The 82,200-nt window shown below is 42.0% G+C and carries 78 protein-coding genes (1 of these 78 cut by a window edge); 25 read left to right on the forward strand and 53 right to left on the reverse strand.

Translation table 11 applies throughout. From position 1 onward, the window contains the following. The 3 genes from glpX to R7P72_RS13485 form a co-directional block, all read left to right on the forward strand. Positions 1–494, forward strand: partial view of a class II fructose-bisphosphatase gene (gene glpX / locus R7P72_RS13475; RefSeq protein WP_005379534.1) — the end only. It extends 514 nt beyond the left edge of the window; the window shows 494 of its 1,008 coding nt (coding positions 515–1,008); its start codon lies off the left edge, out of view; its stop codon occupies positions 492–494. A gap of 384 nt (positions 495–878) precedes the next feature. Then, complete coding sequence (locus tag R7P72_RS13480) at positions 879–1,499, forward strand: helix-turn-helix transcriptional regulator (protein ID WP_005379532.1); 621 nt, start codon at positions 879–881, stop codon at positions 1,497–1,499. A gap of 160 nt (positions 1,500–1,659) precedes the next feature. Continuing rightward, a complete protein-coding gene (locus tag R7P72_RS13485) occupies positions 1,660–2,010 on the forward strand; it encodes a DUF3135 domain-containing protein (protein ID WP_005379531.1) in 351 nt (116 codons plus the stop codon). Here R7P72_RS13485 and R7P72_RS13490 read toward each other — a convergent pair. The 3 genes from R7P72_RS13490 to R7P72_RS13500 all read right to left on the reverse strand — a co-directional run bounded on the left by R7P72_RS13490 (position 2,004) and on the right by R7P72_RS13500 (position 4,456). After that, positions 2,004–2,297, reverse strand: coding sequence for a GIY-YIG nuclease family protein (locus tag R7P72_RS13490; protein ID WP_049872675.1), 294 nt, complete (start codon positions 2,295–2,297; stop codon positions 2,004–2,006). The two genes, R7P72_RS13485 and R7P72_RS13490, sit on opposite strands and share 7 nt — an antisense overlap. Before the next feature lie 1,226 nt (positions 2,298–3,523). Beyond that, positions 3,524–3,946 (reverse strand): DUF805 domain-containing protein, encoded by a 423-nt coding sequence (locus R7P72_RS13495; protein ID WP_005379526.1) that lies wholly within the window; start codon positions 3,944–3,946, stop codon positions 3,524–3,526. A gap of 162 nt (positions 3,947–4,108) precedes the next feature. Continuing rightward, positions 4,109–4,456 (reverse strand): 5-carboxymethyl-2-hydroxymuconate Delta-isomerase, encoded by a 348-nt coding sequence (locus tag R7P72_RS13500; protein WP_005379524.1) that lies wholly within the window; start codon positions 4,454–4,456, stop codon positions 4,109–4,111. A 269-nt stretch (positions 4,457–4,725) separates the two neighbouring features. Here R7P72_RS13500 and tpiA point away from each other — a divergent pair, with 269 nt between their 5' ends. Continuing rightward, a complete protein-coding gene (gene tpiA / locus R7P72_RS13505) occupies positions 4,726–5,496 on the forward strand; it encodes a triose-phosphate isomerase (RefSeq protein WP_005384863.1) in 771 nt (256 codons plus the stop codon). A gap of 97 nt (positions 5,497–5,593) precedes the next feature. On the opposite strand, the gene galU is transcribed toward tpiA, so the two are convergent. The 13 genes from galU to wecA all read right to left on the reverse strand — a co-directional run bounded on the left by galU (position 5,594) and on the right by wecA (position 19,979). Continuing rightward, positions 5,594–6,472 (reverse strand): UTP--glucose-1-phosphate uridylyltransferase GalU, encoded by an 879-nt coding sequence (gene galU / locus R7P72_RS13510; RefSeq protein WP_005379521.1) that lies wholly within the window; start codon positions 6,470–6,472, stop codon positions 5,594–5,596. A gap of 48 nt (positions 6,473–6,520) precedes the next feature. Continuing rightward, positions 6,521–7,525, reverse strand: coding sequence for an NAD-dependent epimerase (locus tag R7P72_RS13515; RefSeq protein ID WP_005379520.1), 1,005 nt, complete (start codon positions 7,523–7,525; stop codon positions 6,521–6,523). Between the two features lie 66 nt (positions 7,526–7,591). Then, positions 7,592–8,758 (reverse strand): nucleotide sugar dehydrogenase, encoded by a 1,167-nt coding sequence (locus tag R7P72_RS13520; RefSeq protein ID WP_005379519.1) that lies wholly within the window; start codon positions 8,756–8,758, stop codon positions 7,592–7,594. A gap of 100 nt (positions 8,759–8,858) precedes the next feature. Beyond that, positions 8,859–10,964: a YjbH domain-containing protein gene (locus R7P72_RS13525; protein ID WP_318110590.1), complete on the reverse strand. Its 2,106-nt coding sequence runs from the start codon at positions 10,962–10,964 to the stop codon at positions 8,859–8,861. Between the two features lie 24 nt (positions 10,965–10,988). Further along, a complete protein-coding gene (locus R7P72_RS13530) occupies positions 10,989–12,140 on the reverse strand; it encodes a glycosyltransferase family 4 protein (RefSeq protein ID WP_045626194.1) in 1,152 nt (383 codons plus the stop codon). 8 nt (positions 12,141–12,148) lie between these two features. Continuing rightward, positions 12,149–13,156, reverse strand: coding sequence for an NAD-dependent epimerase (locus tag R7P72_RS13535; protein ID WP_318110591.1), 1,008 nt, complete (start codon positions 13,154–13,156; stop codon positions 12,149–12,151). Next, positions 13,153–14,058, reverse strand: a complete 906-nt coding sequence (locus R7P72_RS13540; RefSeq protein ID WP_318110593.1) for an ATP-grasp fold amidoligase family protein — start codon at positions 14,056–14,058, stop codon at positions 13,153–13,155. The genes R7P72_RS13535 and R7P72_RS13540 overlap by 4 nt, the downstream gene beginning before the upstream one ends. After that, on the reverse strand, positions 14,046–15,182 hold the full coding sequence (locus tag R7P72_RS13545; RefSeq protein WP_318110596.1) for a glycosyltransferase: 1,137 nt from the start codon (positions 15,180–15,182) through the stop codon (positions 14,046–14,048). Before R7P72_RS13545 ends, R7P72_RS13540 begins: the two co-directional genes overlap by 13 nt. Then, positions 15,151–16,212 carry a hypothetical protein gene (locus tag R7P72_RS13550; protein ID WP_318110598.1) on the reverse strand — a complete coding sequence of 354 codons (1,062 nt, stop codon included), beginning with the start codon at positions 16,210–16,212 and terminating at the stop codon, positions 15,151–15,153. The genes R7P72_RS13545 and R7P72_RS13550 overlap by 32 nt, the downstream gene beginning before the upstream one ends. A gap of 4 nt (positions 16,213–16,216) precedes the next feature. Further along, entirely contained in the window at positions 16,217–16,702 is a 486-nt protein-coding gene (locus tag R7P72_RS13555) for a serine O-acetyltransferase (RefSeq protein ID WP_222809348.1), read from the reverse strand. Further along, a complete protein-coding gene (locus R7P72_RS13560; RefSeq protein WP_318110602.1) occupies positions 16,680–17,885 on the reverse strand; it encodes a lipopolysaccharide biosynthesis protein in 1,206 nt (401 codons plus the stop codon). The genes R7P72_RS13555 and R7P72_RS13560 overlap by 23 nt, the downstream gene beginning before the upstream one ends. After that, complete coding sequence (locus R7P72_RS13565) at positions 17,879–18,874, reverse strand: hypothetical protein (RefSeq protein ID WP_318110604.1); 996 nt, start codon at positions 18,872–18,874, stop codon at positions 17,879–17,881. Before R7P72_RS13565 ends, R7P72_RS13560 begins: the two co-directional genes overlap by 7 nt. A 22-nt stretch (positions 18,875–18,896) precedes the next feature. Continuing rightward, complete coding sequence (gene wecA, locus R7P72_RS13570; protein WP_258638280.1) at positions 18,897–19,979, reverse strand: UDP-N-acetylglucosamine--undecaprenyl-phosphate N-acetylglucosaminephosphotransferase; 1,083 nt, start codon at positions 19,977–19,979, stop codon at positions 18,897–18,899. A 1,147-nt stretch (positions 19,980–21,126) separates the two neighbouring features. Here wecA and R7P72_RS13575 point away from each other — a divergent pair. Continuing rightward, complete coding sequence (locus R7P72_RS13575; RefSeq protein WP_318110608.1) at positions 21,127–22,443, forward strand: MBL fold metallo-hydrolase; 1,317 nt, start codon at positions 21,127–21,129, stop codon at positions 22,441–22,443. Between the two features lie 239 nt (positions 22,444–22,682). Further along, entirely contained in the window at positions 22,683–23,690 is a 1,008-nt protein-coding gene (locus tag R7P72_RS13580; RefSeq protein WP_213867431.1) for a sugar transferase, read from the forward strand. Positions 23,691–23,805: 115 nt separating this feature from the next. Here the strand turns inward: R7P72_RS13580 and R7P72_RS13585 are convergent, their stop codons facing one another. The 11 genes from R7P72_RS13585 to R7P72_RS13635 form a co-directional block, all read right to left on the reverse strand. Continuing rightward, on the reverse strand, positions 23,806–24,615 hold the full coding sequence (locus R7P72_RS13585) for a glycosyltransferase (protein WP_005379492.1): 810 nt from the start codon (positions 24,613–24,615) through the stop codon (positions 23,806–23,808). Further along, entirely contained in the window at positions 24,612–25,874 is a 1,263-nt protein-coding gene (locus R7P72_RS13590; protein WP_021034099.1) for a hypothetical protein, read from the reverse strand. The genes R7P72_RS13585 and R7P72_RS13590 overlap by 4 nt, the downstream gene beginning before the upstream one ends. Then, entirely contained in the window at positions 25,871–26,959 is a 1,089-nt protein-coding gene (locus tag R7P72_RS13595; protein ID WP_005379488.1) for a glycosyltransferase, read from the reverse strand. Before R7P72_RS13595 ends, R7P72_RS13590 begins: the two co-directional genes overlap by 4 nt. Positions 26,960–26,967: 8 nt before the next feature. Next, on the reverse strand, positions 26,968–28,050 hold the full coding sequence (locus tag R7P72_RS13600; RefSeq protein ID WP_215810575.1) for an EpsG family protein: 1,083 nt from the start codon (positions 28,048–28,050) through the stop codon (positions 26,968–26,970). Positions 28,051–28,083: 33 nt separating this feature from the next. Continuing rightward, positions 28,084–29,196 (reverse strand): glycosyltransferase, encoded by a 1,113-nt coding sequence (locus R7P72_RS13605; RefSeq protein ID WP_005379484.1) that lies wholly within the window; start codon positions 29,194–29,196, stop codon positions 28,084–28,086. Then, positions 29,193–30,638 carry an asparagine synthase-related protein gene (locus tag R7P72_RS13610; RefSeq protein ID WP_005379482.1) on the reverse strand — a complete coding sequence of 482 codons (1,446 nt, stop codon included), beginning with the start codon at positions 30,636–30,638 and terminating at the stop codon, positions 29,193–29,195. The genes R7P72_RS13605 and R7P72_RS13610 overlap by 4 nt, the downstream gene beginning before the upstream one ends. Positions 30,639–30,749: 111 nt before the next feature. Next, a complete protein-coding gene (locus R7P72_RS13615) occupies positions 30,750–31,766 on the reverse strand; it encodes a RimK family alpha-L-glutamate ligase (protein WP_005379479.1) in 1,017 nt (338 codons plus the stop codon). Positions 31,767–31,820: 54 nt separating this feature from the next. Beyond that, positions 31,821–33,098 carry a lipopolysaccharide biosynthesis protein gene (locus R7P72_RS13620; RefSeq protein ID WP_005379478.1) on the reverse strand — a complete coding sequence of 426 codons (1,278 nt, stop codon included), beginning with the start codon at positions 33,096–33,098 and terminating at the stop codon, positions 31,821–31,823. A gap of 81 nt (positions 33,099–33,179) precedes the next feature. After that, on the reverse strand, positions 33,180–34,157 hold the full coding sequence (locus R7P72_RS13625) for a Wzz/FepE/Etk N-terminal domain-containing protein (protein ID WP_005379476.1): 978 nt from the start codon (positions 34,155–34,157) through the stop codon (positions 33,180–33,182). A gap of 182 nt (positions 34,158–34,339) precedes the next feature. Continuing rightward, positions 34,340–37,042 carry an SLBB domain-containing protein gene (locus tag R7P72_RS13630; RefSeq protein WP_005379474.1) on the reverse strand — a complete coding sequence of 901 codons (2,703 nt, stop codon included), beginning with the start codon at positions 37,040–37,042 and terminating at the stop codon, positions 34,340–34,342. Between the two features lie 64 nt (positions 37,043–37,106). Then, positions 37,107–37,625 carry an outer membrane beta-barrel protein gene (locus R7P72_RS13635; RefSeq protein WP_017820722.1) on the reverse strand — a complete coding sequence of 173 codons (519 nt, stop codon included), beginning with the start codon at positions 37,623–37,625 and terminating at the stop codon, positions 37,107–37,109. Positions 37,626–38,030: 405 nt separating this feature from the next. Here R7P72_RS13635 and R7P72_RS13640 point away from each other — a divergent pair, with 405 nt between their 5' ends. The 9 genes from R7P72_RS13640 (at position 38,031) to waaA (ending at position 47,171) form a co-directional block, all read left to right on the forward strand. Then, entirely contained in the window at positions 38,031–38,249 is a 219-nt protein-coding gene (locus tag R7P72_RS13640; protein WP_005379468.1) for a hypothetical protein, read from the forward strand. A 69-nt stretch (positions 38,250–38,318) separates the two neighbouring features. Continuing rightward, positions 38,319–38,999, forward strand: a complete 681-nt coding sequence (locus R7P72_RS13645; protein ID WP_005379466.1) for a YjbF family lipoprotein — start codon at positions 38,319–38,321, stop codon at positions 38,997–38,999. After that, complete coding sequence (locus R7P72_RS13650; protein WP_005379464.1) at positions 38,996–39,754, forward strand: capsule biosynthesis GfcC family protein; 759 nt, start codon at positions 38,996–38,998, stop codon at positions 39,752–39,754. Before R7P72_RS13645 ends, R7P72_RS13650 begins: the two co-directional genes overlap by 4 nt. Continuing rightward, complete coding sequence (locus R7P72_RS13655; RefSeq protein ID WP_213907288.1) at positions 39,751–41,943, forward strand: YjbH domain-containing protein; 2,193 nt, start codon at positions 39,751–39,753, stop codon at positions 41,941–41,943. Before R7P72_RS13650 ends, R7P72_RS13655 begins: the two co-directional genes overlap by 4 nt. A gap of 148 nt (positions 41,944–42,091) precedes the next feature. Beyond that, a complete protein-coding gene (rfaD, locus tag R7P72_RS13660) occupies positions 42,092–43,033 on the forward strand; it encodes an ADP-glyceromanno-heptose 6-epimerase (RefSeq protein WP_017634969.1) in 942 nt (313 codons plus the stop codon). A gap of 127 nt (positions 43,034–43,160) precedes the next feature. Beyond that, complete coding sequence (gene lpxM / locus R7P72_RS13665) at positions 43,161–44,147, forward strand: lauroyl-Kdo(2)-lipid IV(A) myristoyltransferase (RefSeq protein WP_054579402.1); 987 nt, start codon at positions 43,161–43,163, stop codon at positions 44,145–44,147. Then, positions 44,144–44,866 (forward strand): glycosyltransferase family 25 protein, encoded by a 723-nt coding sequence (locus tag R7P72_RS13670; protein ID WP_053307407.1) that lies wholly within the window; start codon positions 44,144–44,146, stop codon positions 44,864–44,866. The genes lpxM and R7P72_RS13670 overlap by 4 nt, the downstream gene beginning before the upstream one ends. Then, on the forward strand, positions 44,863–45,918 hold the full coding sequence (gene waaF, locus R7P72_RS13675) for a lipopolysaccharide heptosyltransferase II (protein ID WP_025768326.1): 1,056 nt from the start codon (positions 44,863–44,865) through the stop codon (positions 45,916–45,918). The genes R7P72_RS13670 and waaF overlap by 4 nt, the downstream gene beginning before the upstream one ends. Further along, on the forward strand, positions 45,912–47,171 hold the full coding sequence (gene waaA / locus R7P72_RS13680; protein WP_213904779.1) for a lipid IV(A) 3-deoxy-D-manno-octulosonic acid transferase: 1,260 nt from the start codon (positions 45,912–45,914) through the stop codon (positions 47,169–47,171). The genes waaF and waaA overlap by 7 nt, the downstream gene beginning before the upstream one ends. 57 nt (positions 47,172–47,228) lie before the next feature. Here waaA and R7P72_RS13685 read toward each other — a convergent pair whose 3' ends face one another. Then, the gene (locus tag R7P72_RS13685) at positions 47,229–47,651 is read right to left on the reverse strand and encodes an adenylyltransferase/cytidyltransferase family protein (RefSeq protein WP_005379435.1); all 423 of its coding nucleotides are present in this window, start codon (positions 47,649–47,651) and stop codon (positions 47,229–47,231) included. Next, positions 47,648–49,165: an asparagine synthetase B family protein gene (locus R7P72_RS13690; protein ID WP_164666588.1), complete on the reverse strand. Its 1,518-nt coding sequence runs from the start codon at positions 49,163–49,165 to the stop codon at positions 47,648–47,650. The genes R7P72_RS13685 and R7P72_RS13690 overlap by 4 nt, the downstream gene beginning before the upstream one ends. Before the next feature lie 171 nt (positions 49,166–49,336). On the opposite strand from R7P72_RS13690, the gene R7P72_RS13695 reads away from it, so the two are divergent. Further along, on the forward strand, positions 49,337–50,587 hold the full coding sequence (locus tag R7P72_RS13695; RefSeq protein WP_005379433.1) for a CDP-glycerol glycerophosphotransferase family protein: 1,251 nt from the start codon (positions 49,337–49,339) through the stop codon (positions 50,585–50,587). Between the two features lie 58 nt (positions 50,588–50,645). Here R7P72_RS13695 and R7P72_RS13700 read toward each other — a convergent pair whose 3' ends face one another. The 8 genes from R7P72_RS13700 to R7P72_RS13735 form a co-directional block, all read right to left on the reverse strand. Then, positions 50,646–51,578, reverse strand: a complete 933-nt coding sequence (locus R7P72_RS13700) for a glycosyltransferase family 2 protein (protein WP_213904778.1) — start codon at positions 51,576–51,578, stop codon at positions 50,646–50,648. Then, complete coding sequence (locus tag R7P72_RS13705; RefSeq protein WP_213904777.1) at positions 51,575–52,684, reverse strand: DegT/DnrJ/EryC1/StrS family aminotransferase; 1,110 nt, start codon at positions 52,682–52,684, stop codon at positions 51,575–51,577. The genes R7P72_RS13700 and R7P72_RS13705 overlap by 4 nt, the downstream gene beginning before the upstream one ends. Continuing rightward, positions 52,677–53,147 carry an acyltransferase gene (locus R7P72_RS13710; RefSeq protein ID WP_047009430.1) on the reverse strand — a complete coding sequence of 157 codons (471 nt, stop codon included), beginning with the start codon at positions 53,145–53,147 and terminating at the stop codon, positions 52,677–52,679. Before R7P72_RS13710 ends, R7P72_RS13705 begins: the two co-directional genes overlap by 8 nt. Then, positions 53,125–53,544: a sugar 3,4-ketoisomerase gene (locus R7P72_RS13715; RefSeq protein ID WP_053306496.1), complete on the reverse strand. Its 420-nt coding sequence runs from the start codon at positions 53,542–53,544 to the stop codon at positions 53,125–53,127. Before R7P72_RS13715 ends, R7P72_RS13710 begins: the two co-directional genes overlap by 23 nt. After that, positions 53,545–54,411, reverse strand: coding sequence for a glucose-1-phosphate thymidylyltransferase RfbA (gene rfbA / locus R7P72_RS13720; protein WP_005379428.1), 867 nt, complete (start codon positions 54,409–54,411; stop codon positions 53,545–53,547). Further along, positions 54,411–55,475 (reverse strand): dTDP-glucose 4,6-dehydratase, encoded by a 1,065-nt coding sequence (gene rfbB / locus R7P72_RS13725; protein ID WP_017634983.1) that lies wholly within the window; start codon positions 55,473–55,475, stop codon positions 54,411–54,413. Before rfbB ends, rfbA begins: the two co-directional genes overlap by 1 nt. A 144-nt stretch (positions 55,476–55,619) precedes the next feature. Further along, the gene (locus R7P72_RS13730) at positions 55,620–56,330 is read right to left on the reverse strand and encodes a 3-deoxy-D-manno-octulosonic acid kinase (protein WP_171345965.1); all 711 of its coding nucleotides are present in this window, start codon (positions 56,328–56,330) and stop codon (positions 55,620–55,622) included. Positions 56,331–56,341: 11 nt separating this feature from the next. After that, entirely contained in the window at positions 56,342–56,749 is a 408-nt protein-coding gene (locus R7P72_RS13735; RefSeq protein WP_005379424.1) for a diacylglycerol kinase, read from the reverse strand. 107 nt (positions 56,750–56,856) lie between these two features. Between R7P72_RS13735 and R7P72_RS13740 the strand changes: the two genes are divergently transcribed. From R7P72_RS13740 to R7P72_RS13750, 3 genes are read left to right on the forward strand one after another with little or no spacing between them, the layout of a single operon-like run. Continuing rightward, entirely contained in the window at positions 56,857–57,912 is a 1,056-nt protein-coding gene (locus R7P72_RS13740) for a glycosyltransferase family 9 protein (RefSeq protein WP_005379423.1), read from the forward strand. Positions 57,913–57,947: 35 nt separating this feature from the next. Further along, entirely contained in the window at positions 57,948–58,715 is a 768-nt protein-coding gene (locus R7P72_RS13745; protein WP_005395793.1) for a glycosyltransferase family 2 protein, read from the forward strand. Then, on the forward strand, positions 58,712–59,500 hold the full coding sequence (locus R7P72_RS13750; RefSeq protein ID WP_005379421.1) for a glycosyltransferase family 2 protein: 789 nt from the start codon (positions 58,712–58,714) through the stop codon (positions 59,498–59,500). Before R7P72_RS13745 ends, R7P72_RS13750 begins: the two co-directional genes overlap by 4 nt. Before the next feature lie 30 nt (positions 59,501–59,530). Here the strand turns inward: R7P72_RS13750 and R7P72_RS13755 are convergent, their stop codons facing one another. The 8 genes from R7P72_RS13755 to R7P72_RS13790 form a co-directional block, all read right to left on the reverse strand. Beyond that, positions 59,531–60,466 (reverse strand): glycosyl transferase family 90, encoded by a 936-nt coding sequence (locus R7P72_RS13755; protein WP_005379412.1) that lies wholly within the window; start codon positions 60,464–60,466, stop codon positions 59,531–59,533. Next, positions 60,453–60,935, reverse strand: coding sequence for a pantetheine-phosphate adenylyltransferase (gene coaD, locus R7P72_RS13760; protein WP_005379411.1), 483 nt, complete (start codon positions 60,933–60,935; stop codon positions 60,453–60,455). The genes R7P72_RS13755 and coaD overlap by 14 nt, the downstream gene beginning before the upstream one ends. Before the next feature lie 86 nt (positions 60,936–61,021). Beyond that, complete coding sequence (gene mutM / locus R7P72_RS13765; RefSeq protein ID WP_042522608.1) at positions 61,022–61,831, reverse strand: bifunctional DNA-formamidopyrimidine glycosylase/DNA-(apurinic or apyrimidinic site) lyase; 810 nt, start codon at positions 61,829–61,831, stop codon at positions 61,022–61,024. A 102-nt stretch (positions 61,832–61,933) separates the two neighbouring features. Continuing rightward, positions 61,934–62,410 carry a hypothetical protein gene (locus R7P72_RS13770; RefSeq protein WP_031777180.1) on the reverse strand — a complete coding sequence of 159 codons (477 nt, stop codon included), beginning with the start codon at positions 62,408–62,410 and terminating at the stop codon, positions 61,934–61,936. A 276-nt stretch (positions 62,411–62,686) separates the two neighbouring features. Further along, positions 62,687–62,857, reverse strand: a complete 171-nt coding sequence (gene rpmG / locus R7P72_RS13775) for a 50S ribosomal protein L33 (protein ID WP_004410866.1) — start codon at positions 62,855–62,857, stop codon at positions 62,687–62,689. A gap of 13 nt (positions 62,858–62,870) precedes the next feature. Continuing rightward, a complete protein-coding gene (gene rpmB / locus R7P72_RS13780; RefSeq protein WP_005384783.1) occupies positions 62,871–63,107 on the reverse strand; it encodes a 50S ribosomal protein L28 in 237 nt (78 codons plus the stop codon). A gap of 302 nt (positions 63,108–63,409) precedes the next feature. Then, positions 63,410–64,084, reverse strand: coding sequence for a RadC family protein (gene radC, locus R7P72_RS13785; protein ID WP_017820707.1), 675 nt, complete (start codon positions 64,082–64,084; stop codon positions 63,410–63,412). A gap of 114 nt (positions 64,085–64,198) precedes the next feature. After that, entirely contained in the window at positions 64,199–65,872 is a 1,674-nt protein-coding gene (locus R7P72_RS13790) for a methyl-accepting chemotaxis protein (protein WP_033905951.1), read from the reverse strand. Between the two features lie 193 nt (positions 65,873–66,065). Between R7P72_RS13790 and coaBC the strand changes: the two genes are divergently transcribed. The 3 genes from coaBC to R7P72_RS13805 all read left to right on the forward strand — a co-directional run bounded on the left by coaBC (position 66,066) and on the right by R7P72_RS13805 (position 68,984). Then, positions 66,066–67,265 carry a bifunctional phosphopantothenoylcysteine decarboxylase/phosphopantothenate--cysteine ligase CoaBC gene (coaBC, locus tag R7P72_RS13795; RefSeq protein WP_017820705.1) on the forward strand — a complete coding sequence of 400 codons (1,200 nt, stop codon included), beginning with the start codon at positions 66,066–66,068 and terminating at the stop codon, positions 67,263–67,265. Between the two features lie 171 nt (positions 67,266–67,436). Next, positions 67,437–68,027, forward strand: coding sequence for a nucleoid occlusion factor SlmA (slmA, locus tag R7P72_RS13800; RefSeq protein ID WP_005379386.1), 591 nt, complete (start codon positions 67,437–67,439; stop codon positions 68,025–68,027). 6 nt (positions 68,028–68,033) lie between these two features. Further along, positions 68,034–68,984 carry a Kdo(2)-lipid IV(A) acyltransferase gene (locus R7P72_RS13805; RefSeq protein ID WP_213907287.1) on the forward strand — a complete coding sequence of 317 codons (951 nt, stop codon included), beginning with the start codon at positions 68,034–68,036 and terminating at the stop codon, positions 68,982–68,984. A gap of 84 nt (positions 68,985–69,068) precedes the next feature. Here the strand turns inward: R7P72_RS13805 and pyrE are convergent, their stop codons facing one another. Both pyrE and rph read right to left on the reverse strand, forming a co-directional pair. Further along, positions 69,069–69,710, reverse strand: a complete 642-nt coding sequence (gene pyrE / locus R7P72_RS13810; protein ID WP_017634993.1) for an orotate phosphoribosyltransferase — start codon at positions 69,708–69,710, stop codon at positions 69,069–69,071. Between the two features lie 104 nt (positions 69,711–69,814). Then, positions 69,815–70,531, reverse strand: coding sequence for a ribonuclease PH (gene rph, locus R7P72_RS13815; RefSeq protein ID WP_017634994.1), 717 nt, complete (start codon positions 70,529–70,531; stop codon positions 69,815–69,817). A gap of 184 nt (positions 70,532–70,715) precedes the next feature. On the opposite strand from rph, the gene R7P72_RS13820 reads away from it, so the two are divergent. Continuing rightward, positions 70,716–71,582 carry a YicC/YloC family endoribonuclease gene (locus tag R7P72_RS13820; RefSeq protein ID WP_005395766.1) on the forward strand — a complete coding sequence of 289 codons (867 nt, stop codon included), beginning with the start codon at positions 70,716–70,718 and terminating at the stop codon, positions 71,580–71,582. 55 nt (positions 71,583–71,637) lie between these two features. Here R7P72_RS13820 and R7P72_RS13825 read toward each other — a convergent pair whose 3' ends face one another. The 6 genes from R7P72_RS13825 to R7P72_RS13850 all read right to left on the reverse strand — a co-directional run bounded on the left by R7P72_RS13825 (position 71,638) and on the right by R7P72_RS13850 (position 77,908). After that, positions 71,638–72,063 (reverse strand): phosphate-starvation-inducible protein PsiE, encoded by a 426-nt coding sequence (locus R7P72_RS13825; protein WP_017820704.1) that lies wholly within the window; start codon positions 72,061–72,063, stop codon positions 71,638–71,640. Positions 72,064–72,231: 168 nt separating this feature from the next. Then, a complete protein-coding gene (locus R7P72_RS13830; RefSeq protein WP_005379372.1) occupies positions 72,232–73,071 on the reverse strand; it encodes an ABC transporter ATP-binding protein in 840 nt (279 codons plus the stop codon). 35 nt (positions 73,072–73,106) lie between these two features. Continuing rightward, complete coding sequence (locus R7P72_RS13835) at positions 73,107–73,964, reverse strand: ABC transporter ATP-binding protein (protein ID WP_005379371.1); 858 nt, start codon at positions 73,962–73,964, stop codon at positions 73,107–73,109. Positions 73,965–73,973: 9 nt separating this feature from the next. Further along, positions 73,974–75,800, reverse strand: coding sequence for an extracellular solute-binding protein (locus R7P72_RS13840; RefSeq protein ID WP_318110623.1), 1,827 nt, complete (start codon positions 75,798–75,800; stop codon positions 73,974–73,976). A gap of 37 nt (positions 75,801–75,837) precedes the next feature. Further along, on the reverse strand, positions 75,838–76,881 hold the full coding sequence (locus R7P72_RS13845) for an ABC transporter permease (RefSeq protein WP_005379369.1): 1,044 nt from the start codon (positions 76,879–76,881) through the stop codon (positions 75,838–75,840). 1 nt (position 76,882) lies between these two features. Then, positions 76,883–77,908 (reverse strand): ABC transporter permease subunit, encoded by a 1,026-nt coding sequence (locus tag R7P72_RS13850; RefSeq protein WP_005379368.1) that lies wholly within the window; start codon positions 77,906–77,908, stop codon positions 76,883–76,885. An 820-nt stretch (positions 77,909–78,728) separates the two neighbouring features. Between R7P72_RS13850 and R7P72_RS13855 the strand changes: the two genes are divergently transcribed. Both R7P72_RS13855 and R7P72_RS13860 read left to right on the forward strand, forming a co-directional pair. Next, positions 78,729–81,329, forward strand: coding sequence for a TonB-dependent receptor plug domain-containing protein (locus R7P72_RS13855; protein WP_005379366.1), 2,601 nt, complete (start codon positions 78,729–78,731; stop codon positions 81,327–81,329). A gap of 65 nt (positions 81,330–81,394) precedes the next feature. Then, positions 81,395–82,159 (forward strand): DUF3450 domain-containing protein, encoded by a 765-nt coding sequence (locus R7P72_RS13860; protein ID WP_005379365.1) that lies wholly within the window; start codon positions 81,395–81,397, stop codon positions 82,157–82,159. Positions 82,160–82,200 lie beyond the last annotated feature (41 nt).

Consider the following 82,200-nt stretch of genomic DNA (forward strand, 5'->3'; position numbering starts at 1 on the left):
AAATGCAAGCAATGGGCGTGCGTGTCTTTGCGGTGCCTGATGGTGACGTGGCTGCCTCTATTCTGACTTGTATGCCAGACAGTGAAGTGGACATGATGTACTGTATTGGTGGCGCGCCAGAAGGGGTAGTATCAGCGGCGGTAATTCGAGCGCTAGACGGTGATATGCACGGTCGCCTGCTTCCTCGTCACGAAGTAAAAGGCGATACTGAAGAAAACCGCATTTACGGCGCAGATGAACTAAAACGCTGCGATGAAATGGGCGTAAAAGCGAATGTTGTCCTCAAAATGGAAGACATGGCTCGTAGCGACAATGTGGTATTTTCAGCTACAGGCATCACTAAAGGTGACTTGCTGGAAGGTATCTCTCGTCAAGGCAATATAGCGACCACAGAAACGCTGCTCGTGCGAGGTCGATGCCGTACTATTCGTCGCATTAAGTCGACTCACTACCTAGATCGTAAAGATCCAGAAGTACGCGATATTATTCTTTAAGCATTTCCCGAGGCTCTAGCTCAATCTGAGTTTGAGCCTTTCTTTCCGCACAGCCGGACAGTAGATTCTGAATCACCTAGTCCCTCGCCGTTCAGAATGACGGAGACTTTAATAAGCTCTAAATCAAAAGAACTCGTCATTCTAGCGAGATCCAGCGAGACTAAGAATCTGGTAACAGCAGACTGCTATTCTTTCCTGGTCACCTTAACCACTGCTCAACCGGACGATAGATTCTGAATCACCTCGTTCCTCGCTGTTCAGAATGACGACATATATTGACTCATATGAACATAGCGCCTACAAATCCACACTCAAATTAAGTCAACACTTTTCTTTACTAACCCTATCGCGCATAATATGTACTGACGTATAAATGGTGGGTATATGAAGACCGTAGATAGGATATTGCAAATCGTTAAGCGTGATGGCTCCGTCACTGCAAAACAACTCTCTTCTGAGCTAGGGATGACAACCATGGGGGCTCGTCAGCACCTGCAAAGTTTAGAAGATGATGGCATTCTTTCTATCCATGACGTAAAAGTAAAAGTCGGTCGCCCTGCTCGTCATTGGTCTCTCACTCAAAAAGGTCATGAGCAATTTGCTGACCGTCACGGTGAGTTGACTATTCAGTTTATAGAAGCTGTCGAACATATCTTTGGCAAAGATGGACTGGAAAAAGTCACATCAGAAAGGGAAAAACTCACGTTACAAAGTTATCGTCAGCATCTTGAGCAATGCGACTCTCTGCAAAGCAAACTAGAAACACTCGTCACATTAAGAGAGCAAGAAGGCTATATGGCAGAGCTCGAGAAAGATGAGAACGGATTCATCTTGATCGAAAATCACTGTCCGATTTGTAAAGCCGCAACTCGCTGCCCAAGCTTGTGCCAATCAGAATTAAGTGTCTTTCAGTCTTTACTTGGACGTGACACCAAAGTAGAGCGTACCGAACACATCATTAGTGGCCAAAGACGCTGCGTTTACCGCATCCAACAACTGCAGTAACCACCACAACCAAGCATCGACATGCCGCACTTATTCAATCTCAAGCTTGAAAGCTTCTCTTATAAGTGAGACGGCTGAAGAATTCATCCTCTCTCCTCTTTCTAGTGGTATAGGCTTTTAGTAACTAAAGGCAATTTCCATAAGGATTTGGAGAGCATCGATGTCTACTCTACGTCATATCCCATCCCAAACGCTTCCTCCATTCGATGAAATGGTTCAAATGGCAGAGCGAGACCCAGAAGCTTTTGAGCAATTTCGTCATGAGATGGCGAAAGAGATGATCGAAAGCGCATCAGAAGATATGAAAGAAAGATTGTGGGCTCAACAAAGCCACATTGATAGAGTCATCAGCACGTGTAAAAACCCTCATCACACCAATGTGGTATTGATGAACGAGTTGCAAAAACAGGTCGTAAAGTTCAAAGCAGCGCTAGAAGGGGAAGCGACACCGACACAAAAAGCGGATGTGGTTAGCTTAAATGCGTTTAAAGATAGGGATGATTTTTACTGATACTCAGTAGATAGATCGAGAAAGTTAGGGTTCGTTTCTCTTACCAAGGCTAACTTCCACTCACGCTTCCACTGCTTGAGCTGCTTTTCTCGGTTTATAGCCGTAGCCATATCGTCGAATAGCTCAAAGCAAACGAGCTTATGAACGTTGTATTTCTTAGTAAATCCTTCCACTACTCCATTTTTATGTTGCCATATTCTTTGGGGCAGCTGACTGGTAACACCTATGTAGAGAACGGCGTTGTTATTTGACGTTAGGATATAAACGCAAGGTGTCTTATCGATGATTCATTCTCCTTCATTATTCGCTGTTACTTTTCCGTTGTAATTCGCAAGCTCAGGCAGTTTATTTCAATCTCAGAGCACTCTGCGCCTAGATTCTGAATCACACTCGTCCCTCGCTGTTCAGAATGATGATGACTTTAACAGCCTCCAAACCAAAAAGGATCGTCATTCTAGCGAGCCTTAGCGAGACTAAAAATCTCGTAACAGCAAGCTCCTATTCTTTCCCGCTCAGCTTAACCACTGCTCAACCGGACGATAGATTCTGGACCACGCTCATTCCTCGCAGTTCAGAATGACGGTGAGTTTAACAGCCTCTAAATCAAAAGAGTCCGTCATTCTAGCGAGCCGCAGCGAGACTAAGAATCTGGTAACAGCAAGCTCCTATTCTCTCCCGCTCACCTAAACCACCGCACAATCGGATAATAGATTCTGAACCACCTCGTTCCTCGTTGTTCAGAATGACGATGACTTTAAGAGCCTCTAAATAAAAAGAGCTCGTCATTCTAGCGAGCCTTAGCGAGACTAAAAATCTCGTAACAGCAAGCTCCTATTCTTTCCCGTTCACCTAAACCACCGTACAATCGGATGATAGATTCTGAACCACACTCGCACCTCTCTGTTCAGAATAACGATGACTTTAACAGCCTCCAAACCAAAAAGGATCGTCATTCTAGCGAACCTTAGCAAGGCTAAGAATCTGGTAACAACAAGCACCTATTCTTTCGCACTCACCTTAGCCACTGCTCAACCGGACGATAGATTCTGATTCACACTCGTGCCTCGTTGTTCAGAATGATGGTGGCTTTAACAGCCTCTAAATCAAAAGAGTTCGTCATTCTAGCGAGCCTTAGCGAGACTAAGGATCTGGTAACAGCAAACTCCTACTCTTTCACACACAGCTTAACCAGGGCTCAAGCGGACGATAGATTCTGAATCACACTCATTCCTCGCTGTTCAGAATGACAGTGGCTTTAAGAGCCTCTAAATCAAAAGAGTCCGTCATTCTAGCGAGCCTCAGCGAGACTAAGAATCTAGTAACAGCAAGCTCCTATTCTTTCCCACTCAGCTTAAACACTGCTCAAGCGGACGATAGATTCTGAATCACACTCGTCCCTCGCTGTTCAGAATGATGATGACTTTAACAGCCTCCAAACCAAAAAGGATCGTCATTCTAGCGAGCCTTAGCGAGACTAAGAATCTACTTTCAGCACGCACGATACTTGAGGCAATTACTCCGGCTCAGGGCCATATTGGTTTGGTCCTGATGTCCCCTTTAAGAGACCACATTCAATTAGAATCCATAAACCACAAATCAGAGAAATGGAAGCGACGAACATCTGTGGGGTCGACGGCTCTTGCGCGGCAGGGCTGGTCATTGGCGTGGCAATTCGTCCGATAATCAGCGGAATATTCAGTGCTAGCCAATAGATCGATTTGTTGCGGTCGTGCCAACGCTTGGTGGTGATCGCCAAATCAGGGATCAACAGAACCACCAAGAAAATAGGAAGAAGCACATAGGAGAGAGTAGGAAGCAGTTGGCTGATACCGGCACCAAAGCCTAGAATGGACACATAGTAAATGACGTTCCAAATCCAGTAGGTTTTACGGTTTATACGTCCTTGAAAAGAAAACAGTAACTCTTTAGTCGACATCAAATTTTACCCCAAAGTAGAAAGGTTATAGATTAGCCGAGTCGATATAGTTTGGAAAGGACACCGATAGCTTGGGTGCCCACAACGACCTTACAATAAGCAGAGCCAGGCTGAGAATTCGTAGCAATAACCCCTCGCTATTCTCGGGCAATTCAGCGCAACCTAGTTCACGACCTTTTGGAAGCTATCTATATCTATGTCTCGGATATTGACTGTTAAACTGTGCACGTGACTGGCTTGCTCTTGAAGTGTCGCCATCAAGGCTCGTGACAGTTCTCGCTTTTGTTCTTGGGAGCGACCAGATAACAAATCAAAGTTGATATGGATAAAGTCGAGGCTATCACCCTCCTCTCCTATTAACCAATTGTGGCACCGGAGCGTTCTAGATTTCACTGACGCGAGTTCAAAGAGGCCACTTTCTAACGCCGTTTTATGTAAATCCTCCAGCAACCCCTGAACATTGACGCGTTCTTCCACCGAGTTTGAATACTCTAAAACGAGATTTGGCATTTTGATTCCTTTCTACAACAATTAATTCCAGCGCGTAGTAATACCAATCTCAGCAGCAATTTCCGAGGAATGAACTATCATTCTGTCTACGCGATCACCAATCGGTTGCTTTTGACAAAAATAACAGGATCGATGCTTGGTCGAATCAGTAAAGAAAGCCGGACAAGACATGACGCCAATCATGATCTGTTCACATTATTCTGTTATATTCCTACGTAGATTTTTTACATTAATTGACTATTTACATTAAAGATAAGGGAGATATTCCTATGCGTCGTCCTGTAGTGATGGGTAACTGGAAACTAAACGGCAGCAAAGCAATGGTAACTGAGCTGCTAACTGGTCTTAACGCTGAACTTGAAGGCGTTGAAGGTGTTGACGTAGCAGTCGCTCCACCAGCACTTTACATCGACCTAGCAGAGCGCGTAATCGCTGAAGGCGGTAACAAGATCATCCTAGGTGCTCAAAACACTGACCTAAACAACAGCGGTGCGTTCACTGGCGATATGTCTCCAGAAATGCTGAAAGATTTCGGTGCTACTCACATCATCATCGGTCACTCAGAGCGTCGTGAATACCACAACGAATCTGACGAGTTCATCGCTAAGAAATTCAACTTCCTAAAAGAAAACGGTCTAACACCTGTTTTCTGTATCGGTGAATCTGAAGCGCAAAACGAAGCTGGCGAAACTGAAGCAGTATGTGCACGTCAAATCAACGCAGTTATCGACACTTACGGTGTTGAAGCTCTAAACGGCGCAATCATCGCTTACGAACCAATCTGGGCTATCGGTACTGGTAAAGCAGCAACAGCTGAAGATGCACAACGCATCCACGCTTCTATCCGCGCACTAATCGCAGCAAAAGACGAAGCAGTTGCAGCACAAGTAATCATCCAATACGGTGGTTCTGTTAAGCCAGAAAACGCTGAAGCTTACTTCTCACAACCAGACATCGACGGCGCTCTCGTTGGCGGTGCTTCTCTAGACGCTAAAAGCTTCGCAGCAATCGCTAAAGCAGCGGCTAAAGCAAAAGCTTAATCTCGTTTTTACTGAGAGTAGAAATAACAAAGGGATGCATCATGCATCCCTTTTTGTTTGTGTTGTACCGTCGGAGTACCTAATAGAAAGTTCCGACTTACGCTGGCTCAGCAATTTTCACGGTTGGCTTTTTCGCGAGCTCCGCACTGGAATCTTTCTTATAAAGGTTCTCGTAGCAGTAATTTGTGGCTTCAATGTAGCCTTCTACGCTACCGCAATCAAAGCGCTGACCTTTAAATTTGTATGCCAAAACACAACCAGATTGAGCTTGTTGCATCAGCGCATCGGTGATTTGAATCTCACCACCTTTACCTGGCTCTGTATTTTCAATCAGTTCAAAGATATCAGGTGTCAGAATGTAGCGACCAATAATCGCTAGATTGCTAGGTGCAGTGCCTGGCTCTGGCTTTTCAACCATGTTATCAATGCGGAAGATATCATCTTTGATCATCTCGCCAGCAATCACACCGTATTTATGCGTTTCTGATTCCGGCACTTCTTGTACCGCAACGATTGAACAGCGGAACTGTTTGTACAGCTCAACCATTTGCGCTAGAACGCCTTTGTCCCCATTCACACATAGGTCATCCGCAAGCACAACAGCAAACGGTTCATCACCGACCAATTCACGTCCCGTAAGAATAGCGTGACCTAAGCCTTTCATTTCACGCTGACGGATGTAAGTGTAACTCGCAGAATCAATCAAAGAACGAATATCATCAAGCAGCGCTTCTTTACTTGTACCGCTAATTTGATGCTCTAGCTCGTAGTTTTTATCAAAGTGATCCATTAACGAGTGCTTACCACGACCAGTGACGATGCACATACCATCCATACCGGCTTCAATCGCCTCTTCAACACCGTATTCAATCAATGGCTTGTTTACCACTGGCATCATTTCTTTCGGCATCGACTTAGTCGCAGGAAGGAAACGTGTACCGTAACCCGCCGCAGGGAATAAACACTTTTTAATCATTTTATTAAACCTAACTCAACCAATAGCGAGCACTCAGCTCGCTATTTATTATTTGTTGTAAAACTCTTTATACCAAGAGACAAACTCAGCAACTCCTTCTTTTACAGTTACTTTTGGTTTGTAGCCAGTCGCAGAAAATAAGTCTTCTGTATCCGCATAGGTTTGATAGACATCACCGGGTTGCATTTCTCGGAAGTTTTTCTTAGCTTCAATACCCAGTTCATCTTCAATCGCTTTAACAAAATCCATTAGGTTAATCGGTGAACCATGGCCTATGTTATAAACGGCGTAAGGCGCAGAGCTACTTGCTGGAGTACCATCTTCAACGGTCCAGCTATCATTACGTGCAGGCAACACATCCGAAATACGAACCACACCTTCGACAATATCATCCACATGAGTAAAGTCGCGCCACATATCACCATTGTTATTAATATCAATGGTTTCACCATCAAGAATCTTTTTAGTGAAAATAAAAGGAGCCATATCAGGGCGTCCCCATGAACCGTAAACGGTAAAGAAACGCAGGCCTGTGGTCGGAATATCGTATAGATGCGAATAACTATGAGCCATTAGCTCATTAGACTTTTTGGTTGCCGCATACAGTGACACCGGGTGATCAACACTATCAGATGTAGCAAATGGTACCTTGGCATTTAAGCCATATACAGAACTAGATGATGCATACACTAAGTGCTTAACATCATTTTGACGACAACCTTCAAGGATATTCAAATGTCCTACTAGGTTAGAGTCTGCGTAAGCATGAGGGTTTTCCAAAGAGTAACGTACGCCAGCTTGCGCGGCCAAATGAATAACACGATCAAATTTCTCTGTCGAGAAGAGTGTTTCCATCACAGAGCGATCAGCAATATCAACGTTCAAAAACTTGAACATAGGATGTTCAATACGGGACAATCGAGCAAGCTTCAAGTTTACATCGTAATAATCGTTTAGATTGTCGATACCAACAACTTCATTCCCTGCAGCATTTAGCTTCTCTACGGTTGCACTACCAATAAAACCGGCCGCACCTGTCACTAAGTATTTCATCAGATTGATTACCTTAATAAAACGAAAGCCAGTCACTACGACTGGCTTATTATAATGTCATTTTGATTAGTCGCTACCAAACAGGTCTCTGGTATAAACTTTATCAGCCACATCAGCAAGTTCTTCAACCATGCGGTTAGAAACAATAACATCTGACACTTGTTTGAACTCTTCAAGATCGCGGATAACGACAGAGTGGAAAAACTCATCTTCCTGAAGTACTGGCTCGTACACCACTACTTCAATACCTTTCGCTTTAATACGCTTCATAATGCCTTGAATTGACGAAGCGCGGAAGTTATCTGAACCAGACTTCATAATTAAGCGGTAGATACCCACCACTTTTGGCTGGCGTTTGATAATTGAGTCTGCAATAAAATCTTTACGCGTGCGGTTTGCATCAACGATTGCACCAATGATGTTGTTAGGAACTTCTTGGTAGTTTGCTAACAATTGCTTTGTATCTTTTGGTAAGCAGTAACCACCATAACCGAATGACGGGTTGTTGTAGTGATTGCCAATACGAGGGTCTAAGCCAACACCTTCAATAATTTGGCGAGCGTCAAGATTATGAGCTTCAGCATACGAATCTAACTCATTGAAATAAGCTACGCGCATCGCAAGATACGTGTTTGAGAACAACTTAACCGCTTCTGCTTCTGTAGAGTCAGTAAACAGAACCGAGATGTCTTCTTTTACCGCACCTTCGACCAAAAGGTTAGCGAACTTCTCTGCACGTTCGCTGCGCTCTCCAACGATGATGCGAGACGGGTGTAGGTTATCGTAAAGAGCTTTGCCTTCGCGAAGAAACTCCGGAGAGAACATAACATTCTGACAACCGAGTTCCTCTTTAATGCGCGCAGTATAACCCACAGGTACAGTCGACTTAATCACCATAACTGCATCTGGATTAATTGCCATCACATCTTTAATCACTGCTTCAACTGAAGAAGTATTAAAGTAGTTCGTTTGAGGGTCATAATCCGTTGGTGTGGCAATAACAACAAACTCCGCGTCTTTGTAAGCCAGCTCTTTATCTAGCGTCGCGATAAAGTTGAGTTCTTTGTTTGCAAGGAAATGTTCGATTTCCACATCAACAATTGGAGATTTCTTGTCATTCAACAAGTCCACTTTTTCTTGGATAATATCAACCGCCACAACCTCATGGTTTTGTGACAATAACATGGCATTGGACAAACCGACGTAGCCCGTGCCTGCTACAGCAATTTTCATTTTTATTTCCTATTATTTGACTGACGCTAGCATATCAAAACACCGACACTCTCGGTAGAGTGTGGTGAATAATTAGAAAGCTCAAACTCGCGACAAAAACTTAATTTAACTGAGAACCCAAATAACGCAAATACGCGTTGCGAATGCGCAGCTTGTTCTGCTCAAAGTACTCTTGGCCATAACGGCCTCGGTTAAAGTAGCGGCGAAGCATACTATTATCCATTACGAGTTCATCACCCTGGCCTGCTGCCAAATAGTTTGTATCGTTGCCAACTCGCGTCGTAACGTTGAAATCATAAGCCTCGTTACCACGAACTTGTATCACTCCCGGAGACATATCACGCCATGGCGTTAATGGCAGCTTTACCGACACAGTGACAAACTGCTCTTCGTCTGTATCGTTAAACTTTGTCACCTGATAACTTGCAGATACTTCTATGTCTTCAAACCAATGTGATGTCGTGAATTTTGTGCCAACATCCCCTTTCCAAAACTCTCCAGCAGTCGCATTAAACTGCCAATCCCACTCCGGCATAGAGAATGTATAACGAGTTAAAAAGGTTTGTCGGTCTGGGTTCGCATAACCATTTTTGTCTTTTTCGTCTTGATGTTGGAAGTAGCTCATCTCTAGTCCCAACTCATGGTTGCCCGACTGAGAGAACCAAGCTGATTCGCTGCGCGCACCGATATAATCCGACTTAACCAAGCCTAGAGAGACCTGGTTAGCAATATCGACATATGGTAAACGGAAGAACTGATGCACCATTGCACGATCAATCTCGTTCTCGTACGCGCTGTCTTCGAAATACCCACCTTCTTCAAAATCGTCACTTTCTGCTAAAGGTAAAATATGACGAACATCAATTGCCGCGCCAGACCATAGGTAGGTGTATAAGTTGCTAGACATAGCAAAAGAGTAATCATACACACCGTACTCGGTTGCAAAACCATGCCTTACCATAGGAGAAAGCACGATCTGCGAATCTAAAGTGCCTGAATTAACTCGCTCCGTTTTCCAATCAACCATGTCTAATCTTTCCGACAAATCGCGCGTGATAAACTGAATGTCATCACAAGCTGCGCTACCATTGACAAAACTTTGGTAACAGTTAGAGTCAGACAAAACGCTGACCACTGGTTTTTGGTTGGCAAGCATCACAAGTTCAAATTGATCCGATGCAGCGCCTATATCTTGCGCCGCATTTTGACCTAAATGACTCGACACAATACCCAGAGCGACACCTAGTCCGTCAACTTGGTTATGGTTGTAGCGGCGGTTTTCTACAGCCACCACAACTTTGTCATTTGATACGCCCACTTGAACATTAACGAAGCCTTCATTTTTTAACGCACTAACCAAAGAGGAAATTGACGCTTGTTGCGCTTTGTTTTGCTCAACGACTAAACGATCCATTAACGTCATATTATTCTTCGCGTAGTCGCGAGAGCGAGAGTATTCCGTTATCAATGGCATCGAGAGTGCAGCACTCCAAACGCTTGAACCATCCGATTCATGACCAGAATAAATCTGGTAGCTTAATGAGGCGGTTATATCATTAGGCAGTAAATCATCGGGAGTGAACACTTTTATAGAAGAGTTGAATTCTACTGAATCGTACTCTCCTACTAGTTGAACAAAGTCAAAAGGTTGGTATTCAAAGCCACCAAAAGGGCCATCTAGAACACCCATCAAACGCTCTTCTGACTGACCGAAACCAGCAGAAACCCTTAAGGGAAGTGCATTAAACGTATAATCAGCGACGGCAAAATTAGTCATGAGCTTATTTGCAGCCCCACCGACATCTTGCATACCCAAAGCAAAATCTAAGTTCTCATTCCCCCAAAAATTGGGAACCTGATACTTCAGTGATAATGATAAATCTCGAATACCGCCACAGCCTGTTTTAAAACAGTTCGAGTTATAATCATAAGTAACGATACTACCATGAGCCTCTAACCCTTCAATGAGGCCGAAAGATACTTTTATAGAATCTAAACCTTGCACCTCGTCAAGCCAAGGGCGCCCTTGGGCAAAAGATACACCAAAGTCGCCATACTCTTTAACTTGAGCATTAGGGTTAAAAACCAGTCCACTAAAGCTTTGGTTAGAATTTAGCGTCTGCAATTCGTTTGCCGCGACGCCACAACTAAAAGCCAACGATAGGGTAATTATCGTTACTTCATCCACTGAAATCTTTTTGATCATAACTCTTTATTTTATTTAGTTTTGCTAGCTGGCACTGAGGCCTTCTGCTTGAGTTTTTTCTTTTTGAAAGCAATCTTCCACTGCGTCCAAGTATTTTTGTATGACTAACTGCTCATCAAACTCTCGTTCAACTTTTTGACGACTGAATTGTCCCATTGTTAACCTTTCTTGATGAGTGAGGTTGATCACCAAATCTAGTTTTTCAATCAAACTCTCTGTCGAGCGAGGAGCACATAAATAACCATTGACTCCATCGTCAACCGTTTCACGACAACCAACATTGTCGGTTGTTACTATGGGTTTCCCCATTGCCGCCGCTTCAAGTAACGATTTAGGAACTCCCTCTCGATAGAATGAAGGAAGCACCATGCAATCTACCTTCGCAATCTCCTCTTCTACACAATCAGAAGTGCCAAGATAACTTACAATGCCTTCATCAACCCACTTTTGCATATCGCTACTAGAGACTGCTGAAGGGTTATTAACATCAAGAAAACCTAGTAATCGAAATTCAACCTTATCACCATGTTTAGACTTCAATGCGCGAGCCGCTTCAACGTAGTGACCAATGCCTTTGTCGTACAACATTCTGGCAATCAATAAAAAGCGAATTACACCGTCATCATTTGCAGGGCTAACTTGAAAACGGTTGAGATCAGCTCCCGAACCGGGTAGACGATCAACAAGATACGATGGCGCTAACCGGTTCTCCAAAAACAACGTTTTATCGTCTTCATTTTGAAAGAAGATCTTACTTGCTTTAGATTGGCTCATTTTATACAGCAATCTGGCAATCTTAGACGTAAGGCCTTCATTAATAAAGACCATACCTAAGCCGGCAATATTATTGACCGACTTAGAGCCAACAAAATGCCCAGCTAACGTACCGTAGATATTATTCTTTGGAGTAAAGTTCAGTACCACATCGGGTTTGACGCTCTTAAAGATTTTGATAAATGAGAAAAACGTACCAATATCTTTAACAGGGTTTGTACCCCCTTGGTCAATGTTGATATGACAAAAGCTTGCTCCAAGTGATTCAAGCTTCGGTGAATAATCATCTTTAGGGGCTATAGCTACAACCTGATAACCAGCGTCCAACAACGCCGTAATGGTGTTTCTTCTGAAATTATATAAATACCAACTAGTATTTGCTGAAATCGCAACCGTTTTCATCTAACTACCTAAACCTTATAAAACTCGCGATACCAATCAACTAAGGCTTGAACGCCCTGTTTAAGACCAACTTGAGGTTTGTAGCCAGTCGCTTCGAATAAATCAGAGGTATCAGCATAAGTCTTATACACATCACCAGGCTGCATCTCGCGGAAGTTCTTTTTCGCTTCAATACCAAGCGCAGATTCGATTTCCGTGATGAAGTCCATAAGGTTAACTGGACTACCGTGACCGATATTGTAAACAGAGTATGGAGCTGAACTAGAAGCAGGCGTACCGGATTCAACGGTCCAGTCGTCATTTCTTTGAGGGATAAGCTCAGAAATACGCACAATACCTTCAACAATGTCGTCAATGTAAGTGAAGTCTCGCCACATATCGCCATTATTGTTTATATCAATTGTATCGCCCTCTAATATCTTCTTAGTGAAAATAAAAGGTGCCATGTCAGGACGACCCCATGGACCGTAAACGGTGAAGAACCGCAATCCAGTCGTCGGTAAGTCATACAAATGAGAATATGAATGTGCCATTAACTCATTTGATTTCTTCGTCGCTGCATACAAAGAAACTGGATGGTCAACCGTATCACTTGTTTCAAAAGGTGTTTTTTGATTCAAGCCATAAACAGAAGATGACGATGCGTAAACTAGATGCTTAACTTTTGAATGTCGGCAACCCTCTAGGATGTTTAGGTGACCAACTAAGTTAGAATCCGCATAGGCCATCGGGTTTTCTATAGAGTATCTCACACCAGCTTGAGCTGCTAAGTGGATAACACAATCAAACTGGTTGTTAGCGAAGAAATCAGCTACAGCTTGTCTATCCGAGAGATCCATCTTTACAAATTCGAATCGCTCACTATTATTGATCGTCAGTAGTCGAGCTTCTTTAAGATTAACATCATAGTAGTCATTAATATTATCTACACCAACAACACTCGCACCTTTACTCAAAAGTACTTCAATGGTTTTAGCGCCAATAAAACCCGCTGCGCCAGTTACTAAATATTTCATTTATTAAATTCCTTCCAATAACTACCTAATAAGACATCTGCATCTTTACTTGAAAGTGGTTCCCAACCACTACCATGACAAAAAGTTAGTTCTCCAAAATAAACCTTTCCATCGACGTTATACATATCAACTCGAACGTACTTAAAAGGTTTCGCTAATTTTTTTGCTAGTGAAACCACGTCAGGCATATTAATTGGAAACTCGTAGGAATCATCAACTGATTCATACTTGGGCTGTATAGCAAAATCTAACTTTTCTAAATGCTCGGAATACAGTGATCTTTTATGATTACTAAATCGGTCACTATCAACCTGAATTATTACTTTTTCCTGGTTACTATCGTCCCCTTGAAAAATATGCAATTTGTAATCGGATGGCAGAGAACCATCTTTATGCATTAATAACCCTTCCATCAGTACTTGAGGCGTTTCGAGATCATAGAAGTTTTCGTCAATCTTTTGTCCTATTTTTACTTTCAGGTAACGATTGAATTGTGCTGATAATGCATTTAAATCTGTTAATTTTGACTTATCGAGTACTACTTTAACATTCTCACCACCACCTCCATTACTCGTTTTGATAACAAACTTATTAGGTGCTTTGTAAAAGAAATCAGGCGTTACATGAGTTGTTTTTGCAATTAAAGGAATTAAATGTTCTTTACCAATAGTATCTTCGACGTATTTTCTCACAGTATACTTATCAACATAACGAGAGAAGCTTAATGATTGTGAATCTAACTTTCGAGCAAATACTTTTTCTGAAAATGTACTAGGGTTTACAAAGCTTGGATAATAACGATGAACGATAATAAATCTGAATTTATTATATACACTAGGTGTAAGGATTAATCTTAAACTATCTCTTATTATATTCTTTAATTGTTTTTTTAGTGATGACATTCTAGTACTTCCGCATATTTACTAGTTATCTCTTGATGACTAATGCTGTCAATAAATCCTTTACTATTATTTTCAAACTCAGAGCTAAGGATATATTGGTTTTCGATTGCATAACTTATTGCTTTACAAGCCGCTTCGATATCACCCACAGGAAACAATATGCCGCGCTTCTCATGAGAAAACTCACCTTTCGAAGCAGAGTAGTTAAGAAAGTCATCACAAAGGATTTCTTTAGGTCCAGTTTTACAATCACTGTGAATAGGGATAGCTTTAGATATCATCGATTCGATAAGAGCATTCGGGAATCCTTCAGCCTCAGAGCAAGATAGGTAGAATCCAAATTTATTTATATACTTAAATGGGTTTTCAACCATGTCATGGAAAGTAATGTTCTTCAATTCCTTGTGTCTAACATATTCCAGTAATTCATTTTTTAAAGAACCGTTTCCGAAAAAATGAAAATGACAATTATCTTGAAAACTTTCAGCGATTTTAATTACATCGTATGGTCGCTTAGATGGGTTCAAACGACCAACAATTGCTATGTGATATCGGTTATCGTCCACGGTTTCGTCAATTATTTCTTGGGCTAATTCTTTAATCTCGTCGATATTGTATGGATTATATATGACTCTATAATTTTCAGGTGTCCATCCAAAAACATCATTAAAGTCAGATAACATTTCCTTTGATTTAAATATATGCACATTTGCCTGCTTCAAGGCCATACTCATTAATGTTCTATGAACAAACTTCGTTATATTGGACTTGCTATTATAAAAACTGCTATAACTAAAACAATGTACAGATTGAAAAGTAAAGTTAGCACCAAAAATCTTTGCCAAACCGCAAGTTAAATTTGGATTATTTAAATGAGATTGAACCACATAATCATCCGGCAAAAAAACAAGCTTACAAATAGATTTAACAAAAGAAACAATGGGAAACTTAGAATTAAAGCTAACTTTTTTTAAAGATTTATTTTCATAGAACTCGTTATTATTTAACACCCATAAAGATGTGAACTGTCTAATTTTATTATTGAAGAAAAGCCTAGAAACAACCCTTTCTGCGCCCCCATGACTAAGGTTATTAATAAATATTATTTTTCTCTTTCTTTCCACAATTAACCTCAACCAAATAAAAAATAAACACAAGCATAGGAAATATTATACCAGACCTGTACCTAATAGATGAGCCAGGGTTTACGATTCCAACAGGGTAATGAGTAAACATTAAAAACAATGTGAAAGTAATAAATAAACACAAAGATAAAACATTAATACTTCTACTTCTATAGACAGAAAAGAAACTACCAACTAATGTAATTATAAAAATCAAAACTCCTTCTATGAAGAAAGGTAAGAAGCTAAGCCTATTAATTGATTCTCCAAGAGTTGGGCCTATAAATGCTTTGGGAACTCCGATAGGCGCATAAATAAAGAAATCATAAAGATCTATCCAATAATCATTTTTTCTAGTAGAGCCACCGTTCACAAAATAGCTATTTGTAATGACCTGTGTGTACTCATAAATAATGTCTATAAAATGGATAGCCATTGGAACAATTATAGAAAAACTTAGTATAGTAATAGATAATAAAAACTCTCTTCTTACCCCCAGGTTTCTTAATAAAAGAAGAAAGTAAGTAAATATAACTGCTGCGCTATAATGAGGTTTCAAAGAGAACAAGATAAAGAAAAATACACATACGAATATTGATGGTAGGTTTTTTCTATTTGAATGAACATCAATTAGGAACCCAACGCATAGTGACATAAAAAGAAGAACAAAAACTTCCTTTGATAAAATAGCCGTCCAAATACCAAAAGAAGGAAAAAAAATCGTTGTTAAGATTAAAACGTTCAGCTTATTGGATAAATTTGATTTTTTTATTAAGTAAATAATCGATGCTCCAGAAATTATCATTGAAGCTATATAACTACCAAGCTCACCCAAACTACTCCCTAAATACGAGAGTATAAACGCCGGACTAGTAAAGTCTTCACGATATAAATAATGTCCAGAAATATAATCTTCTGTATCCCCTAATTGTGAAAATTTTGAAAACACTAAGGTTGCAAACAGTAAATAAAATATTTTATTAAAGCTAATTATAAAAAACAGCTTATTGTTGGTAATGTTAGAAGTCATAAACTTATTTCTTACTAATTATCTTCGTACACTTGGGGAATATTATTGAGCGTTCTAACACATCAAAATTAACAAAAGAATTAGGCGCTATTTTACTCTCCATACCAACGGTTATATTACCAACTATAACAGCACCAGCCCCAACCAAAACACCATTTTCTAGAATTGGCGAGGTGTTTTTATCGAGTTTCTGAGAACCAATTGTCACTCCGTGCAATATAGTGCAACCATCTCCTATTTTACAACCACTAGATAGAAAGACTCCACTAAAGCCATGTTTGAATAGAACACTCCCACCTATTTCACAAGCATAAGGTACAGAACAGTTATTTAACATGGAAAAAAAACCATGAAATATTGTAATTATTTTTCTAATTACTGAAAGTTTCGTATTTCTTCCTATCCTATATGTTATAAATATGCATTTACATAAAAATCCAGAGTTTTTGTTAGTAGTCAAGTCATTTTTAATTTCTTGAAGTACAGTCATGTGATAAAGCCTTAAAAGAAACAATCATTAAAGTAATATTATATAAAACACCTATTGCAACGAAGGATAAAATCACATCATTTAAATCAATTTCCCAGATATTAATTGAGATTATTACAATTAATTTAAAAAATAAAAATATTTTTTCAACACTCACTAACAACTGTTGTCTAGCCGAATATACAATATAACTATATGAAGGGGAACTGAGTAAACCGACCCCAACCCAAAAACTAATCCAGCCCATATAATATGATGTTTCACTCCATTCACTTCCCCAAAATGAGTTGACAACAAAATCAGAAATTAAGTTAACAATTACAACAATAAGTACAGTTGGAATAACTAGAAAGATTGTATTTTTATAAACGACTTCTATTTTTACACTTGTTGCTGCTAATTGTTTGAGTAATAAGCTTCTTAAAGGCGTCAATATTATAGACATTGGCACAACTGTCAAAGCAAATGCTAGTGAAAAATAAGCCAATGACTCATAACCATACTTTAAAGGAAGTATCAGCATAGGTACTTGTTGAGATAAAGAGTTTAATAAACTTGCAACTGTGCCATATATAAAGTACTCTTTTTTTCTTAAGACAAAACTCTTAACCTTTGTCTTTTCATAAGTATCTGTCTTTTCTTTTCTTCTTCTAAAAATTGATGCAATAATTTCAGATAATATTCTGACTATTACCATTGGATATATTGCTTTAGGGATGTAATTAATAACACATTGCCCTATCAACATGAGAAAAGGCCTGATTACAGCAGTTATGCCATACTTTGACGTCTTGTCTTCTTTTATTAGAGCTGACCCAAACAATATGAACTTAGCATTAAAATAGGCTAAAATGACACCAGCCAAAGTCAAGAATATCAACTCTTTATCATGATAAACGAGACTTGTGAAAGCAATAAAAAACAAGAGTAAAAACAGTAGTAATGTAGAATACCTATTAATATGGTAAAATGTTTTTGATATATCTTCTTTAGCTTCTAATAAAATAACGCTGTCAGCTTTAAGGTAAAATAGAACTGAGATGGCGAGTGACAAACTATTTACATAACTATACTTACCGAACTCTTCCGCTCCAAATAACTTAGATCCATATGAAATCGCAATGAAGTTTACAATCTGAGCTAAGGCCAGAGCACCAGACATCCCAACAAGCTTTTTTAACACTTTTCATTCTCAATAAATAATACTAAGCTTTCAGCTAGTAATTCTTCTAAAACAGTATTGTTCTTATTCTCTAACCATTGATCTTCGACTTTTTCATAATAATATTGAGCATTGATTTGTGTATAAGGACCAAAGTGTGCGCATTGGAACTCAATACACTTGTATCCCTCTTTTGTCTTAATTATATCAATTGAAACATAAGGAGTTGCGAGTTTAGTTCTAAACTCCAAAGCAAAATTCAAAAGTTCTTCTTCTGGTTTTACAAATTCAAATTTTCCACTACCACTTGCTCTAAAGTCGTTCGTCCTTGTATTTCTTTTTAATACAAAGCATTTTTTGTTAAATACAAGAACTTTATAATCACATGTTAATTCATCAACAAAGTTTTGAAGAACATATGGTTCTTTTACTTTATAGTATTCCAGAGCTAATTCATTAATGCTTGTTCTTTTTAATTTTGATTTTAAAAATGCTCGTAAGTAATAGGCAACTCTTTTTATTCCGACTCTTGATAATATAGACTTACGAATAAAACTATTTAGCTCTTCCGTTTTACTAACTAATGTTACCCCTCCACTTCCGGCTCCATTGACAAGCTTAAGCACTTTTCTTTCGCTTATATTTCTAGGTTCAATGTAGTAACTCTGCTCAATAAAAGGAAGATCTTTTTGCTTTGCGTAAAGGCCCTGATAGCCTTTGTTTTCATGGCACTTAATTAAATCTCTATCAGGTATAACTGCGCTATTAAATACGGGTAATGAAAGGACGTCATCTAAATACTTTTTCACATCAAGGTTTTGATGACTTCCACAGACATATAAAGAACTATCACTATTATTTATCTCAAACTGTAAAGACTCAAAATCCAATAGATCCACATCATAGCCAAAGCTCTTAATGTGGTTAACAAACAACTCTAGATCAATCGATTTAAAAGTTGGTATTCTTTGCCCAAAATATTCTTTATGATGTAATACTTTAATTTTCATTTTACAAATTTGACTCATTTGGTTATTTTTGAAGAACTTCTTGTTTGCTCTCTTTATTAAATATACTTTTTATTACTGCTGTAACTTTCCATATATGACTAATAAGCCAAAAGTAAACTAAGAATAAAACAATGAATGCAAAAAACATCACAGACTCTTTCATTCCAACAAAATCAGCCCACAAACCGATAGCGGCACAAATCGATGCCATCGAACAGATGAAAATTAACGTTGCACCTGGTGAAAGCCCAATACGCTGACAAATATGGTGTAGATGTTCTCTGTCTGGTTGGAATGGTGACTGACCTTTACGAATACGACGGATCATAATGGTTGCCATGTCCATCAACGGTAAAGCTATCAACCACAGTGCTGTGACCGGCTTGAAGGCTACCGCTCCTGGTTCTTGCGTGCCGCGAATCAGCATCCAGACCACGGTAAAGCCTATAAACATACTGCCAGCATCACCCATAAAGATTTTAAAGCGACGACCAAGTGGGAAACCTAAGTTCAGGAAGATGTAAGGAAGCATCGCAGTCACGATCATTAAACAGATCGTGGCTAAATATTCGTTTCCGTTGTAGGCAAACACAATACCTAATGCTGTAAAGGTGACCGAGGCTAACCCGCCCAGCAAGCCGTCTATGCCATCAACCATATTAAATGCGTTAATTGCGCCTATTACCGCAATAACGGTGATCACTGCGCCAGCGACTTCATTAAGGGCAATGGTTTCGCTCCCCATTAAGTAGCCTAAATCGTGTAAGCTGTGGCCTCCGATGTAAATCATCGCAAGGGATATTCCAGCTTGGATAATAAGACGAATTTTGAAACTTACATCGTAGTAGTCATCTAATGCGCCGAGCACTATAAGCACAGCCGAACAAGATAAGTAGAGTGATAGGTTGTCATTCATTGGTAGGAACAGAAGGAACCCGACCAGTATAGTAGAGAAAATGGAGATGCCTCCTACAAGGGGTACTACTCCTTGGTGGAGCTTTCTTGCATTGGGTTTATCTACTAGACCTACGCGCTTAGCAACTTTGCGCATAACAAAAAGTAGAACGAACGACAAAATAAATACAAATAAATATGCATTATTCATGGTAGCCAACTGTGTTATTAAATAAGTTTGAGGTAAATCTATAACGCATCCGACTGATTCCCTTTACGGATTCCATTGCATCACAGGTCCGATACTGCTGATTCTTGCTTCGCTCGTATCTAGACACGCCGAACTCTAAGAATGAGCAGGTGATTTTTTGGCGTGACAAAACCACATTAGCCAACGTGGGTTGTAACGCATTGCAAACGCTAATTTCTAATATTGAATATGTAAGTAACTGAGTTCCACCGACACTAGCTCGTGACGGTCATCGGTTCTCAGCCTTTTATAGGCAGGCCAAATACAAAGCTGAATACACTAACTAACGGTTTGGGCCGGTAGTTATGTACTTCTATAAACCTAGTATTTGGTTTTGATAGGTATGAGAAATGGAGATTTAAATTGTAACCTATGCCTAACCAACATTTGCTCGCCACTTTGTTAGCTTTGAGCGTCCCTCTGACAAAAGGGAATTACATAAATTTGTAATAGTTCTCGTTTTTTATAAATCAATCTTGCCAGAAATGCACTTAGGTGCTTATTATTATTAAAAATTATCTTGCTTGGTCTCTCTTCTGTTAGGAAAGAGACTAACAGATGATTTGGGCACGCTACCGCCCCTAGGTCTGGCTCCTAGAAGCAAGTTTTATACGTAGTGTTTAATGGTTACGTTTCCAAACAGGAGACGAATTGTATAGTAAACACGTTGCAACTAAAAGTAGAACGTGTAAAAAGCTTGCAAAAAAATGTCTTTTTTCTGACACTTAACTCGCCATAAACGTGACGCTTTTTTTGTTGGCTTACTAATTATTAAACTCCTTCCGGCATAGCTGATGTTTGTATAGCTAGCGCGTTAATCTCAGAAGTCTAAGTGCAAATAGTTGCAATAATATGAATTGCATCACAACAGGTTGCAATGCTACACAGTCAAATTTATGACGAATATCTAAGTCTCTCTAAACTTTCGGTTTTGCTGTTTTCTTACTCTCATTATCCTTGCCTACAATACGCTCACTTATTCACCACTTTCTGCTTACCTTGTTCATTGCGCGATTGACTGAGCCGTCTTTACGTCGCGAGGTGTCGCTATATATGAAAGCAAATACTCGTAAGCGTGGGTTAACAAAGGAAAAGACGTCGTTTCGTTATGAAAGTACTGCACCACGGTGGGAAAAATACGGTTACTGGCTCTTGTCACGAGCTCGTATTACAAAATGGAAGTGTGCTGATCGACTGTGGTTTGCTACAAGGTCAAGATAATGCTCAGCAGGAGAGTTTGAATATCGACTTTTCTATCTCTGATCTCAAAGCGGTTGTTCTAACCCATTCTCATATCGATCATGTTGGTCGGCTACCTTGGCTATTGGCTGCAGGTTATAAGGGGCCTATCTACTGTACGGAAGCCACCGCTGAGCTCGTACCGCTTATGTTAGAAGATGGATTAAAGCTCCAGTTAGGCATGAGGCGCCATCAAAGGGAAAGCTTGCTCGATTTTATTCGAACGCTTATTCGCCCTTGCTCTTACTCCCAATGGATAGAGATAGAAGAACATACCTCTCTTCGCTTTCAACCAGCAGGACACATTTTAGGGTCTGCATATGTTGAGTTTCATTTATTAAACAATGAAGTTGTTGTGTTCTCAGGGGATTTGGGACCTCGTAACACGCCTCTCCTACCTGATCCGGTATCGCCTGAAAAAGCTGACTATTTGTTTATCGAGTCAACATACGGCAATAAAGTTCACGAAGATGTTGAGTCTCGCAGTAGGCGATTGCTTTCTATTATTGAGCATGCACTTCAGGATGGTGGCGTAATTGTTATACCTGCTTTTAGCGTCGGGAGAACTCAAGAGTTACTGTTTGATATAGAACAGCTTATTCATGAGCACGCCTTGCAAGATTCTCTGCCTATTATTCTCGATTCTCCTTTGGCTAAAAAGGTAACTACTACCTATAGGCAATTTAAAAAGCTTTGGGGAGCTGAAGCGAAAGAGCGGCTCGAGCATCACCGACACCCTCTTGCGTTTGATCAATGTATTACCGTCGAAAGCCACACTGACCATTTAAAGCTCGTCAATCGACTCGCGAGCACGGCAGAAGCTGCTATCGTGGTTGCGGCCTCTGGTATGTGTGAAGGTGGACGTGTCGTCAATTATTTAGAAGCATTGCTGCCAGATAAAAGAAATGATGTGCTATTTGCAGGCTATCAAGCAGAAGGGACGTTAGGTCGGCGAATTCAGGATGGAGAAGAGAACATATTGATTGAAGGAAGGCGCGTTAGAGTGGAGGCTCAAGTACATACCATGTCAGGTTACTCTGCACATGCGGATAGGGACGATTTAATACAGTTTGTTTCTGGTATTCCTACTCCTCCGAAAGAAGTTCACCTTATTCATGGTGAACAAGCGTCGAAAAGATCGCTTTATCAACAACTGATAACCCTCGGATATAACTGCGTTATATAGTGAAATGAACAATCATTTAATTTCGAGGCAATATAATATATCGCAAACATAGTTTTTCGAATTCATTGATATAATTTCGTTAAGATTCAAAAACAAGTCATAGACAAGGACTCAGGTTCAAGAAAATTAACAAAGTTATGAGCATGTTCTGGATTAAGGGATATAATTTCTATACGAAATAAATTATAATCGCCGACTTGTAAGCAATTGGCTAGTCGATAACAACTTATTCCATTCCTATGACAGACAGTATGAGCGACACGCTTCAAGAACGAGAAGCTTCTGAATTAACTAAGCATAATTCTATCAGCATAACATCAGCATTGGACGAGTTATCCGCAAGTGAATCAAATGCTTGCCTTTATATCTACTGTCCAAAAGAAGACGAAGCAAAAATTGCTCAAGTGCTTAAGAGGCATCCTGAGATTAACGCTCAGGTTAATAACTATGCTCTTAGAGACTTCAAGAGCAAAACGCTTTGCCACTTCAAAAGCTCGCATCTAGATCCTGAACAGCAAGCATTTCTTGTCGCGGCGACAGAGCTAGGTGCTTGGGTTGAGCCATTAGTGAGCTATTTTGACCGTTCACTCGGATATACTGAAACGGAGCTTTTGCACAGCGGCTACTTCTTACACCAAAAAGCTTTTTCTATCCTTTCTAATCGCAAGAACAGCTGGCAAAAACGCTTCATCGATCTGTTGTTTGTTTTCATGCTGTCATGGGTTGCTATTCCTGTAGGGCTTATTACGGCACTACTCATTAAGCTTGAATCGCCAGGTCCGGTATTCTTTAAACAGCGTCGTACTGGCCAGTATAATGAAGAGTTTGAAGTGATTAAGTTTCGCTCGATGCGAAACGATGCAGAAAAGAACGGAGCCCAATGGGCAACCAAAAATGACGCGCGCGTAACGAAAGTCGGCTGTTTTATTCGTAAAACTCGCATAGATGAGCTCCCTCAGTTAATCAATGTACTAAAGGGAGAGATGTCGATGGTTGGTCCTCGCCCAGAACGCGAGGTGTTCATCTCTGAATTGGAAAAAGCCATTCCTTACTACCGCTTTCGTCACGCCGTTAAACCTGGGGTAACTGGTCTAGCCCAAGTAAAATACCCTTACGGCGCATCGGTAGAAGATGCTATTTGGAAGCATAAATACGATGTCTATTACATCAAACACCAAAACTGGATAATGGAAGTGAAAATTCTTTTCCTTACAGTCAAAACGGTGTTATTTGGGATGGGTCGCTAAAACACGGCGAAGTTAATCGAACGGATCATAGATATTAAAAAAGAGCAGCGCCTTACGGTCGCTGCTCTTTTTGTATTTACTTTAGTTAGTTATATCTTAAAAAGTATGCTAACAATTATCTTGCAAATCTATAGATAATCTTTTTAGTAAACCTTGGAGAAAGCCTCAGCACCGCTTTTAATGAAGTGTTTACTATCAAGTTTTTCGTTGATAAGAAACCTATTCTTTTTTGATAGCGCATTAATCTACACTCTTGCTTGAAGTAAAAATACCCTCTGCGAGTAAGCATCTCTTTGCCCGAGCGCATTTTCAACAATGTGTCAGGTAAATTAGTTAGCTGATATCCTTTACTCAATAAAAGACTCCACAAAGCATAATCCTGAGCTTTCCGTAAGTCTGGATACCCACCTACGGATTCTATAATCGACTTTCGGAAAATAGAAACTGGATGGCTAAGAGGGCTACGACGAATAGCGAACTTGCGTAACTCTGCTGAACTAACTGGTAACTTGCGTTCAGAAATACGAAAGCTAAAACTCTCATCCCACTCCTCAAGCGTTGCGCTAGAGGCAGCAATACTCGGATTTCGAAGCATAAATTCAACTTGCTTTTCGAAACGTTGCGGCAATGCGATATCATCGGTGTCCATTCTCGCAACTAATTCGTTTCGACAAGCTTTCAAGCCCGCATTTAATGCACCCCCTAACCCAATGTTCTGTGGCAACTCAACAAGTGTTAGAACATCACCAAGCTTGACCTTCCACGATACAATTTCATCTTCTAACTCAGAACATAGAGGCCCATCTTTCACTAAAACTATCTGATCTGGCTTTAAGGTCTGCCGCTCCCAAATACTTTCCATTGCTTCTTTTAAGTATGAGGGACTCTCTTGGGTATAGACAGAGAGCAAAACACTAAATTTCATTTAGGTAGATCCATTCTGTAAAGTTGACGCTTACCGCTAAATACCGAATCAAAGAAAACGGCCGTCCCGCATGATGATAATCGAGGATGGAGGTCGCACCTTGTTTCTCCTGAAAACTCAAATCCATGGAAAAACTCACCAATTGGTTTAACTTCACCAGTGACAAGGTTACAGAGAAGAAGATGCTGCATTCTAGCTTTGTCTGGATATGTGTCAGTCACAAACCAATCTCCGACTACATGAGGATGCCCATCCCCATAACCTGAAAGTTTCTCATGCTGGAATGGAGTAAAGTTGCCAGAAGCCACATCAATAAGCCAATAACCATCAACTCCATTAGGACCCCGCATAAAACCAAGCACCGTTGACTCGTTAACCCAAAAACAGTGGCTTACCATACCAAAGTCACTCAACAAGGTGACATTTCCTGTTGTAATATCAAACTTGAGCAAGCGATCGAAACGACGCTTACCTAGTAAATATCGATGCATAAATATAAAGTGTTCACCTGATGGTGAGATCATCACGTGATTAAATTTATGCACCGCACTCTGAAAGTCTGGAGTGGGATTTATTTTACAAGCATCATCTAGAGAAAATAATAGTTTCGTATTACCAGTTTTAATATCTACAAACCATAATCCATCTTGGGTATTATCACGCAATTCTTTGTCTTTTAGTAGTGAGGTATTTCGGTAACCATAGTCCGGCCTTAAAGTCATCAGACGTTTATAGTTTAGCGAAATAAAATACTCGTCTTTGAAAGAATCCTGCACCGCATGGCTAAACTCTTTAATTTGCTTTCTTTCACTTACTGAATAGATTTTCGCAATGTAAATGTTTCTTTCGCTATCGTAGTCGTTGAAAATGAAAAGATCTTCATTTAGCCAATGCGCTCTGCAACCTTGCTGCCAGTTGTAGGCATTGACAGACAAGCTTAATAACATTTCTTGATTATTATCAAATACAGCAACTTCTACACTTTTTTCTATTGAAGGTAAAAGACTAGTTGAGCGACTAGATAATTGGGTAATTACCATTCCTAGGCTATTTTCCGGGGACTTATCGTAGTAGCCAAAAAAGCTTTCCCTTGATTGGTTGGAATAAGCGATAGGGCTCACTTCAGATTTGAACTTGTAAGACTTTTTAGCTCGAACATACATTAATCTAGAGTAACAGAACTTTGCAAACTCTTTGATCGCAGGAAAGCGCCTCAGTACTCTGGCAATATTACGTTCCAACCCGCTATAACTACTCACTGTGCCTCCAAAATTTTACGATATAGTTCTTGATACTTTTCAGACATTTGCTTCGCAGAAAACACTTCTGTTGCGAGTCGTCTCGCCTCTTTTTTTGAGTTTTCATCAAAGTCGATCGGTGCTTGAGACAACTTTTGTTTAAGATGAAGCGTACCGGAATCTAAAGAAAATAATTGACACGCTTGTTTAGATTCTTGTGCTATCTCTTGGTGGGAGTCAATGTCTGATAATATTACAGGCAAACCTGCGGATAGAGCTTCTAAGACTGTATTTGGTAAGCCTTCAGATAATGAAGTAGATACAAAATAATCCGAAGCAGCAAGATATTCATTTACATTGGATACATTGCCCAAAAGACCCACGTTGGGCCCAGCTTTGACCTGAAGGTCATTTTTAAGAGGGCCATCGCCAAGAATAATCAAACTACCTGCACTTTTATTGGGTAGCCTATTAAACGCATCTATCAATAACTCCATGTTTTTTCTTGGAATTAAACTTCCCACAGAAATGTAAACCGGTTTCTCGTATTCTTGCAAAACCGAAGGAGCCTGTGAGCTTTCTACAAAGTCTTTTACACCATTCTGAATCGCATCACTCTCGATGCCAACACTCTTTAGCTGTGCTTGGATCGTTTTAGAGCATGACACTAAGTTGTGACACTTTTTCATAGCAGAAAAGTGCTGCTTAACCATCAATGCTCCTTTAATTCGACCAAACTTACTAATATAGTCCTCAGGTGGAAAGTTTCTCGATGTCATAACCCATGGAATGCTACCTGCAATTGAAGAGGCAAGACTGTCAGCTCGGATGCCCTGAGTATGGATTAAGTCTGGTTGGATCTCTTTGATTAAACTCTTCAGTGTTGAGCTAGCTAGAAACATGCCTTTAATTCTAGATAGATTCAAAGAATACAGATTGACCCCTGCACTTTCGTAGTCTTTCCAGCGGCTATTATGTTGAGGCTCCGGAGACAATGTGATCAAGTGTGGTTCAAAAATGTTTCTATCAAGGTTGTTTATGATATTAAGCAATTGATTTGTTGGGCCAGAGTGTTTCAATGTACTGACAACAAAGAGGATTCTCATGTTTGTACCTAATTAAATATTATTGTTTGATATGGTTCTGCGTTTTGAACTGTAGTGACAAACATTAGTGCAGAAAATGCTATTAAAGATAAATATATAAGCGGCCTAGACCTTCTATGAAAAATCAACACAATAGAAGGCAATATTATGATGGAAGCTGGTGTACAGAAAAGATCTTTTATACGAGCAAACATAATCCCATAATCGATAAAAAACAGCATCATCGAAAATCCATAAACATACATGGGTATTAGAATAGAATTATATTTGTTTACCTTAACCAATCTCTTGTAAAACAAGAGGATTAATACAGAAATTAATAAATGAACTAAAACGGTACCGCCAAATATAGAATATGACTCAGCAAACTTTGAATCCATGTATCTGACGAGTCTAAATTCATTACCCAGCCCCATAAACTCAGCAATATAGAGAACAATTGTCATCCCGAACCCACCAGCAGCAGCCATAACAAAGGATGCTGCGAGCACTGAAGACAGCATCCACGGACGCGCGAGCTTTTTCATAAAAATCAATAAAAAAGATAACACTGCAGCAATATGTACCAGTAAAGATGATGTCGCGGCGAGAGTAAAAATCAACTTCCTGCTATGGTATAAATAGTAGACGGCCATTAAAGTAATCGCAGAAGACAAACCATTCCTTATTTGCCCTAAGTCTGCCCGCATCCAGATAGCTATGTATAAAAGTACTGATAAGTAAAAGAAGTTCGACATTTTTTTAAATGCATAGAGCTTTATCCCTATAGATATAGAAGCAATAAAAAAAACAAATAGTTCGAAACTACCACCAAATGACTTAATAAATAGTGTTAAGAATGCATAAAGGCTTTCCGTCGGTTTTTCTCCAGAAGATGGGATATAGTTTGGAAATCCCATCTCTGAAACATTGTCGACATAATAGTAAATTTCTTCGTAGTTAAAGTAATCAACTGAGGCATATCTAATGCCAACAAAAAGCACAAGTAATATATAAAGTGCTGGCGATAAATTGATTACACTCTGACTTCTATTAACAGAAACAATAGAAAAAAACATAATCAGAAAGAATGGAAAGAAGTATATTGCCACTATAATTCAACCTTTAGTAAAAAGATAAGAGCATTAAGACTTAGCTTCAATTAAAGACTGATAACTTTGCAAAATTTTCTCTATAGTATATCGTTCAGATGTACTTTGTGTTTTTTTTCTAATAATACTGCCATCACAGACTAGTGATATTTTTTCTGCTAACTCATTTACGTCCTGATAGCCGACTAAATATCCATTTATGCCATCTTCAATGATTTCGCTTGGACCACTTGGGCAATCAAATGAAACAACTGGAGTCCCAAGTGTTATCGATTCAACAAGCACGTTTGGGAAGCCTTCAAATAATGAAGTTAATAACGTTGCCTTTGCATTGGCATAATAAGGAATCATATCACCCTGAAACCCCTCAAAGTCTACTCTTTTAAGTACATTAAACTTAGCGGCGCACTTCTTCAGTTCACTCTCCAAGCCTCCTTGCCCAACAATCTTCAAGCGGAGCTCTGGATACCTTGGTGCCACTTTCGAGAAGGCTTCAATCGCATAATGGAAAGCTTTTTGCTCTTCCAGTCTTCCCACACATAGCAAATAGTCTTCAATACTGGCTTCATTTACGATAGTGCCAAGTGACACTTGCTTCTGATAGTTCGCAACAATTTGGCAAACAGGATTGTTGATCACTTCAACTCTGGATGCTTCGACACCTAAGTAATCAATCAAGTCTACTTTCATTGCAGAAGATTGAGCGATAAAATAATCAGACAGTGCATAAAACTTCTTAATCAAATGTTTAACAATAAAACCGTGCCATAGGCCTTTTTTCTTTGATTCAGCTATAGATAAGAAAATGATATTTCTTGAAATCAATGTAAATTTCAGTCTCATGATACTTCGTATCAGACCCAACATTACTGATATTTGGCGGTTAAAAGATAAAACTATTTTAGGCTTTGCTTGCTTAAGATAGCGAGAAATAGCAACGGCTGAATAACGGGTATGCTTAACGTCTAAATTAATTAAGTTCACTTCGGAAGCTAGCTCTTTTTCTCTGACAGCACCGTTTAGACTCAATACGACTAAGTCTACAGAGTACCCCTGATTAACAAGACCGTTCGCTAAAGTTACACAAACTTTCTCTGCACCACCGCCACGTAAGCCACCAATAATAAATGTTATTGATTTTCTCATCGTTTGCTGACCTTCAGTGCTGTATGATATAGCTTGGTGTAAGCAAAAGCCTTTAGTCGATTGAAGTCATCAAGTGCACTATATTTGTTTACTTGTGACTTAAGGTTATTGTTTCTAACGAAAACTGAAAATGATGCTAACCATGCCATTTTTTCATCAAGACGATCTGCCTTAGCATAAGTTGTTTTAGGCCAGTGCTTTGCCCACATATCTAAAGACTTCTCATTAAATATACCTAACTCTTGCAATACACCACTATTAATCTCATTCAAAACGGTGCTCCTTAGGTCGTGTCTCAACCATTTCCCATAACAATTGTTACGACTAGTGAGCGTATCTTCTACGATACTGTTAGCTTTGTTGTAACGACGCCCTGTCCTAGCCCAAGGAATATCCAATAAGTTTCCAGGCAACAACTCAAGTAAGTGTTCATAGTTATCGTCTGTACGACAACTAGGATCTAACGACCACATAAACCCAAATACATCCGGTGAAGTAAACATCTGGTACAAAGGAATTCTGTCATCAATAACTTCCATGCAAGCGTTCAACTGGCGGCGCATATAATGCTGTTGCATTTCTATCTCTCGATAAGACATCTCACTTCGCCCAGGGAATCGAGACCGCTCACGTTCTAAGTCTGCTCGAACACCATGAATAGCCGCCTTTTCAACAGAAGCTCGAAGAAAAGCAAAATGATTCATATGTCGGTCAAGTATATGAGGCAGCTCAGAAGTTTTTCTGCCAGAATATTCGCCTCTACCAATACTGTCACCATAACTACCAGCCAAAATTCCATCGATACCAATAGTTTTTGAAACATCTGCCATTGCATGCAAATGCACGGGAGAATATTCTGCGCCTCGTTCAGCTGTGAGAAAAATATTGTTGTAAAGCACCTCTTCAGTCAAAGGCTTATAGCTGAATTCCCAGCCAAAGCTTTGTGCAATTCGCTGCGCATATACTACATCACGAGAGTCCTTTAAACCCCATGTTAAAGCGGTAACATCGCCAGTATATTTACCTGTAACCTGTAGCTCCCTCACGATAGCAGCAACAATTCGGCTGTCCATACCACCAGATAGTAGAATACCTATATTCCTTTTTCCGTTAAGGAATTCAAGGGCTTCAATTTCTAGTAACTGTTTTAACTTTTTTGCTACTTCTGGAGAACTTTTTTTATCTTTAAGATGAGGAGGCAAATCTAAATAACTCCAAGACTCACTATCTTTTGACGCACGCTTTGCCATCCAAGGTGTTCGTTCAATTCCTTGAACCATAGTTCGGTTCGAGAATATGTAGTTTTTCATCAAAAACTCCATAACCGAAATAGGATCTACTAAACGCCCTTGAAGATCAAACTTAGAAATATGCTTTTTATAGTTGATACAATTCTCACCCTCTGAGTAGAAAGTTCGAGTTCCCAGACCTAGCTTACTCATGCTACTAAAACCTTAATAAACTGCTATAGGCGAAGTTTTTTAATTTGTTCCGCCCTGAAAATAATTACCACTCTAAATATTTATACTAATTTGAGAGAAGAATATAAACGCTTAAAGCTTCTTGCTTATGAAGTCTTCGATCATGAAGAATTCAGGAGAAAATGCTCCCTCAATCCACTCTAGTTCATTGTTCCAATACCCGGGGCAGTCAAGATATCCTTTTCGCGCAAAAGAGTAACTCAACTCAACAATGAGAGGTTTGTCATCCAACGTAACAAAGTCAAAAGCAAGACACTGGGAGTTCAACTTCTTTGTTACATCAAAAGCAATTTTCAAACATTCTTTGGGTATTTGATGCGGGTCGTAAATAATATTACCACTACCAGAAGCTCGAAAGTCTCCTTCCCTTACCATTCGCTTGATCGCAAACGCTCGTTTACCTATAACAATGATTCTAATATCATGATCGTTGTTAGGAATAAACTCTTGAAAATATGCGTAATTTCTTTCTACTGGAAAGTTTTTTTCAGCCTCTTTCGGAATAACTAACCTAGCAAAGCCCTTACTAATATTTAAAAAGCTGCTTAGAGTTTTATCGCGTTTAAAGTGCCAATAGCGCTCCTTTAAAAAGTTGATCCTATTTTTTACTTTATACCCTTTTCCAAAGGCTTTTCTTATGAATTTTTGAGCTTCACTTTCGGACCTTACAATATGCACATTTTCAGCTCCAGCTCCTCCTCTAAGTTTAAATACCGTAGGGAAGGTTGTTGTTGAAGCCCAATTTAAAGCCACATCTTTATCATAAAAGACGTGGCTAGGAACTAATGGAGCTTTTATAGCTTCTAATAAATACTTCTGACCTACTTTATCGTCAAAGTGCCAAGCTGTTGCAGGATCTGGGAATACTCGCTTACCAGCTGCCGCCAATGAGTAGCTTAATTGACGCGCAAACAATACGGCCCTGTGATCATTGTGTCCCCAATGCCACATAACACCATAGCAACCTTCTAGTTGTTCAATAATATCGTCGGAGTAGCAATCCACTATTTTATAGTTAATATCATTCAGCTGACAATAATCAATCCATTTGTCACTGAAGCTACCCGAACGAGAGTGAATAGCTAACATTTTTTCTCCAATTAATATTTCGTTCTTGTGCTTTTAATAAATACTGAGACTAACTTACTTTCTCATAGAAAAGACAACAAAAAAAGATGTGAACAGGTAAAATAAAGTAAGATAAGCGCTTAACATAATCAAAAAAGTAGATTCTTGAACATGAAAATAAATCGAACCTACAAACATAATTATTAGACCTAACACTCTGACAATGCTTAAAATAAGAAAATGAATTTGAGAACCAACAACATTTATTGCTTCAATCAAAGGTAAGGAAGTAAATTGTAACAACATAAAAGGAGCTAACACTACCGCCATTTGTCCAGCTTTTAACCACTCATTACCAAAAATGACAACAAACGCATACTCAGCCACAAACATCGTCACTATCGTCAAAGGGAATCCAATTAAAAATAATTTCTTTTGTACAGAGAATGTAATTCTGCGGATTTTTTCAATATTATTCTTTCCTATTGACGATATTTCAGCATAATAAGCCTTAGATACAGCCCTAACTATAAGGGTTATAGGTAGATTTAGTGCAACCATAGCTAGACTAAGTTGTCCTGTACTTTCTTTACTAAATAATGCTGCCATCATTAAGGTTGGAGCTTGTAATGACAAAGACATCAGAATTTGAGATGGCAATCGAAATACTGGAAAGCCACGATAATAACTAGATATAAAAGTAGAACGACTCTTAGTAACCTGACTTTTTAGCTTTATAAAATCTGGCAATGATTGTTTAATAAAACTTCCCACACCACCGCTTTGAGCAATAAACTGACCGATCAGTAGACCTGCAGGCTTAAAACTGAACAAACCCATTAAAATTTTTGTAAGATTGCCAAAAAAAGATTGAGTTACTTGTGTTTTGGCTATTATTTTATATTGCTTTTTCCTAGTAGCCCAAAGACTAAATAGTTCATATAAGGCAGTTCCTGCTGCACCAAGTACAATTACAGGCCACCATGGAGCAAGCGCTCTCATATCAAACCAGTTCAGGATAGTTTCACTGAAGAAAAATAGTATTACTGCAATAAAAAGAGAACTCATCAATATCAGAGCTAGACATACCGAAAAAAGATTTATTGCCATCTTATCAGTTTTGGGTAAAGGAATTGCTTGCACATACCGAAAGGTAAAAATAGGCGCTAATATAGCTATCAGTGACGTGTAAAGAGCTAAAACACCGTAATCTTCTGGAGAATAGATTCGGGTTAAAACTGGAATACTAACTAAACCTATAATTCTGGCAAACACAGCACCTTTTGCCAGAGTAAGCATTCCTTTGAATACACTTGCAACTTCGGAGTTCTTATTGCTCTTAAAAATATTCAATTATCTTATCTTAATAAAATATAATTCGTTATTATATAGTTAATAATAAAAGATCTGTTAAGCCTATTTAAATTTATAGCTCTAACTTATCTCATCTTCTTTAAAAGAATAATTTACAAGTATAATTATCATACCTAATATCCCCCCTAAAAGAGTTCCTATTACGCAAATTAATGCACGATTTGGCGAACTCTTAAGCTCAGGAACAACAGCAGGATCTACTGTTTTAAATATAAACTCATCTTGAACTTCAGCTAACATTAAGCTTTTTGTTTGTTCCTCAATTAGACTATAAAAAGTGCTTTGCATCTCAGCAACTGAAGTTTTTTGTAATTGAGTATTTAAGTAGGTAAGGTTTTGAGATACCTCTGAAATAGTTCTCTCTCTCATAACCTTATTAATATCTTCAATCAACCAGTTTACCCACTGCTTTGTTAAATAAGGAGAAAAGTGTTGTACAGATACTGTGTACAAACCAGTTTCATCATCTTTATTTACGCTTAAGACATTTTTACTAAATACCTCATAAGCCTCTTGTGGTGTTGGTTTAGGTCCTCTTAAACCATCTGGTTCTCGCACCCACATGCCAGTCTTAGAGTTATATATTTCGTCATCTAAAACAAGCTGATTCTTGCTTAGGTCCCAGTCTTTTGCCGCCATTAAAGGAACCAATAGATCGTACTTCTCAATGAACGCTTCAGCAAATTGACGAGATTTCATAACTTGGACAGCAAGGTCTGTCTGAGACGCACCTCCTCCACCAAGATTTACTCCTGCAAGAGCAGCCAACCCACCCAATTGGCCTGCCATTTTCGAGAGCCCACCACCGCCAGCACTTTCCGCTGGAGATAACAGCGCATCCGCTTTATAAACATTTGGTAGGCTCAATGCATAGATCACAGAGCCAACAGCAAAAGTAAAAGTTGTTGCAATTACAACCCATTTGCCTCGCCACAAGGACTTGAATAATTCGCGCAAATCAATAGGCGCGTCGTATAACTCATTGGAATGTGGATATCTAACCAATTGTTGAGCCTGCTTTTCTTGTTGTGGTTCCATTTAATCAAATTTCCTTCGCTATAGCGAAATCTTCGCTAATAGAATGACTTTGATGAGGCTGAGCTCCAGCCAATAAATCAATAGCTATAGCCATTAGGTATACTCAGATATCTGAGCCTGAACCTATTGCTATCAATGAATAATTCCCACCCTAATTCAAACTAGAACTAGGGTGGAGTCATTTACTTCAGAGCATTAATCGCAACACCCGTCTGATAAAGAATCTGCGTTGCTGCAGTCCATGTGCTTAATGCATCACGGTAGTCGGTATCAATTGGTACAACAATAGTATCACCAGCTTTTAGTTCTTCTTTGCTATTTCCGAACCAATAACCAGATGAAGGCTTATAAACAGAACCATCTGCACGCACTACAAAAATGCGGTCTTCGTCCGCTTGTTTTTTAGCACCACCCGCTTTGTTAAGATAGTCATCGACATCAAGTTTGTTGTCCAACAAGTAAGTAATTGGAACCTGAACTTCACCCATGATTGATACTGTGTTTCGGAAAGTAGGAACAAAGAGGAAGTCACCGTCCTCGAGCATAAAGTCTGCTGAACGCTCGCCTTTTAAAATACGGTTTAGCTGTACCACCATACGGCCAAGTGCTTTGCTGCGACTTGCTTCCTCAACAAATGCTAGTGTTTTTTCTGGGTCTGAAATTACAGAACCTATATTACTATCGGCTCGGAACGTCTTCTTCGCTGTTTCTTTTCGCATATCTGCGGCGTATTGGTTTAAAAGCTTCTGCTCTTGTAAACGCAATGCTTCACGCGTAAATATCGCTCCTTGGGGGTGAGCGAACTCTGTGAGACCACCCGCTCGATCCAATAGCTCACTTAAGGTTTCACCTTGGCGCACGGTATAGGTTCCAGGGAAACGAACTTCACCCTGTAAAGTGACTGTGCTTTGTAGCTTCACATTTGGCTTTTCTAGGATGTTCAAACGATCTCGGCCTACGATAATTGCATCGTCCGAAGCACTGCCTTGGATTGCTTTACGCAAATCAATACGCTCAACATCAATATACGCACGCTCATCCGCACTATTAATCGCGGTTCGTGCTAATTCTGCATTAATTGTGAATGCGTTGTAAGTCAAACCACCAGCTGCTTCAATAAGCGTTGATACCGTCATTCTTGGAGTAATCGGGTAGCGTCCTGGGTGCTTCACTTCACCAAAGACTTCAGCAATTTGAGGGGCTAACCCCAAACGAGACTGTTGTTGGAGTTGTAACAATACTGGTGCAAGCAAAGTGCGACGAGTGTTTTGCTTCAGCTTTTCAAAGTCTTCCTCTGTAATCTCTTTACCACGGAAAATGATTTTAGCTGGTTTCGCTTGCTCTGTGGTGCTCTGGTTGTTCAACGTACCGTTTACTGAATGCGAAACGGCAACAGAAGAACTCATCACTTCTTGTTCTTTCTGTTGTTCTAGCTCAGCTTGCTCTTGCGCTTGTTCTAGCGTTTTTGCTTTTGAAACAGACTCTTGTGTTGCGAATGTATCCAAGTCTTCGTTATTAAAGCGGTTGAAAACCAATATGCGATCTCGTGATTGTAACTGGAGGTTGTCTTGGCTACCTGGTGATAGAATTGCGTTGGCTAAGCTTAGTTGGAACACTTCAATATCACGTTGCGGATTAATCTCTCTTACCACAACAGCATAGTTAACATCAGCTGTAGAATTAAAAGCTGAGTCAACAGACTTGAAAAGATCAGCAACACGAAGCCCATTGCGCCATTCCACATAGCCAGGATGACGAACATCCCCCTCTATCTGCACGTAACGAGTAAGCTCTTCGCTTTTTTTCAAGATCTTGATGGCGTCGCCATTTTTAACTTTACTCTTTCGATCTTGCGTTTTATTGAAATCAAGCGTCAAAGCCTCACGAGCGTCATGTGAAGCGTAGCGTTTTATCTCCAACTGCTCGACATGAGCATTCGCAGTAAAACCACCTGCCATCTGAATAAGTTGTTGGTAAGTTTCACCGGCCTTGACTTCATAAATTGCCGGACGGTTGATCTCCCCTTCTATAGACACTGTATCCTTAACAGAACCAATTAAAACAACATCATCCGGTAGTAAGCGCACATCATTACTTGCATCACCTTTTAGTAAAAGGTCATACATATCCAACTTACGAATGATTTTACCATCACGCTTTAGCTGGATATCTCTCAGCGCCCCACTTTCACCAAAACCGCCACTGTAATAGATAGCTTGTGAAATTGTCGTTAATGCGCTAACCGTGTAGGCACCAGGTTTATATGCATCCCCCATTACAAACACTTGCATGGTGCGTAATTCACCCAATGAGATATCACTGCGCACACCAATCATTTGCTCTTTTACACGTTGCGTCAGAGAGTCTCGAACATCAGAAAAGTGCATGCCTGCAACATTTACTGGCCCAAGTGAAGGGAAGTTGATTGTGCCCGCACGATTTACGCGTAAACGATGCGTTTCATTATCTTTACCAAATAACTGCACAATGATTTCATCACCTGCACCCACGGTGTAATTTGCTGGCACAGGAACATCACTGATCGGAGCAAAGGTGCTTGGAGAACCAGCAAAAAGATCTAAACCAAAGCGTTTAATCTCTTCCTGCTCACCTTTTTTGAGCCATTGTTCTTCGATATTGGAAGATGCAGCGCCACTAGCTTCAGTTCTAGGTTGGATTACTTGAGGATTTTCGTAAGGAGACTTGTTTGAAGATGAACTAGAAGGAATGGAGAAACCATACTTACTCGCCAAGGCCTTTTGTTGGTCGGCGGGTAGATTTTGAAACATTTTCATTTGTTCTGGAGTGGGTGTTTGTGCCATTGAATAAGACGCAAACGTACTTGCCAATATAAAAGCGGCAATAGAGAAATATCCTTTAAACATGGTATGTCACTATAATAATTGAATAAAAGACCCTAGCCCCAAGTTTGAGCTCTAGGTATTTAAATTAGAATCGGTGCTGAAAACCCAGTGTAATCGAGTTAAGGCGAACTTGGTCTTCAGAGACGTTATCAACGAACTCAAATATCACCGCGCTTTGGTTATTTAAAGCGTAGTGCATACCTAACCCAAAACTAAATCCTTGTTCTTTGTGAGAACCTACATTTTGTAGATCAAGCTGAACGCTTGAATACCCAGCTAAACCGTAAAGTGCAACTCGCTCTGAAACCGGCATATTCAACTTAACAAAGCCGCTCAAAGCGCTATCAACGGCAAGACCACTGTCACGTTGAACTGATGTCCCGTAACGACCTTCTAAACCAATGTAGTCATTAAAGAAGTATCCTGCTTGAGCACTAAGAAGAAAGGGGCTTCCCTCTTTCACGGACTCAGAAGATGAGCTTTTCAGTTCTGCATTTGAGTAGCTCACTAGAGCGCCTGCGTAAAAATCGGCTGACGCTGAAAAAGAACTCAGGCTCAAGCCCAGTGCACCAAGTATTCCCAAACAATGCTGCTTTCTTATCACGTAAAAGTTCCTAGTACTGGTAATAATATTGACTGACAAGGCAAAGTTAAATTTTGCTATACAGATCATTAAATACTGAAGAGCTGGCACGCTACCGCCCTGAGGCATGGAGCGTAAGCCACTGTATCGCTTTCTATATGGTCTAAGTAAAAACGACCTATTGACTTCAAACCTCTAGTGCTGAAGGAAATAGGCAGACAAATTATGCACTCTTGATAGTTTATCAGCAAGCAAGGGAGCAAGATAACCGTGCAATGTCACGCTGGTGTTAGAAATGAGATCGAAAGCCATAGCAAAATAAGAAACTATTTACATGCTAAGGCTTTTTTATCTAGAATATAATTTGGAGCATTTTTTATGCTACCAAACATCGATGTTTTTATACCGGATACACAAGGATTAATAATGAAGAATACAGCTCTAGCTATTCTTATGGCTCTAAGCGCAACAACTGCATTTGCAGCAGAAGAAGCAGGCTCAACAGGCGCAGCTTCTGCGTCAGCAACTGGCACTACAGCTGTAGGTGTAGGTGCAGCAGCAGCAGTAACTGTAGTAGCAGTTGCAGCGTCAGATAGCGACTCAACATCTACTTCGACATCTACTTCTACTTCTACTTCTAACTAATTTCGTTTTGTAGAACAGAAGCCAATCGCCCTGATTAAGTCAGGGCGATTTTATTTGTAAGAGGGATCAATGAATATCTTCCGAATACCTAAATGGATACGCCAACTCCTCATTCTTCCATTACTCCTTGTACTCTTTGGCTGTACACAGAAATTCAACGATGTTTCAGCAACCGTCCAAGAAGCCTACGGTAACTACATCGATGTAGAGATGACACCAGAAGAAATCAATGCTATTCCATATGCCAGTGCCTATTTGAAACTTGGAAATCAGAAGCAGGTGTTTGTCGTTTTAGCTTTCGCGGAACGAAATCCGCAAAATGGAAAAATACAATTGAAATGGGTAAGCGCCGATAAAGCCATGATCGTTACAGAAAATGGGCACATCGTCAAAACGATTGGACTACAGAGTGGCGACTTAGCGGGTGTTTACGGTGACGTTCCAGATTTTTCTTTACACTCAACCTCTGTCAACTACGCACTTTCATACGATTGGGCAACACAATACCGTTATGGCTTTCCTGCAAATATAACGCGTTCTTACTCAGGCCAAGAAACGTTAACAACACCTATTTCTAGCACTATGACCAACGTATATAAAGAAGTTGTTGAGTTTAGCAGTCTTTCTCAATCGGTCGAAAACTACTATTGGGTCAATGAACAAGGTCAAGTTGTTAAAACCATACAACATCTAGGGCCAAATATGATTCCGGTCGAGTTAACCATTTTGAAGGGATACAGCAAATCATGAGCAAGCAACTACTCACAGTATTCGGTTTGGTCATGCCGCTTTTGAGCATGTCTAGCTTCGCTCAAACAGAAACCTCTGCATTGCAACCATTAAATGTTGAATTGCTAGAAGCAGGCAAACGGCTACAATTTCAAGGGACGGCTCGTTTAGAAAGTGTGTTAGCACTTGCTAGGGAGCAAGGCGTCTCTCTGCAATACTCTCTTGGTACCACTTTGTTTGATAAATCGGAACGCGCCGAGAAAACCTCAACCGCTTTAAAGAACTCGGTGCTCAATCAAATGATTCAACACAATTTGGTCGCACATCCATTCTACAAGTTCATTCAGAAGCAAAGCTTTGCACCGCGCTTACTGTCTGCGATCGATGTTGATAAAATTCGACTAAATAAATTCGACAACCCACTGTTGCGCGGCAATTTCCTGCTCGCAAGCCCTCTGCGCGAAGAGAAAGTGTACTTCTTGGGAAACCTAAATAGCGTGTATTCCATTACGGAGCAAGCTGGCATCCCTTTGCAGAGACAGATAGAGAATTTGAAAACTAATATTGGTGCGTTATCAACACCGCCAGTGTTGATCTATCCAGATGGTCACATAGTTAAGCCGCATCACGGAGCTTGGTTAACAACACAATATTACTTACCACCTCTGACATTGGTATATATTCCGTTTGGTGATCTTGAATATTCCGAAATGGACCAAGATATTATCCGCCTACTCACTCAATTGATACCAAATTCCAAAAAGAGACCACAATGATGCCAATTAGAAAAAGCTTAGCCCTTTCTTTAATGGGCCCTGCATTGGTTTGGGCTCAAGACATGCCCTTTGAGGCTCCCTCTTTACAGCCTTCTCAATCTGACTTTGGTGGTGTTGGCTTAATGCAGATGCCAACCGGACGTATGGCTCATGAAGGGGAGTTCAACTTTTCTGTAACAGGTAGTGATGAGTACCTTTTTTACAATGTGACTCTGCAACTCATGCCGTGGTTAGAAACAACTATCCGGTACACTCGAGTTCACGATCTGCCTTATTCGTCATCCTTCCCCGATGTTGACAATGAATATACAGACAAGGGGATAGATTTTAAATTTAGATTATGGGAAGAATCTGAATACATGCCAGAAATCGCCCTAGGGGTACGAGACTTTGCTGGTACTGGTCTTTTTGATGCTGAGTTTCTTGCGGCGACAAAACGATATTCTAATTCGAAATTAGGTACTTTTGATTTTACTTTAGGTATGGGCTGGGGCTACCTAGGAACTAGAGATACGGTCACAAACCCTTTTTGTAAAGCATCAGACAAATTCTGCGATAGACCTTCAGAATTTCTATCTACTGGCGGAACAACTAACTTCGATAGAGCCTTTAAAGGCCCTGCTGCCCTTTTTGGTGGTATTGAATATCAAACTCTTCATAAGCCTCTTCGCTTCAAGCTTGAATATGACGGTAACGATTACAGCACAGACTATCCAGTTGTTCAGGCCGGTATAGATATGTCTCCCCACACACCATGGAACTTTGGTGTTCTCTACCGTCTAGGCATGGCCGATTTTCGTTTAAGTTATGAACGCGGCGATACTTTAGTAGCAGGCTTAACGCTAAACACTAATTTCAATGACATGCCATCATTCTGGCGAGACACACCAACCCCAGAAGTGGAAGATAACCAACCCAAAGAACTGTCTGATGTTGATTGGGAACGTGTAACAGAAGATTTAGACAAAATTGCTGGCTATCGAAACACGCGTGTTTATGTTGATAACAATACCGTAACTGTCGTTGGTGAGCAGAAAAAATATCGTGACCGTACAGAGGCACACGAAAAAGCGGCAGCTGTACTCCATAATGAAATGCCTGACGATATTGATACCTATGCGATCAATGAACGTAGCCGAGGCTTAGTCGGTGAACAAACGATTATTTCCAAAGAGAAATATCGCGACTTTGCCCAAGTTAATTACATCAATCCGAAAATAGAAGATGCAACCTCAAGGGCTACTACTAAGCCTACGGGAGAATCTATCTACGATGGTTTTGAACGTTTTGATTGGGGCTTTGCACCTAAACTAGTTCAAACTCTCGGAAACGCTGAAGATTTCTATCTCTTTAGTGTAGGGCTAAGCGGTAATGCCTCATATTGGCTGACGGACAACCTTGAAATTGGCGGTTCGTTATACTGGGATTGGTATAACAACTACGATAAGTTTATTTATGTCACTCCACCTGATGGCACTACTGTTCCTCGTGTTCGCACCATGTTCCGCGCTTACCAAAATGAACATGCTGTAACCATGTCAAACTTACAATTGACTTGGTTCCAAGAGTATTCCGATACGATGGATCAGCAATTCTACGCGGGCTATCTGGAGAGTATGTTTGCTGGAGTCGGTACCGAGTTTCTTTACCGTCCACAAGGAGCTAACTGGGCGATTGGCGCTGACGTCAACGTAATTTCTCAACGTGATCCACAAAGTTACTTCGGTGTTTACGATGAGAAATGGCAAAACGTGCCAGAATATGGACGTCCGTTCCAAGTTATTGATAAAGGCTTCACTGGTTTTGTATCTGGGTACTACTACCCTCAATGGGATTTCCTACAAGATTTGATGATCCAAGTCGATGTTGGTCAGTTCCTGGCTGGTGATGTTGGTACACAAATCAATGTTTCTAAGCAGTTCAAGAGTGGCGTAATTGCTGGTGCCTTTGCGTCATTTACAGACTTGTCTGCGGATGAATTTGGTGAAGGTAGCTTTACCAAAGGTTTCTACTTGTCGATTCCGTTTGACATCATGACCGTTAAGCCAAGTAACAATCGTGCGAACTTTAGTTGGCAGCCTCTTACTCGTGACGGAGGGCAGAAGCTCGGCCGCAAATACAGCTTAATTGAGTTAACCGACGAACGAAATCCTTGGTACCAAAGACCTAACCGTTCGGATGTGGAATAATAAAGTAATCAAGGGAGCTGCGGCTCCCTTTTTCATATCTAGATACTTAGTCATAGAAGACTAAAACCTATCTTCCTGCTTCCAATAGCGCTACTTTTCGTTTCTTGCTAGAATTCCAGAGAAAATTTTAATCTATGGTGGAAGTTCTATGATCATCGTAACTGGTGGCGCTGGCATGATCGGCAGCAACATTGTTAAAGCACTAAACGAAGCTGGTATTAACGATATCTTGGTTGTCGACAACCTAAAAAATGGAAAAAAATTTAAGAACTTAGTTGATCTGGACATCACAGATTACATGGATCGTGACGACTTTCTGACCCAAATTATGGCGGGCGATGATTTTGGTCCGATTGAGGCAATTTTCCACGAAGGTGCTTGCTCTGCAACGACTGAGTGGGATGGTAAGTACATGATGCTAAACAACTACGAGTACTCTAAAGAGCTGCTTCATTACTGTTTAGATCGCGAGATTCCATTCCTATACGCTTCTTCAGCAGCCACTTACGGCGATACAGATACTTTCGTTGAAGAACGCGAATACGAAGGCGCACTGAATGTATACGGTTACTCGAAACAGCAGTTTGATAACTACGTTCGTCGCCTATGGCAAGACGCTGAAGAACATGGTGAGACCCTTTCTCAAATCACCGGCTTCCGCTACTTCAACGTATATGGCCCACGTGAAGACCACAAAGGTAGCATGGCATCAGTTGCGTTCCACCTAAACAACCAACTTAACGCAGGTGAAAATCCTAAATTGTTCGCGGGCAGCGAATCATTCAAACGCGACTTCGTTTACGTTGGTGATGTCTGTAAAGTAAACCTGTGGTTCTTAGAAAACGGCGTATCAGGCATTTTTAACTGTGGTACTGGCCGTGCTGAATCTTTTGAAGAGGTAGCAAAAGCAGTTATCAAGCATCATGGCAAAGGCCAAATTGAAACCATCCCATTCCCTGAGCACCTAAAAGGCGCTTACCAAGAGTTCACACAAGCGGATCTGACCAAACTGCGCACCGCAGGCTGTGATGTTGAATTCAAGACAGTTGCAGAAGGCGTTGCCGAATACTTGACTATCCAAAACAGTTAAGCACCACAAGGTGGTAGAACCATAACCTGCCACCTTTACTCAAATGCAATAGCCTGTATCATTCCTAACTATCTTTTTTCTCATTTAAACCACTTCGCCCGTACACGAATAGGTAACTAGACACGCCATGACCATAAAACGTGATGACTTCGACCCTAAAGCATATAACCCTGAGTTTAAGCGCCACTTTCTGTCGTCTAAGTACTGGGGCACGTGGTTAGGTGTTATCTTATTTTTACCTTTATCATTAATGCCACTGGGTTTACAAAAGTGGTTGGCGAAAACCATAGCCAAAAAACTGTCGAAATCCCACAAGGGGCCAGCTCACCGAGCGAGGGTTAACTTTGAGCTGTGTTTTCCGGAAAAGTCGTTCCAAGAACGTGAAGCTTTGATAGAAAAAACACTCTACACAGCAGCCATGTTCTTTTTTCGCTTCGGGTTACTAAGTTTACGCTCACCAAAATGGCTTCAGAACCGTTGCCAAACTCGCGGCCTAGACATTTTACGACAGCACATTGATAACAACGAAAATGTGATTTTAATGGTTCCCCACTCTTGGGCAATTGATGTGCCTGCTATCTTGCTCGCGTCAATGGGAATGCCAGTTTCTGCAATGGCGAAGAAACAAAAGAATGATGTTGCTGACTGGCTAATGCACAAGCAAAGAGTCCAATACGGTGGTCGTGTTTATGAACGCTCTGGTGGTGTTAAGCCGTTTTTGAAATCAGTTCGAGATGGCTATGTAGGGTATTACCTACCCGATCAAGATCACGGCCCAGAGCATAGTGTGTTTGTGGATTTTTTTGCAACACGTAAAGCAACGCTACCTGGTTTAGGCAAAATTGCGAAACTATCACGCTCAAAAGTACTACCTCTATTTGCGTCGATGAACACTGAAGATGGTACGTTTGATATTGAGATTTTACCAGCGTTTGAGCTGGATAAAGGCGAAGAGCAAGACGCTCGTACCTGTAATGAAGCCATTGAATATTTTGTCGGTGATAAACCCGAACAATATATGTGGGTACTACAGTTGCTGCACTCTCAAGAAGACGGCAATAACTATTACAATTTGTTTAAACCAAGATATAACAGCGACTGGAAAGTGCAGTGAAAGTATTTGTCGTAAGCTTGGCTCGATCGCTAGATCGCCGAGAACGTATTGAAGAAAAGTTAAAACAACAAGGCATTACGTTTGAATTTTTTGATGCAATAGATGGCTCTGTTGACCGTTTTCTTCATTCAGAAAAAAGTCGTCCTACCATTACTCTACGCCGCAAAGGGTATCAATTAAAAACCAGTGAAGTCGCCTGTTTTGCAAGCCATTACGAGTTGTGGGTTCGCTGTGTTGAGCTTGATGAACCGATCGTCATCTTAGAAGACAACGTCGACCCCGTCGAAGGGCTGAAGCAAGTACTCGAACATACCCTTCCATTGACTTCTAATTATGACTACATCAAGTTGTCTGCTACTCAGAAGCGTGTATTCACCCCAATCGTACCTATTGATGATAATCATATGCTAGGGGGATACTCAGCAGGCACTTGTGGTACCACCGCTTATATCGTCACACCTAAAGCAGCCTCAAAGTTTGTTATGCATGCTCAAGAGTTTATTGAACCAGTCGATGACTACATGGAAAAACCATGGAGACATGGTGTTCAAGTCTACAGCGTGTCTCCAGATCTCTTTACTAGAGCAGAGATTGCTTCGACGATTGGTGGTAAAAGAAAAGATAAATCCAAAATGACTCTTGCGAATAAAATATACGCTGAACTTTTTAGAACTTATGAGTCAATTTTGAAATTCCTATACTGGAAAAACAAAGCATGAAGATTTTAGTCATTGGCCCTGCATGGGTCGGCGATATGGTAATGTCGCAATCGTTATATATCGTATTAAAGCAACGCCATCCAGATAGCCAAATTGACGTTATCGCTCCAGGATGGTGTAAACCGATTCTTGAGCGTATGCCAGAAATCCATCAAGCGATTGAAATGCCTATCGGTCATGGTGAGTTTAACTTATTAGGCCGCAGGGAAATTGGCAAATCATTACGTGAAAAGCAATATGACCACGCCTATATCTTGCCTAAATCAGCGAAATCGGCACTGATCCCATGGTTTGCCAACATTCCTCTTCGTACTGGCTGGAAAGGAGAAATGCGCTATGGTTTATTGAATGATTTACGCCCTAACATGAAGTCTTTTCAGTACATGGTAGAGCGCTATGTAGCGTTAGCTTATCCAAAAGCAGAAATGGTGGACTCTAACTCTCTTGGCGGGCTTGAAACCTTACCTCGCCCTCGCCTTGCAATCAACGCGGCAGAGCAACAAGCCACGATCAAAAAGTTCAACTTAGCCCAAGACCAACCAATTATCGGACTGTGCCCAGGAGCAGAGTTTGGTCCTGCCAAAAAATGGCCCGAAACACACTACGCTGAAGTTGCGACGCAAATGGCTCGTTCTGGACATCAAATCTGGTTGTTTGGTTCTCAAAAAGACTTAGAGACTTGTAACAATATTCGCGCACTTGTTCCGACGCAATTCCATGAGCACATTCATGTTCTGGCAGGCCAAACCAGCTTAATTGAAGCGGTCGACCTACTTGCTGCATGTAAGACTGTTGTCGCGAATGACTCAGGCTTAATGCATGTGGCAGCTGCGGTTGGTTGTAATGTTGTTGCAGTGTATGGCTCAACTTCACCGAAGTACACCCCCCCACTCGCAGAAAAAGTGGAGATTGTTCATACCGATATTGATTGTCGCCCTTGTTTCCAGCGTGAATGTCAGTACAAACACCTTAAGTGCTTGACAGAACTTTCGCCTAAGCAAGTGCTAGATAGTATCCAAAAACTTGACGCCATTACGATAAGCTCATGTTAGTTCGCATTATTTATACCTTACTACTCGCCCTAGCGTCACCGCTGCTTTTATTTGGTTTGTACAAGAGCAAACCAAATAAGCCTAAGTTCGGCTCTCGCTGGAAAGAGCACTTTGGCATAACCCCCAAGTTAAAAAGCAACGACAAACCTATTTGGATACATGCCGTATCTGTTGGTGAAAGCATAGCAGCAACACCTTTAATCAAAGCCCTTAAGGAACAAAACCCCGAACAATCTATTCTAGTTACAACAACAACAAGTACGGGAGCTGAACAGATTGCTAAGTTGGGTAATTTAATTGAACACCGCTATATGCCAATTGACTTTGGGTTCGCTATCAAAGGTTTTCTTAAAGCAGTGCAGCCAAAACAGATGTTGATCATTGAGACTGAGCTGTGGCCAAACACGCTTCACAATGTTCACAAAGCGGGTATCCCTATAACTGTCGTGAATGCGCGCCTATCTGAAAAATCGTGTCAGAACTACGCCAAAATACAGCGGCTTTTTAACCAGCTTCATCCATGCCTAACTCAAGTACTCTGCCAAACGGATTCAGATGCAGAGCGCTTCGAACGCTTAGGCGTTGAGAAAAAGAAACTATCCGTTACTGGCTCGATTAAGTTCGATATTCAAATATCAGAGCAAGTGAAACAGCAAGGACAGCAGCTTCGAGCCCAACTTGGAAACGATCGTCCGATTTGGATAGCAGCTAGCACCCACAAAGGCGAGGACGAACAGGTATTAGATGCACATAGACAAGTTTTAAAATCTCTTCCAAATGCTTTACTCGTTTTGGTTCCTCGCCATCCAGAACGATTTGATGATGTATTCACGCTTTGCCAACAGCAAGGATTTAAAACTGTGCGTCGTACTTCAACGCATGCAGTAGAGACGAATACTCAAATATATCTCGGCGATACAATGGGTGAGATGCTAACGTTGATGGGCGCAGCGGACATCTGCTTTATGGGTGGAAGCCTAATTGGAGATAAGGTTGGTGGGCACAATGTGCTAGAGCCTGCCATGTTAGAAAAAGTCATAATCACTGGCCCTAGCTATTTCAACTTTAAGGAGATTGTATCTGACTTATTGGATATAGATGGGATATTACTAGCCAGTGATACAACCGACTTGGCTAAGCATCTAACATCCCTTCTTTCACAACCATCCTTAAGTGAACTCTATGAGATAAAGGCCTGTCACTATGCAAAACGAAACCAAGGTGCTTTAAAAAGAACTACCGATAAACTATGAATCCGAACTTTAAAAGCCAAAATTGAATTTTTGGCTTTTAAAAATTAGAAATAACTACTACTTTCGTTCACTACGAAGCGAAGTTAGGGTCTCATTGATTAGGGTGCTAGAGGTTCCTTCAGTGTAAGGGAAATAAATAACCTTACAACCTACAGCAGCTAAATCTTTCTCGTGTTCCTGCCATTTAGAAGTTTCATACCAATCATCTCCTACGAATAGATAACTCGCATGATTCTTTCTCGCTGCAGAGGCTTTATCCATATCTTTTTGAGGTATAGCTACATCAACATACTTGCAAGAACGTACAACCTCTATCCGCTCATGGTATGGTATTACTGGTTGCTTACCTTTATATGCGACCAACTCATCAATCGTAACTCCTACCACTAACTTGTCGCACATGGCTTTTGCGTTACGTAATAAATTCACGTGGCCAACATGAAATAGATCATATACGCCACTTGTATAACCGATAATCATTTCATCAATACCTTTAAATTTTCTTCAAACCACAATTCATAAGAAGATAATAAGTTCGGGTTGTCAAAAACCTTTGTAAGATCAACAGGAAAGCCAACTTTTCTCTCATACGCAAAGCTTTTTCCTTTAAGTGGAGCAATTAACTCACGTAGAGGTAGCTTCCCTAGTGAACCATTCATTAGTCTACCAGCACTGAATTTGATTGCGGCTTCGAATACATGATAATTGGCAATAGGATCTCGCCCTTCAATTCCAGCAGCCATTAAAGCAAAGTCTAACCGCCTAAACAAAACTGGCATATGATACTTAATAAAAAAGTATCGTACTTTTTCAAAAGGAGTTAAATGCTCCAATCTGGCAAATAATTCAGAGAACTCTCGATAAGTCGTAGTGTCTTGTCTTGGGACCTTATAGCAGTAAAACTCTAAAAATGTATCGAGTGAAAAACTCTCACATTCCGCAGCCCAATTAAATATACGGTCATACCCACCAAAGAATTCATCCGCACCTTCGCCCGAAAGAAGCACCTTAACTCCATCCTGAGCAGCAATTTGGGAGATACGATACAGAAGAACCTCATTAGGCACAGACATTGGTTCACCTCTTAGAGCAATTAACTCGTCAAAACAGCGTTTGTACTCATTTGCTCCACATTCATGAACGGTTAGGTTAGGAATATTTTGCTCTTGAAGAAAAGTGATATCATCATCACCTTTAAAACCAATAGTGTATAGTTTCTCAATATCAGTTAGTTGATGAATCAAATTACTGTCAATGCCTCTACTCATTAGAAGGCCAACCTTAGCATCTGAAACTAATCGACTATTGATGCCATCTCTAACTGCTTTTTCTAATTGCTCTTGCGATACATCTTCATATTGTTGAAAGAAGTTTAAGCTTTCAAAATAGCACCCATTGACAAAGCATGAACCAGGTTCAACAGTTGATACTTCTTTGAAATATGAGCCACTAAAAATGGGCGCACGAGCTGCATGATACTCTTCAATAGCTAGAGGGTTCACAGGTAAGTCAAAAAGTGCCTTCAATACATTAGGCTCAGAAGAAAATGAAATACCGTGTGGAGATTGATGATAAAATAGAGGCTTAACACCAAACTTATCCCGACACGCATGCTGCAGCTTTCCGTCTGCACTTACGTAAACGAATGCGAAAAATCCGTCCAACTCGTTCTCAATAAGATGCCCAGAGATAATAAGGTCGCTTAAGAGTGTAGTATCGCTCGTGTACTCTTTTTCAAAGTACTTTTGACCGAGCTCCTTGTAGTTAAGGATCTCGCCATTAAATACTAGTATACCTCCTCGAGCATCAATAACAGGTTGATTACTACCCGAACCTAGTTCGATAATAGAAAGCCGAGAGTGATAGGCTTTCCACCCTCCATGCTCGACTAACCCAGAAGAACAATCTGGCCCTCTAAATCGCAAGCATTCTTCAATGATTTTGCTGTGCTCTTGGATCACTCGTGGATCATTAGAAATAAAAATACCGCACATACTCTGCCTTACTTCAAATTGAGGTAGCTTTGACTGTACCAAGATGTCATCATATCGCCTAAGAGCTGTCATCTTAGTTTAAGCCCAATAATCAACCTAGCAGTTTACACTAGAACAATGTTTGGTTATAGGGGAGTCAAAACTGAAGTCGTATGTAAAAGGTTTATGGCCATGCCATTAAAGAAGTCGATCAAGACATTGAGACAAACTGTAAAGTATCAACTAAACATACTCGCCGATGAGCGACGTTTAAAAAAACTAAAAAAGAAAAATAAAATAAGAGTAGCCTTCTTTGTTCTTCATCATAGTGTATGGAAATGTGACGCAGTCTTCAGAGCAATGATGGAAGATGACTTTTTCGAACCCTTTATTTTTGTCTGTCCTTACACAGGAAAGGATGATGTATCTTGTATACAAGATGTACAAAAAAATGTTAATTTCTTCCAAAATAAAGGCTACCCAACTGTCAGCTCTTATAATAAAAATAAATCTACGTGGATTGACATTGACACTCTTGACATTGATATCATTTTTTTCACAAACCCACATAAAATAACAAAGAAAGATTATTACTCTAAAGCTTATAGTAAGTATTTATCTATTTATATCCCATATTCTCATCAAATATCAAAATACAACAATTATAAAGAACAATATAACCAACAATTTCATAATATGATGTGGAAAATATTCGCCCCACATTTTGATGAGGTGGATATTTTTAAAAAAAATTCCGACTTAAAAGGTAGAAACATCTTAGTGACCGGCTATCCTGCAACAGAGCCACTAATCAATAATGAGCTTGTTGCGAATTCACCATGGAAGAAACAGGACTCTAATAAGCTACGAGTTATTTTTGCTCCTCATCATACAATAGACACACCAGAGCTTCCTTACAGCACCTTCTTAAGCTTTTCTCAACAAATACAATCACTTTCAGAAAAGTACAAAAAAAACATTCAGTGGGCATTTAAACCTCATCCGATGCTAAAAGAAAAGCTATACAAACACAAAGATTGGGGAAAAGAAAAAACGGACACATATTATAGGTTTTGGGAGCAATCTAGCTTTAGTCAACTAGAAGAAGGAGATTACTATGATCTATTTAAAACTTCAGATGCTATGATTCATGATAGTGGCTCCTTTCTTGCGGAATATTTGTATTTAAACAAACCTGTAATGTATCTAGCATTAAGTGATGATATACGAAATTACCAAAATCCATTTGGTAATAAAGCATACGATAGTTGCACTAAAGGAAAATCTTATTCGGACATTGAGAACTTTCTTATAGATTTAATCCATCACAAAGCACCAGTAGATCGAACATTCTTTGATAATGAATTAGCAATACACTTTAGAGAATTAACGCCAACAATGCGTATAATGAATCACTTAAAAGAAGAGTTAAAAAATAGCTAACCAATATAGGGCTACCATGTTAGCCCTATATTTTATAAAGATTCTCTAGCTATCTAAATCATTTCAGCCTTCTTATTACTTTTAAGGCATTTTCAAAATCACCACTATTAAAAAAATAACGTAATACATAACTATAAAATGCTAACTTACTTGAGGGGATAGATGCCATAAACTCAGCGGTACACATACGCTTTTTAATCGCACTCGCAACTTTAGTGGCGTTTTTACTCTCTGCATCTCGCAAGTTCATTTTAAGATCTTGCAGTTCACGCTGAGCATTAATTACTGTGTTGTTATACCTTTCTTCACGTGTTTCTTTTGCGAACGTTGATATGCCACCTAATCGATATTGGATCCATTTTTTGTTTTCATGATGAATACCATTTAACAAAAAGGCTCGAAGGACATTGATGCGATCTTCATTGATGATATCTTTGTTGTAAGGAGCAAACTCGTTCAGTACATCAGACGTAAAAGCGGCGCAACAGCCATCTACTGCACATTTTCTATTAATAATATTTTCGAGTGTATAAGGCTTTTTATTCTGCTTGATCGATTCAAATGGCTCAATGATATCGCCTTGCTCGGAAATTTTGTCGTAACTACCAATAATTAAGCTTGGTTTACCATTTTTCAACCAGGCTTCATAAGTTTCCTCAACTCGGTTCGGCATCGCTATATCATCGCCAGCTTGTACAATAATAAGCTTATTTTGGTATTGCCCCCGCAAGGAGTTGATTTGGCTAACTAAACCAACATTTTGCGTATTGTGGCGATATTCAATATTTAATCCTTTAGGCGCAAACTCTAAAAGCGATAGAATCTTTTCATGGCTATCATCTGGAGAGCAATCGTCCAATACTAACAGCTGGCTCGGCCATGCTGTTTGATGTAATGCCGCCGGAAGCGTTTTATCGAGATAACTTGATTGTTTGTAGCAAAAGAAGACATAAACCACATCTTCTAATACTTGCACATGCTCTTGTGTCATTGCTCAACCTTAAAAGAGTTGATTGCATCGACTACTTTTTGACTCTCGTCTTCACTCAAGTAGGGCGACATCGGCAATGACAGCACTTCATTTTGCAACTGCTCCGTCAGCGGCAATGACAGATGACTGAACTCTTTATAAGCCTGCTGTTTATGCGGCGCTATCGGGTAATGTACTTGTGTCTGAATACCATGCTCTGATAAATGCTTAACCAATGCATCTCGGTGTGAAGTTCGCACCACAAACAAATGCCATACATGTGCCTCAGGCTCAGCTACTTCCGGTAAGATAATATTCGGGTTGTTGATTTCGCGTAAGTAAAATTCCGCCAACTCCTGACGCGCTTTCGTCTGCGCTGGAAGGTAGTTCAGTTTCACTGACAACATCGCCGACTGAATTTCATCCAAACGACTGTTCAATCCTTGATAAAGATTCTGGTATTTAACATGAGAGCCGTAGTTACGAAGGGCACGCAAAGTTTCTGCCAGCTCATCATCGCTGGTCGTAATAGCACCACCATCACCTAACGCACCTAGGTTTTTACCCGGATAGAAGCTAAAACCTGAGGCATCCCCCCATGCGCCAGATTTCTTACCAGCAAGTGTCGCACCATGAGACTGAGCGCTGTCTTCCAGCACGAGAAGATTGTGTTTTGTCGCCAACGCCATAATCGCTGGCATATCGGCTAACTGACCATACAAATGCACCGGCAAAATCACTTTAGTCTTTTCTGTAATCGCCGCTTCAATCGCTTCAGGACTGATATTGTGAGTCTGCTCATCCGGCTCCACAAACACCGGTACCAAGTCCGCTTCGGTGACCGCCAATACCGATGCGATATAGGTATTACCCGGTACGATAACTTCATCACCTTTGTTGATTTTTCCTAGCTCTCGCCAAGCCTTTAACGTCAGTGTTAAAGCATCTAGACCGTTCGCAACGCCTATACAGTGTTTAACACCACAGTAGTCAGCAAATGCTTGTTCAAACTTTTCAGTTTCCTTGCCAAGAATATACCAGCCAGATTCAATCACGCGTGCACAGGCTTGTTTCAATTCGTCTTCGTACTCGGAATTTAAGCGCTTTAGCTCTAAAAAATTAACCATTATTTTTCTCTACATAACGTACTATCTTGGCTGGGCTTCCAACCACAACCGCATAGTCTGGCACTGAACGGGTGACCACACTGCCTGCACCAACCATCGCATTTTTTCCGATGGTTATGCCGGGCAAAATTGTGGCATTGGCGCCAATGGAGGCGCCTGACAGGATTTTTGTTTTTGGAAATGCCTCTGGCCATACTTTTGAACGTGGGAACTTGTCGTTCGTGAAAGCCGCTGCTGGACCAATGAACACATCATCTTCAATTTCAATGCCATCCCAGAGGTAAACGCCACACTTTACGGTGACTCTATCTCCTAGGACCACATCATTCTCGATGAAGGTATGCGCACAGATATTACAGTCACGACCAATTTTAGCCCCAGCAAGGACCACGGCAAATTGCCAAATAGATGTCCCCTCGCCAATCGCCGATGAAGCAACATCACTGAGTGCATGAATTCGCATGGGCTACCTCTTTAAGAAATGTGTCATAGTCACGGATATAGTCGGCTTCATCGTATAACTCACTGGCTACGACCATCAGTACACAATCTTCAGAAAAGTCGTGCATCTCACGCCATTTTAAGCCTTTGATATGCAGTCCTACATCGGGAGAGGAAAGCGTCACTGTCTCTTTCGTGGTACCATCATCAATGACGAAAGTCACGCTACCTTTCATGCAGATAGCGACTTGCTCTAAGTCGTAGTGTGCATGAAAGCCCCTCGCTAAACCGCTTTGTGTATCAAAGATGTAGTAAATACGTTTGATATCAAACGGAATGTTTTTGTGTTGCTCTAACGAGATTAATGAGCCTCGCTCATCACCCATTTTCTGAAAAGATATTAGCGGTATATTCGACATTTATTCTTCCAATAACTCTAGAAGATAGCGGCCATAATCGTTTTTAGATAAGGCTTTTCCTGCAGCTTGAATGTGCTCTCGCGTTAACCAGCCTCGGCGATACGCAATCTCTTCTAAGCAAGCCACTTTGTAACCTTGGCGTTTCTCGATCGTTTCGACAAAGTGAGCAGCTTCAAGCAAGCTGCCATGTGTTCCCGTGTCTAACCACGCAAAGCCACGCCCTAGCACGTCAACCGTCAACTTCCCTTGCTCTAAGTAAGCTTGGTTAATACTCGTAATTTCTAGCTCGCCACGATGGGACGGTTGAATAGTTTTGGCAATGTCCACAACGCGGTTATCGTAGAAATACAGTCCGGTCACGGCGTAATTGGATTTTGGCTTGAATGGCTTCTCTTCAATCGATAGCGCTCGCATCTCTTCATCAAATTCCACCACACCAAAGCGCTCAGGATCTTTCACTTTATAGCCAAAGACCGTCGCACCTTCCGTTAAAGCAGCGGCTTGCTGCAACTTCGGAGTGAACCCTTGCCCATAAAAGATGTTGTCACCCAGCACCAAACATACTGAGTCATCGCCAATGAATTCTTCACCAATGATGAAGGCTTGAGCTAAGCCGTCTGGACTTGGTTGAATCGCGTATTGCAACTCAATGCCAAACTCTGAGCCATCACCCAATAGGCGCTGAAATCCTTCCTGGTCTTCTGGCGTGGTGATGATCAAGATTTCACGAATGCCCGCAAGCATCAGTACTGACAACGGGTAGTAAATCATTGGTTTGTCATAAACCGGCAGTAACTGCTTAGAGACACCGCGTGTAATAGGGTAAAGGCGAGTGCCCGAGCCACCTGCTAAAATAATGCCTTTCATTATTCGCCCGCTCCTAATCGCTCTAAACTGTATGAACCATCAAGCACGCGTTGCCACCATTGCGGGTTGTTTAGGTACCATTCCACGGTTTTACGAATGCCGCTTTCAAAGGTTTCTTCCGGCGTCCAGTTAAGCTCTTGAGCAATCTTGGTCGCATCAATTGCGTAGCGCACATCATGACCGGGGCGATCTTTGACATAAGTGATCAAAGATTCATAAGACTCAACACCTGCCGGCTTGTCTGGTCGCAGCTCTTCAAGCAAAGCACAAATGGTTTTCACTACTTCGATGTTTGCTTTTTCGTTATGGCCACCGATGTTGTAGGTTTCACCGACTTCACCTTCGTTGACTACTTTGTAAAGCGCGCGGGCATGGTCTTCCACAAACAGCCAATCTCGGATTTGCATACCATCACCGTACACAGGCAACGGCTTGCCATCGAGGGCATTTAAAATCATCAGAGGGATCAACTTCTCTGGGAAGTGGTACGGGCCATAGTTGTTGGAGCAATTGGTGACAAGTGTCGGTAAACCATAAGTACGCTGCCAAGCGCGAACTAGGTGATCGCTCGAAGCTTTAGATGCAGAATATGGGCTGCTCGGCGCGTATGAGGTGGTTTCGGTGAACAAATCATCCGTTCCCTCTAGATCGCCATACACTTCATCCGTAGAAATATGATGAAAACGGAATGCCGATTGGCGCGCTTCATCTAAGCCCGACCAATATTGACGGGCCGCTTCGAGCAGATGGTAAGTGCCCATCACGTTGGTCTCAATAAAAGCAGCAGGACCATCAATAGAGCGATCGACATGAGACTCAGCCGCTAAATGCATAACCATATCGGGTTGATGCTCTGAAAACACGCGATCTAGTTCAGCTCGGTCACAGATATCTACTTGCTCAAAGTAGTAACGTTCACTCTCTGAGACATCAACCAGTGATTCTAGATTCCCTGCGTAGGTCAGTTTATCTAAATTGATGACGGTATCTTGGGTGTCACGAATGATATGTCGGACAACAGCTGACCCAATGAAGCCTGCTCCACCGGTTACTAATATTTTCATTACAAATGTTACCTACGTTAATTTTTGTGCCATCAGATACACATGAATACTTTATGATTATTGTAGTTTATAGACTCACTCGAGCATCGTGAGACTCAAGAAGGCTTACTTAGAGCAATCAATATAAAATGATAAAAAACTCAATTAAGATTGAGAAGCATAACCGTCCTGAAAATGTTCAAAATCGGACTCTTGCCAAATAATCTGTCGCTTTAAACGCTCTTTATTAAATGAACGCAGAAGTCTATTTAGATTTTGATGCTTCCAGTCACCAGAAGTTTCAAAACGACACTTATCAAAATCGATAATCCATACCTTATCTTTGTCGTCGATCAAGATATTGTGGATATTCAAATCGGTATGGTTAACGCCAACCTGATGCATCTTGGCAATTTCTTGCCCTATTTTCTGATACATTTCTACCGATAAAGACTGTTCTTGCAAGATACTAACCAGATCTCTGGCGTTTGGGATTCGCTCACTTAATAAATCAGCTTGATAGAAGAGTCCTGACTTTACGGCTCTTGCTGCAATAGGACGAGGAACGTGCACCCCAGCCTCAATTAGCGCCAACAAAAGCTGAAACTCTTGCGCACAACGGGTGTTATCCCAGCCAGAGAACCAATAATGATCGTTAACTAACTTCCCAAACAAACCGCCACGACGGTAATGACGTAGTGCCGCTTGCATGCTCTCTAGTTGGATAAACCATGTCGTGCCTCGCCCCGTCGCACTGCCAACCACCTTGTCGGAGGACTGCCAGTATTCCGCATCAAATATCGGTTGGCTAGGGTCTGTAATGATCTCGTCATCAAACCAGATCACTTGGTTGTTGTTTTTATACTGTTGAGTCATACGCTCACCCTCTAGCCTAAATACCGGCTGGCTAATATATACAACCAAGTAAATGCAGCAAACGCCAAAGCAACCATAACGGCAGCAGAGCCTATATCTTTAGCTCGACCACTGAGTTCATGCCGTTCAATACCGATACGATCCACTACCGCCTCAATCGCTGAGTTTACAAGCTCTACAATCAAGACTAACACCACGACCCCGATCATTAAGATACGCTCAACCATGCCGACATCCACGAGCCAAGCCAAAATCACGGCGATACTCAACAGAGCCAACTCTTGTCGAATGGCAGCTTCATACTTAAAAGCCGCTTTTAATCCTTGGATCGAATAACCCGTCGCTTTAACGATGCGCTTTAGCCCGGTGTTACCCGGCTTGCCAGATTCTTGCGATTGATGTGGTGTTGTCTTTGACATTGCAGAACACTTATCGGTACTTAGCTATATTCGAGCCGTGTATTTTACATTTATTGGGGATGTCTGCATAATTTACCTGCCTCTATTCATCGAATCAGACAATAATTATGTTCACTTCTGCCCCATCGTCACTATGCGTCTTGCGTTTGTCCGCTATCGGAGACGTTTGCAATACTATCGCCACCATTCAAGCTATTCAGAAACACTGGCCTTCGACCCAGATTACTTGGATAACGGGTAAACTTGAAGCCCAGTTATTAGCCGCCATCGATGGTGTAGAAGTGATTGTTTTTGATAAAAAAGCGGGACTTGATGGCTACAAATCACTTTGGCGACAGCTGAAAGGCAGAGAGTTTGATGCGCTATTGCATATGCAGTACGCGATTCGAGCGAGTGTCGCAACGTTGGGCATTAAAGCAAAATACAAACTTGGTTTCTCTTCTGATAGAAGCCAGGACTTTCAAACACTATTTACCAATGTCAAAGTGCCTTCCCCGCAATCTCTGCATGTCGCAGATGGCTTAATGGCCTTTGCCCATCAAATTGGGGTACCAAAGGCAGGACTAGACTGGGTACTTTCTTATTCAGACCACGACCAAGCTTGGGCAGAGTCTCATATTTCTCGTAGTAAACCTAACCTGCTGATTGTGCCTGGTGCGAGCAAAGCTTATAAAAACTGGAACGCGGAAGGTTATGTGGATGTGATTCATCACGCCAGAACAAAAGGCTGGAACGTGATTCTGGCAGGTAGCCCTGCTCAGGTAGAATTGGATCTGGCAGAAGCCATTCAATCTCGCTTGGAAGAACCGTGTCTAAATTTAGTTGGACAAAGTTCAATTCTGCAAATGCTTGCGTTAATAGATAAGGTTGAAATGGTCATCGCCCCCGATACCGGACCAGCACACATGGCGAATGCCATGAAAACGCCAATCATCGGGCTCTATGCACACCATAATCCGCTGCGAGTGGGACCTTACCGTTATCTAAAATACGTTGTCTCAGTGTATGAAGAAACAATCTTTGCGGAAACAGGCAAAAACAGTCACGAGTTAAGCTGGCGAACTCGCGCTAAAGATGAAACGGCAATGAACCGCATTACCAACACTCAAGTAATGAGCATGTTCGATCAAGTCTTAGAAGATTTGTATCCTCAATACCAGTAAACTTACTGTCTTGATTTGTTAAGAAGGAAATGACCTTGTCCAAACCAACCTTAGCCGTTGCCTTAATTGTAAAAAATGAAGAGAAGCACTTACAAGCTTGTCTAGACACAGTAAAAGATTGGGTCGATGAGATTGTCCTTCTAGACTCGGGCAGCACTGATCGCACTGAAGAAATCGCCCGACAATACACAGATAAGTTTTACACCAACCTAGATTGGCCAGGATTCGGTAAACAGCGCCAACTGGCGCAGCAATACGTTACAGCAGACTACGTTTTGTGGCTTGATGCGGACGAACAAGTCACTCCAGAGCTAAAAGAAAGTATCTTACACGCGGTATCAGCCAATAAGCCGAACGTTTTATACAAACTTAATCGACTAAGCTCAGCGTTTGGTAAGTTCATCTACCATTCTGGTTGGTCTCCAGACTGGATTGTGCGCTTATATCGCACCGAATATACACAATATAATGATTCGCTCGTTCATGAAAAAGTTGATGAGAAAAACTATCAAACTGAAAAACTGGATGGTCGACTGCATCACTACACTTACGAGCACCTTCATCATTACATCAATAAAACCACTGGATACCTCAAGGCCTGGACAGATGAACGGGAAGGAAAAAAGAAAGCGGGGTTAACGACCGCTATCGTTCACGCTCTTGCGAGCTTTTTGAAGATGTATGTTCTCAAACGAGGTTTCCTTGATGGCAAACATGGCTTCATTCTAGCTTGGCTAAGCATGCACTCTACTTTTGTAAAATATATCGATCTCTACTTACGTGAACAGGCAAAAAAATCATGAAAACGACTTTAATTATCACCACTTACAACTGGAAAGAAGCATTAAAAGCGGTGTTAGAAAGCGTGAAACGTCAAACCGTTTTGCCTGACGAAGTAATTGTTGCAGATGATGGCTCTCGAGAAGACACCAAAGCAATGGTTGACCAAATGCGTGAAGGTTTTCCGGTTCCACTGATTCATAGTTGGCACGAGGATAATGGCTTTCAGCTTTCAATGAGCCGCAACCGTGCGATCGCCAAAGCATCAGGTGACTACCTCATCATGATTGATGGCGACATGGTGCTGTCCCAAACGTTTATTGAATCACATAAGCAAGTCGCAAAACCAAATTGGTTTGTGCAGGGTGGACGTGTGTTAACGGATGAAAGCTGCAGCAAGGCCATCATGGAAAACGGCTTAGTGCCTTCCATTTTCAGCAAAGGCATTCGCAATCGTAAAAACTGCATCACCAACGCCTTGCTATCGAAATGGTTCTCTTACGAGCGTAATAACGATAAAGCCACTCGCGGCTGCAACATGGCGTTTTGGCGACAAGATGTCATCGAGGTGAATGGCTTCAACCAAGATTTTGTTGGATGGGGACGCGAAGACAGCGAGTTTGTTCATCGCATGTTGAATGCGGGTAAGTCACGTCTTTACCTAAAATTCGCAGGTGTAGGCTACCACTTGTACCACGTAGAAAACTCTCGTGCGTCACTCGGACAAAATGACGAGATTTTAGAAAACACCATTAAAAACAAGCTTAAACGCTGTGAGAATGGTGTTGATCAATTTCTAGAAGCTTAAGATTATAAAAAGGGGCGTTTCGCCCCTTTTTTATTGTTGCTGAGATAAAGCGAAGTACTTATCGGCAACCATCAATGAGATCAAACGCTCTTTAGGTTTATCTTTGAACTGCTCAACCCACTGGTGCGCATTTTCAATGATCGCTAATGCTTCTTGCTCATTCGCTAGGTAATAATCCATCTTTTCGGGCAAATCCGAATAGTCATCCTTCACTTCAACATAGTGGACGCCTGCCTCTAACTTACCTTCCATAAACCAAGTCTCATATTTTGGCTTTGACATAATAACCAAGGAGTTAGACGACATAGCCCACTTAAGGTTGGTGGCCACATCATTGCCTTCTATACAGAGCAAAAACTTATACTGCAGTTGCTCTTCAATACTCATAAAGCCCTTTTCCCATGGTTCCCCTTCTACCGGGCGGGTCTGGCCAATATTGCATTGCGGATGGTTGTAAAACGCATGAATCACCTTTTTACGATGCGGCTGAAAACCCACGCCGCGCCACGCTACCATGTCCTTTTTATCTTGATAGCGAACAGGATCATCAATAAATTTAAAATGACGAACTTGATTAAGTTTCAACACCACTGAATTTTGGTTGTTACCAAAAATAGGGCGGCTTTTTATAAAGCTCGGTACATTGGGGATGTGTGTAACATCGCCGTTGATGTAGTTAAACGCAAAACTGGAAGGGAAATAGCGTACAACTTGGCGAAGATCGAAAAAATACGTCCAGCCTTTCGTTTTTTTGAATGTATCGATGGTCGAGTAATTTTGTTCTCGGCTATCGACTGAAAACGGCGTTTCACACTTATTGTAATAGTTCACTCGCTCAAGACAGCGGTGCTGCTCTGCTTCGGTCAGATTCGAAAGTAAACGCTTGGCTTGTGCTCGATATACAAAGCGAGGGATAAGTATCGAGAGAGCGTTTGAGAAATAATAAGGGAACTTACTGTCTTTCATTCAGTTTTTCCCCAATCGCGATGGCTACTGGCTTGGGAACGAATTGTTCGATACTTCCGCCATGAATCGCTACTTCTCTCACGATAGTCGACGACAAAAACGCAAACTCTTCTTCAGGAGTTAAAAATACGCTCTCGATTCCTGGTAATAGCTTTCGGTACATGTTGGTCAGTCCAAACTCGTATTCAAAGTCTACCGTTGTTCGTAAACCACGAATAAGAACCTTAGCTTTCTCATCTCTCGCGAAATCCACTAATAACCCGGAGAACCCCTTTACCGTCACACCAGGTAAATGCGCTACAACGTCCTGCATCAGTGCAACGCGCTCTTCCAATGAAAACATAGTGTTCTTCGATGGGCTTGCGGCTACGCCAATCACAACCTCATCAAACATTTCGTGAGTACGTTCTATTAGATTGAGGTGACCATTAGTCACTGGATCAAAAGTGCCCGGATAAATGACTTTCATATAATTTACTAAGTTATTCGAAACTGATTGAATTATTGAGGCTCGAACGCAAGATTACAACAACTTAAGCTCGATAATAGCTCGACTTACTTCTGACACTCACTACAAAAGAAGGTATTACGTTGGCCAATCTTTAGCTCTTGAAGTCGTTCGCCACACTCTGGGCATGGCTCTCCGGGTTTTCCGTAAACCAATAACTCTTGTGCAAAGTAACCCGGCTTTCCATCGGCTTGCGCAAAATCTTTCAGAGTAGTCCCACCTTGCGTAATGGCAATCTCAAGTGTCATTTTGATATTTTCAACAAGTAACCTCCACTCTTGAGAAGTCAACTTACCTGCGGGCCTTGAAGGGTGAATTCGAGATTTAAACAACGACTCATTCGCGTAGATGTTCCCAACACCAACCACGACTTTGTTGTCCATGATGAACTGCTTGACGGCGACACGCTTATTTTTAGCTTTCTCCGCTACATATTCCGCATTGAACTCTTCAGTTAAAGGCTCAGGCCCCATGTTTGCTAGCACAGCATGTGACTCGCCAGGAGCACACCACAGCCATGCCCCAAAACGACGCGGATCGTTATAACGCAGTATTTTTCCACTGCTTAGTTTGAGATCCACATGATCGTGCTTTGCTGGCGGAAAGTCGGCATCTAGGACACGTAAAGACCCAGACATGCCCAAGTGAACAATGGCTGTACCTGTGTTTGTCTCGATCAGTAAGTATTTCGCACGACGGCTAATCGCACGGATCACCTGCCCTTCCAATTTTTTAAGCTCTGTAGGAATATCCCAGCGCAATTTAGGCGTTCGAAAAGTAAACGACTGGATCGTTTGTCCAACCATGTGGGGGCTAATCCCCATACGGCTCACTTCAACTTCTGGCAACTCAGGCATTAGATTCTCCAATTCACCGGCTAATAGTTCTCGCTGCTAGCATAATCGAAAAGAAAAACGATAAATAGGGAAGCTTATTAGGGGTATAGGCGCAAAAAGGCTCTACTCTGGCATAAGGTAGTTTTCATCGACGGAGATAGCGACCCATTTGTCTTGCCAGGTTTTAAATAGCCAAAAATCAGGTAAACGAAAGAAAGTCACCCGCTGCGGCTCTTCGAGATCCTGATACCAAACTTCTACCGTTTCAGGTACCGTCAGGTTAGGTTTTAAATGATCGTACTGTTCTGAGGTGAGCTCGGTCCCTTCCAATGATTGCCAGCGTGATACAAGTTCACTGATCGGTGCATCAACTTTGATGTTGGATTGCCATCGTCCATCATGCAGTTCAAACTCCCAGCCACTATAGTACAAAGACTCCACCGTATAGTCGGAGCGAAGTACATTTGGGTAAGGGTCTGCTTGGTCTGTTAATAGGTAAGTTTTGATCCACATCGGCGCATTTAAGATCACTATAAACGCGATAATGCCCAGAATAAGAATATTGTTCCATCGGCGGCGACGAGCCGGACTCACACGCATAACCATCTCTACTCTCTTATCGTTATGAGTAAACTACCAAAGAGTATTGAGCTTGACTAGAACAACGGTGTGCAAGTGTGTAGGGAAGTGGTAACGAAGCGGCAGAGAGCGATCAATCAAAAATTCGAGTATAGAGTCGGACCAGTAAAATAACTTCAGCAGTACTTTATAATCCGATGACGTACTGAACACTTTATCTTCAGCACTTTTATTCAGGTAATAAAAAACCCAACTCGAAAGTTGGGTTTTTCAATTCATCAAAGAGACTGAAACCAATTATTTGATTTTTGCTTCTTTGTACATAACGTGCTGGCGAACTACTGGATCAAACTTTTTGATCTCAAATTTGCCTGGCATGTTACGCTTGTTCTTATCAGTTGTGTAGAAGTGGCCTGTACCTGCAGAAGATACTAGACGGATTTTCTCACGAACGCCTTTCTTTGCCATTGCTTATTTCCTCTTAAACGTTTTCGCCACGTGCACGCATGTCTGCAAGAACAGTATCAATACCTTTCTTGTCGATGATGCGCATACCTTTAGCAGATAGACGTAGTTTAACAAAACGTTTTTCGCTCTCTACCCAGAAACGATGAGTTTGTAGGTTCGGCAGAAAACGACGCTTAGTAGCATTTCGTGCGTGTGAACGGTTGTTACCCGTTACTGGACGCTTACCAGTTACTTGGCATACTCGTGACATGAATGTCTTCTCCAAAATCGTTTCAGCTCGATATCAACCTTGGTGGCCGAACCTCTCTATCTCTCGAAAAGAAGTTAGAGGTTAAGAACCGCTATGGAAAATCCATACAAGGCTATCAAAGGTCGCGCATTATACTAACTTGATATGCATTGCTCAAGACCCGAACAGATCCTTTTTACAGGTTTTCGTGATCTTTTTTTAGACAGCAGATTTTTTTAGCAGTCCAAGCTGAATTCAGTTAAAAATTTAGTGGCGTGGATGATAGCAGATTTTTAGCAACTAACAACCTAAAAAACGCACAGTTATATCCAGCCTCTTTCAGCAAAAGAGACACTTTCCCCATCTCCGATGACGAAATGGTCCAAAATACGAATATCCACCAATGCTAATGCGTCAATGAGACGCCTTGTAATCCTTCTGTCAGCTTGGCTCGGCTCAGCAACCCCTGAAGGATGATTGTGCGCCAAAATCAAAGCCGCCGCGTTATGATGCAGAGCACGCTTAACAACTTCTCTCGGATACACCGACGCTGCATCCAACGTTCCTTCAAATAAAATTTCATCTTTTATCACTCGGTGCTGGTTATCGAGAAAAAGAATATAAAAAGCCTCTCTTTGCCGATCCCTTAAAATAGAAGACAGATATAACTTAGTTTGGTCGGGGCTGGTTAAGGCATCACCACGCTTTAGCGTCTCCGCCAAGTAACGTTGTGTCATTTCTAGTACAGCTTGCAATTGAACATACTTGGCTTGCCCTAATCCTTTGTGACGACAAAACTCTTCTTCTGATGCTGAAAATAGTTGTCTGAGCGAACCAAAGTCTTGAATAAGGAAGTCTGCAAGCTCAATCACGTTCATTCCGCGGGTGCCTGTGCGCAAGAAGATGGCCAGTAGCTCAGCATCGGTCAAAGCTTGCGGCCCTCGTTGCAGTAGCTTCTCTCTGGGCATGGACTCATTTGGCAAAGCTTTCAGTATCATCTGATGTCTCTTTATATGGAAAGTGTCCCTATTCCACAAAACAAAAAGCGAAAGTCGAGTATGACTTTCGCTTTCTTCGTACTATCAGTGTTTTCCATGCAACTTAACAGTTCATCAGAGTTTAAAGTTGCCAACCAAGCCGTGAATTTCTGTTCCAGACTGTGATAGCTGCGTGCTGATTGACTCGGCATGCTGCAACGTCTCATTAATGTTGTTCACGATCTGTTGAATAGCCACTAAGTTTTGGTTGATGTCTTCTGCAACCGCGCTTTGTTCTTCTGCGGCAGACGCGGTTTGAATACCCATATCTCGAATTGTTCCGATAGAATGATGAACACCAGAAAGAGATTGCTGAATGAGCGCAGATTCTTCCGCCGTTTTGACACCTCGTTTTTGGCTCACCGACATCGTACTGACCGCTCTTGATACACCATTTTGTAGCTGCTTGAGCATGTCGCCAATTTCATGAGTACTATTTTGCGTACGACTGGCTAACGAGCGCACTTCATCCGCAACGACGGCAAACCCTCGACCTTGCTCACCGGCTCTAGCCGCTTCAATCGCCGCATTTAGGGCCAACAAATTCGTTTGCTCGGCTATCTCGCCAATCACATCCAGCACTTTGGTTATTTTTTCGGTCTGTAAACTCAACTCAGAAATTGCATCTGACGTGCTGTCTATCTCCGTCACGAGTTCGGTAATGCCTTCTATTGCTTGCTCGACCTCATGCTGAGCGGCGGTGACTTGACTGTTGGCATCGTCAATTGCCTGCGCGGTCGCATTAGTATTGCTGGCTACTTCTTTGGCAGTCATGCTCATTTGTGTCACCGCAGTCACGACTTTGTCCGTCTCTAAACAGTGGTCCTGCATTTGGCCGCTCGCTTGGCTGGTCTGAGTGTTCAGGCTTTGGGAAACGGTTTGTACTGTCGTCGCAGAGCGGTGGATATCCTGCATCAGTGGGTGCAGCTTATCCATAAACTCATTAAACGCCGCTGCCACTTCACCGACTTCATCCTGACTTTCGACTTTTAAACGAGCCGTTAAGTCACCGCCGCCTGCGGCAACATCTTTTAATGAAGCCGCGACATGTTGTAATGGCTGAATGCCTTTAGACACCACGATACTGGTGAGAACACTGGTAATGATCAATCCAATAGCGGAAATCAACACGGCAGATAATGTATGCTCTTTTAGCTCTTGAGTCTTTAACTCTCTGTGCATCGCAACTTGTTGGTCGATGTCATCAATATAAACGCCAGTACCTAAAACCCAGTCCCATTTAGATAGATATTCTGCATAGCCCAACTTAGGCGCTTGTGCGTCAATGGTCGGTTTGTGCCACGAGAAATAGAGGAACCCATCCCCTTTTTGAGAAGCGTCAATCAAGCCCGCAATAACTGCGACCCCATTTTCATCTTTTAAGTCGTAAAGGTTTTTACCCTCTAATGCAGGTTTGATGGCGTGCAACGTATTCACACCTTGAGAGTCGTAGGCAAAAAAGTAACCATCGCTTTCAAAGCGCATGGCTTTCAGAATTTCTTTTGCTGCCTCTTTATTACTTCCATTTACATCCGTGTCGTATAACGGTTTTATCGCCGTCACGCCCATCATCATATAGGCTTGTAACTCTTTCTTTTTCGTTTCGATGAGCTCTTGCCTGTCTCTTGCCAGCTCCGCTTCCAAACTTTTACTGCTGTTGATGTAATACACCACTGAGATCAACGTGGTGATCAACAACAGCGGAATTAGGGTTATCAGCAGCAATTTGTTTCGACTTTTCAACACCATGGTTTCCACTACCTCTTTTTCTTTTCAGACTTGCAAACTCCGCGCAACTTGTCTGTGAGGTAGGCGAGAATTTTCCCTTCCTCGGTCAGATTAATACTCTGGAGTTTGATGTGAATTATCTTCTCGTTATATATGCTCGGGCGGTCAGACTTTGAATTGTGTTAAAATCCGGTCATCAAATTGGAGATCTCACATGCAAACACTAGCAGGAAAGAAAATTCTACTCGGCATCAGTGGCGGTATTGCCGCGTATAAATGTGCGGAGCTAACCCGTCGCCTCATAGAGAGAGGAGCGCAAGTTCAAGTTGTAATGACGAAAGCCGCAAAAGAGTTCATTACCCCTTTAACCATGCAAGCCGTTTCGGGCCGTCCTGTCTCGGACAGTTTACTAGACCCAGCAGCGGAAGCCTCTATGGGCCATATTGAATTGGCCAAATGGGCAGATTTAGTGCTATTAGCGCCCGCGACCGCGGACTTAATCGCGCGCATGTCCGCAGGCATGGGGAACGATTTACTTACTACGCTCGTGCTCGCGACGGATTCCCCTGTTGCTGTTTCTCCTGCGATGAATCAACAGATGTATCGCAATATCGCAACCCAAGAGAACATCGCTACGTTAGCGCGTCGTGGTATGCACATCTGGGGCCCTGCGGCAGGAGAGCAAGCCTGTGGTGATGTAGGACCAGGTCGAATGCTGGAACCAATGCAGCTAGTACATCTATGTGAACAGTTCTTTCAACCAAAATTGCTAGAAGGTAAGTCGATACTCATTACCGCCGGACCAACTCGCGAAGCGATTGATCCAGTGCGTTACATTACAAACCATAGCTCCGGGAAAATGGGCTATGCATTGGCGAGCGCCGCAGCGCAGATGGGAGCAAAAGTCACCCTCGTGAGCGGTCCTGTCAGTTTAAATACGCCCGTAGGTGTTGAGCGCATAAATGTTTCCAGTGCACAAGAGATGCACGAAGCCGTTATGACACATGCAAACCAGCATGATGCCTTTATTAGCTGCGCTGCCGTTGCCGACTACCGCCCACAAACGATCGCGTCTCAAAAGTTGAAAAAGACAGAAGACAACGACGAAATGGTCATTAATATGGTTAAAAATCCTGATATTGTTGCATCTGTGGCAGCAATGACGGAGAAGCGTCCGTTTACCGTCGGTTTTGCGGCTGAAACCAATGATGTAGAGACCTATGCTCGAGGCAAGTTAACAAAGAAAAACCTCGATATGATCTGTGCAAACGACGTTTCGGTTGCAGGGCAAGGATTTAACAGCAACGACAACGCAATTACCCTTTACTGGCCTGAAGGTGAACTTGCGCTCGCTTTAGAATCAAAAGAAGCATTGAGCTTTAAAATTCTCGAAAAAATGCATCAATTGATGTAACTAACGTTTGAAAACCCTGCCAATTTTTTACAAAAGCTGGCATAAATTTGGTACAAAAATGACAACTAAGGGTGTTAAATCTCCCATTCCACCCTTAGTGGTCTAGTTTGAGGCGAAATAGCGTCTTATAATCCCCTCCGCTCAACTTTGTATTTTGAAAGGAAGTAACTAATGGCCGGCAGTAAAAAATCCAACCGTCGTGAAGAGATCTTACAAGCATTGGCAGAAATGCTTGAATCAACAGATGGCGCTTCACGCATTACTACGGCAAAACTGGCCAAGCAAGTCGGCGTTTCAGAAGCCGCGCTGTATCGTCATTTCCCAAGTAAAGCGCGCATGTTCGAAGGGTTGATTGAGTTCATTGAAGAAGCCTTGATGACACGTATCAACCGTATTCTAGACGACGAAAAAGATACACTAGAGCGTATTCGTATGGTGATGCACCTTATTTTGGCGTTCTCTGAACGTAACCCAGGTCTGACACGCATTTTGTCGGGTCATGCTCTAATGTTTGAAAATGAACGTCTACGTGAACGCATCAATCAACTCTTTGAGCGTATAGAAACACAATTGCGCCAAATCCTGCGTGAACGTAAGATTCGTGAAGGGAAGTCTTTCCCTGTCGAAGAGCGCATCCTAGCCGCGCAAATTCTGGGACAAGTTGAGGGGAGCCTAAACCGCTTTGTGCGTAGCGACTTTAAATACCAGCCGACTGCAAACTTTGACGAGTACTGGGCGCTTTTGAGTGCACAAATAAAGTAAAAGACTATGAGTAAAGACAAATACACGCAGCCCGAGTTTTCTCTTTCACTTCTTCACCCTCGTAACTGGGGCGTATGGCTTGGTTTTGGTCTGTTGGCCATCCTCATCAATATTCTTCCTTATCGGCTGCTGCTTTCATTAGGTCGTTCACTCGGTAAACTTGGCATGCGCTACGGTAAAAAGCGTGTCCACGTTGCTCAGCGTAACTTAGAATTGGCCTTTCCAGACAAAACACCTGAAGAGATTCAACATATTGTTGAAGAGAACTTCAAAAATACTGGTATGGCACTGATAGAAACCGGAATCACTTGGTTCTGGCCGACTTGGCGCTTTAAAAACCTGATCGTCGAGAAAGATCTCGGCGCACTGCGTGAAAAAGCCAAAGAAGGTAAAGGCGTCCTACTTTGTTGTGTCCATGCTCTAAATCTAGAGATCACTGCGCGTGCTTTCGCCGTGTTAGGCGTGGCCGGGTACGGCGCGTTTCGTCCACATAATAATCCTGCTTATAACTTTATCCAGTATTGGGGACGGACACATAACGGCAATAAACTGATTGATCGTAAAGATGTAAAAAAGATGATTCGTGTTTTACGCAGCGGTGAGCGTCTGTTCTATTTACCGGATCACGATTACGGTCGCAAAAAATCAGTATTTGTGCCCTTCTTTGCCGTAGACAATGCGTGTACGACAACAGGCACGAGCATTCTGGCGTATACCTCAAAATGTGCGATCATCCCAGGCTCAGGGTTTCGCAATGACGAAGGAAAATACGACATCATCGCCGATAAGTGCATTGAAGCCGATTATCCACAAAAAGACGAAGTCGCCGCTGCCGCTTATATGAACAAGTATGTGGAAGAAGTCATTCTACGCGCTCCAGAGCAATGGATGTGGCTCCATAAACGCTATAAAACCATGCAAGATGAGCATGTCGAGAAAGGCATTCGCTATAAGTAAGTGGTCAAGGCGATGAATCCAAAAACAAAAAAGGGCAGATGAATATCCATCTGCCCTTTTTACTTTTTCAGAAAAAGTAACCAATTAAATGCCGTATTCTGCGCGGTATGCTTTGACTGCTTCTAGATGCTCTTTGTCTGTGCCTTTCTCTTCAAGGAAAGTCACAAGGTCAGTCAGGCTAACGATCGAGATGATTGCACAACCAAAGTCACGCTCCACTTCTTGGATCGCAGACAATTCACCTTTGCCTTTTTCTTGGCGGTCAATCGCAACCAACACACCAGCAAGGTCTGCACCATTCGCCTTGATGATTTCCATCGATTCACGAATCGCAGTACCTGCTGTGATTACGTCATCCACTAGCATGATTCGACCTTCAAGCGCAGAGCCTACAAGGTTACCGCCTTCGCCGTGATCTTTCGCTTCTTTACGGTTGAAGCAGTAAGGCGTGTCGATATCGTGGTGATCCGCCAGCGCGACTGCTGTTGTCGTCGCGATTGGGATACCTTTGTACGCCGGGCCAAACAGTACATCAAACTCAATGCCAGAATCAGCGAGCGCGGCTGCGTAAAAACGACCAAGACGCGCTAGGTCACGACCAGTATTGAAAAGACCAGCGTTAAAGAAGTACGGGCTTTTACGGCCAGATTTCAAAGTAAACTCACCAAACTTAAGAACTTCTTTCTCAAGTGCAAACTCAATAAATTCACGCTGGTATGCTTTCATTATTTTCTCTCTATGTCCTTGGTTTCTTGTGTCTCTTCTCGACAATCATTCATTTCTCTATTGTCGAGATAAAAAAATAGCCCCCATAATGGGAGCTATCTAAATCAATTGGCTAACGCCGCCTTCTGCGCTGCGACAATTTCCGTAATGCCGACTTTCGCCGACTCGAGCAATGCCATCAGCTGTTCGTGACTGAACGGTTCACCTTCTGCGGTGCCCTGAATTTCAATCATCTTGCCTTCTTCTGTCATTACCACGTTCATGTCTGTGTCTGCCGCTGAATCTTCAACGTATTCAAGGTCACACAGAACATCATCACCTAGCAAACCAACTGAAACTGCCGCTACGTGGCCTTTCATTGGGTTTGCTTTTAGCTTGCCGCTATCTACTAGGTGTTGGAATGCATCGGCCATTGCAACACTTGCGCCGCTGATGGATGCAGTACGCGTACCACCGTCAGCTTGGATAACGTCACAGTCAACGGTGATCATGAACTCACCCATGGCTTTTAGGTCGACAACAGCGCGTAGGCTTCGCGCGATAAGACGCTGAATTTCCATCGTACGGCCGCCTTGTTTGCCACTTGCCGCTTCACGACGAGTACGCGAATGTGTTGCTCGAGGTAGCATGCCGTATTCAGCTGTAACCCAGCCTTTACCTTGACCTTTTAGCCAACGTGGCACAGATTCTTCGACGGTCGCATTACACAACACTTTGGTGTTACCGAACTCAACTAGCACTGACCCTTCAGCGTAAGCTGTGTAGTTACGAGTAATTTTGATAGGGCGAACTTGATCCGCCTTGCGATCGTTTGGACGCATGGGCATCTACCTTAAATATGAGGAGAAGACGATTTGGTTGGGCGAAGATTATAACGGAATCGATTCCGGATTCATAGGTTACGCCGCTGGCACAACATAAACAATCCATACATCCCGCGCACCTATCGACGCAGCGTGATACACTCTTGAAGTAATTTTCAAAAAATGAAGACAGGAAAATTCGATGATTTACAGTATGACAGCGTATGCACGCAAAGAAGTAAAAGGCGATTGGGGTTCTGCGGTATGGGAAATCCGCAGCGTGAACCAGCGTTATTTAGAAACATACTTCCGCATGCCAGAGCAATTTCGCGGGTTAGAGCCCGTTTTACGTGAGCGCTTTCGTAAGCGCTTAGCGCGAGGCAAAGTAGAATGTAATCTGCGTTTTGAAGCAAACCCTGCCGCAAAAGGTGAGCTTAGCATCAATGAAGCGCTTGCTAGCCAGGTAATTAAAGCCGCTGAACAAGTCATGCACATGACTGGTGAACTGAGCCGAATCAATCCATTTCAAGTCATGCAATGGCCGGGGGTAATGGAAACGCCAGAGCAAGACATGGATGCAGTAAATAAAGTGCTACTAGAAGCGTTTGATGGCGCAATGGATGAATTTATTGAAGCGCGCGCTCGTGAAGGCGAGAACATGAAAGCGCTGATTGAACAGCGTTTAGACGCCATCTCTGCAGAAGTCGTAAAAGTGCGTGCCCGCATGCCAGAAATTTTAGAATGGCAACGTGAGCGACTATTCTCGAAGTTCGAAGACGCTAAAGTGGAACTGGATCCATCTCGTATCGAGCAAGAGTTGATTTTGCTAGCGCAAAAATCGGATGTTGCTGAAGAGCTCGATCGCTTGGACTCTCACGTAAAAGAAACCACAAACATTCTGAAAAAAGGTGGCGCAGTGGGTCGCCGTCTAGATTTTATGATGCAAGAGTTCAACCGTGAATCAAACACGCTAGCGTCGAAATCCATCAGCACCGACATCACCGCATCGGGCGTTGAACTGAAAGTTCTAATTGAACAGATGCGTGAGCAGATCCAAAACATTGAATGATCTAAAAGTCATCGAGTATTGAAACAAAAAAGCCCCGCTAGTGCGGGGCTTTCTTTTACTCATCTTTTTCCAAGGTTCTGTTATCAACGTAGGGCCAATAATGGTGTCCAATTCTGATCAGCAAAGTAGCCGCAGCCAAAATAAACGCAGCCAGAGATAACCACACAACCAAAACCGCATCCAGCTCTTTCATTCCGAGAGTGATATAGCGGGCGATCGCCATCATCGCGATGTAGATAGGATAGCGTACCGGAATTTTACCGTTCATCACGAACTGCTGCACCATGGCGAGCACTTCCAGATAGATAAACATCAACAGAATATCTGTGAGTAAGACACGCTTCTCTACAAATACGTGCACAAACTCTTGCATCATGGCGTACAACGTCGCCAAGGTAATAGAGACTAATAATACCGCCTCCAAAATATGGAAGATTCTCAGGAAAGGTCGACTAAAGGATTTCGGTAAATTCGACGGCATGGTCCATTATCCAAACAAAGAAAATAGGCCTTGAGTTTAGCATGCAACGATCTTCAATCAATCAGAATAAACATCAGTGTAAATCGACTCCAAGTCCTGGCATTTGCTTATAAAAACGCTCCGCTTATTTGGCGGAGCGCTTTTGTGTTATAGGACCTGTGGCATCACTTACGCCACTTGCTGCTTTTTTTCAGCTACGCGCTTTTTCTTCCGATATTTAGGGTGAGTGATCGGAATCGCAGATAGGAGTTTTTTGGTGTATTCGTTTTGCGGGTTTGCATAAATTTCTTTAGCACTGCCTGCTTCTACCACTTTGCCAAAATACATCACGGCAACTTTGTCAGAAACATGTTTCACCACCGAGAGATCGTGAGAGATAAATATGATCGCCAAGTTCATTTCTTGTTGCAGTTGTAGCAATAGGTTCAAGATTTGCGCCTGTACCGACACATCTAACGCAGATACCGATTCATCACAAATCAGCAGTTTAGGCTTCAATGCAATCGCGCGAGCGATACCGATACGCTGCCGTTGCCCGCCTGAAAATTCATGTGGATAACGGTTTACTGCCGTTTCTGGTAATCCCACTTTGATTAAAAGCTCTTTTACCCACTGTTTACGCTCTGTTGGCGTGCCAATTTTATGAATAACAAACGGTTCTTCCAGAATCATACCGATGGTATGACGCTGATTGAGTGACTCCATTGGGTCTTGAAAGACGATTTGCATGTCTTTACGCAGCGAGCGCATCTCTTTAACAGACAATTTAGTGATGTCTTTACCTTCAAAGAAAATCTTACCTTCTGTTGGCTCATATAACTTTAAGATCGTGCGACCAAGGGTGCTTTTACCACAACCTGACTCACCAACTAGCCCCAGTGTTTCACCTTCAGAAACAGACAGTGAAACCCCGTCTACCGCTTTGATGGTGTAGCCTTTCTTGAACAGCCCTTTACCAGAAACAAAGTGCTGCTTAAGATTTTCAATTCTTAATACTTCTTTTGCCATAACATCCTCTTTTATGACTGGTTCACTTTGCCCAGTTAACTGGCAAACATACTGGCATCAATAGGCTTGATATCGATCATCTGCTTCGGCTCATTATCTAAGCTCGGCATCAATCCCATTAAACGCTCTGTGTATGGGTGCTGCGGGTTATCAAACAACTCAAAAATTTCTGCTTTTTCGACAATACGTCCGCCATACATCACGGCAACATCATCACACACTTCTGCCACAACCCCGAGATCGTGAGTGATGAAGATCATCGCCATGCCCGTTTCTTCCTGAAGCTCGTTCATCAGTTCAAGGATAGACGCCTGAACCGTAACATCCAACGCTGTAGTCGGTTCATCACAAATCAGAATATCCGGCTTACAGGCTAATGCCATCGCGATCATGACACGCTGGCGCATACCACCAGATAGGTTATGGGGATACTCATTCAATCGCTTCTCTGGCATTGGAATTTTTACTTTTGCCAGCATTTCAATCGAGTACGCCTCCCGCTCCTTTTTGTCGAGCTCAGGTCGATGGAGCTCAAGCACTTCACATATTTGACGACCAATGGTGTGCACTGGGTTGAGCGCCGTCATCGGGTCTTGGAAGATGATCGAAATGCGATCGCCACGCATGGCGTACATCTCTTCCGCAGGCAAATCAACTAGGTTGGTGCCGCGATAATTCACTTCACCTTTGATAATGTTGCCATATGGCTTAGGTAATAGCCCCATGATCGACATTGAGGTTACGCTCTTACCACTACCTGACTCTCCTACCAGACCGAGTGTACGTCCAGCTCTCACATCAAAGTTCACACCATGCAGAACCTTCACTGGCCCATCATCGGTGGTAAATTCAACTTCGAGATCTTTAACACTTAGGATTACATCGTTTTCCATAACCAATCCTTACAGCTTATAAGTGTCATCTACGACAACAACAGGTTCAAAAGCTTTGCCTGACTTCATCGCTTGTTTCGTTTCTTTTTTGATATCACTATCAATCCAGTAAGTGCCATCGCCTATGATTGCACCACTGAACAGCGCCTCTGTCATGCGATTCATTGGCTTATCTGGAAACTTTAACCAGCGCCAGTGACCATAGCGGACATAAGGAACCATGTAGCCTGGGACGATAACGTGAGCATCAATGATGTCACGCTGAATCTCATGACCTAGCTGGATCTTTTTATCCATATCCATGCCAAAACGATACTCGATGATCTTTTCATCCAGTTCAGGCGTGCTGTAGTTTGTGAAAGAGTTAGTTTGCGGCTTGTTCGCATTGACTGAATGGAAGTACTCCCAATACGTTGGGATCTCAGACGTACCCATATCTAAGAAAGCCAAATCGTGCTTTTTCTCACGTACGTATTTGAACATGGATGAGCCATCAACTAACTTGAGCTCAATATCCAGCCCTGCTAGCTTGGCTTGCTCACGCAAAAAGGTAATACGAGGAGTATGAACAGGTGTTCCGTAGGTCAGCTCGAAGCTTAAGCGCTCACCTTTATCATTGACACGAATACCATCAGAACCAATTTTGTTAAAGCCTGCGGCTTCGAATGCCTCGGCCGCTTTTGCGGGATCAAACTTCGGTGCCTTAGCATCTGGTAGGGTGTATTTACCATGACCATAACCGGTCGGGTTCGGTTTACGGGAGTAGTCGCCACGCATGACATTCTCTATCATGCCATCAAAGTCAATCGCGTAAGTAATGCCCTTGCGAATGTTTAAATCATCCAGCAAAGGCATCGCGGTGTTCATCCATACACCACCAGCCCCAACTGGGAATTGGTTGTAACCCCAGAACTTTTGAATGTATCCCTTTTGGTAAGGTTCCGTATTCGATTTATCATGCCATAAGCTTGGTAAAACAAGACCAAATGCGTCCAGCTTCCCTTTCTCAAAGTGCTTCATCGCGATATCACTGTCGCGAATCACTGTGATGCGGATTTTGTCGACATTATAGCGATGTTGATAATACTTATTGCTGTAACCCCACCAGTCTTCACCGACATGTTTGAAGGTAACACTTTTACCTTTTTTAATGTCATCTAGGTAGTATGCACTGGTCGTTGGTTCACTTTTAAAATTGTAGTAGCGGACAAAGTTGTCATGTATACCGTCACCATTTTCATCTTTTGAAGGGTTAGCATAAAAATGTGCGGGGCGTGGGCGCAGAGCCCCCATTCGTAACAGCAACTCTTCCGGATTGAACTCTTTCGCCGCCTTAACAGCAAACGTATGAGTGTCGTACTTGATAACATCCGCAATCGTTTTGTTGTAGTAATCGTTGTACCAAGGTTCCAAGATGTCCTTGGAACGATAAAACTTCAGCATGAACACGAAATCGTCGGCAGTCACAGGTTTGCCGTCCGACCATTTGGCTTCAGGGTTGAGTTTAAAATAGACCGTTTTGTTGTCACCTGCTAACGCCCACTCGTTAGCAAGCTCAGGGATGAACTCTAAAGTATCTGGGTGGCGGACCACCAAGCCTGGTGTTTCATCTAAGATAAAAGAACGTAGCCCTGCATTAGCGTCTGGACCAACACTACGTAACGTCTGCGGGAAACTTGACATAAAGGTGCGATAAGTCCCTCCACGTTTCGCTTCTGGCGAACCATATTGAGGCTCATCCCAGTTTGTTTGCCAGTTTAAGTCTGTCGGAAGCGTTGCTGACATTGCACCAAAACTCAGGGCGCTCAGCGTGGACGCTAAAAATAATTTCTTCATAAAACTTCCCTTTTTATGTTTTGCTCACAATGCTCGCTTAAACATAGCGTGTGAATTTTTTCGGGTCGAAAGCCGCTCGAATGGCTTCACCAATAAAGGTCACCATTACCAGAACCAGAACTATAGAAGTCACTACTGACGCAACAATCCATGGCGAATCTAAGTTTGACTTACCTTGTTGCAGTAGTTCACCCCAACTTGGCGTTGGTGGCATCAAGCCTAATCCTAGGTAATCGAGAGCAGTCAGTGCTGTGATGTTAGCTGCAATAGTGAAAGGCGCTAGGGTTACAATCATCACCATCGTATTTGGCAAGATGTGATTAAACAAGATACGTCCGGTCGATGCCCCTAAAGCACGAGCCGCCATTACATATTCTCGTGCCGCTTCTTTATAGGTCATGGTCCGCATGTACCATGTCATACCCATCCAAGTGAAAAGCACGTTAATAGCGACAAAGAGAGCAAACGTCGGCTGAACGATTGAGACAAGAATCATAATGACGTACAAAAACGGGACCATTGACCAGATTTCGATAAGTCGCTGTACAAACAAGTCAAATTTACCGCCCCAAAAACCCATAGCACAACCGACTGCAGTACCGATCGCGTAGGAAATGGCCATCGTAAGCAACGCAAATCCCATCGCCGTTCTGAATCCGTAGACGAGTCGCGCCAAAATATCGCGACCTATCACATCTGTACCTAAATAATGCTTATTTTCGGCACTAGGTGCTGTTGGCGGGAAATCACCACTAAAATCTTGTTCGTATGGGTTCCACGGCACAAGCGGCAAAATAACAAAGTTGTCGCCCCCTTCAGCCTCAAACGCTTTTTGCAGTACACGATAATCGGCTTCACTGGATGACTCTTGGCCGAATTCGCTACCTAAACGTACGTCACTGACAACAGGAAAATAGTAGCTACCATCGTACTTGACGACTAGCGCTTTACTGTTGATCAAAAGTTCGGCGAATAGAGAAAGGATCAACATGATAGAAAGAGCAACAAACGACCAATAGCCTCGTTTGATCTCTTTAAAGTGACGAATTTTCTTTTGAGTTAATGGACTAACTTTAATCATGTTACGCTCCAAACTTCACACGTGGGTCGACTAAAGCAACACAAATATCTGAAATGATGTTACCAATGAGAAGTAACAACGCATTAATGGCGACAATACCCATAACAACAGGGTAATCACGCTCCATGATTGATTCGTAACCCAATAAGCCAATGCCATCAATATTGAAGATAACTTCAATCAGGAAAGCACCGGTCATGAAGAACAACAAAGAGTTACCAAAGTGACTCGCGATTGGAATTAAGCTGTTACGCAACGCGTGCTTACGAACTGCTTTTTTGAAAGGTAATCCTTTCGCAATTGCGGTGCGGATGTAATCTGAGGAAAGGTTTTCCATCAGGTTATTTTTCATTGTCATCGTCAGCGTGGCAAAATCACCAATGAGGTAACAGATCAAAGGCAACACCGCATGCCACATAATGTCTTTAGTGCGTTCAAAGAAGGTTTCGTAATCATCGAAGTCATCGCCGACAAAGCCTCCCATCGGAAACCATTCCAAGTGATAACTAAATAACGTGATCAGCAATACACCCACCACATAACCTGGTAGCGCGTAGCCTACGAAAATGAGTACTGAAGAAGCGGAATCAAAGACAGAACCGTGCTTGAGCGCCTTATAGTAACCAAGAGGAATCGAGATAAAATAACTAATAAAGAAGGTCATGCCGCCATAAAACAACGACACTGGCAAACGCTCTGCGATCATGTCCGAGACAGGCTCGTAGTAACGCGTCGACTCGCCAAGATCTAGCATTACCAAACGACTTAACCATTCGACGTACGCTTCCGTTACTGGTTTATCCAGGCCATAAAACGCATTCAGCTCCGCGATTTGATCGTCAGAAAGAGCCGTATTACCACCCGCAGACGTCATTGATGCGGCGCCGTCCCCCTGGGACTGCATTTGTGACAACATGCGTTCAACAGGTCCGCCAGGCACGAAACGAGTGATAGCAAAGATGAGAATAGTTATCCCGAGAAACGTTGGGATAACCAACGCCAAACGGCGTAAAAAGTACGACAGCATATACAACTTGCTCCTTGTCTACTGTCCAGTTCAAACGGAGTGAAAGAGGATATTTTCCGCCCAAAATGGTGCATATTTATCTCGTAGTAACTAAAACTGTTGAAGCACACTCCCTGCGCCTCAAGAGCTAGACTTTTCTACTACTGCAATAATTTCAGCGTCATATTTATCTTGAATCCACATCAGCTTCAAGTGTTTGAAACCAAAACATGACAAACTTCCTTCGATGTCGAAAAACAGAAATGTTTTTGTAAAAAATTATAAAAAACCACAAAAATAATTCATACAGAATATCAATCTAGGCTGTTTAGAGCCAAAACCCTACATAAAAATGCACCCTACACACATAAATAGACACATAATCCAAGGTTATATTTGACCTAAAAATACGAGTGAGCCCTTTAACAGCAATGGGTATCATATTTTGATACCACCTAATAAGTTCGAGCTAACAAAGTATGGATTCGATATAAAACTCATCTCAGAACAATTCACTGGAAAAATATCTTTTTCCAGATTCAATTACCCACTAAAAAACCATAGGCAAGATAAGTCATTAAAGTTTATAAGAAACACAAAATACGGTGTTTTATTGAAATTTAATCTCGATTCATAAACCTTATTCGGTTTTTTATTCCGCCTTTTAAATAAAGCCTGGTTATTTACATCTTTTTTACATTTAAGCATCCCCGTTTACCACTGGTTTGACTTCCTTTTTTCATCTCGGTTATACATTGGCCGAACGTTAACGAAATATTAACGTCACATTTGGCCGCTATGCGGCCAGACATAGGAAATAATAATAATCGGAGCAACAAGGATGTATAAAAACACAACCGCTTTATCTGTTGCGATAAGCCTTGCTTTGGGGACAGCAGCAATTGCAGCCCCAGCAACAGCACTGGCAGAAGAGCAGCAAGTTGAAAAACTTCAAAAGATGAAAGTTACTGGTTCGCGTATCTCCACGACGGATATGGAAGGTCCTTCACCAGTTACTGTTATTAATAGTAAAGACATTGAGTCTAAAGGCTTTAACAGCGCGCAAGACGTATTGAACAGTTTGACCCAAAACACAGGTGGTGTAATGGCTCAAACAGACTCTTTCTCGTTTACACCAGCAGCGCAGTCAGTCAACTTACGTGGCCTTGGCGCGTCACGCACATTGATTCTTATTGATGGCCGTCGTCTTCCTCAATACCCGCTAGCACAAGATGGTACATCTAACTTCCAAGATATCGGCCAAATCCCTGTCGCCGCTATTGAGCGTGTTGAAGTAATGACCGACTCAGGTTCTGCTATCTACGGCTCCGACGCAATCGGTGGTGTCGTAAACTTCATTTTAAAGAAAGACTTTGATGGCGTTTCTGTAAAAGTACGCGCGGGTGACGCGACGGATGGTGGTTACCAAAACGGCCGTTTAGACGTTGTGGCTGGCAAAAACTTTGACGACAAACGTATTCTCTTCGTTGGCCAATTTGCGGGCAACGAAATGCTAAAGCAATCTGACCGAGATGATTGGGCTGGCGATGACGGTTCTAGCCGTTCTCAGCTAAGTGGCTACTCTAGCTACGGTGCAAACTTTGAAGGCGCCAACGGAACACTTCTAACACCAGCTGATGCTGGTTCTTCATGTAAAGAAGTCGTTGGTGATGCCGCGATTGAACGAGCGGATGGAAAGTGTGGTGTTAACCGCTCTGCATACCGAACATTAAAACCAGAAAACAAACAAGTAGACCTACTTTTACGTGGTGAAATGGACATTAACGACAATGTCACTGCCATGGCAGAAGCCCGTTTTGGCTACAAGTCTACAGAATCTGAATTCGAACCTAACCCTTACAGCGTTGAAGTTGATGCCACTCACTTCCGCGGCGAAGGCGAATACACTCGCCGTATGGTCGAATTTGGACCACGCGAAAGTAACACTGAAGCCGATTCTTTTGGCTTAACCTTAGGCTTGAACGGCCTGCTTGCTGATACGTATGATTGGGACCTATCCGCTGGTTACTCTGAGCAAAGCGTTGAAACAAGCAACCCAGCAATCTTCCTAACTCTCGACCAAGCTGTACAAAATGGTGATGTCGATCTTCTAGGGCCTATCTCTCAAGACGTTGTAGACAAATACAGCGGCACTTCAAGCAAAGAAGCTTACTCAAAGCTTTACTCTGTTAACGGCTCACTGGCTGGTGATTTGGTTGAACTTCCTGCAGGTATGTCTGGCTTTGCTGTTTATGGTGAATGGAACCGTACTGACTACAATGAGACGATTGATGCGACAACAGCAGCTGGTGGTTTCTCTGGTCTAGGTGGAACATCAGGCGGCGGTGACCGCGATCAGATTGGTCTTGGTGTTGAAGCTCTTATTCCTATCATTGAAGATTTAGAAATGACTGTCGCTGGTCGTTACGACCACTACTTCGACGACTCGGCAACTGGCGGCGCATTCACTCCTAAAGTAGCCCTAGCATACCGTCCTACTGACACCCTATTGCTACGTGGTAGCTACGGTCTAGGCTTCCGAGCTCCAGACTTGAAGCGACTATTTGGTGATCAAACTCGAGGCTTTGGTTCTGGTTTTGACCCTGTGCTTTGTGCCAACGCTGGTGGTAGCGGCCCACAAGATAAAGACAAGTACCCAGAGTGTGATACTCAGTACTTCGATACGCTTAATGGCCCTAACTCTGAGCTGAAAGAAGAAACAAGTACAAACATTAACTTGGGCCTAGCGTGGGAGCCTGTGGATGATCTTGGTGTAACTGTTGACTGGTACCACATCAAGATGGAAGACGTCGTAACAGCACCAACTTACCAAGACGTAATTAACGATCCAGGTAAATACCCAGGTACTGAAGTCGTTCGTAACCCAGATGGCACCATCAAGTCGGTATCCTATGGTCCAGTGAACCAGTCGTATGAAGAGCGTTCTGGTATTGACCTAGCGATCAAATACGCATACGACACTAATGAGTTCGGTTCATTTAACACGCGTGTTGCTGTAACGAAGATCTTGATTGCTGAATATCAAGAAAACGACAGCGAGCCTGTAACGGATGAAAGAGATTTCATGCCTGAATACACCGCAACGTTAAATCTTGGCTGGGCATATGAAGATGTCGCTATCAACCTATTTGGTAAATACCGCGACCGTATGTGTTCAAGCTACGCAAACCGTTACTACTTTGATGACTGTGATTCTGCTAAAAAAGCGGGTTACAAAGCAGAAATCGCTAGTATGACAACGTGGAACCTAACGGCTTCTTACCAATTCAACGAGAGTGGTCGTGTAACTCTTGGTGCTATCAACATGTTTGACAAAGTACCGCCTGCAGATCCTCTAAGCGATACCTCTCCATTCTATGCAACTGGGTATGACGATCCAATCGGACGTCAGCTATACGTCGAGGCATCATACGACTTCTAAAAAATATTTGGCGCGGGTTTTCCGCGCCCTTTTCGACTGACTAAAACACTGACAAGGATGCAACCATGAAATTCAAGGAATTTGGTCTCAGTGCCATAGCTGCAGCATTGCTTACTATCAGTAGTAGCTCTATAGCGGCCAACTCTGGTGCTGTCGTTTCCACACAAGCAAAAGCAAATCAATCTTCAGAAGCTTCGCAACAAAAAATCGACAATTATGCCGAAAGTACTGAAGGCATGTTGGCAGAATACAAAGGCTTACTACGTCAAATCGACAGCATGAAAGTCTACAACGAGCAAATTAATCGTATGGTTCAATCACAGCAAGGTGAATTGGACTCATTAAATAACCAAATAGCTCAGATCGATCAAACGGCAACAGAAGTAGTGCCACTAACACTTAAAATGATCGATGCACTCGATGAGTTTGTGACTCTCGATCTGCCTTTCCAGAAAAAAGAACGTAATAAACGTGTCCAAGAACTGCGTCGTCTCATGGATCGCGCCGACGTAACGACTTCTGAGAAATTCCGTAAAGTGATGGAAGCCTACCAAATTGAAGAAGGCTTCTCTCGCTCAATTGAATCTTACAAAGCTAGCCTAGATAGAAATGGGGAAACCGTGACTTACGACTTCCTACGTATTGGTCGCACGGCGCTTTTATTCCAATCTCCAGACGGTGGTGAGACAGGTATGTGGAACCAACAAACACGTCAATGGGAAACATTACCGGAAAGCTACCGCATAGCGGTACAGCAAGGCCTTCGTATCGCGAAGAAGCAAGCGCCACCAGCGCTAATCAAATTGCCTGTATATGCTGGGGAGGAATAAGAGATGAAAGGATTCAAAACTCTAGCCGCTGGTCTACTAGC

The organism is Vibrio sp. Vb0888 (assembly GCF_033338835.1).
GTDB lineage: Bacteria > Pseudomonadota > Gammaproteobacteria > Enterobacterales > Vibrionaceae > Vibrio > Vibrio alginolyticus.

Excerpts from the sequence above, each read along its gene's own strand:
- R7P72_RS13520 (WP_005379519.1), bottom strand. The coding sequence starts at position 8,758 with ATGAAAATTGCTGTAGCAGGCACGGGCTACGTCGGTTTGTCCAATGCC.
- R7P72_RS13640 (WP_005379468.1), top strand. The coding sequence starts at position 38,031 with ATGAAGAATACAGCTCTAGCTATTCTTATGGCTCTAAGCGCAACAACT.
- coaD (WP_005379411.1), bottom strand. The coding sequence starts at position 60,935 with ATGAAAGTCATTTATCCGGGCACTTTTGATCCAGTGACTAATGGTCAC.
- slmA (WP_005379386.1), top strand. The coding sequence starts at position 67,437 with ATGGCCGGCAGTAAAAAATCCAACCGTCGTGAAGAGATCTTACAAGCA.
- coaBC (WP_017820705.1), top strand. The coding sequence starts at position 66,066 with ATGCAAACACTAGCAGGAAAGAAAATTCTACTCGGCATCAGTGGCGGT.
- R7P72_RS13805 (WP_213907287.1), top strand. The coding sequence starts at position 68,034 with ATGAGTAAAGACAAATACACGCAGCCCGAGTTTTCTCTTTCACTTCTT.
- R7P72_RS13485 (WP_005379531.1), top strand. The coding sequence starts at position 1,660 with ATGTCTACTCTACGTCATATCCCATCCCAAACGCTTCCTCCATTCGAT.
- R7P72_RS13565 (WP_318110604.1), bottom strand. The coding sequence starts at position 18,874 with ATGAAAATTAAAGTATTACATCATAAAGAATATTTTGGGCAAAGAATA.
- waaA (WP_213904779.1), top strand. The coding sequence starts at position 45,912 with ATGTTAGTTCGCATTATTTATACCTTACTACTCGCCCTAGCGTCACCG.
- R7P72_RS13770 (WP_031777180.1), bottom strand. The coding sequence starts at position 62,410 with ATGCGTGTGAGTCCGGCTCGTCGCCGCCGATGGAACAATATTCTTATT.
- pyrE (WP_017634993.1), bottom strand. The coding sequence starts at position 69,710 with ATGAAAGCATACCAGCGTGAATTTATTGAGTTTGCACTTGAGAAAGAA.
- R7P72_RS13830 (WP_005379372.1), bottom strand. The coding sequence starts at position 73,071 with ATGGCAAAAGAAGTATTAAGAATTGAAAATCTTAAGCAGCACTTTGTT.
- R7P72_RS13535 (WP_318110591.1), bottom strand. The coding sequence starts at position 13,156 with ATGAAATATTTAGTAACTGGCGCAGCGGGTTTTATTGGCGCTAAAACC.
- R7P72_RS13550 (WP_318110598.1), bottom strand. The coding sequence starts at position 16,212 with ATGACTTCTAACATTACCAACAATAAGCTGTTTTTTATAATTAGCTTT.
- rfbB (WP_017634983.1), bottom strand. The coding sequence starts at position 55,475 with ATGAAAATATTAGTAACCGGTGGAGCAGGCTTCATTGGGTCAGCTGTT.
- R7P72_RS13605 (WP_005379484.1), bottom strand. The coding sequence starts at position 29,196 with ATGAGAAAATCAATAACATTTATTATTGGTGGCTTACGTGGCGGTGGT.
- R7P72_RS13860 (WP_005379365.1), top strand. The coding sequence starts at position 81,395 with ATGAAATTCAAGGAATTTGGTCTCAGTGCCATAGCTGCAGCATTGCTT.
- waaF (WP_025768326.1), top strand. The coding sequence starts at position 44,863 with ATGAAGATTTTAGTCATTGGCCCTGCATGGGTCGGCGATATGGTAATG.
- R7P72_RS13825 (WP_017820704.1), bottom strand. The coding sequence starts at position 72,063 with ATGCCGTCGAATTTACCGAAATCCTTTAGTCGACCTTTCCTGAGAATC.
- rfaD (WP_017634969.1), top strand. The coding sequence starts at position 42,092 with ATGATCATCGTAACTGGTGGCGCTGGCATGATCGGCAGCAACATTGTT.
- R7P72_RS13480 (WP_005379532.1), top strand. The coding sequence starts at position 879 with ATGAAGACCGTAGATAGGATATTGCAAATCGTTAAGCGTGATGGCTCC.
- R7P72_RS13625 (WP_005379476.1), bottom strand. The coding sequence starts at position 34,157 with ATGGAACCACAACAAGAAAAGCAGGCTCAACAATTGGTTAGATATCCA.
- R7P72_RS13630 (WP_005379474.1), bottom strand. The coding sequence starts at position 37,042 with ATGTTTAAAGGATATTTCTCTATTGCCGCTTTTATATTGGCAAGTACG.
- R7P72_RS13790 (WP_033905951.1), bottom strand. The coding sequence starts at position 65,872 with ATGGTGTTGAAAAGTCGAAACAAATTGCTGCTGATAACCCTAATTCCG.
- R7P72_RS13515 (WP_005379520.1), bottom strand. The coding sequence starts at position 7,525 with ATGAAATACTTAGTGACAGGTGCGGCCGGTTTTATTGGTAGTGCAACC.
- R7P72_RS13575 (WP_318110608.1), top strand. The coding sequence starts at position 21,127 with ATGAAAGTACTGCACCACGGTGGGAAAAATACGGTTACTGGCTCTTGT.
- R7P72_RS13710 (WP_047009430.1), bottom strand. The coding sequence starts at position 53,147 with ATGCGAATTCATGCACTCAGTGATGTTGCTTCATCGGCGATTGGCGAG.
- R7P72_RS13845 (WP_005379369.1), bottom strand. The coding sequence starts at position 76,881 with ATGATTAAAGTTAGTCCATTAACTCAAAAGAAAATTCGTCACTTTAAA.
- R7P72_RS13730 (WP_171345965.1), bottom strand. The coding sequence starts at position 56,330 with ATGACTCAACAGTATAAAAACAACAACCAAGTGATCTGGTTTGATGAC.
- R7P72_RS13735 (WP_005379424.1), bottom strand. The coding sequence starts at position 56,749 with ATGTCAAAGACAACACCACATCAATCGCAAGAATCTGGCAAGCCGGGT.
- R7P72_RS13500 (WP_005379524.1), bottom strand. The coding sequence starts at position 4,456 with ATGCCAAATCTCGTTTTAGAGTATTCAAACTCGGTGGAAGAACGCGTC.
- lpxM (WP_054579402.1), top strand. The coding sequence starts at position 43,161 with ATGACCATAAAACGTGATGACTTCGACCCTAAAGCATATAACCCTGAG.
- R7P72_RS13700 (WP_213904778.1), bottom strand. The coding sequence starts at position 51,578 with ATGACACAAGAGCATGTGCAAGTATTAGAAGATGTGGTTTATGTCTTC.
- mutM (WP_042522608.1), bottom strand. The coding sequence starts at position 61,831 with ATGCCTGAGTTGCCAGAAGTTGAAGTGAGCCGTATGGGGATTAGCCCC.
- rph (WP_017634994.1), bottom strand. The coding sequence starts at position 70,531 with ATGCGTCCAAACGATCGCAAGGCGGATCAAGTTCGCCCTATCAAAATT.
- R7P72_RS13835 (WP_005379371.1), bottom strand. The coding sequence starts at position 73,964 with ATGGAAAACGATGTAATCCTAAGTGTTAAAGATCTCGAAGTTGAATTT.
- R7P72_RS13750 (WP_005379421.1), top strand. The coding sequence starts at position 58,712 with ATGAAAACGACTTTAATTATCACCACTTACAACTGGAAAGAAGCATTA.
- R7P72_RS13540 (WP_318110593.1), bottom strand. The coding sequence starts at position 14,058 with ATGTCATCACTAAAAAAACAATTAAAGAATATAATAAGAGATAGTTTA.
- R7P72_RS13610 (WP_005379482.1), bottom strand. The coding sequence starts at position 30,638 with ATGAGTAAGCTAGGTCTGGGAACTCGAACTTTCTACTCAGAGGGTGAG.
- rpmB (WP_005384783.1), bottom strand. The coding sequence starts at position 63,107 with ATGTCACGAGTATGCCAAGTAACTGGTAAGCGTCCAGTAACGGGTAAC.
- R7P72_RS13755 (WP_005379412.1), bottom strand. The coding sequence starts at position 60,466 with ATGAAAGACAGTAAGTTCCCTTATTATTTCTCAAACGCTCTCTCGATA.
- R7P72_RS13580 (WP_213867431.1), top strand. The coding sequence starts at position 22,683 with ATGACAGACAGTATGAGCGACACGCTTCAAGAACGAGAAGCTTCTGAA.
- radC (WP_017820707.1), bottom strand. The coding sequence starts at position 64,084 with ATGATACTGAAAGCTTTGCCAAATGAGTCCATGCCCAGAGAGAAGCTA.
- R7P72_RS13740 (WP_005379423.1), top strand. The coding sequence starts at position 56,857 with ATGTTCACTTCTGCCCCATCGTCACTATGCGTCTTGCGTTTGTCCGCT.
- wecA (WP_258638280.1), bottom strand. The coding sequence starts at position 19,979 with ATGAATAATGCATATTTATTTGTATTTATTTTGTCGTTCGTTCTACTT.
- R7P72_RS13715 (WP_053306496.1), bottom strand. The coding sequence starts at position 53,544 with ATGTCGAATATACCGCTAATATCTTTTCAGAAAATGGGTGATGAGCGA.
- R7P72_RS13585 (WP_005379492.1), bottom strand. The coding sequence starts at position 24,615 with ATGAAATTTAGTGTTTTGCTCTCTGTCTATACCCAAGAGAGTCCCTCA.
- R7P72_RS13690 (WP_164666588.1), bottom strand. The coding sequence starts at position 49,165 with ATGTGCGGTATTTTTATTTCTAATGATCCACGAGTGATCCAAGAGCAC.
- R7P72_RS13705 (WP_213904777.1), bottom strand. The coding sequence starts at position 52,684 with ATGGTTAATTTTTTAGAGCTAAAGCGCTTAAATTCCGAGTACGAAGAC.
- R7P72_RS13645 (WP_005379466.1), top strand. The coding sequence starts at position 38,319 with ATGAATATCTTCCGAATACCTAAATGGATACGCCAACTCCTCATTCTT.
- R7P72_RS13685 (WP_005379435.1), bottom strand. The coding sequence starts at position 47,651 with ATGATTATCGGTTATACAAGTGGCGTATATGATCTATTTCATGTTGGC.
- R7P72_RS13595 (WP_005379488.1), bottom strand. The coding sequence starts at position 26,959 with ATGAGAATCCTCTTTGTTGTCAGTACATTGAAACACTCTGGCCCAACA.
- R7P72_RS13855 (WP_005379366.1), top strand. The coding sequence starts at position 78,729 with ATGTATAAAAACACAACCGCTTTATCTGTTGCGATAAGCCTTGCTTTG.
- R7P72_RS13555 (WP_222809348.1), bottom strand. The coding sequence starts at position 16,702 with ATGACTGTACTTCAAGAAATTAAAAATGACTTGACTACTAACAAAAAC.
- R7P72_RS13650 (WP_005379464.1), top strand. The coding sequence starts at position 38,996 with ATGAGCAAGCAACTACTCACAGTATTCGGTTTGGTCATGCCGCTTTTG.
- rfbA (WP_005379428.1), bottom strand. The coding sequence starts at position 54,411 with ATGAAAGGCATTATTTTAGCAGGTGGCTCGGGCACTCGCCTTTACCCT.
- R7P72_RS13615 (WP_005379479.1), bottom strand. The coding sequence starts at position 31,766 with ATGTTAGCTATTCACTCTCGTTCGGGTAGCTTCAGTGACAAATGGATT.
- R7P72_RS13495 (WP_005379526.1), bottom strand. The coding sequence starts at position 3,946 with ATGTCGACTAAAGAGTTACTGTTTTCTTTTCAAGGACGTATAAACCGT.
- rpmG (WP_004410866.1), bottom strand. The coding sequence starts at position 62,857 with ATGGCAAAGAAAGGCGTTCGTGAGAAAATCCGTCTAGTATCTTCTGCA.
- R7P72_RS13840 (WP_318110623.1), bottom strand. The coding sequence starts at position 75,800 with ATGAAGAAATTATTTTTAGCGTCCACGCTGAGCGCCCTGAGTTTTGGT.
- R7P72_RS13695 (WP_005379433.1), top strand. The coding sequence starts at position 49,337 with ATGCCATTAAAGAAGTCGATCAAGACATTGAGACAAACTGTAAAGTAT.
- R7P72_RS13655 (WP_213907288.1), top strand. The coding sequence starts at position 39,751 with ATGATGCCAATTAGAAAAAGCTTAGCCCTTTCTTTAATGGGCCCTGCA.
- tpiA (WP_005384863.1), top strand. The coding sequence starts at position 4,726 with ATGCGTCGTCCTGTAGTGATGGGTAACTGGAAACTAAACGGCAGCAAA.
- R7P72_RS13850 (WP_005379368.1), bottom strand. The coding sequence starts at position 77,908 with ATGCTGTCGTACTTTTTACGCCGTTTGGCGTTGGTTATCCCAACGTTT.
- R7P72_RS13530 (WP_045626194.1), bottom strand. The coding sequence starts at position 12,140 with ATGAAAACGGTTGCGATTTCAGCAAATACTAGTTGGTATTTATATAAT.
- galU (WP_005379521.1), bottom strand. The coding sequence starts at position 6,472 with ATGATTAAAAAGTGTTTATTCCCTGCGGCGGGTTACGGTACACGTTTC.
- R7P72_RS13820 (WP_005395766.1), top strand. The coding sequence starts at position 70,716 with ATGATTTACAGTATGACAGCGTATGCACGCAAAGAAGTAAAAGGCGAT.
- R7P72_RS13525 (WP_318110590.1), bottom strand. The coding sequence starts at position 10,964 with ATGATCAAAAAGATTTCAGTGGATGAAGTAACGATAATTACCCTATCG.